We start from the raw sequence: 115,343 nt of genomic DNA, 5'->3' as shown, positions 1-115,343 counted from the left end.
ACGGCCTTTGGCCACACTTCCCCAATGGACCAGGGCCAGTCGCTCCCCAGGGCGGTAGGGCTTCAGGTCCTGCCATTCCTGCAGCCCTGACTGAGGCAGCTCAGGAGCCTCGACTTCAACGGGGCCCTGCCGACGGGCTGGATAAATCAGCTGGGGCGTCGCGGGCTCCCAGCGACTCCAGCAGACGAACAAACCCAGAGGAGCCGTGGTGGCGATGTGCACGGCACCCGGACGCTGCAACCCGCGATGGTTCGAACGCCAGAGCAGCTCCAGGCGTTGCTCTCCTGGCGGCAGTTCAGCGATCTCATGCCCGTGATCGCCTGACAACGACAGATGCAGGTGTTGTCGCGGCGATCGGCTGGTCAGAAGCAGGGGGTAGGCCACCGCCTGTCCTGCAAAACCTGGGGATGGCTGCCCGCAGCGCATCTCCAGACCGTTCAAGGCGTCATGGGTGAGATGCATGGCCAGCAACATCAGGCCCAGCAGCAGAAAGCTGAGCAGAAGCGTGCCGTTGCTGCGCATCTGAATCGCCACGAGCTGCAGAAGTCCAGCAGCGGCCAACCAGAGCAGACCGAAACGGGTCGGAAGAATGAAAAGGTTGCGCAAACCGAGACGCAGCTGAATCCCGGTCTGACGTCGGATCAGCGGTGGCTTAACGAAGCGCATTCACCTGCTGAAGCAAGGCCTGGCTGAGCGGTGCGCCGCCATCGAGCGCCGATGGGATCCCGCCATCAAGACGATGCTCAACCACTGCGGCACAGACGATCTGAACATCATCCAGCGTCACATGGGGACGCTGCTCGAACAGCGACCAGGCCCGAGCCGCAGCGATCAGCCCCTGACTGGCCCGGGGTGACAACCCAACGCCGCCCTGGCGTGTGGCCTGGACAAGGTCCAGCACGTAATCAATCAACTGTTGAGAGCAGTACTGCTGACGACAACGCGTCTGCCACTCGATCAGCTGAGCGGACTCCAGGACCTGGGCCTGCGACGCCATAGGCGTCGCTTCTCCCATCAGCAAGGTTCTCTCGGCGGCCCGATCCGGATAGCCAAGGCTGAGACGCATCAGGAATCGATCCAGCTGGGCTTCCGGCAGGGGGCTGGTCCCCACCTGATCGAGGCTGTTCTGGGTGGCGATCACAAAAAAAGGATCCGGCAGCGGATGACTCGTCCCGTCGACACTGACGCGCCCAGCGGCCATCGCTTCCAACAGGGCGCTCTGCGTGCGGGGGCTGGCTCGATTGATTTCATCCGCCAGCAACACCTGCGTGAAGACCGGTCCCGGCTGGAAGCGAAAGCTGGCCGTGGCTGGGTCGAAGACCGTCAGGCCGGTGAGATCAGCCGGCAGCAGGTCGCTGGTGAAACTGACCCGCTTGAAGGCAAGGGCGCAACTCCTGGCCAGGGATTCAGCGAGGGTCGATTTCCCCATTCCTGGACGGTCCTCGATCAGCAGATGCCCGCCTGCGATCAGACAGCACAGCGCCAACCGCACCTGGTGCTGCTTTCCCAGCAGAACGGTGCTGAGGGCTTGGATGAGCTGGTGCAGCTGTATCGCAGACTCCTGGAGCCGTACAGGAACGATTCTCCTCGGTAATTTCGGAGAGCGTTGTGCTTCAGGGATGACCACCTGCTTGGCCCGGAGAACTTGGCTCCTGAGTGTCGCTCTGGCACTGGCTGTTGCGGGTTGCGGCAAGTCGGCGACGAAGCAGAGTCCTCTCTCGATTCAGACCACCAAGGTGGCCAACGCCAACTTCGCTCCGGTGGTGGAAACGATTGCACCCCTCGAGGCCACAGCGAATGTGGAGCTCAAGCCATCCATAGATGGGCGTGTTGTCAGGATCCTGGCCAAGGATGGAGATCCGGTCAAAGCCGGCCAGGTGATCCTGGTCCTGGACAACATCCAGGAACGGGCTGCCCTCGATGCCGCCCGTTCGGAAGCGATCAAGGACCGCGTCAATGCGGAACGCTACGAATATCTGTACGACCAGGGAGCTGTCTCCGCCAAGGATCGCGACCGGTACATCACAGAGGCGATCCAGTCCCGGGATGAAGCACGCTCCGATGAAGCCACCCTCGGTTACAAGGTGGTGCGCTCACCGATCGATGGGGTGATCGGCAACCTCGACATGGTGAAGGTGGGTGATTACGTCACCACGGGACAAACCATCACGGGAATTGTCGACAACTCCAATCTCTGGACCCTGATGGAGATTCCCTCGTCCGTTGCATCAACGGTGCAGAAGGGCCAGCCCGTGAGGCTGACCTCCCAGGGCAAGCCACCGATCACGGCCAATGGTGTGGTGGTGTTCATCTCGCCTTACTACGGGCAGGAGGACGAAGCCGGCAGCGCCCCGAACACGGTGATGGTGAAAGCGCAGTTTCCCAACCCCAACGGGGCCTTGAAGGCAGGCCAGTACGTGCAGACCGAGATCATCACGGGCAACTCAACGAACCTGGCCGTCCCCGTCCAGGCCGTGATGATGCAGGCCGAGCAGCCCTTCGTGTACCGGGTGATCCCGCTGAGTCAGGCCCTGCCCAAGATCAAGGCGTCCCAGAGCACACCGGAGAAAACCAAGAAGGAGCTCGAGAAGATGCCCAGCAACACCCCGATCGTGGTGCAGACCAAGGTGGAGCTGGGAACGCTTCAGAACAACCTCTACCCCGTCACATCCGGCCTCAAGGCTGGAGACGTGGTCGCTGTCAGTAACACCTCGATGCTGCGCAGCGGCATGCCGGTGAAGGTGAGCTCAGCCAAGTCGACAACGACGACCAAAACGACCAACTGAGCGCGATGTCCTTTTCCGACAACTTCATCAAGCGCCCTGTTCTCACAACCGTCTGCAGCATCTTGATCGTGCTGGTTGGTGTGATCGCCATCCCGACCCTGCCGATCGCGAACCTTCCCAACATCGCCAACCCCCTGATTCAGGTGTCGGCTGTGTACGGCGGTGCCAATGCCGAAGTGACCGAGCAGGCCGTCACCAATCCGCTGGAACAGCAGATCAACGGCGTGCCCGGCATGAGTTACATCACCTCCAACAGCGACATGTTGGGGAACAGCACGGTCAGCGTCTATTTCGACCAGACCACGGATATCGATATCGACCAGGTGAATGTGCAGAACCGGGTGTCTCTGGCGATGCCCCAGCTTCCGGAGCAGGTCTCGGCCACCGGTGTGTCCGTGGAGCAGAGCACCCCATCGATCCTGCTTGCCTATGAAGTGGGATCAACCGAAGGGCAGTTTGATGCGGGCTATCTCAATGGTCTGATCTACGACCAGCTTTATTACCCCCTCTCGCGCATCAACGGCGTTGCCACCGTGACGGTCTATGGCGGCGCCAATCCAGCCTTCTGGCTGTTCGTTGATCCCGACAAACTCGCCGCCAACGGCCTCACTTCAGAAGACGTGATGTCTGCCGTACAGGCCCAGAACAGCATCGCGGTTGGGGGCCTGGTGGGAGGTCCACCTGCAGCGGGAAATCAGGCCTATACCTACCCGATCCTGGTCGAGAACAACGGCAACCTCACCTCGATCGACGATTTCAACAACCTGATCCTCAACCGCTCAGAGACGGGCAATCTGCTGAAGCTCAGCGATGTGGGTGAGGTGCGCTACGGCACCAACACCTACTCCGTTCAGGCGATCGATAAAAACAACCACCCCTCCCTGACGATCGGGGTGTTCCAGACGCCGAGCAGCAATGCGCTGGATGTGTCCGATGCCGTGGTGAAGCAGATGGCGCAGTTCGCCTCCACCGCACCAACCGGGGTGACGGTGAATCAGATCTACGACATCGGCGAATTCATCGAAGCCTCCGTGGATGGCGTGATCGACGCACTCGGACTGGCAATCGTGCTCGTTCTGATCATCCTGTTCGTCTTCCTGCAGAACTGGCGCGCCACGCTGGTGCCCAGCCTGGCGATTCCGATCTCACTCGTCGGCGCTTTTGCCTTCCTGAAGGCCTTCGGTTTCTCGATCAACCAGCTCACCTTGCTGGGCCTGGTGCTGGCCACGGGCCTTGTGGTGGACGACGCGATCGTGGTGATCGAAGCCGTCTCCAGCAACATCGAGAAGGGCATGAAGCCCCGAGAGGCAGCTCTGGAATGCATGGGTGAGCTGTTCGGTGCCCTGCTCGCCACGGCCCTGGTGCTGATGGCGGTGTTCGTGCCGGTGGCCTTCTATCCCGGTGGCATCGGGATCATCTACCAGCAGTTCGCCCTCACGATCGCCTTCTCGATCGCGATCTCAGCGTTCAACGCCCTGACCTTTTCGCCGATGCTGTCGGGCCTGATCCTGCCCAAGGAGAAGCCGAATGAACCGCGCGGCTTCTCATGGATTGTGATCGGCGTGATCGTGGGGCTGGCCTTCGGTCACTTCAGTGCCGATTCCTTCGGCTCCTGGACCTACATCCTCGGGCTGGTCGTCGGTGCCCTGGCCGGCGCCAATCTGGTTGTGATCTTCCGGGTGTTCAACGCCGGATTCGCTCGTCTTCAGGCGTTCTACGCCAAGCTCCTGGCGCTGCTGATCAAGGCGCGGTTGCTGATCCTGGCGGGACTGGCGGCCGGCATCGCCCTCACCGTGTTCGCCTTCAGCTCCCTGCCGACAGCCTTCATCCCTGATGAAGATCAGGGATACGGCCTGGGCATTTATCAGCTGCAGAACGGTGCCTCACTCAACGAAACCAAGGAGTTCGCCTCGGCAATCGCCAAGGTGCTCGGCGAAGAGCCCGAGCTTGAGAATGCCGCCATCATCAGCGGATCGGGCTTCAACGGCTCCAGCCCGGACCAGGGCCTGTTCTTCTTCGGCCTCAAACCGCTCTCCGAACGCAAGAAGGCCAGCCAGAGTGCTGAAGCCATCATCCAGAGCCTCAACGAGAAGCTGGTGGAGCTCAGCGACGGCATGGCCGTGGCCATCGGGCCTCCGGCGGTCCCGGGCTTCTCCCCCCAGGGAGGCTTCTACTTCCAGTTCAACGACCTGAGCAACGGCGCCTACACGTTTAACCAGCTCTCCGATATGGCCGGTGAACTGATCAAGGAGGCGAATGCCAGCGGCGATTTCCAGAAGGTGTACAGCCAGTTCAACCCAAGTTCTCCGGCCGTTGGTCTCTCGATCAACCGGGACCTGATGGGTGCCCTCAACATCGACTATCAGGAGGCGATGGACACGATTGCCGCGCTCTCCGGCAGCAACTACACCGGCCTCACTTACGAGGCCGGTGAAGTACGCAACATCTATACGCAGGGAGCGCCGGATCAACGCGAAACCATTGAAGACGTACTGGGCTATTACGTCCGCTCCCGGGATGGTGAGCTGGTGCAGGTGTCCCAGTTCGCCACGGCGGATCTCAGCAGCGCACCCCCCACGATCAACCACTACAACCTCTCCCGGTCCGTCCTGATCCAGGGTGGACCGGCCGCAGGCAAGAGCAGCGGCCAGGCCCTCAGCTCCATCCAGAAACTGTTCCAATCTCTCAATTTCAACAACATCGACTACGCCTTCACCGGTCTGGCAGCGCTCCAGCTCTCAGCCGGCAGCGCCAGCTTGCTGGTGTTCGGTCTCGGTGTACTGATCGTGTATCTGGTGCTCTCAGCCCAGTACGAGAGTTACGTCACGCCCGTGATCATCCTGGCCACGGTGCCGCTGGCGATGCTGGGGGCTCTGACCTTCCTGGCGATTCGCTCGATCGATCTGAACATCTACGCCCAGGTGGGACTGGTCACCCTGATCGGTCTGGCGGCCAAGAACGGAATCCTGATTGTTGAGGTGGCGGAGCAGAAGCTGAAGCAGGGCATAAACGCGACCGACGCGGTGGTGGCTTCGGCTGAATCGCGGCTGCGGCCGATCCTGATGACAGCCATCGCCGCACTGGCCGGCTTCCTGCCGCTGGTGGTGGCCAATGGCGCCGGAGCTAACAGTCAGCAGTCCCTCGGCACCGTGATCTTCGGCGGTCTGGTGGTGGCCACGGTGCTCTCCCTTGGTGTGGTGCCACCGTTCTATGTGGTGGTGAAAAACCTGGAAGATCGGCTGTTCGGAAGCGAAAGACCAACAACCGATCAAGCCTCCACCGATCTGCCCACTGAGGCATGACTGAACCTGAGCCGTTTCTCTGGACCTGGCAGGACGCAACGATCGGCTGGTCCAGGAGTCAGTCCCAGGGCAGCACTGATCTGGCGGTCCTGTTGATTCACGGCTTCGGCGCCAATACTGGGCACTGGCGCTTCAATCAACCGGTGCTGGCCGAACAGGCCACCACCTATGCCATCGACCTGCTGGGTTTTGGTCGCAGCGATCAGCCCAGGGCACGCCTGAAGGATGAGCCCAACACAGCGGGCTCGGTGCATTACAGCTTTGATCTCTGGGGTCAGCAGGTGGCTGACTTCTGCCGAGAGGTCATCCAACAGCCTGTTCTACTTGTGGGCAATTCCATTGGCGGTGTCGTCGCCCTGCAAGCCGCGCAGATGCTGAAACAGAAATCAGAACCTTCTTTGTGCCAAGGCCTCGTCTTGATCGACTGCGCCCAACGGCTGATGGATGACAAACAACTGGCGACGCAGCCAGCATGGATGGCCTGGATCCGGCCACTGCTGAAAACCCTGGTGCGACAACGCTGGTTGAGCACGGCCCTGTTCCGGAATGCTGCGCGTCCCGGTGTGATTCGTCAGGTGCTGAAGCAGGCATACCCCAGCGGAATGAACGTCGACGACGATTTGGTGCAGTTGCTTTATGAACCAACACGACGACCGGGAGCTGCTGAAGCGTTTCGAGGATTCATCAACTTGTTTGATGACGTCCTCGCTCCTGATCTCATGGCCGATCTGGACCTACCCGTCAACCTGATCTGGGGTCAGGACGATCCCTGGGAACCTATCGCTGAGGCACAACGATGGAAAGAAACAATCGCCTGCATTCACTCCATCGATGTGATCGAGTCAGCCGGGCATTGCCCCCACGACGAAAAACCAAAGATCGTCAATAATATCCTCCTAAAGTTAGTGTGTAACACCTAAAGAAATGAACACAGAAACTAAAGATATCGAGAATACAATTGAAATTGTTGATGACCTAGAAGATCAGGGTCTATGGCTAGAGGCAATCAAAATCCTCAATAGAAAATGCTCCCAATACTTGCAACAAGATGAACTTTTTCACCGGCTCGGCAGACTGCACCAAAGACTAGGCAAGTTTAATCAAGCGGAGAAAAATTATCGAATAGCCCTTCAGATCAATCCAAATAGAAGTGGGACCCTGAACAATCTTGCTTTAATTAGCTTAGCAAAACAAGAAGATAAGGATGCTTTGCGTCTACTCTCAAGAGGATTGTCCATACAAAACAATACATCAATTCAAAACGCGCTCCTTTACAGCAGCCTGTGCGAGACCCTGCTTTTTATTAGGGAACCCCAAAAAGCAAACTTAAGCGCAAAATACCTTATTCAATACAACCCAGAGTGCAATGGCTACACAAACCTTGCCGTTTGCCTTCGACAACAAAATAAACTTCACGAAGCTCGACGAAGTCAAGAACTTTCAATTCTAAAAGGCAACCCATTCAAAGCCATTGATCGCGTCAACTTGATTCAATCAATCGGAAAACCCAAGTCTTCTATCGAGGCGAGCGTTCATCATCACCTCGAGCTAGTCAATCTTGGACTTTACGACTTACAGATCAATCCAGACAATAATCTGAGCCTTTGCCTGTTGCTTGCCAACATCGGCATGCACAGCAATTGCTGGACAGACGAAAGATTTATCCAAAGAACATGGAATGGCCGAAATATTCGACTGCTGACGATATGGCACGACCAAGGCTATGGAGATACCTTTCAACACCTGCGCTGGATCGATCTTGCTTGCAAAAAGTGCGAGCATCTTCAACTGTATTTACCGAGTTCTTTATTAAACACTATTAAACAACGCTTTGATTTGCCGTCCAACTGTTCAGTGCACACCATGACGCAGGATATACAATTCGCATGGATGAATGGGGACCAACATTTGGGCCTTAGCAATCTTCAAATCGTTCTGGCAAACGAGACTAAGCCAAGACTCTGCTACGGGAATTACCTGAAAAAGCCTGACTTCAACAAAGAAAAAACAGGAATCGGCCTTGTTTGGTCAGCAGGGAAACATCGTGAAGCTCAACCAGAGTGGTCCGCACGGATTAGAGACGTACCTCTCAAGAAATTGATACCAATTGCCGCTAAATGGAGTAAAAAATATGCACAATCATTGGTAAGTTTACAACTCTGTTCTGATTCAGATCTTCATACGTGGAAGGATTTTATCAACATATCCCAAGCAGAGTTATTAGAAAAAGATTGGATGCCTACAGTAAGGTCAATTGAAAAACTTAGATTAATCGTTACTGTTGATACTGCTGTTGCTCATCTATGCGGAGCCTTGGGAATTGAATGCATTGTTTTACTCAATTCCCCCTGCGATTGGAGATGGGGGCAAAGTGGTTCTAAATGTAGAATTTATCCAACATTACATTTAGCGAGGTGTCAAAATCCAAATGATTGGGATTGCGCCCTCGATACTGCTACAAATATAATTAAAAGACACTATAGTTTTTAAATATTTAGCACGCGACATAAGCTTCAACTTGATCACTGATGCGCCGCAAGCCAGCTAAACCATCTCGCTCGAGATTGCGTACGCGATCACGGCTCATCCCAAGAATTCGTCCGATACCGGTGAGGCTCATCGGCTCTTCACCATCCATGCCATAGCGCATGCGCAGAACCTGCTCCTGCAAATGAGGCAGTTGACCTAAAAGGTTGCGCAAGTCACCCTTCAAACAGTCTTCTTCTACTTGATCACTCGGGAGGTCGCCATCACCGGAGAGGAGTTCCAGCAGCTCAGTGTCGTCGCCATCGCCAACTTTCATCTCCAAGCTCACCGGTTGACGAGCACGGCACATCAAATCTTTGACGTCGTCTTCGGGAAGTTCAACGAACTCTGCCAACTCTGTGACGGTGGGGGTGCGACCAAGGTCCTGACTGAGCTCACGCTGACCCTTCTTGAGTTTATTCAACATCTCCGTGATGTGAATCGGCAGACGAATCGTGCGACTCTTCTCGGCGATGGCTCGCGTAATCCCCTGACGAATCCACCAGTAGGCATAGGTGGAAAACTTATAGCCACGGGTGGGGTCAAATTTCTCGACACCACGAACCAGTCCGATGGTTCCCTCCTGAATTAGGTCAAGAAGTTCCATATTCCGCTTGGTGTATTTCTTGGCGACGCTCACGACAAGCCTTAGGTTGGCAGCCACCATGCGCTCCTTGGCGCGGCGTCCGTGCTGGAGTTTGCGCTTGAGCTGCAAGTAGGAAAGGCCAGCAGCTTTGGCGAGCTGGTCACGGGTTGGGGTCGATCCATCGCGGCTCTCCAGCTCTCCCTCCAAAGCCTCCAGACCCATCAGATCCTGGACCTGACGACCCAGCGTGATCTCCTGCTCATGGGTCAACAGCGGTACGCGACCGATATCTCGCAAATAAGACCGAACAAGGTCAACGTCAACGCTGATCGGGCGTGTGGTGGTGGTCGTTGCAGACTTGGAAGCAACGGCTGTCGCGGGGGCCATGACGCTTCATTTAGTTATGTAAAGAGTACTCCTAAGAAACGTAAACAAGCTCTCAGAAAACCAAAGCTGCAGCGAATTGGGTAGAAATACCTGCCGCTTGTAGGAGCTTAGGGAGGTGGTTCAGCAGCCACTCAGCCGTTTTTAGATAGATGAGTGTCCCAGCCACGTCGGTGCAAGTGGTGATGAATGGCGTCGACATCAACGCCGGATCCAATCCCATCCGATCGAACAGCAATGGAAAAGCAGCCCCTGCTGTCGCGGCCAAGGTCGTGATCGCTAGAAGGCTGATCCCAACGGAAATGCCCACCAAGGCGCTCTCACCTCTCCACCAGGCGAAGGGCACCACCAAAAGCATCATCAGGACGCCCAGCAGCGCTCCGGCCATCACTTCGCGGCCCACTGCCTTGAGGGGACCGAGGGTCGAGATGCTCTGCGTGCTCAAACCTCGGATCACCACGGTGGAACTCTGGGCACCGACGTTGCCGCCGGTTCCTCCCAACAGAGGGATGAAGGCTGCCAGCAACACCACCTTCTGCAGCACGTCCTCATTGGCAGCAATCACCTCCGACGTGAAGAAGCTGGCCACCACCAGCACGGCAAGCCACACCACCCGGCGACGCGCCACGGTGAACAAGCTGCTGACGAAGTAATCGTCTTCATCACCGGCCTGAACAGCCCCGGCCGCATAGAGATCACGGGTGGCTTCCTGCTCGATCACATCAATCACGTCATCAACGGTGACGATGCCAACCAGACGTTGCTCAAGATCGACGACGGGAACTGCCAGAAAGTCGTAGCGCTGAATCGTGCGAGCCACCTTTTCCTGATCCGTATCCGTTTGAACACTCAGGACATCAGCCGTCATCACATCACCGATGCGGGTGATGGGATCTGCGGTGACCAGATCCCGGAGCGAAAGGATGCCGGTGAGGTGCCGTTCAGCATCGGTGACGTAGAGGCTGTAAACGGTTTCCGTATCGCGGGCACGGCGACGGACGATTTCCAGCGCTTCCTGGGCAAGGTGGTGTTCCTTGAGATCGATGAACTCCGTCGTCATCAGACGACCAGCTGTTTCAGCCTTGAATCCGAGCAGTTCTGACGTAACCCGTCGCTCATCCGGACTGAGCTCACTCAGAAGCTGACGCACCACCTTGGCAGGCAGTTCCTCGAACAAGCGAGCCCGATCGTCGGGAGACATTTCCTCGACCACCTCCAGCACCTCGCTGGAGCGCAGCTTGCTGAGCAGATTTTGTTGCGTAGTCGTGCCGAGGTATTCATAAACACTGATTGCCTCGTCCTTGCTCAGCAAACGAAAGGCGATCGCCTGGAGCGTGGTGGGCAGATTGCCAATGGCTTCAGCGATATCAACCGGCTGAACCGGTTCCAACAGCAGCTTGACGGCGTCGTAATTGCCGACGGCCAGCATGGCTTCAAGCTGACGCGACACCACCTCAGCGAGCATATGGTGCTCAACGGTGACGCCTGTCGAGACCCCAGAACTTTCAGCCATCGGACCTCAGCTGACGACCAAGTGTATGGGGCTTCAGGGCGTTAGCCTCACGCTCACTCAAAGACAAAGGACATGGCCATCAGCGTCAGCAACGTGACCGTGACCACACCCGATGGACATTCCAAATCTCTGGGTGATTACGCCGGACAGGTTCTGTTGATCGTGAATGTGGCCAGTCGCTGCGGCTTCACCAAGCAATACGCCGGCCTGCAGGCACTGCAGGACAACTACGCCGACAAAGGACTGACGGTGCTGGGCTTCCCTTGCAACGACTTCGGCGGTCAGGAACCGGGAACACTGGAGGAGATTAAGAGCTTCTGCTCAACCAGCTATGGCGCCAGCTTCGAGCTGTTCGACAAAGTCCACGCCATGGGCAGCACCACAGAACCATTCACAACCTTGAACCAGATGGATCCAGCCGGCGATGTGGCCTGGAATTTCGAGAAGTTTCTGGTGGGACGCGATGGAATCGTCATTGCCAGATTCAAAAGTGAAGTTACTCCAGAAGAAATTACTTCTAAAGTTGAATTAGCACTGGGGATGTGAACTAAACAGCGTAAATCTCTTTTCTAGACCACATCGCTATATAATTATTAACGCCACTGGTTCCAAAGGCCTCCAAAGACCCTTCTGAGGCATTGCGATTCCAAGTGGATTTGTGTAATGCCATAAGGTGCCCTGAAGGACCAACATAAGCCCTGTTTTTGTATTTGTGAAAAGGGGTTAGTTGCATAAAGAAACCATGATGCACTTGTTCACCAAGATGATGAATCAATTTCTCGCCTAGCAATCCTGGACCAGTTGGCGCCAGCGGAGTGCAACCAATATATTTCTCGCGACAATTTATTAAGATTTTTTCAATACATTCCGCCATCAAGCGATGGCCTCTTTTTATATATAAGAAACCATTCTGACAATGATATAGAGAGTGGTAAGGTCCATTTCCATAATCATAAAAATAAATAATTTCAGGGGACGACAATAAGGGAACCTTTGCCGTCATAACTGGTTTCAACGTAATGTCTGCATACCAACCACCGAATGCATAAAGCAAGCAATAACGACCTAAATCAGCCTTATAGGCATAGGGCAAAAGTGTATCATATGCAGCAACGACGTCTTTACAAAAATGTTCAACAATAAATTGACGCAAATATAATTTGTTGAAAAAATGATAGTTGTAATTAGAAAACTGATCTATAAAATCCTCTTGACATGACAAAAGAGATGGAGGCAAAGATGACTGCCCATCAGAAATGAATATTTGAAATAAATTATCACTTTTTGTCGATATAGAGCTCATGCTTCACTGTTACAATTAAAAAAGCTTAATTTGATAATTTTAAGATCATACATAAACTGCTCTTTCCCTCCATAGTTGATTATAATTATTCGTCCCCTGTAATCCTAAAGAAGCCATATCTCCACCCCTTGGCCTCATGGGATGCCATGCCGTCTTGTGCCATGCCAAAATTTCACCAGAACTTGAGACATATGCAAGATTGCGATTGAGAAATCGCTGAGTAAGAGGGAGAAAAAACCCTAATTGCTTGATATTATCCACACCAAACCCTGCCAAAATACTACCTAAAAGTGATGGGCCCGTTGGAGCAGTCGAACTCGTTCCATAATACTTCTTGCGAACATGTTCAAGAATTTTCTCAATACATTTCAGCATAACAGGATGACCCGCGGGTGAATAAATCAAACTGTTCTGACAATCAAAAGAACTGGCATGGGGCGAAGGCAGGCCTTCACCGTAATCCCTAAAAAAGCACAACCCGGAATTAGGGCCAGCTGATGCCAGAGTGGATGAGATAATTTTCAAAGTAATGTCAGAGTACCAGCCGCCAAATTGATACAATAAACAATAGCGTCCCAAATCCGCCTTATAAGCAAAAGGCCTTAGAGAATCAAATGCGAGCAAAACATCTCTGCCAAAATGAGATGAAAGAAGATTTCTTAGAGATATTATGTCCCAACGGCGGTAGTGAAAACCCTGGAGATGAGAGCGTGATTCAGTTGATACGGCTTCAATCAAATCGGGCAGAGTAATTGTGGAACTAGACTCTGCAGACAAAAAAATCTGAAAAAAATTATGATTTTGATGCACTTCTGAACCCACTGGGACTTGATTAAATTAAAGGATTCGCCGAGCGAACCAGAAGCCCGCACCAGCGGCACCCACTCCGCATCCGAGGGTCAGCCCGATCAAGCCCAATGCGGCAGCCCAATCACCTGAACTCAAGTATTTTATGGCCGCCAACATCCAACTGCTGAAGGTAGTGGCTGACCCACACAATCCGACACCCAACAACAACTGGCGGCGGGGGGCAAAAGGCAAACCCATCAGAAAGCCCAGGAGCGATGCACCAACAATGTTCACGAGCAGATGTTGATCTTGAACAATGTCTGCAAGCTGCCAACGCACAAGCGCACCTGGAACAGCGCCTGCGGCGACGAGCAGAACTTCCTCAGACTCAGACCGTAGTGGTGAAGGAACGTTCTCAGGCATAGGAGCCAATGGTGTATCCCAACGCAGCGGCAATCAGGCCAAACACCAGCGACGCAAGCGCCAGAGCAGCAGCCCCGAACCAGTGGTGAGCCTGCAATTCATTGAGAAGCTCCATCGCAAAGCTGGAAAAGGTGCTCAAACTCCCGAAGAAACCTGTGCCAAAGAGCAGCGTGATGCCGGTGGCGGACCCGCAAGACCCCTGCAACGCCATCACGAGACCGAGGCCAAAGCTGGCGACCACATTGACAATGAAGGTGCCCCAGTGCTTCCGGGGAACGATAGGCTCCATATGGTTAACAACGCGCAGCCGCAACAAAGCACCGGGCACAGCACCGAGCCCGACCAGAACAGGATCAAGCCCGAAGCCAGCCACGACGCGTATCCCCTGTGAGTTCCTGGACGTGGAACCAGACACAACCATCATCTCCAGCCCAGCGATGCAACAAACGCAAAGGAGTTCCAGCGGCGAGGTTGCTTAATGCCGGAGCCATCGCCACGGGACTTTGGTGCAAATCAGCCTCAAGAGTGGTGTGCAAAGGTCCGGTGCCCTGCGAACGGCGGCGGATCTGGGGCTGGCGGATCTCACCGGCTCCTGCCGGCAACGTCGCCGGGGCCATCAGAGCCACCCCCAACAACCAACTCCAGCGCAGAACACCGCCTAATCGAACACCACCTAATCGAACAGCAGCCATCAGATATCGAGTGCAGCCATATCCAACTCAGCGCTGTGGGTTTCAATGAATTCCCGACGAGGAGCCACCTTGTCGCCCATCAAAATGGTGAAGATGCGGTCAGCCTCGAGCGCGTCTTCGATTTCCACACGCTTCATCATCCGGGTTGTCGGGTCCATGGTGGTTTCCCACAACTGCTTGGGCATCATCTCGCCAAGGCCCTTGAAGCGTTGAATGGTGTAGTTGGCTTTCTCACCAAAACCATCCAGCGTTTTCTGTAAATCGGCCTCGTTGTAGCAATAGGTGTGGTTCTTGCCGCGCTCGACCTTATAAAGGGGAGGACAGGCAATATAGATGTAACCACCTTCGACAAGATCCTTCTGATAACGGTAAAAGAAGGTGAGCAGTAATGTTCGAATGTGGGCACCATCGACATCAGCGTCGGTCATGATCACAACGCGGTGGTAACGCAGATTTTTTTCATCAAAATCTTCCCCTTTAATTCCCAGACCGAGGGCAGTGATCAGAGCCTGAATCTCAGTATTTTTGTAGATCTTGGCATCATCTGTTTTTTCGATATTGAGAATTTTTCCGCGCAGCGGAAGAATCGCTTGAAAGCGACGATCACGTCCCTGTTTGGCCGAACCACCAGCAGAGTCGCCCTCCACGATGTAAATCTCGGACTCGGAAGGATCGCGGGAACTGCAATCGGAAAGCTTGCCAGGAAGTGTTGAACTCTCCAGAACACTTTTGCGCCTGACCAACTCACGAGCGCGTCGGGCCGCTTCCGCAGCATTGAAAGCCTGAATGGCTTTCTCAAGAATCAATCCAATCACGGATGGATTGAATTCCAAAAACTGGCCAAGTGCTTCACCGACGAGATTATCAACAATGCCGCGCACTTCAGTGTTCCCAAGTTTGGTCTTGGTCTGACCCTCAAATTCCGGCTCCGGAACTTTCACCGACAGCACAGCCGTCAATCCCTCGCGAATATTTTCGCCAGCCAGATTCGAATCAGATTCCTTACGCTTCCCGAGCTTTTTGGCAAAAGCATTCAAGGTGCGGGTCAGGACCGTCTTGAGGCCTTCGATATGGGTCCCACCATCAACGGTACGAATGTTGTTCGCAAATCCAAGAATGCTGTCAGAGTAGGCATCAGAACACCACTGCAGCGCTGCTTCAACTTGAACGCCATCCTTCTCGGAATTGACATAAATAATGTCTGGATGCAGAGCATCTTTCTCCGCATTCATGTAGGCAACATATTCCTTGATACCGCCCTCGTAAAAGTAGATTTCTTCATGGGCTTCACCATCGGCCGTTCGAGATGACTCCCGTTCATCACGGAAAACAATGCGCACCCCACCGTTGAGGTAGGCAAGTTCTCGCAGACGCGCAGCCAAAGTGGCGTAGTCGAAAACAATGCCAACGGTGAAGATCTCCGCATCCGGTTTGAAGCAGACCGACGTGCCCGTCTGGTCGTCCTGACCAGCGGGCAACGGTTCTGAACGAAGCGTGCCGATCGGGGCACCCCGCTCAAACCGTTGGCGATGGACCTGACCCTGGCGGCGGACGGTGACCTCAACCCACTCGCTGAGAGCGTTGACCACCGAAACACCAACACCGTGCAAACCGCCGGACACCTTGTAGCCACCGGCGCCGAACTTGCCTCCGGCATGCAGCACCGTGAGCACCGTCTCAAGCGCACTCTTGCCGGTGCGGGGATGCACGTCCGTTGGAATCCCGCGACCGTTATCGCTGATGGACGCGGAGCCGTCCTCACCCAAGACAACGAGAATTCCGTCGCAGTGACCGGCTAAGGCTTCATCAACCGAATTGTCCACCACCTCATAGACGAGGTGATGCAAACCGCGGGGCCCCGTCGAGCCGATGTACATGCCCGGGCGCTTGCGGACGGGTTCAAGACCCTCCAGCACCTGGATCTGCTCAGCGCCGTAGGCGTTCTGAACCTTGGAAGCGTCGCTCATTCAGAAGCTCTTGATCCAGGAGACAGGGTTCTATGAAGCCTCAATGCCTCGATACCTCGACCAGGCAGGCTTAGATTACCACCGGCGTCCCGTGGAGGCTCACAGAGGCCTCTGCGATGCCGTTTCAGTCAGGGGTGCAACCCCTAACCATCCCTGATGCCTGACCAACCACTGGTGATCGTGCTTCTGGGGCCCACAGCCAGCGGAAAGACAGCTCTGTCTATCGACATCGCCACGCGTCTGGGGATCCCCATTCACAACGTGGATTCCAGGCAGCTGTACACAGGCATGACCGTAGGGACGGCCAAGCCCACGGCGAGCCAGCGCGCGAGGGTCACCCACCACCTTTTGGATCTGCGACGACCGGATCAGCCCATCACCCTGCAGGAATTCCAACGCGAAGCCGAAGTCAGCATCAACGAGCAACTCAGACACCAGGGAATCGCCTTGTTGGTTGGAGGAAGCGGTCTTTACCTCAAAGCGATCACAGCTGGACTGAAGCCGCCAGCCGTACCGCCCCAACCCCAGCTCAGACAACAGCTCTCTGACATTGGCCAAATGGTGTGCCATCCGCTGCTGAACGCAGCTGACCCAGTGGCCGCTGCAAAGATCGCTCCCGCCGACGCCGTACGGACCCAACGGGCTCTGGAAGTGATTTACGCCACTGGCCAACCCATGAGCAAACAGACCTCCATGCGTCCTCCTCCATGGAACGTGGTTGAACTCGGCCTTGATCCCAGCAATCTGCGACAACGCATCCAGCAACGAACCCAGCAGCTTTATGACACTGGGTTGATCAAAGAAACCCAAACACTTGCCGATCGCTATGGAACGGGGCTGCCTCTGTTGCAGACGATCGGCTACCGAGAGGCGCTGGAAGCCCTTGCAGGATCCATCAGCAGGGAGCATGCCATCGAAATCACCAGCCAGCGCACGCGGCAGTTCGCCAAACGCCAACGCACCTGGTTTCGCCGCCAGCACAACCCCAGCTGGCTTGCTGGAGAAGACCTTCTGAAAGAAGCGATGACACTGATCGAGCGACAACTAAGGTGAAGGATGTGGATCTGTGAGTTGAAGCAGACAACCACGCCCGTCCCAAACAAGATCTGCATGGCTCCACGTCCCCGCTTTGACCGTCGTGCTCCTGTTCGGGAGTTACCCAACATCAATGAGCGCATCAATTACCCACAGCTGCGGGTCGTTGATTCAGACGGCACTCAGCTCGGGGTGATTAGTCGCGAAGAAGCGCTGGACGTCTCCAAGGAGCGTGAACTGGATCTGGTGCTGGTAAGTGAAAAGGCCGACCCACCGGTCTGCCGGATCATGGATTACGGCAAGTACAAGTTCGAGCAGGAGAAAAAGGCCAAGGAAGCCAAGAAAAAGTCGCACCAGACCGAAGTCAAGGAAGTGAAGATGCGATACAAGATTGATCAACACGACTACGACGTTCGCATCGGCCAGGCCGAACGTTTCCTCAAGGCCGGGGACAAGGTGAAGTGCACCGTGATTTTCCGGGGCCGCGAAATTCAGCACACCGCCCTGGCAGAAACATTGCTGAGGCGGATGGCTAAGGATCTCGAAGAAAAAGCCGAAATTCAGCAGGCTCCGAAGCGTGAGGGCAGAAACATGATCATGTTTCTGACGCCTCGCAAAACACCTCTGGTGAAGAAAGAGGAAAAAGAAACCGCAGCAGCCAAGGCTGTTCGCACCATTCCTGCTCCGCCACGACCGACGGCCGCCAAAGTGGCGACGAAACAGGGCTAGGCACGCGTCTGGAGGTCCCTCCACAGAAGGGACCAGCCGAGTTGTGAGGCCTGGGCGTCAAAGCTGCTGCGGGCTTCGCACATGAAGCCGTGATCGGCTCCTGCAACTTCGACGTAAGCCAGCCTCGAGCCGCTTGGATCCTCAGCTCGCAACGCTGTCTGGATCTCAGAGCGATGGTCAGCTGGGATCAAGGGGTCTGCCGTTCCGCACAAACAGGTCAATTGACCCTTGACCTTCGGCAGCAGGTCCAATGAAGGCGACCCGCCTCCCGGCCGCATCCGGCTGACACCGGCCCCATAAAAGTTGAAGCTGGAGTGCACATTTGGATCGGTGGCAGCCAACAACGCGGCATGGCCTCCAAAGCAGAAGCCAACAACCGTGACAACAGCCTCCGGGTAGCGAATGAGCAGCCAGGCGATCGACGCACTGACATCGGCACGGATCTGATCGGTGGTCGTGGCGTCCTTGTGCCGGCGTCCCTCGATCAGATCAGAATCGCTGTACCCGAGATCGAGGCTCGGAGCCGTGCGGGCGAACAACGGCATCGCCAACGCCGGCACGCCCGAGGAAGCGATGCGCCCAGCGACACTTCGCACCCAGCGATTGATGCCGAAAACCTCGGGAAGCACGATAACGACACGGTTCTGAACCGTTATTGATTCAATATCGTGCTTTTTTTGGTCAGCATCCGCCCACCAGCTGCGCAGTGGCACATCACGACCCGGCACCTCAACCCAGTGGCCGGCAAGGGAGTTGGAGATTGTCACAAGTTCACAGGACACCGAAGCAATTGTCACCAGGCGATTCGGTCCTTAGGGTGGCCGCATTCCAACCCGGCCTACCGGCGTGCGATTCCACATCCAGCAGGAAAGCGACATTCCGGCGTCGACCCAGCTTTACAACCAGATCTGCTTCGCAATTGCAGCGCGGCACTATCCCCCTGGGCACCGATTGCCCAGCACCCGTCAGCTGGCGATGCAGACCGGCCTGCATCGCAACACGATCAGCAAGGTCTACAGGCAGCTCGAGACGGATGGCGTCGTGGAAGCGATGGCCGGCTCAGGCATTTATGTGCGCGATCAGCAGAAGCCCCGCGAAATCCGGACTCCGCCCCACATCCGCAACCGCGGCGTCACCGATCTCGATCGGGAAGTGCGCAAATGTGTTGATGGGCTGCTCAATGCGGGCTGCACTCTGCAACAGACCCGCGAAATGCTCACCCGTGAGATCGACTGGCGACTCCGCTGCGGCGCACGAGTGCTGGTGAGCACTCCGCGTGAAGACATCGGAGCCTCCATGCTGATTGCAGAGGAGCTAGTGCCCTGTCTGGACGTGCCTGTCGAAGTCGTCCCGATGGAAGAGCTGGAGAGCGTCCTAGAAAGCTCCAGCAACGGGACTGTCGTGACCAGCCGTTATTTCCTTCAGCCTGTCGAAGAGCTCGCCAAGGCCCACGGCGTGCGTGCTGTGGCCGTGGATCTCAATGATTTCCGTCAGGAACTCGCCATGCTCAAGGAGCTGCGGCCTGGCAGTTGCGTGGGCCTGGTGAGCATCAGCCCAGGGATTCTGAGGGCCGCTGAAGTGATCCTGCACTCCATGCGCGGCAATGAGCTCCTGCTGATGACCGCCACACCGGATGTGGGGAGCCGGCTGCTGGCCTTGCTGCGCGCTTCTAGCCATGTGCTCTGCGATCGCCCCAGCCTGCCGTTGGTGGAACAGAGCCTGCGCCAGAACCGCTCACAACTGATGCGCATGCCCCAGGTGCACTGCGCCGAGAGTTACCTGAGCGTCGATACGATCGAGCAGCTCCGCAAGGAGATCGGTTTGCAGACCCCAGCCGCCAGCTGACGCCCAAGCAATGCTCGATCACATTCGCGCCGATCTGGCGATCATTCGCGAGCGTGATCCGGCCGCTCGCGGCTGGCTCGAGATCCTGTTCTGCTACCCCGGCTTTCATGCCATCAGCCTGCATCGGCTGAGTCACTGGCTGTGGAGACGGAAACTGCCCTTGAAGCTCGTCGCCCGATGCCTCAGCCAGCTGGGACGTGGCATCACCGGCATTGAAATTCATCCAGGCGCCAGGATCGGAAACGGCGTCTTCATCGACCACGGCATGGGCGTGGTGATCGGCGAAACCGCAGAGATCGGCCACCGCTGCCTCCTGTATCAGGGGGTCACCCTGGGCGGCACCGGCAAAGAATCAGGCAAACGGCATCCAACCCTGGCGCAAAACGTCGTGGTGGGTGCAGGCGCCAAGGTGCTGGGTGCCATCACAGTCGGCGCCAACACCCGAATCGGGGCTGGCTCCGTTGTCGTGAGGGATGTGGAGGCAGACTGCACCGTTGTCGGCATCCCCGGTCGTGTGATCCACCAGAGCGGTGTGCGCATCAATCCCCTAGCCCACTCAGCCCTGCCGGATGCGGAAGCGAATGTGATCCGCAATCTGATGGAACGAATTGACGAGCTAGAAAATTCTGTTGAAAATCTTCAACGTTTATTAATTACGACTCTAGAAGGGAATAATTCACGGGAACTCTTCAGTGGTGAGGCACAAAGCCTCAAAGATCGGGAGATTTTGGAATTTTTAGGGGAGTCGGAAAAGAGCTGACGGAACGAGCACACAAGGCTTCGAAGAGATCCCGTACAGCAGTTGGAAGAGTCAGGCCTCGAGGGGCCTGATGCTGTAAAGAAGCTTCACCAAATTTCAAATCATCAGCACTTAATTGTCTTGGCAACTTCAAGTGTTCAATCAAGCTTGCAGCGTGAACCCGGAAAGTGGAAAGATTTTCGTCAAAGTATAGAAGTGGTACCGGCAACTGTTCCAACCAAAATTTCAAGCGAAGGTTGTAACGCAACCAGAGATCGAATCCCTGATCAAGAGAAAAACCATCCCGAGCTTGCAACGAACGCGCAACCGATTCGGGATGTCGCACAATCGCTACCACTTGAATCTGTGGCAACACCTCAAGCCAACCCTCAAAACAGAAGACTGTTCGAGGGTCCTTGAATCCCCAAACTGACTGCCCTTGAAACTGAGCGATAATTAAATCTCTCATGGCTTGATGCACTGGTGACCACTCCACTGAATCTGGTGGCTGATGCCAACTGCCCCCAGAACGCTGCAAGAGGTCTTCGTGCAAGGTTCTGATTGCAATCGACTCTCGGTTTCCCTTACGATTGTGAGGCGCAGCATGTACAACATTCCCAAGATTTAAACCTGCTTCCTGAAGAGTCCCTGTAAGAAGACTTGTACCACTGCGATGCATTCCAAGCACCACAACTGTGCGTGTGGCTTGATCGAAGCTTTTTCTTGAGGGGGCATGTTCACCCACGTGAGGATTTCCCTCGAAACCGGCATAGAAGCGACGCCTTAGAACCAACGCCCTTTTCAGCCATGGCAAATAAGATCGAGATAGTTGTCCGAGATAGTCGCTGCGCGGCCATGGCCTCGGATAAGGATCAAAAACCATCCCGCGAATGCGCTGATACTCGTCACACATCTCACGCCAGCGGTTCTCCGTTCCCGTAGACACTCCTCCATGAACCTGGTGAAAGCTTGCCTCTCCAAGCAACGTCACCAACTGAACATCGGGAAGCGCAAGCGCACGCTGATAAAAATCCAAATTCACCAGGCCACCACCTGGACTCGTAAACCGCTCATCCAAACCACCGAGTTCATCAAAGAGCTGGCGCGGCATCACGAGCGCATTGCTCTCGACCAAAGGAGACAACACCCCATGCTTCGATGATTCAGCCAAACAACTAATGTCGAAGAGGCGGTAACCGTTGCGCTGCCACGGCACCGACTCAAGCAAGGCATCTTCAGCCGCCGCGTCATACCCGTCAGCCACGGATTGCTGCTGGGGCTTCGCTCCGAGATGACACCCCAACGTACTGATCACCGGGCGAACATGGACCCGCAAAGCCTGCAGGGCATAGCGGATGACCCCTGGAGAGAGCATGCGGGCGCCATCAATCAAGAGGGCGACAGCAGGTGCACGACTTAGAGCAACACCATGGTTAAGGGCCGCTGCAGGAGATGGATTGCCGGGCGGAAGCTCGACATAACGAAAGCCTGAGTCAACACTCTCCACTGCATGCTGACCAACTGGAAATTGTGATCCATTATCAACAACTATGACTTCAAACAGATCACCGGAAACACCCTGATAAGAAGGGGTAAGGGTATACAACGTGCGAGGGGCTTCCCTTCGCATGTTGTAAGTCACAACCACTACAGAGAGCGAAAACCGTGGAGGAGCGATGAAAGCCAAACTCAATCAGTGCGATTTGGATGCCCAAGAAACTTCAGAAATATGCCGAACTCAACAGCATCATTGTAAACCCGCAAACCCGGTACAAACATAAAAGAAAAGACTTCTGACCAAAGTTTCATCATGCAGATAACAGCACTGAGAGACTGAACAACGCAATGAAATCAAGGCACCTGAGGCTGAAACATGAACATCGAATAGATAACATTACGGCGCATGTTTGTCATCATCTCGAGGAACATATCATATCCCTCATTTTTATATTCAATGAGAGGATCTTTTTGACCATAACCTCGTAACCCCACAGATTCTCTTAGGGCATCCATCGCCTGAAGATGTTCACGCCACAATGTATCGATCTGCTGAAGGATGAAGAAACGCTCCGCTTCCCTCATCAAGCCGGGGCGCTGCTGCTCAATCTGGCCCTCCTTGATGTCATAAGCATTACGAAGCTGCTCCTGGAGAAAAGCCTTCAGTTCGTCCATTCCAAGGCCCTGCACCTGATCAGGAGTGAGATCTTCAAGTAGATGAACAAATTCTTTCACCTTGCCAACAAGTTGCTCCAGATCCCACTCTTCTGGTGGAAGGTCAGGATTTACATACGCCTCGACGATTTCATTCATTGTCCGCTCTCCATAACCAATAACTTGCTTTTTTAATGCCCGTCCATCCAGGACACGGCGTCGTTCTGAATAGACAGCTCGACGCTGGTTGTTCATCACCTCGTCGTACTCAAATACCTGCTTACGGATGTCGTAGTAATAGGTCTCAACCTTCTTCTGAGCACCCTCTAAAGAGCGAGTGAGCATACCTGATTCAATCGGCATATCTTCCTCCACCCGGAAGGCATTCATCAAGCCAGCAACGCGATCCCCTCCAAAGATCCTCAAAAGATTGTCCCCAAGAGATAGGAAGAAACGTGTCGATCCAGGATCACCCTGACGACCTGCGCGCCCCCGCAGCTGGTTGTCCACCCGGCGGGATTCATGGCGTTCCGTCCCAATCACATGAAGACCTCCGGCATCACGGACGCGCTCTTCTTCCTGCTTCACGACGGTGTCATATTCAGAGCGAACTCTCGCGATCGCACCCCGGAGGGCCTGAATATGGGGATCGTCCGTTGGGGCTTTCTCGGCAGCAGTCGCAATACGTTCCTCCAACTCGATCACACTCAACGCTCGATCGCCCCATGCCTTCACCAAGCCTCGGGCCAGGTCGCCAAGAACCTGGTCCGTATCATCGGCTAATGAACATGGATAAAGACTGTCGCTGACGCGGGATGGAGCTAGAGCTATGGGCGTCTCCGCAAATCCAGCTGAAGCACTGCGTTGCAGGGGAACGGGAGGACGATGACCCTCCTCCGGTCGTACCAAGCGTGGCAATAACACCTCACGCAGCTTGAGGCGCGCCATGTAGTCGCTATTACCACCAAGAATAATGTCCGTCCCACGCCCAGCCATATTTGTGGCAATCGTCACAGCGCCTGCCCGTCCGGCCTGGGCAACGATCTCAGATTCGCGTTCCACATTCTCCGGTTTGGCATTCAACAAGTTGTGAGGGATCTCCTGCTCAGCCAACAGGGAACTGAGTAGCTCACTTTTCTCAACCGAAGTTGTTCCCACCAACACCGGACGACCCTTCTTGTGGATCTCAGCGGTTTCATTGGCGACGGCACGCCACTTAGCAGCTTCGGTTTTATAGACCTGATCAGCCCAATCCTGGCGGGCACGTACCCGATTGGTTGGAACAATCGTGGTCTGCAATTTGTAGGTCTTTTCAAATTCCACTTCTTCAGTCTTGGCCGTACCCGTCATGCCAGCAAGCCTCGGGTAAAGAAGAAAAAAGTTCTGATACGTGATTGAAGCGAGGGTCTGGGTTTCAGGTTGAATCGGAAGTGATTCCTTGGCTTCAATCGCCTGATGCTGGCCATCGCTCCAACGACGCCCAGGCATCACCCGTCCAGTGAACTCGTCGACGATCACCGCTTCTCGATCACGAACGATATAGTTCACATCCTTAACAAATAACTCCTTGGCCTTTAGGGCATTCGTGATGTAGTGAGCCCAAGGATCCTTAGGGTCATAGAGATCCTGGACACCAAGGATCTGCTCAGATTTAGCAAAGCCCTCATCGGTGAGTGTGCAACTTCTCTGCTTCTCATCTACCTCATAATCACCTTCCGGGTCAATGCCGTCCTTACCCATTTCGGCGGCACGCTCAAGGGCATTAGCAAGTTCGGCAGCCTGCTGATACTTCTCCTGAGGCCTCTCAACCTGGCCAGAAATGATCAACGGCGTTCGAGCCTCATCAATCAAGATCGAATCCACTTCATCTATCACGCAATATTGGAACTGGCGTTGCACCACCTCGCTGATGTCCGCCGCCATGTTGTCCCGCAAGTAGTCGAAACCAAGCTCCGAGTTGGTGGCATAGGTGATGTCGCAGGCGTAATTGAGACGACGTTCCTCAGGCCGCATGTCCTGTTGGATCAAGCCAACGGATAGGCCCAGAAAACGATGAACTTGGCCCATCCACTCAGCATCACGTCGCGCCAAGTAATCGTTGACTGTGACCACATGAACACCACGCCCCGTCAACGCGTTGAGATAGCTGGGAAGGGTGGCCACCAAAGTTTTACCCTCACCGGTCTTCATTTCGGCAATCTGGCCTTCATGCAGAACCATGCCACCGATCAGCTGCACATCAAAATGACGCATGCCTAGAACGCGCTTGCCTGCTTCCCGTACCACTGCAAACGCCTCGGGGAGGATTTCATCCAGCACGGGCCGCTGATTCTCGAGAGTACCGGCGTTGGCCAGACGCTCACGAAAGTCAGCAGTACGTCTACGTAGGTCGTCGTCACTCCAAGGAGCAATGTCCTCCTCCAGGACATTGACGTCTGTGACGATCGGCTGGTAGCGCTTCAGCTTGCGGGCATTGGGATCACCCAGCAGGAGCTTGAGCATGGTGACAGGAGCTACCGAAATCGTTAAAGCAGCCTACCGAGACAGGGATGAAGCCAGACGTCTTGCTTTGGATAAAAGGGACAAGCCCAAGAGATCCGGGTGGAGCTGGGACATTCGTCGACGTCGACGTCGCTCGAGGTGGCGACGAAGCCAGGCCAATGAGCTTGGATCGAGGAGAAGCGAGAGCCAATCAGCTAAAGCTTGGGGGTCACCGCTGCCGACAGTTGGGACGGCTCCAGAAGCTGCCTCCCGAAGACCAGGAACATCGGTGGTAATCACAACGCTATTCGCAGCAAGTGCCTCAATCACCGGGAGGCCGAAACCCTCAAATCGGCTGGGCACAACAACAGCAAGAGCACCTTGATAAGCCAGCCGAAGTTCAAAATCGTTAAAAACACGTCCATGAACCCTGCCTTCCAGTGACGGATGAAAACGACAGAACGAATCCACATGTCTCAAAGAGGAACGTCCACACAACACAAGATGAACCTGCCCAAGGCGACAATCAGACAATGCCGATAAAAGAAGTTCTGGATTTTTGTAGGTTCCAATACCAGCAGTAGCCGGCAACAAAACATAGGGAGCGGGGAGATCAAGCTGCGCAAAAAGTTGAGACTGAATCTCTACAGAAGGGAAAGACTTATCAAAACCATCAATCGTACATGGATGACACCACGAACAAAAAGAAGATTGATGGCCTAGAACTTGAGATAGATCGGCTGCGGTCGAGGCAGAGACAGCCAAATGATCAGATGCGCCCACTAGCCAGCGTCGACGCAAACTCCTGAGAGATGGATCAAGATCAGGCATTCGATCAGGAATGCAATCATGAACAAGTGCCAACTCGCTGCATACAGGTTTTTTGTGGCCAGAAGAGCTAATCCAACTGGAGACAAAGACATCAGCGCCGTTTTGGGAACAAAGAACACTATTTTCATCAGAGACAGCTGGAAGTAAACACCAATTAAGAGGATCAACACTTGAGCCAATCATCTGAGGAAAGCGATCAGAAATAGCTAGACATGAATGGCGATCAATAATGGAGACAGGAGCGTCCGGAAAGCACATTCCAGGGATGGACAAGGTTTGCAAAATTTGCTCCCAAACCCTAGATATACCGCCATAAGATCGAACAAACCAAAGACCATCAACGAGAAGACGTGGACCAACAAAGCCATGACAACGACATCTTAACTCAAAAAGCAGAGCTGATTTTTCAAATTCAATAGGACTAAGTTGATCTATATAGTGCAAAGCAGAAGACTGATCAGCACTTCTCCATAAATTCAAAACTTGAACAACATGATTTAAAGATTCAGGGGGACCTGAAAGCCGAGGATCAATCATGAGCGTGCCTCAAGAGAGGATATCTGACATAGCAAGATCACTGACAGGCCATCAATGAACGTTGAAGTTGCGGATAAATGCAATACAATACATTAGATCAGGACAAGGAACAATGCAGGCGATGATGAACTTCGTCATCTGTGGCGCTCAAAAGAGTGGAACTAGCGCTTTTCACAGTTATCTAGGGTGCCATCCTGAAATTTCAATCGCAGAAACGAAAGAGCTCCATCTCTTCGACAATGAAACAAGAGATTGGAGCGATCAGGGAATTAATAAAATTGACAACGAGATAGAACATTTTTTCATACCAAGCAAGCAAACAAAAGTAATGGGAGAGGCAACACCTGTCAGCTTATGGTGGAAGCCAGCGATCGAAAGAATATGGAAGTACAACCCAGAAATGCGTTTGATTGCAATCCTAAGGAACCCAATCACGAGAGCATACGCAAATTGGAGAATGGAACGCCTTCGCGGAAGAGAAACAGATGAGCTTCCCTTAAGTTTGGCTCAAGAAGAAATCCGGTGCAGAGGTGCGTTACCGCTTCAAGATAGAGTTAAATCCTATCTCAGCAGAGGATTTTATACTGAACAACTAAGAAGAGCCTGGCAATTTTTTCCCAGAGATCAAATGTTGATCATCAAGCAAGATGACCTTATAGACCAACCAGAAACTGTATTGAATAAAACCTACAAATTTCTGGGAGTTTCGCCACAGAAAATTCTACAAAAACTTCACATACCGTCATGGCGAGCAGAGATTAGTCACGCGGGAAAGAAAGCAGGCCTGGAAAACTTGATTCCACATACAGCGCCAGTTGCAACACTCAATTCACTTAAGGACGTTTACAGAGAGGAAATTGAAGCCATCGAAAAAATGCTAGATTGGGACTGCAAAGACTGGCTTTCACTAAGTTAAAGACGATGAAAGTATTAATAGGAATCCCACACATTTTTTCTCCAAAAAAAGATTCAGTCTATTCATCAGAAAGTGAAAGTAAGCGCAAGCTAAAAACAAACGCGTTAGCACTGGCGACTGAAGGAAACCGCATAAGACATCAAAGAGAACATTGGATCCACGCATCCTTAGGCTTTCGCAAGCAAATAACTACTCGCGCTTTAACGTCACCAATGGGAGTCGATCTAACGTTCCAAGTCTATACAGACTTGAGAAAAAGTTTAGCAGTGAATCTAATAGAGAATAAAGCAATTAATATCGTAAACATCGAACTAGAGGATGCCAAGCAAATGCCAATGGTTGCCTCACGAAGTATCATTGAACAAGCCCACGAATATGACATGATTTGCTACATGGAGGATGATTTAGTTATTGAAGACACAGAATTCTTTCAAAAAATTCATTACTTGATCAATGGCAGTGGTGGTAGCTTGTCGTTTTTGCCACATCGATGCGAAACAATTCCAGGACGTGGAGATGTCATCCTTTCTGGAGATCCAGATGGTGGACGGCCAGATTTATTCTGGGATACGGGTGAAAAGATCACGATCCCGTGGCCACTTGGTGATAAACAGTTTTATAGAGCAACCAACCCTCATTCAGGCTGTTATTTCCTAACACAACATCAAGCACTCAAGCTAAGAGACTATTGGACAGAAAAGAATTGGGTATCTGACTTTACACTTTCAGGGCCTCTAGAGCAAGCTGCAAGCGGATTACTACTACCAGTCTTTAAAATTATGAAGCCAGTACCAGAGCATTACCGATTCCTAATGGTTCGTCATCAAGACAACCTATGGCAAAGACATAGTTTCGAAACTACAACTCTGGGAAAATAATGATGGACAAAGAGAGCAAACACAAGCTGATCATAGACTATAGAGAAAGGCTATTTATCAATCATTGCGTTTTTTCTCTCGATCAATTATTCCCACATATTGATTTTCAAGCAGATGCTAAAATAAAAGGATATAACGAATATGGTGCGATCATTATCGACAATAGAATCAATAGCCAATGGCTTTTTACAATCGCTAACACAGCTACGATGTGTCCCGTAGGCACACATATTTATGCAGTCTGCGATAATCAAAGTAAAAGCTCAGCACAAGATACGATCGGCAAGCTTGGAGAAAAAATTCACGTTGACATTATCGAAGTAGAGCAAATCAAAGAATCCTTTAGAATTGATAATATATATGAATACAGCAAAATGCTCAAAGACAGATCGTTCTGGAATTACTTTGACGAGAATAAATTACTTATTAGTCAAACAGACGCATTAATTATCAAGCCAATTCAAGAATTCTATTTTGAACTGCCATATCTAGGCGCTCCCTTCATACCTTCGCAGATTATAGAAATTTACAGCGAAAGAAATAAATATCGCGAAATCAAGAACTTTTACAAGTACGAATCCGCGGTACATAACAAACCCAATAAATCTTTATATCCAAATCTTGTTGGTAATGGAGGCTTATCAATTAGACACAGAGATGCAATGAAGAAATTAATCGGAAAATTTGGTAAAGAAACAGACGACAACGAACCCGAAGATTTATTTTTTAGTAGATACATCAACCAAATATTCGAATCGACTCCAATAGAGATTGCGCAAAGCTTTGCATGTGAAGCAAAATTTCACGAGGAGGCTATCGGAAATCACGCATGTTGGAAATATTTCAAAAGCAAAGAGATGGCGATACATTTTGAAAACCATATAAAAACATTATTATCTATGATTCCTGTATGAGTGAGAATGTATTGATCAACCAATTAATCACCTGATTTGGTAACATCATTGACATGCAAGGATGACCGTCTACAAGACATTCGTCGTTACGAAAATGGTTAGATGCACATCGATCACAAGTATATGGCGAGACTGAGCGAGAAACATTATCGCAACGTGGCATCCATAACCTAATCGGACTTGCACCAATCGCGTCACTATCATTACCTACAATGGCAAAGGTTGGAGTGCCTACTGCAGCAGCAATATGCAGTGGTCCTGCATCAACGCTGATAACAGCTCGAGCAGCACGACAAGCGCCGGCCAATTGGATTAAAGACGTCTTACCACGTAGATCAATTAAAGAACTATTCGCTAAAAGAAACTCTTCTCCATCTCCAGAATTATAGGTCTCAGTCTGCAACCTGGGAGGACTACCAACTAAGCCAATGGTCATGTCATTCCCTTCCAAAAACTCAATAACAATCTTCCAATACGCAAAGGGCCAAATCTTTGCAGAACGTGCAGTAGTACAGTGTATAAGTACGTCTGGAACAGTAAAATTTGGAGCCACAAAAGGAAGAATAATATCGCTAGAATCGACATATTCTTGTACGAAAGCCAATTTAACAAATAATTCACCGATATAGTTTGAACTAAAAAACCCATGATAACGAGCAAGAAAATCAGAGCTATCCCAATCGTTGTCTGCAAGAAACTTCTGTGCAGACAACTCACCCCATGGCAAAGAACGACGCAAATCAGAATCTAATGATCCGCCTAGAACATACTTTGGTTGAAGTAAGGCTGCCAAAACACATGTCACGGGATTGAATCCATCGAGATTAATCACAAGATCAACAGAACCATGCGAAGAAATATGTTCTTCAATCGAACAAAATAGAGTAGAAGCAGCTCCAGAGTAATTTCTATCCCAACTTTCTCGCCAATCAATTTGATCCATAGCTAGCTCGAAGTCGCGTGTAACCTCAGAACCAACAAAACCAAGAGTTGAGGATGGAAAACGGGCTTTCAAACCTCTTAAAACAGGAGTACTAACAACAAAATTGCCAACCTTACATGAGCCCAGAACGATCAAATGGGGAGATGTTCCAAGATCCTGGCCACAATATCGATTCATAAGTTTTGGACGGGTCCTAGAGATAACCTCGTTGCTAGCGATGGATTTGATTCGCAATATTGAAAAAAATCAATCATCAGCTTGTGAGCACCAGCAAAATGTAAAAAGGGAGAGGATGAGAGCATATGCAAACAAAACTCGTTGCTCGTCAATTGATTGGGTGAATGAATAGAGTGAAACTTTTGCATCTGCATAGGTAAACTCTTCCAAACAGCATGGTGCACTCCAATTAATTGATTAAAACAGTGTGGAACTTCTGTAATCAATCGACGCTGTATAACCTCAAGATTTAATGGAATCATCTCATGTAGAGAACCTATACCTCCATCAGACCATCGATGATAGATGTCACTGAACAGGGACATGTGACACGATGGGGAAAAGCCTACAAAACCCGTATTATATAAGGGGCGCTTCAATGAACTAAATCCCCATAATTGATAATAGCTAAAAAGTACAGATGGATCAGGCAAAAAGGAATTTACAGTGACATGATTTTGCTCTAATGACTTACAAAGAATGCGGCTCCAAGCCTCTTTGAACCAATGAGGTTCATCAGATAGTGGAGAACCAACATCACGGACCATCAATATCTGCCCTTCCCGAAAATATCTAAAAGGGTCCGGTGCTAAAGGAGAAATCAGAACATCTGCATCTAACCAAAAAACGAAATCATACTTCAACAGTCGTGGAGAAGACATCGCCAATAGCTTTTGCCACGCGAGCGAACGACCGTCAGCAAGTGGACTATGATCCAAGGGTGATTGGAATATGACAAGCTCGTAACCATTGTGATGACACCAAGACGACCAATTACCTGAGAGGTAGTGTCTCCAAGGGACAAGGCACCGATCCCCAACAGCAAGACTGACAACAGCTTTTTTCATTGACGCATCATTGCAGAAACCAGGAGTGAAAATAGACGTATTACTAAACTCACCAGGAATTCACGACGAAGTAAGGATCCGCCGACCTTACGAAGCACTTCAGAGAAGTGGAGTGGACTGCATCATTCACGAAAGGCCTTTTCGTTTGAATCAGTGCACACGAAAAGATAGCATTGTGGTGTGGCAAAGACCTCTACCGGAAAGTAAAGAAATTATGCTGGAACATCTGGAATGGTTTATGAAACGCAATTGCATTCTACTTGTCGATCTAGATGATCATTTTGAGCAATTCAACGTAGCACAAAGAGGTAAGTTAAAGCAACAAGATTATGCCATATTGCGGTTCAGTCATGGTGTCATCACAAGCAACAGTTGGCTTGCCAAAGAATTTTTCGGATACAATCCAATTGTTTTTACGCTAGATAATTGTATAGGAAAAAGTCAACGTAGTAATGTCATCCTTAACCATCGTCCTTCAAAGGGGGAAAAAATAAAAATATTGATTGCAAATCAAAATCGCCATAAAGAACATCTGAGCCTGATCCCCTCACTTAAAAATTGGCTAGAGGAGGAGGACAATATCCACTTAGAAATAATTAATGACCAAGCATTAAAATCTGCACTTCCAAGCAAACGAATCACACACCATCCATTGCTAACATACTTACAGTATCGCAACCTTCTTAAAACATGTCAGATTGCACTATCACCACTAGAAAAAGGCAAAAAAAACCGTTGCAAAACAGTGGTTAAGTGGCAAGAATGTACAGAAGAGGGAGTTGTTCTAGTTGCCGGACCAGAACTTTATAGGGTAACTCTAAATAATAACGTTGGGTGCTGGGTTGACAATACTGAAGATATCGTCACAAAGGCGAGAAGAATATACACGAATGAAACTGAGAGAATAAATATTCTAAAAAATGCTCAACAGCATATTCACAACTATGGCTGGGAATGCACAGCGCAGAGCCGGTGGCATCGATGGTTGCTAGAAAAAATATGGCAAAAACAGGATAAGCTGAATTGGTTAGTCAGTAAACGTGTCAAAATGCTTAAGGGCATGGGTCTAAACTGTAAAGGTAAGTTAAGCCTCAAAAAATGAAGATCCTACTTATTAACCATGGAACAGCAGGTGAATGGGGTGGAGGAGACGGCGTTCAAATACGAGAAACTGCAAAACGTCTTCGGCAACGAGGACATTATGTCGTAGAACAAAATACTGATCGACCACTTGCAAAGGGTTTCGACTTGGTACATATTTTTAATTGTCGGGTAACATCATCATTTAAACAGCAGGTTGCATCTTGCCAAGCTCAGGGTGTTCCTATTGTAGTGTCTCCGATATGGATTAACATTGGAAGAGCTTTTTGGGGAAGTCGTGGAGCCAATTCAATACTGCAAGAAGCAGTTAACAAAGAAGTAAACAATATTGTCGGCTTACTTAGCAGTCTGAAGGAAAGAACCTTAGTGGTACACACTGACGATGGTGAAATCCATGCAAATGGCCATAGTAGTTTTGATGTAGGTTCACTCTCTGAAACATCTAAATTATTAGATCAAGTTGACGGTCTTCTACCAAACAGTTGGCTAGAGCTTCAAAGTATCCGAAGCGACCTTCATTGGAGTGGTGACTGCTTCGAGATTGCTCATTATGGTGTTGATTCGTCAATTTTTCTAGATGCTGATCCGACACAGTTTCAACAATACAGTGGAATCAACACACCATTTGTCATGCAAGCTGGTCGAATCGAACCGGCCAAAAATCAAGCCATGCTATGTTGGGCGTTGCGAAATACAACATACCCAATTGTACTCGTGGGTAGTACAAAAAACTGGCCAGCTTATTCGGAACTCTGCAAACAAATTGCAGGTGACCGACTCCATATCTTTCCACATCTTTCTCAGCCTTTATTAGCGTCAGCCTACGCCTCTGCAGCAGTTCACGTGCTTCCTAGTTGGATGGAAACATGCGGACTGGTCAGCTTGGAGGCATCCTTAAGTGGAACACCAATTGTTGGAAGCACTTTCGGCCATGAACTCGAATACCTCCAAGGGGAGGCTTGGTATTGCGATCCAGGAAATCCTTTAAGCATTAGTGAAGCAGTCGTAAAAGCTTGGAATGCAGGACGTGGATCTAAACGTCCAACAGCGATGAAGCGAAAGGTGATCGAACAGTTCAATTGGGAAAGAACTGTGGATATGACTGAACGTCTATATCTAAAAGTTCTTAATAAATAAACAAACTATCGAAAACGCTTTAGTCCATCGAGTTGCCTGGTGAACAAATCAGTTATTAACGTAATGACTGGCCTAGAACGCAATTTGATATTAGCACTAACAGACATTCCGCTTTGCAAATTGAGGGGCTGATCTCCACTTTCAACAATTTGCTGTTCTAAGGAAACAATTGCAGGAAAATACCATGTTGGATGTTCTTGATCCGGTGGCAAAGCGTCCGAACCAAGTGATTTTAGTTCTCCTTTGATATATCCAAACTCGCCTGAAGGAAAGGAATCTACCGAAACAGTTGCAGGGAGACCTACACTCATAAAGCCGATATCTTTGTTGGTAATATCAACTGAAGCCTGAAGATCATTATCCGGGATCAACTTCATCATCACTTGGTCAGCACTTACGACTGTAGATTGATCGATTGAAATATCAAACACTTGTCCATCAATAGGTGCCCGAACAGTTCGATAACTAATTGTTTCCTTAAGAGCCACCAGCTCTGCCTCAAGATTGATCAATTGACGATTGACCTGATTCAACTGTGCAGCAGCCTCGCCCAATACCTTCTGACGCTCCTCCTCTAAAGATGAAATCTCAGACTTAATAATCTGCATTTGATTAAGTTGCTGCAAATACTGATTTCGAGCCATAGCACCAATGTCATGCAGAGGCTTGATATCATTTGCAATCGTCTCTTGCAACTTAAGGGTCTCACGACGACTTGAGAGCTGATTAGTAATTTGAATAAGACGCGATCTTATTTGCTGCGTTTGCTGTCGTGCGGTAGCAAGTTGCTGTTGCAAATTTGCATCTTGTATCTGCGGTAAATCCGGTAAAGGTGGGAACCGCCTTGGATCACCTTCGCTTTCTAAGACGCCGTTAAGTGTTGAAACCTGCAAACGCAAAAGTCTTTGCGTAATTTGAATGGCCTCTCGACGGCTCGACAATCCCTTAGCTTCGACATCGAACAAAGGAGACGAAGCTAAAACTAAATCGCCATCTTGCACATACACTTTGCTAACAACACCCGCGCTAGGTGATTCGACACTTTTGACGCTACCTGCCGGTTGTAATCGACCTCGTACGGTCACTGTTTGATCAATTTTGGCAGTAAAGGCCCAAATCAACGTAACGCCCATTAAGGAGCTGCAGAGCCAAATGAGGGCGGAGGACCAATGACGCCCTTGACGAATGAAAGAAGTACTACCCTCCCATGGCTGTAAAGCTGCTGAGGGCTGATCGATCTTTTCTACTTGTTTAGCCAAGATCTGTTTCCTGCTGAGCGTAGAGTGCAGCGTACCGACCTTTTTGCTCCAGAAGCTCATGATGAGTGCCGGATTCAACAAGTGATCCAGACTCCATCATCAAAATCCGATCGGAAGAACGAATGGTACTTAACCTATGTGTTATAAAAAAGACCGTTGAACCCTCAAACTCCTTTTTAAGATTAAGACAGACCTGACGCTCAGTGATGTAATCCAAAGCACTAGTAGCTTCATCCAATATTAGAAGTTTAGGTCGTTGAAGAACTGCACGGGCAATCGCTATTCGTTGACGCTGCCCACCAGATAGACCTGCACCACGTTCACCAATACGAGTAGCATAACCATCTGATAATTCCATGATGAATTCGTGGGCACAGGCGATTCGAGCGGCATAAACAACTTCCTCGCTTGTTGCGTCGGGAGCAGTAATTGAAATGTTGTCTCTGATCGTACCCTCAAATAAGAGGCTGTCTTGCGGGACAATACCAATCTGCCGCCTAACAGAGGAAAGCTGCAATTTAGCAATATCAAATCCATCGATAAGAATCCGACCACTGTCTGGCTCATAAAATCGAGGGACAAGTTTCATAATTGTGCTTTTTCCGCTTCCGCTTCGTCCAACAATGCCAATAAAAGCTCCTGCTTGAACCTGAAAACTAACTTGTTTTACAACGAGGGAGGATCCTTCATTAAAACGGAAATCCACTTCATCAAAAATGACTTCTCCAGCAACAGTCGGGAGAGGTAATTGGTCCATATCGGACATTCCGCCTTCTGGAGCAGCGTCAACTACATCGCTGAGTCGCTCGATGGAGAGAGCGACTCCCTGAAAACTTTGCCAGCTGGTAGCAATATTTAGCAGTGGACCAATAACATAGCCTGAAATAATGCGAAAAGCAATCAATTGTCCGATCGTTAATTCACCTTGTATAACTAGATAAGCACCAACCCAAAGAGTCAACAATGACGTGAGTTGCGTTAAAAAATCAGCAACAGTTCCCGTTGTAACACCAATTAAAAGTGTACGAAAACTTTCTGCCATAAAAGTTGAGTATTTTTGCATCCAACGCCATCGCACAGCATTTTCTGCATTCTGAGCTTTAATCGTCTGAACACCATTCAAAGACTCCACTAAAAGAGCCTGGGTAGCTGCATTTTTTTCAGCGGCTTTTCTTAATTGTCCACGGATAGCTGGCGATGCGATAAACGTGAGGCCAAGATATAGGGGAATGACACCCAGAGATACAGCAGTCAAGACCCCACTATAAAAAAGCATGACAGCGATATAAATCAAGGAAAAAATCGCGTCGATACCAAGTGTTAACAAGCTGCCTGTTAGAAAGCCTCGAATATTACCTAACTCAGCTAAACGCGTCTGCAATTCACCAACTGGACGACGATCAAAGTAACGCAAAGGTAGCCTGAGCAGATGCTGAATCACTTCACTGCCAAGAGCAATATCGATACGATTTGTGGTGTCTGCAAAGAGATAAGTACGTATAGCACCCAACAAACCTTGAAATAAACTTACCCCTAACAATACAAATCCAAGTGTATAAAGAGTATCGAGATTCTGCTGCCCTATCACCTTATCAAAAATCTGTTGCAAGACTAAAGGCTGTGCAAGATTCAACAGCTGGAGTATAAGAGAAGCAACCAGAACTTCGATTAAACTTCGACGATATTTCTTGATTTGAGGCAAAAACCAACCTAAAGACAACTTTTTACGCTGAGCGTCTCGACCTGGCGTTAAGAGTAGTAATCGAACTAGTCTTCCTTTGTCCAAAAGATCATCCAGCGGAAGCATGCAAGGACCATGCTCAGGTAAAACAACCTTGAGATGATTGCCTGTTAAAGCATGAATCATTACAGGTTGCTTGAGATAGATAGCAAAACATGGGAACGGTAAACGAACAATCTGAGCCTCCGGAAGCGTACAAATTTGACCAGTAAAACCAAGAATAGTAGATAAATTGCCAAGAACCTCGAGAGTCGCTACACGATCTTGCAAATTATCTCGGCAGGCTCGTTCAACAACATCCCGACGAAAAGGAACGCCATACATCTGAGCCAACATCTCGAGACATGCCAACGTCTGTGCCACGGGACCAATACCCGTAATAACGGGAATCTGACGCCCATTAAGTTGCAGTGAAGAAGCAGAGCTTTCGCCTGGGGTAACTGACGCAAGCCCTTTTGGGTCGGGTACCAGCATGTCCTCATATCTGTGGCCCGCATCTAATATTCCAGTGGATAAAGGTGCATCTTCTGCTGACGATTCAACTTGATTCTCAAGCTCACGGTTCCATGCCTCCTCAGAGCATCGCATTAATCGGAGACGCTCACCTTGAGGGATTAAAGCCAATTCCTCAGGATTAACAAGTTCACCAACGCGACACCTGTAACGTTCAAGTTCACAATTCCAGAGCCAGATCACACCAGACGTTTCCGGAAGAATTCTCAAAGTATCTGCCGCAACGACATCAATCGACGGCAACAAACGTCGTAGTACTTCTCTCTCTGTTGGTTTGGCTTTTGGTCGCTTATTGAGTGCAGGACGCATCACCTGAATCAACTCCGCTGGCGAAGACTGAGAGTCCAACCAACGACGAAATGAATCTGAACGACTCTCTAGCTCATAAAAATCCTCTGCCTTAATACCAATGAGCTTAGTCGAGTCCGCTGCTGTAAACCATTCGCAGGGATGCCGACGAACTAAACCAGCCCAACCGACCAAATCACCAGGTTGACAAAGAGCTAACGTAATTGGCCTCCCCAAGCCAGCATCACGGTGCAAGAGACGACCACGCCCCTCAACAAGACAGAAGCAGTATTCCGGAAGTCTGTTGTCTACGAGAATTTCTTGTCCGGTCGTAGCGTTAAAAGGTATTGCACAAGAAGACAGCCAGTGCAACTCATCTGGCGTGAGATGCTGGAAGGCAGAAAAACGAGCTAAGAGCGCTTGGAATGTTGTTGTTGAATCCATTATGTTATTCGTAAGATAAAGGCTCCAATGTTTCACCTGCAAGAAGGCGTGTAACACGGCTCTGAAGGAGAGCTTCCAATTGTTCATTCAAGAGTGTGTTAACCATTGCATCATCCAAGCGTGCAGGATGCAGCTGCTCCAATCGGATGATTAAGTGCCAATCACCAAGTTGACGAGGCTTCATAATTTCTCCTGGCTTGAGATTTCGAACAATCGTGGCTAGTTCAATCGGTTGAAGCGCTCCCACAGCCATCGGTCCATAGAGGCCTTGATGCCGAGCTTCTGGACCCTCGCCAAAGGCAGACGACGCCTGCTGAAAGGTCATTTCCCCCTCTTCAAGCCTGATCCATATTTCTCTCACCAAGCCTGGATCCGATACTCTAATGAGAGAGTATACGACTTGATCACGCAATTCCTTGTCTCTTAAAAAATAGTCTTCTAATCCAGACCCAAATTGATAATGTGAAAAGCGTCGCAGCGATTCATCTCTTTTCACCTTGAAAAGAAGATCCTCTTGGGTTAAACGGTTTGTTCTAAGAAATGTCGTGAGATCCATCTCTCCAAGAAAACTTGGGAGCTGATGATCAATCCAATCTTCATCTAAAGACACCAATTTAACAATTTCTTCCTCAACTAAGCAACGATAAAGACTAGAAGCAAGGCCCAAGCGGGAAACAAGTTTGATAATTCGCTGATCCGTCAGTTCGTGATTAAAAGACATATGTCAAGAGGCTAGATTAGCAAGATATAAATCATCAATATTTAGAGCAAATAACTTGTCAAAAGTGTAATCTAGTTGATCCACAACTGACTGCCAATTCCCCAGATTTTCTTGACGAAACAGTCGCATTGAAGGATACCAAGGTGTATCAGACCTAGAACGCATCCATCGAAAATCACAATTAAAAGGAAGTAAGGTCCAAGTTGGTACGTTAAGCGCTCCAGCCAGATGTGCAACTGCCGTGTCAACACTAATGACTAAATCCATTTGAGCAACAACGTGAGCCGTATCAGCAAAATTATTAAGCTTACTACTCCAGTCGACTATTCTGTAACCATCGACCCATGAAGCAATTTGACCAGCATCTTGACCAACCTGAAGTGAATGAAGATTAACAAGGTCTAGCGAAACAAGCTTGAGCAAACGCGTCATCAACAACTCAAGGGGAATGCTCTTATGGCGGTACATCGATTTGTTGTCAGGATTCGAAGCCCAGGCAACACCCACGGATAAGCCACCAGGGGCAGGCAAGACCTGCAATTGTTTAGGAGTCGGGTTCAACGCAGAAAAATACGGCACATAAGCAGGGACTGTTTCGACAGTCGTTCCAAACAGACGCGGCAAACTCATTAAAGCTATATGAGGAGATTTTGCATATACATCAGACACAGAATTTTCATCGATAATACAGTCACCAATGGGGAGCCAAGTTCTGAACAATTCGACAAGCGATTCACGAGCTCGCACAACATAATTAATCCCTACAGCATCAAGAAGATAAATATACCTTATAAATTGAATTGCATCACCAACTCCTTGTTCACACCAAACAAGCATTGGTGGCTCAGGCATTTTCGGACAATCCTCTATCGAAATAGGGGAAGGTAAAGATGATGGGATGTCAGACAATGAAAATTGTTTTGTCGCAAAGCGAGCTTCATAATATTTCCATCCTTTTGAATAATCACCTAAAAGCAAATATGCTAGCGCAAGATTCCATAAAGAGTTGGCTGAACTTGACTCTAATTCAACACCCTTTTGCAGAAAGCAAAGAGCCTCTTCCGGACCCAAAACATCCATCATCACGCTACCCATATTAATAAAGCTCTGAGAATGATTGGCGTCAAGAGATATTGCATAGCGTAGACACTTCTCAGTAGAGACATAAGCCTGAGAAGCAAGGTATGCAAGGCCTAAATTGCACCATGTATCTGCAACCGCAGGATCCAAAACTAAACTATGCTTTAGGCAAAAAAAAGCTTGATCAAAAAAATCTAGATCTAAATACGCCTTGCCAAGATTATGCCAAGCAGACGCCATAACGGGCTGCAATTTTATAGATTGATGATAATATTTTGTAGCAAGGAGAGGATCGTCATCCACGATTAGATTTGCAAGATTGTATAAGCAATCATTTTGGGCTGGATTAATGTCAATACTTTTTTGATACGCATCACGTGCTTCAACCTGCATGCCTGGAATTTTCCGACAAACCATACCACGCATTTGAAGCGCTAAAGCATGAGTTTGACCACCCAATTCGTCAGCAAGATTCAAATAATGCAGCGAAGTCTTGTAGTCTTCAAGCCTCCAATAATGAAGCACTAAGCATAAATACCAATTGATATCTGGATCTGAGACAAGACGCGCATCGACATGCCGAACAAAGCGTTGGTTGTCTTTAACTGTATTGTTTGATAGGATGATTAGCTGGTCACCTGCGTCATCGCAAAGTGCCAAATCTGCATTGGTCACATGTTGGGCTAAAACATTGGAAGACTATACCTCACTCAGACAGGAAGCATTGGCGGCACACCAAAAAGGTGATTACAAACGAGCCGAAACAATTTACAGCAAGCTAATAGCCAGCAACGCGAATATCGATGATATCATTAATCTTGGGGCATTATTTAGATCTACAGGTCAATTTCAGAAAGCACATTCTCACTACCAGAAGTGGTTAAGTATATTCAATAAGTCATTCATTTTTAGGATGAACGCGGCAAATTTTTTTTGCGAGATGCAATTAGTTGAAGAAGTTGAAGCGACAATCAAACCTTTTGTTGACAATCCTAAATTTAATAATAATCTTGACATAGCAAAATATCAGGGGAAAATACTAATTTACAAAAGAAAGCCCAGTGAAGCACTAAAGGTGTTTGAAATGATTGCAGAGGCTAAACCTAGGTGCGTTGATAATTGGATGGATATTGGTGTTTGCTATAGCTTACTAAATAAAAACGATGATGCATTAAAAGCCTATGAGCATGCACAACAAATTGATAAAAATGACCTAAGAATTACGGGAAACAGAATCACACTTTTAAGATTAACAGGTGACATCATAAAAGCTCGAGGTTTAATTAATTCATTAACCAAAGAAGAAAGAGAGAGCGATTCAATAGCAACGGCTGAGGCAGCTATTCTTCATGTAGAAAAAAATTACTTACTTGCAGCAAAATTAAATATTCAATTGTGCAATAAAAAGCAAATAAATTGGATTCACTGGCGAAATCTTGCAGCCGACCTAAGAGCTCTAAGGCAACCATATGCAAGTCACAAAATAATTCAAAAAGGCTTACTTATTGCCCCCAACAATAGTGATCTACTGCAAGCATTGGCTCATAGTTTAGCGGAACGAGGACAACACAAAAAGAGTAAACAAATTATATTGGATTCGATTAAAAACAGAACAATCGAAAATTCGTGCATCATGTTTCATTTGCAATGTACATGCAGTGGATACCATCTTTTAGAACCTGTACAACTCAACGAAATAGCAAAGAAATGGGAAGCGAATAGTAGAAGAGCTTCAAAATGCATGCCTAATTCAAAGAAAAAAAATAAAATTTTTGATATCATAAAAATTGCCTATTTTTCAAGCGATTTATGTAATCATCCTGTTGGTCGATTTATGCGTTCAATCATCAAAAATCATAACAAGAAAATTTTTAAAGCATATATTATTGATACAGGCAGCAAGTATGATGAGATCAACGAGCAAATAAAAAAGGAAAGTTTTCACTGGATTAATTTAAAGGGTCAAACATCTGAGCAAATTGATAAACACATTAGGAGTTTAGGTCTTGACATCCTTGTTGAACTAGGAGGATATACAAACTTAAGTAGAATTGACGGGCTTATAAGCAAACCAGTACCCATACAGCTCAGTTATCTTGGGTATCCAGCACCTACTTACCTCGAAGCAATCGACGGATGGATAGGTGATGAGATTATTTTTGGATCATTAGATCCGGTCAACAGATCTGCACATAATCTTTATAAGTTGAATGGAGGCTATATGGCCTATGACAGTATCAAAGATTTCCCAGCTATTTCCACTAGGGAAAACAAGCCAAGAAGATTTAGATTCGGAAGTTTTAATCATAATCGGAAGTTAACATCACAAACCATCAAGCTGTGGGTCAATATTATGAATTTAACTCCTTCAAGTGAGCTCATGATTAAAAGTGTTAGTCTCAGCGAAAAGAAGGAGCAAGAAAGAGTACGCACTCAATTTAGAGATCATGGTCTTGATACTAAACGACTTATTATTGTTCCCGAAGTGACAACACAAGAAAAGCACTTAAAGATGTATTCAGACATTGATGTGGCATTAGATCCAATTCCATATGGCGGTGCTACAACAACCTGTGATGCAATCATGATGGGAGTCCCGGTGATATCCTTAGCTGGACCTGAAATGATCGGCAGACTTAGTTCCAGCATTCTTTATTATTGTGGCTTAGGAAAATGGATTGCTTCTAATGATCAAGAGTACATCAATATTGCAATATATGCCTACTTAAATGGAAAACGGTCTAATGCTGACAGAGAAGAACTACGAAAAATAGTCTGTAATTCTCCATTTGCAGATGGCAAGCGGCTAACAAATGAATTAGAAACGTTGTATAAAAACCTAGTTGAGAATTATTAAATTCAATTTGACATAATCTCTTTTTTTATCTTTATCATTTCATCAAAAGAAGCCTCCAAATGCATCAATAAATCTTTTGCATTCCCAAGATCACTACATTCAAATTTATTTCGCCTGAAAAGACGTTTAGATCGAAAGCCATCTAGATCGGAAGCTTGTTGGCAAACAATATTGACATATTCATCTGGAGAGTTTGCTACAAATTCACTTAAGTTAGCAGCACACATCACTGATGTGCTCATACGTGATACGTAAGAATTACCAGACAATGTTACGGTGGGAACTCCCATCCAAAGAGCTTCACAGGTTGTGGTACACCCCCCATTGGGGAAAGAATCCAATGCAAGATCTAATTTTGAATACTGTTCAAGATGTTCTACAGGGGACTTCGTGATTGGTAACCACTCAATCCTATTTGGATCAATCTCTGCTCTTAAAAAGCGTCTTATGAGCAACTCTTGCGTATGCGGATCATCTCTATTAATTGCTTTAAAAATAATTTTTGTATCCGGCAATTTTTCTAATAATTTTCCCCAGATCTTCAGAATAGTATTCGAAAATTTTCGATTATGATTAAAAGTCCCTATCCTTAAAGGACCATCTGGCGGCGCAGAGACTGATGAATGATATTCCGGCATTGAGGGCGTGGGCTGCCAAGCAATGAACGGGCGGGAGAGGCGGTAAATGGCCTCAGAACGAAACTCTAGACAGGGGTTAGGAAATAAATATCGATCACCAAGCCAAAAATCCATTGAATCAAACCCAGCACTCGCAAAATAACCAAGATAATTGACTTGAACAGCAGCAAATCTTTCCTTGAAAAGCTGGAGACTATTACCTCCGGTCCAACCACTTAAATCAATTGCAATATCTATTTGTAAAGAACGCAAATATTTTAAACGAGCATTAGCTGAATCCTTTTGTGAGAATTGAAATGTTTTAATACCATCAAGAGAATCAAAATGCTGAAGCCAAGATGATTTACCATGGTCAACTGTTGATACTACGGTGTGACAATGTTTAAAAGATCCTATTGAAGCAGAAAAAATACCTAACAAAAATCGTGCAACTGGATGATTTGTACAGTCCCCAGTAAGCCAAGCAATGCGTAATGTTTTATTTACATTGCCAAAAAAATAAGAGAATGGTTTCTTAGATAGAACCAAAAAATTCTTGGATATCATTTTCGCTTGCTGAACTGATAAGTGACTTTCGCCACAACTAGCTAATTGCAAACATCTATTTGCGTAAAAATCTGGATCTTGTGCTAGTGGAAGAATAGATTCTGGATTAATATTGATTGACCAATTTACATTACCAGAATGCTCATACGCCACGAAGAGATTACTTGCCTTAGGCAATATATCTGTAATAGAGCAATGTGCTCTTTCCTGCAAACAAGCTCTTAGAGCACGGCCAGGTTCACGCTGCAATAATTTAAGCGGAGCAAGATGACTCAGCAGTGAGGATCTAAAACCGAAACGTGATAACGCTTTCTTGACATCTGAAAGAATACGATCGCCTCTTTTGCCGGCGTGTAAAATCGTAATTAATTCTAAAACAAGTTGAATATTGTTAGGCGCTTTTTGTATAGCAGAATCTAGTAAACTGATAGAAGAATCATAATCAAATTTTGCTCTTAGGATCTTGGCTTGTAATAAAACACCCTCTATACAGTCTGAAGATCTAGAATTCAGAAGCAATACAGTAGATGCTTTTTCAAGTTTGCCTTGAGCATAAAATGAATAGGCAGTAATCAAATAGATTAAAGGTCCCATTTCATCTTTGGCTGGATATAAAGTGATTGACGACAATATTGAGCGTGATTTCTCATGATTTCCCTTAAGTAATTCTTGAAGAGCACTAATAATATTTATAAATCCTTCCCTCTTTGGAAATTTTTTGATTAGAATTTGGCTTACAGAAAGAAATTGAGAGTAATTTTTTCTCCAAAATAAGGAATAAGCAAACAAAAAATAATAGTCGCCATTTTTATCATTTGGCATATTTGCTAGCAAAATTGATTCCATCTCGTGAAATTCAGATCGGCGATCAAGCGAAATACACCTCTTCAGATCGTCGCCTAGATCAAATAGATCACCTTCTTCGGCATTTAGTTCATTTGGCCATTCAAGGAGTTCTTTAAACACAAGATTCTTCATATAGACTCATATCATATCAGGATGTGTTCTCCTCATACTAAAATCCATAAAAAAAGAGGGGTGTAAACCCCTCCTGATATTTAAGAAGTTGGTTAGATGAAGTCAACCAAAACTTGTAATAGTAGAGTTTGAAACCGTCGTTAAAAGTACCGGAGCAGCTGTACCGAAGTTCTTAGCAGTGATACCTGCAGTACCTCCACCCACTGCACCAGCTGTCAAACCAACAACATACAACTGTGATGAGCCTACAGTGATACTTGCAGCAGTATCGGCTGCAACGAATGTAATACTCGCTGCAGATGCTCCGAATCCATCTGAATAAGCGACTGTGAGAGGATTAGCTCCTGTAGCTTCACCCGTAGTGAACATATTACCCATATAGATGGTGTCAGCTCCACCGTCAGTACCGAAGTAGTAAGTCGTTCCAGCGCCAGCACTTGATCCTTGAGCAGTAGCGAAAGTGAGACTGTCGTTACCTGAACCACCAATGATTGAAGAGCTTGATACGAGAGCTCCAAAACCGATTGAGTCGTTGCCACTACCCGCATTGATCGTGTCACCAATCACTGCTCCAGTGATCACGAGAGAATCAAGTCCAGCACCGAGCTTGATGCTGTCAGAGGTAGAGGTAGTCGAAATAACTATAGAGTCATTTCCTTGACCTCCAGTGAGAGTAGATGAAGCAAAGGCTCCCATGGAGGTAACAAAATCATTTCCAGCTCCAAAAGTGATCTGTGAAGTAGAAGCACCAGTAAATGAAATCGTGTCGTTGCTAGCACCACCTATAACGGTGTTACTAACAAAATTAGCTTGAGAAGTTATGTGGTTGTCAAAGATGTTCGCATCTCCCTCGCCTAATTCAAATGTAGTATTTTTTGCGGTTGCGGCGGCGGTTAGGAATATTGAATCATTACCCGCAGCTCCATAGACACTTGCAGAAACAACATTACCCGCAAAGGCGAGCGAATCTACACCAGAAGTTCCATAAATAGCTGCCGAAGACGCAGTTCCAGCAAAATCAATAAAGTCGTTATCTGTCGTGGTGTCAGTTGCAGATGTGCCTCCGTAGACAGTTCCACCATTGATATTCGTTAGAACAATGGAATCAGTTCCAGCACCACCGAATACGCTGAATTTGGTGTTTGCAGTTGTTGTCCCTGCATCAACAGAAATTGTGTCGTTGCCACCCCCACCTTTGATCAGACCTGTTGTGGTAGCACCTGTGTGTATATCTAGAGAATCTTTTCCAGCACCACTTTGAACAGTAACAGAAGTTGCTGAAGTAATGCCGTTAGCTCCTAGCAAGACAGTGTCGTTACCAAGAGAACCTTTGACTTCTACAATGCTTAAAGCAGTCGCAGCACTCATGTCAAGACTATCTTGTCCAGTTTGAGTGATTGAAGAACTACCACCGTAAATAGACGCATTGCTGATGGTGGTTTTAGCAATACTGAATGTATCATTTCCTTTTGCACCTTGAATAAGAGCTTTGCTGAGTGTTCCAGTTCCAGCAATTGATAATGTATCTTCCCCTGCTCCAGCAAGAATAGTTGATTTTAAAACATCAGTAGTAGCTCCGGTAGTAATTGTAATTGTGTCATTACCTGCATTGGCCTGCAAATAATTATTGGAGTATGCAATACCAGAAGTACCTAACTCGAGAGAATCGGCTCCATCAGTCGATGTATTTGAAGCGGATCCACCATAAATTGTAGAACCTCTTACCGTTTTAAGTAAAAGCGTGTCGGCTCCAGTTCCACCTTGAACGGTGACATTGGTAAGTGTCTTGCCGCTAGTGACAGAAAGAGTGTCACTACCTTGGCCAGCACCAAGCTTGGAATTAGCAACGTTATCGGTGAAAACTAAGGAGTCAGCACCACCGTTTCCGGAAACTGTCGTATTTCCAAGGGTTAGGCCGAAAATCATTGTGTCAGCACCATCAGTGCTGGTGTCACCCAAACCTCCTCCATAGATGACAGAGTTATTGACTTCTGCCGCAAAATTGAGGGTGTCATTGCTGGCTCCGCCATAAACAGTTGCGCTGTTCAGGGTGCCAGCGAAATTGAGACTGTCGATGCCTTTGGCGCCCTTCGCAGAGCCATTAGCGAAAGCTTTTGAGAAAATGAGAGTGTCGTTGCCATCATTTCCTTTGAAAGCACCGCCAGCAACAGCTTTCGAAACCGAGAGGGTGTCATCACCGGTTCCTCCAGAAAAAGAGGCACCAGCTGATGTTGAGCTGTCAATGGCAAGTGAGTCAGCGCCAGCGCCAGCATCGACAATGTCAGTGCCGCCAACGCTCTGGATGGTGTCATCACCAGCGAGGGCGACAACGGAATCCAAGGAACCTGAGCCCAGCAGAAGGTCTGCTGTGCTCGTCCCTTCGATGTTGGTGTAAGAGGAACTCATCGGGAAGAGGTGAGAGCTTTGGTGGGTACGTGGATCTCCTCACAACCGCACCCACCAAGGGGGCGGCGTGTTCCCAGCACCACATGGAAACTGGGACCCTACTTATATAGCCAGAAGCACCATCTGGCTAGGCCTAAAACACGGTTGTAGGGGTGTCCACACCCAAAAGCTCCAACCAGCGACGGTGTCCTTCCTCACATGAATAAAGCCGAGCAGTCCTTTGCGCCTCCGTCTTCAGCTCCGTACGTAGGTCAGGCTGCTCTAAAAGATGAACGACAGCGGCAGCCTGCAAACTGGCATCGAAGAAATCCACCAGAAGGCCTGATTGCCCATGACGCAGGACTTCCTCGACGGGGGGCGTAGCGCTCGCTACTACAGCGCAGCCGGCCGCCATAGCCTCCAGCAGACTCCAGCTGAGAACAAAGGGCACCGTGAGGTAAAGATGAACATCACTGACTGAGAGCACTGCGTGATAAGCCTCTTCTTGAAGCGATCCCAACCAGTGCGTCCGATCAGGAGCGAGTTGAAGCTCCTGCCTTGCCCATGTCCCCCAGCTTCTCCCGTCAGCTCTTGGGGATCCGTAAGCCACACAATCGGCCCCAACGATCAAAGCGTGCAGAGTTGGGCGTTGTTTTTGAAGCAGCTCTATGCAACGCATCGCCTGCGGAAATCCACGGTATTCATCAAACCCACGGCTCACATACGTCACAACCTCACACCCCTCGAAATCTGGGAGCATCGAAAGAGCTCTCTGGGACATGAATCTGAGTTGCTGCAACCGCTCCCAATCGATGCCTTCATGAATCACCCTGAATCTCGAACGCAATGAGGCAGGAAACTGCTGCAGCTGCCAACGGGTCGGTGTAACGGCGTACTCACAAGCCGCCAATTCAACCAACGTTTGCGCATTCCATATCCTCAAGCGCTGCCGAGTGGCTGCTGACACAAGATCAGATTCAAGAAAATCAACATCCGAATGTTCTGGGTTATAAAACCACTCAAATAAACCAATTCGTTTCGCATCAGGAAAGCAGTCGCTCAAAAACAAGCCATTTCCCCAGCCCACATGATTGATGATCCAGTCAGGACACCAACCATTGTCTCGCAAAGCAATAAGAGCATCGAAAACTGCTTGACCCTCCTGAATTGCATCTTGGAACCTTTGCAACCATGGATGACAACCCTGGTACTGCTGATCGCGAAGTGTTTGATATTGAATCAGTTTCAATCCAGGCGGTGCTGCGGGAGCGTGCCACTCGGAAGAACCAGCCACGAAAATCAACTCATGTCCCTGAGCCGTGAGTGCACTAATCAGACGTCGGAATTGAGATGGATAAGTTGTATGAGATATCAGAATCCGCACGGTGCGGATCAAGCTTGAGGCGTTTCAAGTGGTTTCAAAAAGATTTGCTCATAATGGGGCAAAAGCCAGCCTGGCAGCTTCGATGAAGCCCCGTCAACCTGCATGCTTCCCGGTTCAAAGAACAGCATGGCGACGAGGAAAGCATTCAAGGCGCCCGGGGTGCCAAAGCCACCACCCTGTTGGGGTTGAAGCCGCCTGGTGATTTCATTTTTTAGGGCTTCATCAAAGGGATCCAAAGGCTCGCGTTGTACACCCGATCGGACCATTGCCCAATAGCGCTCTCCCATATCGGTTGCCCACAACTCTGAAAGCTGTTCCTCCGGGCAGGCTCTTATCAACTGAGACAGATCCCTGCGAAGCAACAAAAGCTCCGATGCAATTTCACGATCTTCGGGGTCAATGTAATAAAGGTTCGCCAGCCCCAACATCCGGTTCAAGTGAATCCGGTTTTGGGTGAGTTCCTGAAGTGAATCAGGGAAAGGACCAAAATCAGGCTCTGGAAGGTTGAATGCCTGTGCAGGCTCTGGAGCTGAATCCTGAGGCACCTGAGGAGTGGGTTGAACCGCTGGGGCTTTCTCGTAAAGATCTCTATAAGAGGAGAGCAGCCATTGGGGGAGATTTTGCTCAGGAGCAGCAACCTGAAATAAACCAGCAGGCGACAACAAGAAAGTGGCCAGCAAGAGCTGTGGCGCCAAAGGATGTTGAAGACCAAATTGAGACAGTTGGGCTCCGATCTCATCTCGAAGCTTGACCTGCTCAGAACTGAAGGAAGACGCCGGATTGAGCTGGGACACCAGCGTTCTTGTGGATTCTCCCGGTGGGCCCTGCCAAAGCTCTGGAAGGAGATCTACAGGCGCCGATAACCAGAACCGAATCAAAGGATCTCGATCTGCCTCTGACGGAGCGGCAACAGTCCACGCAGCTAAAGGGAGTTCCAAAACAAAGCCCTATCTGCATCTGAGGTTACTCTTCGCGACGCCGATTCCCTCTGTAGTACTGCCGAAACTCCGCTCTAGCCAAAGCAAGCGTTAGGAGTCCAAGAATTGCTCCCATGACCAAAGGAGCCAAGAGGAGCTGGGCAACCCACAGCAGCTGCTTTGAAAGCAACCAAATAATTGATCCGGCGTAGGGAACCATGCATAGAGCCGGAAAAAGCCATCGCTTCCAACGGCTGAGAATCCAGAGATGACGAATCTGAGCAACCAGAGGGAGACCGTTACTGCGCAGGGGATGAATCACGCTCAGATCTGAGGAAATCCGTGCTTGTTGCTGAGATCCTGCTGCAACGCTGGCCAATGATGCTGATCCATTGCTTGTTGGATTAGTCCCCATAGGAAACCGCGACCTGCCTGCACCAGTGGCTGCAGCGGTTCAGCTGTAAAACCGCTTAAAGGGGCACTTGATGGATAACCAGCAAAGGCTCGGATCGGATCAAGGGACATGGGTGATGGTTGCGGGATATGCGCAGCCTGGGGAGCATGGGCACGACGCTGCGCCAATTCAGCGAAGTAATCGAGATACTGGCGTCCTACGACCTCTGCATCGAAACACCGGATGGCGCGCCGTTGCGCTGCACGCCCCATGGCAAGCCGCAGCCCTGGATTCGAAAGTAAGGTGAGAACAGCATCACAAGCTGCTGCCAAATCAATTTGAACCAACTGGGCAAAAGCACCCGCTACCGCCGGAAACTCAGTTAAACCAATGCGCTGCTGCCATGCCAAAGGAACCGACGCATGAATTGCGGTAGAAGCAAAACGGGTTGGCACAAGAAAACCATCAACTCCAGGACGCACTAGATCGCGGAAACCATCCCAATCAGAAGCAACCACCGGAAGTCCTGCGGCCATGGATTCAGCAACAGCCAGACCGAAGGTCTCCTGAAGGTTGTCAACCAAGAATAGAGCCAAGTCTGAAGCAGACATAGCCGTTCGCTTCACCTGCTCTGAGACCGGCTGCGCACCACCCAGACGGACAAAGCGAACTTGAGGGCAAAGAGAACGCAATTCCGAAAAGTGTTCCCCTTGCGCCTCGGTGTCATCAGGGCCACATTCAATCAGTGTGATGGAGCGTTGCAGACATTCCGCAGCACGCTGAAGGATTCGGTAAGCAGGCCATGGATCTGACTTCGTCAGCATCGACAAACGGCCCAACCAAAGGACAACAGCTTCATTTGAAGACAGGCCAAGCTGTTGACGAGCCATCTGACGGTCGGGGAGAGATCGAGCAATCTCGGCAGCAGGCAAGGCCAAGGGGACAACAGGAAGTTGTGGGCGACGCGATTGCAAGACCTGACGGTTGCCGACGCAACGACCCAAGATCTGATCCTCTCGGTCTTCCATCAAGCGGGTCACAACATTTCTGCCGGCAGTACTACTGCAAAACACTGCATCCCAGCTTTCAAGTGGCTGAGAGACAAGGTCTTCAATCTGCTCAATCGCCGCAGGAGTGGAAATGGTGTGGATCTGACCGATTAAGGAAAAAGCTGCTGAAGAAGCCGGACGACGCCACTGGGCCCAACGACCAATCGACGTGTCGGAGAGGAACAAAGCACCAACTGCGGCAAGCGGTCTCGGATCAGAAAGCGGCAAAGCCTTGAAGCAACCGCAATGCCCAGCTTCCCGGACAAAAGATTGAAAAGCAGCGGAGTCCTGCCCGGGGTCACCCATCAACAGGGTGAGGGGATCTGAGCCAGCCAAGCGAGCCCAGGCGCGAAGAAGCTGCTGGCCTGCCCACCGCCGGCCATTGAGAACGCCACCACCAGGCAGGAAATCGGCGCTGACGATCAAAGCAGGAAGCTGGGAAACCGCCATCTAAAACGTAAAAGCCCTCAATCAGTAGGATCATGGCTCATACGCGATACTTCAGTCCCATCGAGCTGTACTGCACATATTTCGACCACAACTATTTGCGTAAAGGACTGGCGCTTTACCTCAGCCTGAGAAAGTTCTCCAAGCCAACCAGAGCCAAACTTGTTGTGCTGGCATTAAGCGAGCGGTGCGAGGCGATACTCAATAAACTGGCCTTACCGGACCTAACGGTAATCCCACTACATGAATTGGAATCTCAAGAGCCTCGCTTGCTAAAAGCGAAAAAAGATCGTCGCCTAGTTGAATATTTCTTTACACTAACACCATGGATTGTAAAATTAGCACTGGAAATAATGCCTGAAGCAAAACGTGCGACCTATCTGGACAGCGACTTATATTTCCATAGTTCACCATCGCCTCTGTGGGACGAAATAGGGACATCATCGATGGCCTTTGTGGAACATCGCTTCTCACCGAATTACATGGATCGCATGCCCTTTGGGCGGTTCAACGTGGGTTGGAACAGTTTCGATCGATCACACACAGCGCAACAAGCACTGAACTGGTGGGCCGAGCAATGCCTCAACTGGTGTTACGACCGCGTCGAAGGAGAAAAATTTGCTGATCAAGGCTATCTCACAACGATCGAACGAGAGTTTTCAGGCGTGCATATACTCCATTACCCGGGGATCAATCTTGCCGAGTACAACTTGGACAACTACAGGCTGAGCAGGGATGCGGAAGGACCGAAAGCCAATGGCTATCCTATCATCTACTGGCACATGCACGCGCTGTTTGAACAACAGGATGGGTCCTACAAAATATTAATCCGTGGGGATTTAATCAGCAATGATGTCATCAGTTGGGCGTATCAAGTTTACATCGATACATTGCGTCAGCTTTCCATAAAATTAGCTGAAATGGGTTTACCGATCGACTGCGGTAATGCTCGTTATCCAGAGATGTAAATCATGGAATCCATCCAACCCACCATTCCACAGAACAATCCAGCTGCAATTGTTGAAGAACTCAGAACAGAGATTGACGATGCCATCCGACGTGTCCTGTATTCAGGCCGTTACATCCTTGGGGAGGAAGTTGAAGCATTTGAGGAGGAATGGGCCAATTGGTGCGGCGTCGAACACGCCATTGGATGCGCCAGCGGAACCGATGGGCTCGAACTGATCCTGCGAGCTTTGGATTTACCAGCAGGGGCAAGGGTGCTGGCACCAAGTCATACCGCAGTTGCAACAATCGCAGCAATTGTACGGGCTGGGTGCAGACCGTTCCTGGCCGACGTGGACGAGGCGAGCTTTACTCTGAGTCCAGACAGTGCGGTTCGATGCCTGGAGGCTGCGACCGCCGAAGGTGATCCGATCCAGGCTTTGATTGCCGTTCACCTTTACGGTCAGCCTTGTGATCTTGATATGATCCAAGATCTCTGCAACGCCCGTGGCATTCCGCTGATCGAGGATGGAAGCCAGGCCCATGGAGCTCGCTGGCGTGGCAAACGGGTAGGGGGATTCGGTGTGGCAGCGGCCTTCAGCTTGTACCCCACCAAGAACTTGGGGGCACTAGGGGATGCTGGAGTGGTGACGACGAACGACAGCAGGATGACTAAAAGGATGAAGCAGCTCCGGCAATACGGCTGGCAACTACCGGCGATCAGCGAAGAACCTGGCATTAACAGCCGCTTGGATCCAATGCAAGCTGCAATTCTGCGGGTGAAACTCTCTCATCTTGAAGAACAGAACAGCCGTCGTCAAACCGTTGCCAAGTCATATATAAAACAGCTAATGACTCAAGACAAAGTGATACTACCTCAGGATGGGACAAACTTAGCAGGATCAGTATTTCATCAATTTGTGGTGAAGCTACCTGAAAGGAAACGTGACGCCGTTCGTACACAACTGAAGGATCTCGGGATTGGAACCATGGTGCATTACCCGCAGGCGGCACACCAGATGCCGGCCTATCGCAACAAACCCTGGGTTGGACTTGATCCCGCTGGTTTAAGCATCACAGAGAAACTCTTGCCACAAATCCTGTCATTGCCTATGGGACCGCATCTGAAGATTCACGAAGCTAAGCGTGTCTCAGAATGTCTAACCAATACATTGATAGATTTAAAAACTTAACTCAGAATACGACTAAGAGATCAGAGCGCAGAGCGTGAGATTCCTAATTTTTACCAGTGTCGCCACACTACAAGATCTCAGATACCAATGATTGACATCCTTCTCTAAAAGAATAAAAACGCCGATTGGTCGAAAAAGCAAATTCATACAACTTGTCTGGCTCGTGGGCATTGTCTCCAAGAACAACTGCTGAATTCGACAACTTGAAAAATATACATGCATATACTCATTCTTAATACTCGGGAGAGTGATCCGAACATAAACGAACAAATCAACAGGCCCTTGCACGTTCAAGACTTTCACTTCCAACTTAGTCGCCTATAAGAATCTCACCTACTCATCGGTAACGACCGTGGAAAAACCAACCAGCATGAAGGACGATATCAGTGCCAAAATATCGACCTCGATGTCCTTGAGCAGTATTCCGAAGAAACGCTGACGCCAAGACACAACTGCTAAGACCTATATGCACAACTGTTTCCACCACAAGTCAAGGCTTTAAAATAAGCACTAGGGCGTACCAAACAGCCGTTTATCCAAAGCCACTATCCAAATCAATGTCAATCACGTGGTGGGCCATCTCTGTGAGCTGATTGAAATGTTGATGCAGGGTAAGTGTCGTACAGCACCTCATGCATCCAATACCGAGCCTACTGTAGAGAGAAGATACTAATAGAGCTCACACAACCTGCTAAATGCCAGAGGTTGTAGTCCTCAAGGTCATAGTTGGAATACTCAAGTTCATGAGAGGGCTAGAACCACTCAATTAACTCACTGAGTCGTAGCTTGAGGTAAAAGTTAAAACCACATTCAAGCTTTCCAAAATGAAAGTGATTAGGTAATTCAGAACCTTTCCCAGGTGGTACAGCCAGTTATTGTTGCTCTTCATACAACATTTGATCAAATAACACCCGAAAGACTCGAAGTAGGACTTGTATATTACTCATAAATCACTCAAAACTTCATAAGGGTCTGATCGGTGCGCAGGTTATGTTCTCGCCGAAGAAGAAAGCCATGGTCATGATGAGCCTGCCAGCGCATACTGCCAGTGTCCAGGTCAAGGATGGACCAACGGTCCTCAGGCACTAGCCACTGGAACACAAGCTCAAAGCCAGTGTTATTCAGCCGAGACAACCAGCTCGAAGCAGCAAATTTCCAACCTGGATAACGAGTATCAGTGTAGCTGGCGGGCACAACCTGAATGTCAATCAGGTCGGTTGAGTGGTCAATAAGGGGGACCCGATCGATCAACAACCAAGGTGCTAAACGAAAAAAGTCAAGAATTGGCTGAAGATGCTCAAGATATTGAAGACTGCAACTAGCAAAAACAAGATCAACACCTACATTCAAAACTGCCTGAACGTCGGAGGAAAAACACAATTGGTGACCTTGAGGAGAGTGAAGTCCAAACTCTTCTTGACCTACAGATACGACAGCAGGTGTCTCACAAACCGTCCAATGGAGTGGTCCCCAAGGCCAGTGTGTTACTAGGGCATGGAAGTGAGTTCCGAGCGCACCTCCAAAGTCCAAGACACGAAAGGGACAAGGACGACCCAAGGAGAGCCAGACATGTTGAAGAGCCGCAAGCTGACGAATGGCATAAGAACCGATCGATTGGCCCAGCGCGTAAGGTGACGATGCTTGACTAGCATTATTCCTATACTGTTCAACAACTGAAGACGCTTCATAGCCCTCACCGCAACAGACCTGGGCGTCAGCCCAACTAGTCAAAGGGGCGTAATATCCCGGAGAGATAAAAAAGGAATTTACATCAAGGTCAGTCCCTAACCGTCGAGCAAGTTCACTTAGATCAAAAGGTGCAGAAGCACCACGACGTATCAACCATTCAGCCTCCTGGAGGCGACCAGCAGATAAAAGGTCAGATACTAAAGTATTCATAAATAGTGCTCTATTTGGGAAGAATAAAAAGATAGTGTTCGCGTAAGGCCTTCAAAGAGGCTGACTTCAGGCTTCCAACCGAGTTCATGAGAAATTTTTCTGTAATCAGCATAGTAATCACCAATATCAATCTTCTTGTGTTCTGAAGGATAATCACGCAAGATGAAGGGCTTAGAAGCTATAGGGATATCAAGACTTCGAGCAGCAGAAACCAAGGTTTCAGCTGTTTGGAGAAGGGTTACAGGCTCGCCACAACCTCCTAGATTATAGATCTGACCAATTGCTTGTTCACTAGTAGCAGCAAGCTGCATAGCAGAAATACAATCATCAACATAAGTATAATCTCGTAGTTGCGAACCTCCCCAGACTTCAAAAGGTTTACCAAGTAATAAGTTTCTGATCCAGATTCCGAGAAATGTTTGCCTTGAATCCCTAATTCGCATACGGGGACCATATGTGTTAGTTAGCCGCAAAACAGTAGAAGGAATGCCATAAACCTCAGAATATAGGAGGTGGTAATTTTCACCAGCCAACTTGTTGATACCGTTTACGTCAACTGGTCGTAGAAGATGTGCTTCATCAACAGGAAGATAATGAGGTCGACCGTAAATTTGACGAGTTGAGGCAAAGATAATACGAATTCTGGGGTTAACTTTTCGACAAACCTCTAAAATTGACAACTGGGCGCGGGCATTGATGTCTAAGTCCGTAAAAGGATCTTTCATAGAATCCATATGACTTGTTTGGCCGGCGAGATTAAAAATCAATTGCGCATCCTTCAGCAACCATTGCAATGAAGAAGAATCCCTAATATCAGAAATATTAAAATTAATGGAACTATTATGAATCATTGACTCAATATTTTTAAGATTTGCCCCATATTCAGGGATCATGCTATCTATTGATGAACATGTGAAACCACGACGAACCAAGTCTAAAAGAAGATTGCTTCCTATAAAACCGCAGCCCCCGGTCACAATCGCGTTGGAAACCATTAGACAGAGTTGCTACTTAATACTTATAACTGATAAATCAAAAGAACGCAAAGTCGTCAACGGCAAATGCATTGATTCTTCTTTATAATCCAAGAAATGGAAATTATAAGCTGTGGTATGATAATGACATAAATGTAAATTCAAGTGGATAAGGGAGCATTGATTGATACTTTTGCACCTGATAAAGGCTCAACTCACAGAGACTTCCACAAATTGGCTAGAAAATTTGACTTGATTGACGTAGTGGCCGATTGGCTTATTGATTACGAATCCGTATACCATAGTTTGATATTGAAAGGAACAAATAAAGAGCCAGTAAATCACTTTGAAGACACACAACAAGCAGTGATGAAATGCATGGAGGATTATGCAAATAGAATGAATGAAACGGATATCACTACATCACTAAATGAGATATATCAAATCGTAAGATCACAAGATATAAAAATCGCAGAAACACTCAAAGTGCGTTTGCAGTTCAACATTAAATATTGTATCAAGTGCTTAAAATACATCTATTTAGATGGCGAAAAAGTAAACAAGAATATGTCAATAGTTGCAATGATAAATATATTATTTTTATGCAAAAACTTTGCTTGTTCTAATTTGGGGAATAAATTTATTGCCTCTATACTAGAAACAGTCCAAAATAAATTTGATTCTCTTGATGACAATATCAGGAGTATCTTATGGACTGCATGGGAATTCTCAACAACAGAAAAAAATAAGAACGTACTGGAAGTACAAGACAGAAAAGTAGCGGATATGAGTAATCAGCTCAGGACAAGAACAGGCAGCTCATTATATGCTTTTGGACACCTACTAACTTGCTACGAAAATCTTATCAGGCTTAGCACGTTGAAAAATATTGATCAAATCCATGAAATATTCTTGAGTCCGAGTAATGTGGCAAATAGTGCTCTGGCTTTACTATTAATCGAAAAAGCCGAAGCAATGGGAAATAATGTCAAATTGTATAAGACAGATAGAGAACTTATAAAGGGTGACAAATTTAAAAGAAAAGAGCTTCTACCAACACTGGACAATACATATATGTTGAATAAACTAAGATCGGAGCAGTGGATGTATAACGAGGAAGAATACAAGAGGTGTACAGAAGTTAGTAAGAATTTTTGGCAAAGAGCATCCAATGAACTTGGGAGCCAGTTATACACTCACCGTAAACGATACGCTTGCTTATATTTAAGAGATAATACGTATAAAAGAGAACCAGACGAGGAAATTCATTTAAACAGTGATAGAAATAGCCACCCCTCTAATTATGAGTTTCTGCCAGATTTATTAGACAAATATGATTTAGATCTAATAAGAACTGGAGAACCAGGACAACCAAAAATGGAAACAAATGCAAAAAATTATTTTGAATATAATAGATCTAAGTTCAAGTGTGACTTAAACGATATATATTTATTAGCAATGAGTGAATTTTATATCGTAGGTGGTTATGGCGGAGGTGCGACAGCAAGCGGAATATTTAACATACCAGTGTTATATTTAAACTTCCCTTTGACAAGAAGAGGATTTTTTAATCCATACTCTGTTATTGTGCCATTGAGATACTACAAGGATGGTAGAGAATTATCAATTAATGAAATTTTAGAGGCAACGAGAGGTGGTTGCCATGATGCGACGGCATTAATTAGGCAGGGAATTACATGGAAAGAGCAAAATAGTGAAGTAATAAAGAATGCTGTCAAGAAATTTATGAGTTGTGTATACTCAGAAGAATTTTTCAAAAATGCAAGACAAACTTTCGATAAGATCAAACTTGACAGCGACAGACTTCTTATCCATCAGATGACAAAGAAAAGTCAGGAATTTAGCGCATTAATTATAAATTGAAGACAAAAATCTAAGAAAACTATTGATACTACAAAAAATTATTTAATTTAATAACTAGATCTTGAAGCAATTTTCATGCTAATAATTGTCAAGGGAAGGAAAGGATTCAAAGGTTTCGGGATTGATACGGGTTTAATGCGAAATAAAAAATTATCAAGTATTAAATGGACCAAGAATAATTTGTTGAAAAATTGCGGAAAATGTAGAAAAGAAACAAATCAAAATGATATAGCAAATAGGATATTGCAAAAGAGCTTAAAGCAGAAAAAGGTTAATCTCACGATAATATCAATAGAAACAACCAGTACAAGAATTAAACGCAGAGCTCTTGTTGAAATCAGTAATTCCAAAGTTTAGAATCAAGAAAAACTACTAATAACTTACTAGAAAAAGAAATAAAATAAAAGCCAGAGGATTGTGGTGGAATGGTATAATGTATGAAAGATTACCTGTAACAAATGCCAAACAATCAAAAAATGGACGAGGTATATGCACAATATGATCAATTCAGAGAAGAGGGTTTCGCTATCAGTAAGTATGCAGCGAGTGATTACTGTGCTAATCCAAGTAGGTTACTATTTAGATTCGCGCGCTATAAGCATGTATCTCGATTGATGGCAGGACTTGGGCGAGTTCTGGAGATTGGTTCATCTGATTGTCTAGGGGCTCCAATAGTTGCCGATAAAGTGGGCAAACTTGTATGCATAGAAGAACATGCAGGTTTATATAATTCGGCACGTTCTCTAGTAAAGCAGATGAATATAGATATTGAATTGCATAATGCATCATTTCCATGTGATTACGAGAAAATAGATTTTCTAGGTGAAAATAAGTTGACATTTGATGGGATTTATTGTCTGGATGTACTGGAACACATTCAACCAGCTGAAGCAGCAGACTTTACAAAGAAATGCAGTGAAATTCTGGTCGATTCAGGTGTTTTCGTATGCGGTATTCCTAGCCTAGAATCACAAAAATACGCAAGTCCTGCATCTAAAGCCGGCCATGTGAATTGTATGAGTAGCGAAGACTATAAGATTTTTCTTTCAGATTTTTTTGAAAATGTGTTTATATTTGGTATAAATGATGAAACACTACACACGGGATTTGGAGCAATGTGCCATTACTTGCTTGCACTATGCGTAACCCCGAAAAAATAACTAAGAGGAAGTAAACCGATGGCTTATAAGTATAGCGACTTCGTAATTATAGGTGCTGGTAGTGTCGGATTATGGGTAGGGAATCAATTAAGACTCCATTATTCAAAAGCCAGCATTACAATACTTGAAAAAGAAGATGCAATTGGAATGCATACTTCTGGAAGAAATAGTGGTGTATTACATGCTGGAATATATTACGAGCCTGGATCAGTTAAAGCTCAGATTTCGATTGCCGGATCGAAGGCTTTGCATAAATGGATAGACGAAAGAGACCTACCAATCAACAAATGTGGAAAAGTAATTATTCCTCAAAAAGACGACTTAGACAGCCAACTAGACTTGCTAGCTGAGCGTGGCAGAAAGAATGGTGCAAAAGTAAAATTAATTGATTCTGAGGAACTGGCAACAATATGCCCATACGCAAAGACGCCCACAGGAAGAGCTCTTTGGAGCCCAAACACAAGTGTTACGAATGCAAAAATAGTAATTAGTCGATTAGCTCAAGAGCTTGAAGAGTTAGATGTGGAAATTTTTCTAGGACAGAAAAAATACAGGGTTGATGCTGAAAAAAACAAAATCAAATTTGGTGATGGATCAAATCTGCAATACGGCCACTTGATAAATTGCAGCGGTCTTCAGGCTGATATGATTGCAAAAGAATTTGATGTAGGAAAGGAGTTGAAACTTATTCCCTTTAAAGGAATCTACTGGACAGTAACTCAGAAAAGCTCTATAAAAATAAGAACAAACATTTATCCGGTGCCTGATTTGAATCTACCCTTTCTAGGTGTGCACTTTACGCCAAGTTGTGATGAAATACCATGTGTCAGTATAGGTCCAACAGCAACGCCTGCTCTAGGTCGAGAAAATTATAACTGGCTTGAAGATATCGAACCAATCATGACATTGTCAAATATTAAAACAATGGCCAGTCAATATATATGCAACTCCAACAATTTCAGGCAATATATGCATGAACAGTTTTTGTTATTTGTTAAGCCTATAATGATTAAGCAAGCAAAAATGCTCGTTCCGGATATCGAACTTAGTGATATCGAGAAAAGCGCCAAAGTCGGTATCCGGCCTCAACTATTCAATACAAAGAATAGTTCTATTGAAAAAGATTTTTTATGTGTAACAAGAGAGAACAGCACTCACATACTCAATGCAATTTCCCCGGCGTTTACTGCTAGCTCGAGTCTTGCTAACTTAGTACTTGAGAAAGCACAATTGATAGAGAAAGTCTAATGGGCACTAATGGCAGAGTAAAAACATTACTTTTAGCAGCAGGATATGGAACTAGACTGCAACCAATAACAAATAAGACACCAAAATGCCTCGTAGAAGTTGGAGGAAGGCCATTACTTGAGCATTGGTTAAGGTTGATGGAGTCAGCTAAATGCGACAAAATTCTTATAAATACACATTACCTATCGGAGCAAGTAAATAGTTTTCTACAAAGAAGATCAAAAGGATCTGTGCCAATCAAGGTTACGCATGAGAAAGAGCTGCTAGGAACGGCAGGAACATTAATAGAAAATAGGCGATTTTTTGGGAGCGGAACAGGAATGATGGTTCACGTTGATAATATGGCATTTCTAAACATCGATTCGTTAATCGAGGCACATCAAGACAGGCCAAAAGGGTGTCTTCTAACAATGCTTACATTTAGCACACCAAATCCGTCTGAGTGTGGAATTGTAGAGCTAGATAAAAACGGTGTTGTACAAAGATTTCACGAGAAATCTAAAAATCCACCTGGGAACATTGCTAACGGTGCAGTTTACTTATTTGAGAAGGATTTGCTTGATTATATGGAAACGACATCAGCCAAAATAAGCGATTTCAGCACAGAGGTTTTGCCAAACTTAGAGGGGAGGATATACACAGTACATACCGATCACCCATATATAGACATAGGCACTCCAGAAAGGCTATCGTTAGCAAGAAGTCTCTGGCCAAATTGAAATAAAGCCATCGTATGCACATGCAAACTAGCTTCTTGACTGAAGCACACAGCTATCTGAAGTTGCTACAAGAGGGTTTCACAGATGAAGCTCTAGAAACCGTTCAACAGCTTGCCAGTGATCTTCTAGAGGTCTGGACATCAGGCAATCAAGTTCTCATATGCGGAAACGGTGGAAGTGCTGCAAACGCACTGCACATAGCGAACGACTTTCACTATGGAATAGGTGCATGTGGAAATGGACCTTTTATACCCGGGTTAAAAGTCGAGGCATTGCCATCAAACCCTGCAATTATTACATGTTTAGCAAATGATACGGGTTTTGAAAATATTTTTAAGCTTCAGCTTCAAGTAAAAGGTCAGAAGAATGATGTACTTATAGCGCTTACAGGCAGTGGAAATTCAGAAAATATCGTCAGGGCAATTAAATACTCGAGGGAGTTAGGAATGCGCAATTATGTAATAACGGCATTTGACGGAGGCCGATGCAAGAAGATTGCAGATAATGCTATACACATACCAATCAACGATATGCAAATAGCAGAGGATAGCCAATTGCTCATTGCACATATATGCATGCAATGGTTAAATAAAAACAAACCTAGTACTATAAAGCCATTAAAATGAAAGAAATAGATTTCATGAGCGCGCTTCACAAGAGCACTAGCCGGAATTACTTAGCAAGAGTAAACGACAGAGAATATCCAAAAGAAAAAGCTGCAAGAATTGCAAAGAAATGGGATTTTGATTATTGGGATGGTGATAGACGAATATGTTATGGGGGTTATAAATATATTGAAGGAAGATGGGCATCGCTAGCCCAAAAACTTGTATCACACTATTGCTTAACAGAAAGATCTAAAATACTAGACATAGGATGCGGAAAAGGGTACCTTCTTTATGATATAAGTAAGATTATTAATCCAAAAGAGATATATGGCTTAGATATATCCGAATACGCGATAACAAATGGAAAAAAAGAGATAAAAAACAGACTTTTTCAAGGGAACTGCACTCAATTACCATGGCCAGACAACTACTTTGATTTTGTAATTTCAATTAATACCTTACACAATTTGTGTATTTACGACTTGAAGAAGGCAATAAGTGAAATTCAAAGAGTAACGAAAAAAAACAGCTACATATGCGTTGAAAGTTACCGAGACGAGATAGAAAAAACAAATTTATTGTATTGGCAAGTAACATGCGAATCGTTCTATAACACAAAAGAGTGGGAATGGATCTTCAATGAATACGAATATACAGGAGATTACTCTTTTATATTCTTTGAATAGGGTAGACTATATAATACCGTTAAAAAGTTCAGTAAGCACCTCATCAAGGGAGAGTGTCATACTACATGGATTAAAGCAAGTGAGGTTGGCGTACTGCGGTTTATAGATAATAGAAGTTGGGGAAAGAGAACCCATGACAGCAGAGGTAGGTAGATTTTTGGCCAAACAAAGTCTTTTAGCAAGGTCATAGTATGTTAAATCAGTATCGGATGTGCAATGAATAATAGAGGAATTTGTATCGTTGCAGATCCAACGATTAACTAAAGCGAATACATTAGAAGGCATTAATGGGGCAACTTTTAAATCAGTAAACGCATTGACAGGAAAGCCGGAGTTCATCGAAGTGAACCAATCCTGTAAAATAGAATTCTTGGAGAAGACTTTTGTCAACCTCAAAATAGTATTGAGCTCATTCAATTTAATATGGTCCTCAACCATACATTTGAGAAGACCATAATATGTATTTGGGTGTGTTGGAGAATTTTCAGATTGGCTGCGTGAAGAACCTGAAAACACAGTTGATGAGGAGAAAAATAAACACTTTGTTCCAATGCCATTTAAATAATCTATTAACTCAATGATGCCTTGATAATTAACCTTATAAGCAATCTCAGGGTTAGATTCAACATAGGCAATATTTGTGATTGAAGCAAGGATCAGGGCATGTGAAAAACGATATTCGTCAAAGACCTGCGTGTCTAGGTAGGCAAGATCACAGTAGATGGTTGAGGACTGGGTTCTGCTGGCATCAAAAAAAGGAAAAATAGAATGATTAATGAAATAATTAGCAAGTTGACTGGTACCACCAACAATCAAGATTTTGGGTTCATTGCAAATCATATAAAATGTTGAAAAAGCTTCTCGGCAAATACCACTTGTCGTAAGGCACGCTCAACATCCGTGGTGGACGGGGTGGAGGAAATAAAATCAAGAAATGCGATTGCTTGATTTCTAAAAGCCCAACTCCAATTTGGGATGTATTGAGAAATACACGTAGAGCTAGAACCTTCCTTTCTAGTTACTGTAGAAGGAACATTTCGAAGGAAAGCAGGTGGTAAATCTAGGGATATCTGCTCTGTCTTGGTTAAAATGGAAATGCCCTCACGCCATTCGTGTTGTTGACCACGCAATAACTCAAAGCAAACAGGTATATCTAATATATTGCATAAAATCAAACCCTCGCCATTTTGATTGACTTGTGCAGATATGAGCGTAAGAGGTGAATCAAAGATATATTCAACAAGATGAGTGATATGAGAAAATACATTAAGAAATTGTTCAAAACCAAAATACTGATCAGTGGGCAACCATTCAGGAAACTTTTGCTCAGTATAATTTATCTGAGTGAATTGGGACCCTTTAATATCACCAAACGGGCTTGCGTAGGAATTTCCCATATGAGAATGAGCCTTAATAGAAGTAATAGAATCCGTACCAAGATCACAGATGATTTTTCTAAAAGCATTCACGCCTTCATCGTGCTGCCTCATATAACCAGTCATAACGGAGACATTTGAACTTTTAACTTTAGTCAGCAAGCTATTACTTATATTTGAATTAAGACTAAGTGGCTTCTCAGTTAAAACCCACTTGCCATAATCAACACAATCACTGACAACTTTATAAGTAAGTTTTCTAGGTAAAGTGACAACAACAGCATCAAAACCTGAAGGTTGATGGGTAAGTAAAGACATATGATCATTAAACTGAAATTGCACTCCATATTTCATGGAGATATTTTGTCTTAAATCAATGCATGGATCAGCAATATGCGTAATTAGGCATGAGTCAAGGGAAGCAAATGAAGGCAAATGACACTGTTGAGCAACGAAACCACAACCGACAAATGCTACACGAGGTAAAGTCATGCCAAGAAATCAGAATAGTTGTCGATGGTAATGATTTCAAAATTGGGCCACACTAATAGAAATATTCCTCCCGAAACAAGGAAGTCATGATGCTTACGAATTATATTTTTATAATGAATATAAGCCGTTATAACGACAAAAGGATGCAAGTTAGCGTCGAGCTGTGAAGTTGGAAAGACTGGTAAACCTTTTAACGGAGAAAACTTATTGACTTTTGATAGATGATCATCAAAGAAAGATGAGAGATAGTTTTCGAATCCAAATTGAATGGCTAATGTTGGACCTGATCTAGCTGCACCGTAAGCTGGCAAAGTTTCAATATTGTTAACAGCTAGAAAATTCCTAAAGCTTGCTTTAGTTTCAACGAGAGATGTATTGAAAGTATCAATCCATAAACGCTGATCATCAAAGAAATTAGTTTCTTCCAGAGCTAACTTACCAAGCTTTTCGTGATTAGTATGCCTAGAGGCCATGTCAGAGTTTTTATGAGCCACATGAAAGATAATACTACCATTTTGTATATTATTACGTTCATAGTCGATTATTCCAAGACCAAACTGAGACAGGAAATTTTGCGCGCTATAGTAAGAGTAATGGATCATATGCTCGTGAAAAAATGTACCTAGAATTTTCTTATCAATGATGTCTGTCAAATACTGTACTTCAAAACAAAATAGACCATTTTTGCTAAGGCATTTAGCAACTGCGGCACCCATTGAAATCATATCCGCAGAATGCGCAAATACATTAAAAGCGGTTATCAAATCAAACTTGCGATCACCGAAAAATCGCTCAGAAGATTCTAGGTTGAATAAGCCAAGACATGTCTCTACTCCTTTCTGTAATGCGGCTGAAACTACTGTTTGAGCTGGGTCTATTCCTTGAATTTTACATCCCAGTTTTTTAAATTCTAACAACAGAGAGCCATCATTACTGCCTATGTCTAGAACGTAAGGCATACAATCAGTAGGAAAATACTTCATAATCAAGTCTGTGCTAAACTCTTCAAAATGTTCGACAATTTTGTCAGTCTGGCCTGAAAAATATGTATAGTCTTTCCACAAGAAGTCAGGATCAATCTCGTCCATTGTTTGAACGGCATCACAATGGTTGCATTGATATATATCTAGAGGGTAACGTTGTGCATCTCTGTCAGGAGAAGAATTATAATGTTCGCCAATTGGTACAGACTTCAAGGGAATTATGCAGCTAACATCTGCGCTACCGCACAATCTGCAAACATTACGCTTGTGATGCACAACATAATAGCTAATATAAATATTATAGCAGGAACCCATGAAAAGATAAAATGAATATATCAAATAGAAATAAAGTATACTAGAAAGAACAGGTTAAAATCTAAAAAACGAACAGATCATGCTCGTCATTGGTATTAATGGAAATGTCGGGAAACTAATATCATCGCATGATGATAAAGGATTATTTATTAGCGCTTCCAGATCAGAAGATGCAATTATTACTTTGCCAGATTTTGAAGTTGACACACTTAATAGAATATTCTCAACGGTAGATGCAGAAAGTGTTTGCTTATTAAGCGCTATTTCTAGCGACAAAGAATGCAATAGAAACAAAGAGTTATCGCAGTATGTAAATACAGTCATTCCATTGGATGTCGCGAAAGCATGCAAACGGGCCAACAAAAGATTAATATATATCTCTACTGACTATGTATATAGTGGTGAGATTCATCTTGCAAAAGAGAGTGACTCGCTAAAGGGATTACCTATAACTTTGTATGGTAGACAGAAAAGAAAGGGTGAAATAAATGTAATGGATCAGTCTTCTAGCAATTCAGTTCTAAGAATAGCAAGAGTATGCTCAACAAAGTTGAACAACAATTTTTACACCAACACATTGGAGTTAATCAAGAAGAATAAGGAAATCGTGGCGGCATCTGATCAATATTTTTCGCCGCTTTACGCTGGTGATTTATACAAAGTTTTAGACAAATTGAGTGCCAAAGCTGAAGGAGGCATATTTAACTGTGGAGGACCAAACCATCAAACACGAGTGGAGTATATGCATGCACTTAAGGAAATACACAAACTTAATTGTAAAATAAAGGGCTGTAGTAGAAAAGAGCTCGGCATTGAATTAGATGTACCACATGACACATCGATGAATTCAGCGAAATTATTCCAAAAACTCAATATAGCTCAAACACAATTTGAAAATATACTTTATGCAGACAAAAGCGAATATTAGTCGATTAGCCTACCATTTTGAATTGGATCAAGCGATAGTAGCATTAATTGATAGTATCGTCGTTTAAAAAGAGATAGGAAAATTGCAAAACATGACACAAAGTAAATAGCAATATAAAACAGGATTAAATTGGTTTTTTGGAAATTTGAAAGGGCAGAGTTTAAGTGTGGCTTATTCAAAAAATTAACCATCTTAATATAAGACTGTGGAGTAGACCATTTGAAACGAAAATAGCCATGGAGAAAATCATACTGGCGAGGAGATAAAGCCACAACACGAGAAATATTATTGAAGTAACTAAAAATTGAAGATAAAGAAAAGAACTGAGCTAATTCAGCTTTCTCATAATCTCTAAGCATAAAAGTTTCCAGGATATATTTAAACTTGATAATGAAGGGTATTGAGTGGCCTTCTAGTTTCGCTGAATATATGGCGTCTAAAATGAGTCGTGGTTTTGAAGAAATAGACTTACTATTTGAATTTATAGTCTCAATTGTCATATTACGATGTTTTTCATAGAAACGGAGCTTATGTGGCTTACCAGCAAATGTGGGAGTGAGACATGAATCAGAGAAGCCATGTAAACCTAATTGTTTAAGCAGCGAATTGACTATATTAATTTGGTCATTCACAAGCGCTTGGTAATCTACAAAAAATATTTCAGTGCTTACTTTTGCATAATAATTTAAAGCTCGAAAGTGATAGCATGATATTTTAGAGATGACAGATGATTTTACAAAATAATAATCCAGGGCATTTAATTTGACAATGTCTGCTTCCAGCATGCTTGAGCGAAGTCTTCTTGAAATATTTACTGAGGGTATTCGTATCATAGATATAATTTTTGAATCAGGAAAATCTTTCATCAAGAACGGAAGATAAGCATCACAGTGAATATGGTACAAAATATTTTTAGGCATCTTGTTATTATAAATAAGCGTTGAAAAAAAATCAAAATGTGCCTTATGTAGCGCCAAGAGAACATCTGCTGATGAAGCAATATCTAAAATAGAAGAGGGTAGATAAGATAGTACCTTTTGTAAAAAATATCTTTTTTCAACATGCATGTATTCGTTACCATCTTCGCCTAATTGGTCAAGTGTCTCACTCCCAGGCATAATTCTTGTATCGTAGATTGGCGGAATCCGATCCAAGAGAATATTAATTAAATCAAAATTGCTCCTGACAGACTTGTAAATATCGAAATAGTGGGGGTAAAAATACATCATGCAATATCCTGGTATTGCATACATTTCGGGGTGAGAATCAAGTAATGTATGAAGGTATTTGCTTCCTGCTCCCGGACCAACAACTAAAGCAAACATATTAAATTTCTGATGTTTCATTTCATTGTTCATAAAAGGATTGAAGGACGCAAAGTCTGATAAATTCAAGGCCAGGTATTCTGATATAATAACATGAATAAACTGCAAGCGTAATTTGTGAAAATAATTTGCACTCTTGGACCAGCCTGTGAAGCACCGGAGAAGCTCAATGATTTAAAAAAAGCGGGTGTAGATATTTTTAGAATCAACATGTCTCACGCAGCGCTTAAAGATATACAAAAATACTATGAAATTGGCCAGAAACTTGGTATTAAGATAGCCCTTGACACAGAAGGGGCACAAATTAGAACTAATTTGTGCCCCGATATAAATGATGTTAATGTCAAAGTAGGAGAGATTGTATTAATTGGGGAATCAACAGGCCTTCAGGATAACAAAAAACTACAATCAATATCACTATCTCCAGAAAACGTCATCTCAAAGCTAATGGTTGGTGATGTAATAAGGATAGACTTCAATGGTCTAGTAGTAGTGCTTAAAGAAAAGGTAAATAAAGGATATTTTTGTGAGTGTATTTCAGCAGGATCTGCTGGCAAAAATAAAGGTGTTGATATTTTAAATCGTGAAATTGAGTTAGATGATTTTACGCCCAAAGATATAAGTGCACTAAAAATTGCAAATGATCTCGGAATTCGAGATATTTTTATATCTTTTTGCAAGTCAGTACAGGCAATACAATTTGCAAGAAAAATAGTTAACGAGGCAACTATAGTTAGCAAAATAGAAAGTCGAGCAAGTATTCATGCATTACACGCTATTTGTAGCGAGTCAGATGGCATTTTGATAGACAGGGGTGATTTGTCGAGAGAGCTGAGTATTTTAGATATACCTTTTGCGCAAAGAGGAATTATTCAAACAGCGAGGAAGCTTGATACTCCATGTTACGTCGCCACCAATGTGCTGGAAAGCTTAATAGATGGAGAACTTCCTACTAGAGCAGAACTCAATGACATAGTCAGTACACTTGAAATGGGTGCTGCTGGTATTGTTCTCGCAGCCGAGACTGCAATCGGCAATAAACCTATACTTTGCGCCGAAATCGTAAGAGAATTAATGCACAAATATACTTTGAGTAGATCATCTCTCTTGTTTGCTGATTTAGACAGAAATGAAATCACTGATCCGACCATGAAGCTTTGGCTGAACAGAAACAGATAAAATGTTGATATTTAAGAGATGGGTGGCTGCTTGCAATAATCATTAGTTTCAGTTTTCTTTCATTCATTTATCTTTTACAGACAATAATCGCGACAGTATGTCCATTGATTCGGGATAATAAATGTGACTCGGATCGTCGAAGAATTAATAATGTAAGCCAACTCATTGGAGTATTGTTTAAAGTTATGTAGCTTTTGCGACTTAAAGTCAAAGTCTATGACTAAGAGTTTGTATTGGCAAACATAGAATCTGTTAAATCCTTGCTTGTATTATTTATCTTAGCTAGAGTTAGGTTTTACTTGATGGATGATTTCGGCTTGTGGGACTTTAGGTCAGACGAGGAAAAGGCCTTATGTAGCAGATTTATGTCTGATGGATATGTAATTGAGAAAGCCAATCAAAAGCATCTTGATATCGTTAAGAAATTCATATATGACGCAGCCAATGAATTTATTTTTAAGAAAAAAATAGCCGTAAACTCAAAACAATATCATCTGGAAGAGTTCCACACATTCATGGATGGCCCTGAAAGCAACGATCTTCGGCTATCAGTAATTAATAATATTAGCAGAAACATTAAGTTTAATCATCATTATTATCTTGCAGCGCAAAAAATCATTTATCAACTCTGTGGAAACGAGCTTGCAATGCAAAAACGTATAGGATTATCGATTAATTTTCCTCACAACAAAAATGATGTTCTACCGATGCATGCAGATACTTGGAATGGAGTATCACCTTACGAGTTAAATATATGGACGCCACTGGTTAACTGTACCAACAGCATGTGTCTATATATATTGAAAAAAGACACCTACCTAAAACTTCGTGAAGATAAGAGTCTGCTAAAACTAAATACCGACGATATGTACGAAAAAGTAAAAGATAATCTTACGTGGATCACGATTAAATATGGTGACGTACTAGCCTTTGATCAATCTATACCTCATGGCTTTGCTTTGAACCAAGAAAATAGTTCCCACTGGTCACTTAACTGTAGGTTCAAGGGTCTTCATACGCCGTATTGGGACAAAAAACTAGGTGAGTATTTTATGCCGATTACTCTAAAAACTTGTACTAGAGTTGGTATCGATTACAAACATCCTGCAAACTAGACACATTTGACGATGAAATTTGCAAGAGGCTACATAGCCAGTGGAGAATTTCGAGGTAACAGAGCTCCGCAGCACATTCAGAATCGAATTATAAAAAGTTATTGTGACTCTCTAGGCTTATCTTTTGTTCTTTCTCGTGCTGAATATGCATTATCGGCAGAATCACAATGTCAACTTTGGGCTGCTCTATATGAAGGATTTCCTCATGTTGTATTTTTTAGTGTTTGGCAACTTCCTTTATCCGCGTCAATTAGGAGTAATGTTTACTCTTTTTGCATGACAAATAATATTAACCTTCATTTTGCTGTTGAAGGCTTAATATTGAACGACACTACAACAGCACAAGAAATTGAGAACCTCATCTTGATTGATGAGTCATTGGCAAACATGAACCATCAGGAACATCTTACTTATTTAAAAAATCACTTAAGCTAGAGCCAAGTTTGAACAAACGCCAAGCTTGAAGTTACTTGAATAGGTGGGTTGCTTAACGAAGGCAAAGATCGTCACTCTTGCACTGGTCTATAATCGGTTGAATGCTTGCTAAAACACTGCCTTCTATCGATATTTTGATATGACATATAATCTTTTTACGCTGAGTGAAGTCTCTGCATCTCCAAAATGTATCCTAGGGTTCGGACATTTTAATACAATTCATCCGGGCCATATTCGGTATCTTAAACATGCTCGAAATCTAGGCGAAGAATTTATAATTGCACTAATTGGTGATAGTACTGAAGCAGATTATACATTTAACCAAGATGAACGGGCGGAAGCGCTGAATCTTCTTGGTATTGCTGACAAAATTCTTCTTCTTGAAGGCGATGAGTTAGATGTCGCTATTAAAAGTCTACAACCGTCTATTTTAGTTCTTGGCAATGAGTACAAAAATAAGCCTTTAATTCATGAAACGATTGATATTATAAAAAGGCAGGGTGGGGAAATTCAATTCCATGCGGGTGAGATTCATTACGCCACTGCAGATCTCCTTAGTGCATCAGAACGGGAACTTAAACAACAGAGACATGAGCTATTTCGAAATGCATGTCGGCGACAAAATATCAGTGTATCTCAACTATCTAATTCAATAGATTCATGGAAGCAAGCGAGATTGATTGTCGTTGGTGATACAATTGTCGACCAATATGCAGCATGTGAAGCTATAGGAATGAGTGCTGAAGCACCGGTTGTGGTAGTTCGTGAATTAGAGAAAAAAGATTTTGTTGGTGGAGCAGCTGTAGTGGCAGCTCATATCAGTGCTTTGGGTGCACATTGTGATTTAGTATCAGTTGTTGGCAATGACGCAAATGCCGAAACAGTCACTAAGACTCTTTCGGATCAAGACATAGGCAACGGGATAGTACAAGATCCAACACGACCAACAACTTTTAAAAAGAGATATGTTGTTGAAAACCAAAAACTTTTTCGCGTGAGTCGATTAGAGGACAAGAACCTAGATGTGAAGGTGGAAAAAGAAATCATTGATAAATTAGAAGAGCTTGCCTGTTATGCGGATGGTATAATTATCTCAGACTTTGTTTACGGCGTAGTCACCCCTAATATCTTAAAAACAGTGCAAAAATTGTCGAGAAAATATAATCTTCTAACGTTTGGAGACCTACAATGCAGCAGTCAAGTAGGTTCAGTGACACGGTTCAAAAATTTTTCTCTGCTCTGCCCTAATGAAAGAGAAGCCCGTTTTGCTTTACAAGATAAAGACAGCGGTCTCGAACAACTGAGCCAGAGCCTGCTTCAGATCACTGGAAGTGAACGCCTCGTAATGAAACTTGGTCCAGAAGGGTTTATTGCTTACGACCGTGACCCCGATGGCTTGGTTAGCAACCAAGCCTTTCCTGCCTTGTCCGTGAATCCTCTAGATGTAGCAGGAGCTGGTGATTCACTTTTAGCTCTATTCGCCACCGCACTCGCAAGTGGGCAGGCAATGATGCCTAGTGCAGCTTTGGCCTGCTGCATGGCGGCCCTTGCCGTTGAAACCATGGGCAACACGCCAATCAGCGCAAATGCTTTGCGTAGCAGCCTGGAGGAAGTTTTGCAGCCATGACAAAGCAAAAAGTCCTTGTCATCGGTTCCAACAGCTTCAGCGGCAGCCACTTTGTTGCTGAAGCCCTCGCCGCCGGCCATCCGGTATGGGGGGTGAGCCGCTCGGAAGAGCCCAATCCCGTTTTCCTTCCTTACCGCTGGCCGCAAGCAAGTGGAGGCACGCCCCTGGCCACTGCGGAGAATTTCACCTTTGAAGCCATTGATCTCAACAGCCAACTGGACGCCCTGTTGGTCTTAATCAATCGGGTGCAACCCGAGCTCGTGGTGAACTTCGCCGCCCAGGGCATGGTTGCCGAAAGCTGGCTCAATCCCACCCACTGGTACCGCACCAATGTGGTGGCCCAAGTGGCCCTGCACGATGCCCTGCGGCAGCAACCCTTTCTGCAGAAATACGTACATGTCACCACGCCTGAGGTTTATGGCAGCACCGATGGTGGCTGGATCAAAGAGCACAACCACTTCGCGCCCAGCACCCCTTATGCCGTAAGCCGGGCAGCCTGTGATCTGCACCTGCACAGCTTCCATCAGGCCTATGGGTTCCCGGTGGTGTTCACCCGCGCGGCCAATGTGTATGGCCCCGGCCAACAGCTCTATCGCATCATTCCCCGCACATTGCTGAGCGCCCGCACCGGTAAGCCCATGCAGCTCCATGGCGGCGGCCATTCCATGCGTGCCTTCATCCATATCAAGGATGTGGTGCGCGCCACCTTGCAGCTGGCCTCCGAAGGGGAACCGGGCAGCACATGGCACCTCTCCACCCAGGAGAGCTGCAGCATCAAGAAGCTGGTGGAGCAGATCTGCCACCTTGCTGGCGCCAACTTCAACGAACTGGTGCAGAGCAGCGAGGAACGCCTCGGCAAGGATCAGAGTTACCTGCTCGAGAGTTCAGCCATGCGCCAGGTGCATGGCTGGTCTGATCAAATCAGCCTGCAGCAGGGCCTTCAGGAGACACTGGCCTGGGTGGATGCCAATCTGCCCACCCTCAAGACCCTGCCCTGGAGTTACCAGCACAAGTCATGAAACTGCTCGTTACTGGTGGCTGCGGCTACAAGGGTTCCGTGCTGATCCCCCTGCTGCTGGCTGATGGTCACAGCGTGATCAGCATCGACACCCAGTGGTTTGGCAATGCCCTGCCGGAGCACCCCCAGCTCACCAACCTCAAGCTGGATGTGCGTGACACCGCTGCCATCCCGCTCGATGGCGTGGAGGCCATCATTCATCTGGCGAACATTGCCAATGATCCAGCGGTGGAGCTCAACCCCACCTTGAGTTGGGAGGTGAATGTGCTGGCAGGGCAGCAGCTAGCTGATCGAGCTGTTCGCGCTAGCGTAAAGCACTTCATCTTCGCCAGCTCCGGCAGTGTGTATGGCGTGAAGGATGAGCCCCAGGTCACCGAAGACCTCACCCTGGTACCGATCTCGGTTTACAACAAAACCAAGATGGTGGCGGAACGGGTGTTCCTCTCCTACGCAGATCAGATGCAGGTGCACTGCATCCGCCCAGCCACCGTGTGTGGTTTATCACCCCGCATGCGCCTGGATGTGAGCGTCAACATGCTCACTTACCAGGGACTCAAGAATGGAAAAATCACAGTGTTCGGCGGAGACCAAACCAGGCCCAACATCCATATTAAGGATATGGCCAATGTGTATCTCCACTTTCTCGCCCATCCAGAGCTGCCCTCCGGTTGCTACAACGCCGGTTTTGAAAATCTGAAAATCCTTGAGATTGCCCAACGGGTGCAGCAGGGCACTGGCGCCGAGATCATGGTGAGCGAATCCAACGACCCACGGTCCTACCGCCAAGATTCCAGCAAATTGCTGGCCACTGGTTTTCAGCCCCAATTCAGTGTTCAAAGCGCCATTGATGAGATCACCACTGCTTACAGAAATAGTGAACTTCCCGATGGAGAGAATTGCTACACGGTGAAATGGATGAAACATCTGCAACTGGAGGCCAACCGCTAACGCCATGGCCACCACAGCTCCTGAGTCCACTGCGGCGCTGAACCGGATAGCCCTCACCATCCGGCGACGCACAATTGAAACCTCAGCCCGTGCCCGTATTCCCCATCTGGGCTCTTGCCTCTCCTGTGTTGAATTACTCACAACGCTCTATTGGCAAGAACTGCGCATTGACCCCCAGGAGCCTGAAGCCCCAAATCGTGACCGCTTTGTGCTGAGCAAAGGCCATGGAGCACCCGTGCTGTTCCAGGTGCTGGCGGAACGGGGTTTTTTTGAAATTGAGCGCCTGGCTGAATTTGGAAAACCTGGGAGTGTGTTTCATGAGCACCCCCCCAAACCTGGCTACATCCCAGGCGTGGAGGCAGCCACCGGTTCTCTGGGTCACGGTCTACCGATGGCCATTGGCATGGCAATTGCCCAACGCATCCAAGGCATCGACAGCCGTTGCTACGCCCTGTTGAGTGATGGGGAATGCAATGAAGGCAGCATTTGGGAAGCTGCCATGCTTGCGGCAGGCCAGCACGTCCATAACCTCACAGCCATTGTGGATTACAACAAGTGGCAGGCCACAGACCGCAGCCAAGAGGTGATGGCCCTTGAACCGTTAGCGGCCAAATGGGAAGCCTTCGGCTGGTATGCCCAGGAGATTGATGGCCATGATTTAGCAGCGATTGGCCAGGCACTCGCTGCCGCACGAACAGAAACCAGCAAGCCCAGTGTGATCGTGGCCCACACAATTAAAGGCAAAGGGGTGTCATTCATGGAAGACGACAACAACTGGCATTACCGCACCCCCAACCCAGACGAGCTGGCTGCAGCACTGGCTGAGCTCCAGGAGGTGCAGCTTTGAGAAATGCCTTCGCCCGAGTAATGAAAGAACTCGTCCAAGAAAGCAGCGATGTTTGCCTGCTCTCGGGTGATATCGGCAACCGGATGTTTGATCGCTACAAGGAGGTGGCGCCAACACGCTTCCTCAATTGCGGGATCGCAGAAGCGAACATGATGAGCATGGCCGCTGGCATGGCGCTGAGCGGCCTACGGCCTGTGGTGTACACCATCACCCCGTTCACCACCACCCGCTGTCTGGAGCAGATCCGCACGGGTGTGGCCTACCACGAGGCACCCGTGGTGATCGTGGGAACCGGCTCAGGCCTGTCGTATGCCGAACTCGGTGCTACCCATCATTCCCTCGAAGATCTAGCCATCCTGCGCAGCATTCCCAACCTACAGGTCTGTGCACCAGCTGATTCACTGGAGCTAGAGGCTCAATTACGCCAAGCTATTACCGAGGGCCAACCCACCTACATCCGCATCGGGAAGAAAGGAGAACCTGATCTACTTGCTGAGCATGCACCTCTGGGGATCGGCAAGGCAAATCTCCTGAAGCAAGGCAATAAAATTCTGCTACTCGGCATCGGTCCGATTCTTTCAGAAGCCCTGCAAGCCAGCACCTTGCTGGAGCAGAAAGGCATCCAACTGGCCATCGCCAGCATGGGCAGCATCAAACCATTGGATCACCAATTCCTGCATCAGTGTGTGACTGCGGGCTACAGCCATTGGATCAGCCTGGAAGAGCACCATCAAACCGGCGGACTGGGTTCAGCACTGCTGGAGTGGCTCTCTGAGCAGCAAATAAACACCATTGAAATCAAACGCATGGGTATTGGCGATCACTTTGTGCATCAGCTGGGAGATCAGAACTATGTACGCGAAAGTGAGGGTCTGAATGCCTCTGCCATTGCCAACCTGGTGCAATCGCTATGACGCTCCTAGGCCTTGATTTTGATAACACCCTGGTTCGCTACGACAAGCTCTTTCACCAGCTGGCAGTTGAAAAAGGCTTAATCGAAAAATCTGTACCTGCAGACAAAACAGCAATCCGCGATTACCTCCGCAGCCAAGGAAGAGACGAACAATTCACCCTTCTGCAAGGAGAAGTGTATGGCTTGAGGATTCTGGAAGCAGAGCCAGCTGAAGGCATGCTGGAAGCACTCGATGAAATACATCAGCGAGAGATACCCATGGTGATCGTAAGTCATAAAACCCGAACCCCCTACAAAGGACCTGCATTCGATCTGCACCGAGCAGCCTGGAGTTGGCTTGAAAAATACAAATTCTTTTCGGCAGATGGACTGAGCTTGAAAAAAAAGAATGTTTACTTCGAGGAAAGCAAGGGAGCGAAAATAAGCAAAATAATAGAACTTGAATGCACGCATTATATCGATGATTTGCCTGAGATTTTAAACATGTTACCGAACAGCATTAAAAAATACCTATACGACCCAAAAAAGAGGTGCAATAACGCATACCATGAAAGCTATAAATTAACACACTGGCAAACGATAAAGGACCTAGACTTAAAAACAAAATGAATTCTAGACTTTCACAAGCAATACATAAATTAGCAAGAAAGGGAATAGAAGTATCATCCATTTCTAAAGTCGAAGGCGGTATCAATAGTGCGGTATATCACATTAGAGACAAAAACGATACAGAGTACGCCTTAAAGCTGTATCAACTACCTGGAAATGGAGATGCAAGAAACAGGTGCTTAACTGAGGTTAACTTCTTAAAGTATACTAAAAGCCTAAACTTAGAAACAACACCAATACTGCACTCTTCAGACATTCAAAATGGATGGTCTTTATTAAGCTGGATCAAAGGCGAGAGACTAAATAAAATCAATGATCAAAGCCTCATGCAAATTACTTCTTTTATAAGTGATATCAACAAAACAAACTTATTTCAAAAAAAACCAAGATTACAGTTTGCATCTGAATCATGCAGATCAACGCATAGCATAAGCCAATCAATAAATCGTCGCATAATGTACATCCAAAATAATTGCCCAAGCTATTCATTAAAAGAGGATGTAATAGAATGGGTTGAACAGATCTTGCAACCAGATTACGAACAGATAAATTGCAAGTTAATAAAGCGCATAAAGAATTTAAGCCATTGGAACGACATTCATACGAACCAAATTGTATCCCCATCAGATGTAGGCATACACAATACTCTAGCAAATAATCATTGCCTGTATTTTATAGATTTTGAATATGCGGGACTAGACGACCTAAGCAAGTTTGCTGCTGACTGGGTTCTCCAACCAAAATATATTTTTAATAAAAACGAAGAATCAAAGCTGATACAGTATCTATGCAAATATTTTTATTCGAAGATTAGAGATTCATGGGTAGAGCGCTATTACGATATCAAGCCACTAATAGCACTAAAGTGGTGCTTAATCATGCTAAATTCGGCAAGAAATGGGACATTAACACAAAAGCAGTTCAATATGATGAAGAGCTACTATCAAGCGACAAAAAGGCTTGATAACTAGTTCTTTTTCAAACATTGAACAAACATGTCGTGCATAAATTAAATAATAAAGACAAAGAGGTCTATTATAAGAAAGAAAGCTGGCAAACGCTTTAAGAACCAGACATGATAAAATAACATATATCTGTATGTTTTCAAGTGACACACATTGAAAAGATCATCAATTCTCTTGAGATGTGCTGCATACATAAAAAAATTGATTATTTAGTCAATTGCCTTGAAACACTACCACCACCTCCCATAAGAAATTCGAAACAAGACAATACCGCGTTGTTCTTTAGTTGCGATTCTTTTTGTGCTCCGCATTTTCAAAAACAAGCTGAGCTAGCTCTAGAATTATCAGAAATAGGCTATGAAGTAAAGTTTCTAAATTTTCCTTTGTCTCATTTTCTATGTTCTGTTGAAAATAAGATAAGGTTATCGGCATTAGACAGCACGGTAAGATTCTACGAAATAAACAATCAAATCATAAATCTATACTGTGACAAAAATGAGTTAGCACGGCTTGGCAAGTTAGACATTAAAAGCAATGTTGATGAGAAAAAACGTAAAATAGCTGACTTGTTAGACTATGTATTTTCATTTGTCGAAGATAAGGAGCTGATAAATCTGAGCATAGACAAGGTAAAAATTAGTGAAATCTGCATGAAGGATATAGGGCTGACGTATAAGGCGTGCCTTAATACCATTATAGAATCACCAAAAGAGTACCTATACTCTAAATTAATCGATTCAATAAAGTTTAATATTTGGCTTTTAATAGAAATAGTATCTAATACATGGAAGTCTTCATATGGCTTTTGTATGTCAGATTACACTGGCTGTTCTATTTTCTTTCTAGCGTGTAAGCTTATTGGGATAAAGACGAGGTATTTTGACATACCAAGTATTGGAGGGGTGTATGCAGAAGAAATTTTGAATTGCGAGAGATTGGTCAAGATTCAAGGCACACCAGGTGACAATATACTAATGTATAATAATAGTAATCAAAAAAAATTTAATACATTTGAGCTGAACACTAGTAGCACAAAATTTGTTGAGTCAATTATAAAGAAAAAGATGTTTGGCGAAGGAGGTGCACAATGCTATTCCCCAAAACATGATGCCACATCAAGTGATTTAGAAAAACTATCGAAAAAGATAAGCAGCGCAAAAGCGCGGGGAATGAAGATCATTACAATATACACATCCAGCATGGACGAGGTATATGTTTGGGGATATACATTTAATCAATACGAAACAGATATAAGCTATTTATATACAAATCCATTTAAATCTCAGGAAGAGTGGATTAAGGATACAATCGAATTTATAAACAGTGAATACAAAAGCAATTGCTTGGTTATAGTTAGAATGCATCCTAGACTTGGAAAAGATCATCGGGGTGGTACGATTTCACCAGAATATAAATTAATTTATCCTTTAATACAAGAAATTAATGGATTAGAAAATTGCATTATTGTTGAACCCAATGATTCTGTATCATCCTATTGGCTTGGCGAGCAGAGTGACCTTATTTTAAATGGATGGTCTTCAATTGGTCTCGAAATGTCAATGTTAGGAAAAATTGTTATCAACACATTCTACAAATGTATGCCAGGTGCCGGAACATATTCCATATTGGGTAATACAAGCGAACTAAAATCAAAAGATGAATATTATCATCGTATTAAGGCTGCATTATCTATGCTAACTTTGCCAACAGAAGAAGATTGCGAAGAATTAGGGATTGTCACCAGAAAAGAAGCCTCAAAATCTTATTTTATTTCCTGCATGACTGCTATTATTGATATTAATGATCATAAATCCATGGTTCGACAGATACAAAATCCACGCTTATTTACACCATTTTTGGCCTCTTTTCATGACTCACTATTAAACAAATAAAGCCATGGAAAATACAAAATTAACTAAACGCCTAAAAGAACTGGGCATCAGTGATCTTGAATTCAACATCTACAAGAAAGAATATTATGAAAACTTCAAAAATAACAAAACTACTGAACAAGTTCATCTTCAGTTACTAAAAAGGTATTGTGAAAGTGGTGGCGAAGTTCAAGAAATCCTTCATAGATTGTTTCATGGAAATCGACTTAATATTGTTAATCAAATTTCGTTGAAGTCAAAAAGATGGTCACTAACATCTGAAGAATTCACATCCACAATCCATCAGATAGTCGATGAAGGATACGCATTATTTCCCCGAAGGTTGACAAGCGCTACAATCAAGGAACTTAATGATTTCGCCAACCAATGCAAACATACATTTATGATCAAAAATAAGGCAAACCAAGAAATTGTTTATAAAGAAGGATATCTATATGAAACACCAGAAGGGACTATTACGGCTGAGGCAGACTTGAAATCGGTTGAAACGCATAATCCAGTCCAAGACTTAATCTCGGATAGTGTCCTGAAAAGTATTGTATCGATGAGCCTGGGGGCACCTGTTAAAGCTACAAGGATATCCTTATGGAACACTTATCAATCAACCGAGGAAGAAGGGGAAGCAGCACAAAAGTTTCATTTTGATCTAGATGGCTTAAGATGGCTAAAGATATTTATCTTTCTAACAAGTGTAGGACCTAATAATGGACCACATATGTACATACCAAGGTCTCACTGGCCGAGCTCCAAACATTTAATGGAGCAAATAATGACTTCAAAGGGTTATTCGAGGTATGACGACTCAGAGATTGAAAAATTTTATGCTCGTGAAGACTGGAAGACACTTATTTGTAACCAAGGGGAAATCGTTATTGCAGATACACGGTGTTGGCATAAAGGGACACGCGTTAAGAATGGCTTTAGAAGAGTATTGCAACCTCTATACACTGCTAACACCTTTTGTCAGAACCTTACAACGGCATAATGTCCTGAATACAATGAGTGGGAATACTAAGAAAAGATAGGATTGCACAAAGTCATCGCACTGAAGCTTGTGGGAACCCGCTATCTTTAAAAAGGCTGCTAGAGTAGATCTTTTAATAGATGATTACAATTGGCATATCTTGTTGTTCGAGTTATATAATTGACTCTATTCTAGTAAATTTAAGTCGGGAAAATACGCATTATCGATTCATTGGATTCGATGCAAAATTGAGTCCTATTGATTCTAACCTTCTTGAAAAAAGGTATCCGGTTCAATTCGCTCATGAAAAGCCAGAGCAATACTCATCCGAAATTCTAAGAATTGTTAGTATAGAAAAGATTGATTATCTACTTATTTTATCAGATGTTGAGGCTTATGCATTAACCACTAGTGAAATGAAAAATCAACTATCAAGACTAAACTGTAAATGCTTGCTGCCTAGTCATTCGTTTATCGAGTTATGCAGTTCAAAGCATAGATTTTTCGATAATTGGCTACTTAATTGTGCCACGAAAGATAAACATGTATTAATAGAATCGAACAAAGCATTAATTAGAGCATCAAAGTTGTATGGATACCCATCCAGAATGTTTATCATCAAGCCTTCGCGTGCTTCTGGTTCAAGAGGAGTTTATTTAGTAGATGCAAATTCAGACTCTCAAGTAACATTACTTGGACTGGCCAATAATCGCATTTCACTTGAAATGCTGATAAGGATGAACATAGAATGGAAAGAACTAGATTTTATTGGCATGCCATATTACCCGGGTAAGGATTATAACATTGATGTTCTCTGCTACGAAGGAAGGGTTTTATACTCGCTAATACAGGAAAGATTGAAACCTAATTTCGGAGCGATTGTCGAAGCCAAAATTGTAGATGACATAAAGATTAGAAATTTGATTAATTCATTCATTGAGAAGTACAAAGTAAGCGGGATGATAAATATTGAATGTGCAAAAGATAATGAGGGCAAACCGAAAATATATGAGGTTAATCCACGACCATCTGCTGCGCTCGCATTTTCATATGCATTTTCAGTTGATATCATCGGAGAATTGATCAATATTGTAAATAATAAGCCAAACTTTAATTTACCGATAGCAAACGAGGGTGCTATAATAAAGAGGGTTTCCAAAGAGATCTGTGAATATAACTTATGATCGCGCTAGAGCTTTGTTGGCTGACTATGGATCGCCTCTTTTTTGTATCGATCAAGCAAAGTTAATTGAAAATTCTCTCGCGTTTAGAAATTGTTTTACAAAACATTGGCGAAAGACAACTGTAAATTACTCAGTAAAGACAAACTATAATCCATGGATAGTAAAAACCCTGAACGAAAATGGATTTCCACCTGAAATAATTAGTGGATTTGAAATTGATTTGCTTGAAATGCTAGGAATTACAGGTAAGATCATTGTAAATGGACCTGCCAAGACTTCAGATGAACTGGGCCAATGTATACAACGAGGGCACATAATACAGGTAGATAATTTGGATGAGTTGAGCCGTATTTTAAAAAAGACCAACGAGCTAGATAAAAGCTGCGAAATTGCACTAAGAATAAGACCAGACAATGAGTCATGGAAAAGATTTGGGTTTGACACTAATAGTGAAAATTGGATGACAGCCTTAAAGCATATAGATAAATCCGATTATATTAATCTAATTGGTTTACATATTCACGCCGGAACATCAATATTGGATACGAATAAATATAAACAATTTGCTAATCAAATGTTATCGGTGGCCATGTCATTACCAATCTCACTAAAATACCTAAATTTAGGTGGTGGTTTTCCTACGGAGTCGGCACGACTTAATAATTATAAAGCTGAGGACTGGAAAGTACCTAAGATCGAAGAGTATGCAGAAATTATCTGTACAGCATTACAGCCATATCTTGAAAAGTTTAAATGTAGACTTTTTCTTGAGCCTGGCCGAGCACTAGTAGATGAGTCAGTTTTTCTACTTTCGAGCATAGTAAGTATAGAAAAAAATAGAATAATAATAGACGCTGGCAAGAATATCTTGCCTTCGATTCAATATCGAGTGCACCCAATAAGAAATATCTCTGAAAACTGTAATAATCGAAATGTCCGAGTTAATGAGGACAAATTCGATATTTTCGGACCGCTGTGCATGGGATCTGATTGCCTTGCAGAACAGGTAGCTTTACAACCCCCCAATATGAATGACATTTTCCAGATTGGCTCAGTTGGAGCATATTGTGAATCTCAATCTATGTCATTTATAAAATATCCCCCTGCATCAGTTGTTTTAAACGGCGAGAAAGACTTCTTAGTTTCTTCTCGGAAAAACTTGAAAAGCTTATTTTCCAACACAATTCCTGATACAAAATGAAATTTCCCGATTCATTTTCTCGCCAGCGGACTCCCTTTATAGTTGCTGAGTTATCCGCTAATCATTCTCAAAATCTTGAAGTGGCTATTAAAAGTGTAGAAACTGCCGCCAAGTGTGGAGTTGATGCTATAAAGTTACAGACAGTTGATCCTGACAAAATTACACTTAACTGTGATAATGAATATTTTAGAATACCGAATGATTCTTTGTGGTCAAAAAAGACAATATATGAATTAGAAGTTGAAACATTTTTACCAAAGGAATGGCATGAGCCTTTATTTAAAGCAGCAAAAAATTGCGGAATTCATTGTTTTTCTTCGCCTTTTGACGTTGATTCAATCAATTTTCTCGAATCAATTAATTGTCCAGCCTACAAGATTGCAAGTTTTGAAATAACTGATCTACAGCTAATACGAAAAGCTGCAGCAACAAAAAAACCAATTATAATTTCAACCGGAATTGCAACCCTAGAAGAAATTCAAAATGCAGTAAATACATGCCATGATGAATTAAATTATAATATAACACTGCTTAAATGTACTTCTTCATATCCTGCAAGTTATAGTGAATGTAATCTAAAAGCGATGAAGACGTTAGGAACGGTATTTAATTGTGAGTATGGATTATCCGATCATACTATTGGGGATTCTGTGCCAATAGCTGCTGCAGCCTTAGGAGCTACATTTATAGAAAAACATTTTATGCTCAACGCAAAAATAGAATCAGCCGATTCATCCTTCTCAATGACAGCGGAAGATTTTAAGGAAATGGTTAAAAAGATAAGACAAGTCTCAGAAGCATTGGGCTCTTCAAGTCTTTACAATATTGGTGGAAATGCAAAACAAAGATTTTTTTCGCGCTCACTTTTTATTATTAGGCCAATATCTAAGGGCGAGGAATTTACAAGCCAAAATATTGCATCTATTAGGCCTGGGTACGGAATATCGCCGAAACATTTAGAATCTATATTTGGACAAAAAGCTAGTAAAAATATTGAAAGAGGTACGCCATTATCTTGGGATTTAATTGAAAACAATTAGTAAAAGCTATTAGCAAATCTAACACTCTTCAATTTTAATTTTGTATTTTTGGCCACGATGTTGGAAATACGCGGGATAGTGTTCGTTATCAACAATTCTTAAGAGATCAAATTGATCAGATATGGTGTAGTTTACATCTAACATAGAATCATCTGGTTTCCTTTTTTTATAAAAGGTCGAGTTGCCATACTGAGGTTTACTATTAATAATACAGTCATTATTATTATCACACCATCTCAAACAAAGCTCTATTGTTTTAGCCGCTTGCATTTTTCTCCATTCGGATGACAATTCATGCCCTTCAAGATTAATTTGGTCCTTAAGATATATAGAGCCAGAGTCAACATTGTGGCTAGCCTCTATTAAACAGATTGGAATTGAATTATTACCCTCAAGGATTTGCCAAGACATTGGACTCCAACCTTTCCCCTGGGGTAGATCACTTTCGTGAACAACAAGATTAAAACGATGAAGGGAGAGAAACTGAGACTTAATTATTGAACTAAAACTCAAAACAAAGCAGACATCGCCTTCGCACAATTGGTCAACTGAATGTATCAGTCTAACAGCATGATTACGTTCCCAGAGTGAAAAGATTAATTTAGGGAGATAATTATTAATCCATGAAGATTGATCTGTCAATATAGAAATACAGGAAGGAGGTAATTGGCCAGATTTTAAAATCTGGGTAGGTGATTGCAAACAATGGTAGATATATTTACTAGATAATTTGTGATTATTACGAATGTGCTCACTGAATATACCTTGAACAAGCAATGATTGCGAAAAGTTATTATCACAATTAAACGAATAATGAGGCTCTTCACGAACAACTAAATTCAAAGCATTGGATAAACTTGTATTTAAAAACCTCATTACAAATAGTGGTAAGTTGGATAAATCAGATACGCAATAATTGTGCGATGAATCATAGCTTAATGGCTTAAACGATTCACATTTGCAGTTTAAATTTATATGATTTTTATAGCTATTTAAAAATTCTTTTGTGAAATATTTGTTATTAGCAGATTGCACTCTGCATCCATGCGTGGATAGTTGATCATGTAATGCATGAATCACTCTAAAAACGCCTAATCCGTCAACCAACTGTGAACCAGGCTGGAAAAAGTGTGGTGAACTAACATAATTGAGTGCTTGTCTGATCTGATCAGGATTTACTTGATCAATATCACCTAAATAGTAAGTATATCGATGATTGTGAAGGTACTTGTTATAACCAATTTGATTTTCACCATCAGATATAACGATACTTGGTAAGTCAAGGCATGCTTTTTCCCAAGTCGTTATACCACCAGTTCCTATTGCCAAGTCTGCCCTTGCAATAAGTCCAATTAGACTTGGCAACGCAGTGTGAAGAGTAAAATTCATTTTATCCTTAATTAATGAATTAATTTCCTCAAGAGAGCTGCACTTAAATCCCAAAACAATATCAACAAAAATATGACTAAATTCTTTAGACAAAAGCGCCTTGACGGCCTTTAAAGTTCCATTATTTATATCTGAACCACCAAAAAAAATAAGGATTCTATTCATACTCATTCGTAATGGCACTAAAGAATGAAGCTGCGAGTATTCAGGTCCTATTAGGGCATAGCTTGGTCCTAATAATAGCTTGCATTTTGTAGATACTAGATTTTTATATCGTTGCTGCGTCTTACTTCCGAAAAAATTTTGATCAATCAATAAATCTGCTTCGTGCGGACGATTCGCCAGGTCATCTATCACAAGCAATTTACAGTTGCTTTTACTAGAAAAATATCCAAGCATAATATTTTCCCATTGCGAGTCCAGAGAATAATGATCAACAACCAACCAATTCGCGGTATCAATATCTTGAGAGAGCAATGCATTTATACAGTCAGTAGCGTCCTCAATTTGAGTACAACCAAGCCAAGAGAGATGTAAAGATTGGTCGTTTAAATTATAGTTTGGCAATATTTGTGGCAGAGATAAGACATTAAATTCTTCATCTAGGCTCCTGATTAAATCGCCAGACTGTGGTCTACATATAAAGATTACTTCTGCTCCTGATTTTACAAGTTCGCGGGCAATGTTTCGGCATCGAACAATATGTCCACTTCCGATGAGATTCGAGGAGTCACAACGAAATATAAAACGACTCATACAATTGACCTCAGAAGGCAAAACGCTTCGGCGGCTTCTAGCCCAACTTGAGCACCACGCCATCGGGCCAAATGCTCGAGGGCCTCAATCGAACGTGCATGAGGCCAAGGTTTCATTTCACTGCTATATACCTCTAGAGCCTGCTTCTTTCGCGAGAGCTGCTCAGAAATATCTACAAACCAATTGGGCTGAAATGGTGGCGAAGAACCCGGTGGCTGCCATTCCGTACTACTGGCTACTTCAAAACTTAGAAGACGCCTTACTACATTTCCTGGCATAGGCCGGCATGCAGTAACTACCGCTTCATGAAGTCGGCGGTGGTCGACATTCACGTCACCAGAGTGATGGACATAAATACACTCTGGTTGATGACGAATGATACGTTCCTCAATGCACTTGATAAGGTCAAGGCGATCCAAAGAATCAAGACGATTATCTGGAAAATCAAGGAGTTCGACACCTGATACACCAAGGATTGATCCGGCCAATTGTGCAGCATTTGCAAGAACTGAGAGTTCATCAGCTACTTGAACTCGATCACGCTTTTGCAAACGTGAAGTCGAACCCTCCGCAACAATAAGAACTTGAACTTGATCACCGGAATCAACATGACGAGCAATTGTTCCGCCACAACCAAGCACCTCATCATCCGGATGAGCAGCTACTACCAGGACCTGATTCATTGCTTCCATAGCCATAAGTCAACAAACACTCTCAATTAAGGCGTTTGAAACCACCATGGCAAACAGGACCTTCCAAAAGCAGTTCTACCGAACGACCTCTCTCACACTGAGCTATCAAAGCAAAAACCTGATCAAGTGCATCAAAATACGGCTCCAACACATCAGAAGTGTGGGCCAAACAGGTGTAGCAACTCGTTGAAGCTAGGTAACCCCTCTTAAGCATCTCTTGGGTGAGCAGTGTCTTGTAAGCCAATGCCTGAGGACTAACGAAGTCGAATCCTGTAAGGGCTGGCAGACCGTTATGAATGATCTTTAGACGATGACAATCAGCAAGCTCTTGCCAACGTTTACGAAGCTGCAGGCCTATAGACGTGACTTGCTCCCAGCTGTGCTCACGCTCCATGACCTCAAGGGTTTTCAGAGCTGCAGTAGGACCAATCCGCTCAGTCCAAAAGGTACTGCTGATAAACGTGCTCTGGGCAGCTTCCATCACTGCACGCCGTCCGATGGTGGCAGTTATGGCATAGCCATTACCAAGGGCTTTACCAAACATAGCCATATCGGGCTCGACACCATATTTGAGATGCAATCCACCAAAGGTTTCCCGAAATCCAGACGTACATTCATCAAAAATCAAGACAATGCCGCGGCGTGTGCAAAGCTCACGCACACCCTCGAGAAAGCCAGGATCTGGAGGGCTATTGCGCTGGACCTCCATTTTCACGGCCGCCAACTCATGGGCTGAAGCAATGCTCTCCAGCTGATCCAGACGATTGAAACTGAAGGGCTGAACTGTTCCAGCGAGACCACGCGGCACACCGTTAGGTTCCAAACCAGGAAGCAGATGCTCTGCCAAACCGGAATCGTTCTGCAAGTTGGTCGCTAGATACCAATCATGCCAACCGTGATAACCACAAATAGCCACTGTGTCTCGGCCTGTGGCAGCACGGGCAATTCGTATAGCGATGGCATTCGCCTCGCCACCACTACGGGCGAAGCGTGCCATATCAGCCCAAGGATGCAGTGACACCAAACGTTCGGCCAGCCATACCTCTTCCGGGCAGTTGAGGGTGCTCATATTCCCTGCTGCCAAGATGGCCGCAACAGAAGCATCTATTTCGGGGTGACCATATCCAAGAAGATTGGTCCCAATCCCCATAATGCTCATATCGATGAACTCATGGCCATCAAGATCCCATACACGGCAGCCCTTAACACGGCTGAAATAAGCCGGCCACTGCTCAGGCAAAAACATCTCAGCCCGCTTTGACAAGAGCATGTTGCCCCCTGGAATCACCCTCTTGGCACGATTCCAAAGCTTCTGACCTTGTTTCTGTTCCGATGCCATGAGCTGCTCCTTTACCGCATCTTCCGCCAATGACCTTAAGTAACCTTCATTGCGAACCGTAGCCAAGTTACGAGCTGCTAGCTCTGGATGTAGCTGTAGGTGCGACACCACATCATCTACACCAAAAGTAGGATTCTGTGGCTCCAAAGCAGCAACAATCTGACGAACAACATCTAAATCGTTCGAATCATCAACTGTTACGCGGTAGTAAGGACGTATTGGCTGGTGCCGAAAGTGCCCCCAACGCAAGCCCGCTATATCGGTACAGAACCACGGGGTCACGTGCTCCCGTTCTGACGGGCGAGAGGCTTCTCGACAAGCTCGTTCCAAAAGCTCAGCTTTGAACACCTCAACATCGAAGCCATCTGGAACACTTAGCTGCCGGTCATTTGCGCAATTGGCCAGATAGTCCCACTCACCATTTAGAAAAGCCTCAACCAGCTCATCGATCAAGGCAGGATCACTGAGAGGACAATCACCAGTCAGGCGTACAACAGTAGTGGCGTTCTCCTCAGCAGCACAAGCACGAAAACGCCCCAATACATCGTTGAGATCGCCTCGAAAAACCGTGAAGCCTGCTGAGCTGACCACATTGGCTAATAAATCATCAGAGCTATCATCTGAGGTCGCAAGAACAAGACGATCCAAGCAAGTGCTGCGTTTTAGACGATCCATCTGGTAAACAACCATCGGCTTGTTACCGATCGGCAAAAGAACCTTGGATGGCAAACGCGATGATGAAGTGCGAGCTTGAACAATGCCGAGAGTAGTCATCGTGATGGGCTCCAACGACTGCGTGGAAGTCCAAGACACCAGATATCCAGGCGGTTTCCATGGTTCACCACTTCCTCCCGCAGAGTCCCTTCCAATTCAAATCCACACTTCTCAAATGCGCGACGGCTGCCAATATTGCCTTCATATACCCCGGCATTCAATTTCTGCAGATCAAGCTCTTGGAAGGCCCAATCACGCAACAGGGCAATAGCTTCACTGGCAAAACCATTACCCCAACACCCATGGTCTCCAATAAACAAGCTGATATCGGCTCTACGATGAAGCCAATGAATCGGACCCAGTTTAATGTTTCCTATATGACGGCCATCCGCTGACAAACAAATAGCGAACCAGGGGACTTCAGAATTATCGTGATGTGCTTGCCAATAGGACTGAAGAGTTCCCATAGACTGGGGAAAAAAGCGAGTTTCAAGAAACTGATTGACCCTAGGATCATTCAGCCAACTAAGGTAAGTCGAATTCAGATCAGAAGATTCGACAGCTCTTAACAACAGACGGGACGACTGCAACACAATTAGACTCCACCTAAAAAACTAAAATACGAGTATTACAGATACAATACAGACGCAATATCGAGGCGCAAAGGCGATGGATGGAGAAGATTCCGAAAGCAACGGATATTGCAGCAAGCATGTCACCAAGCAACCAGTGGTCTGCGAATACCCCATAACCAGAAGTCCTCACATTCTCCACATGATCACTTAGAACACCGTTGTCGACTGAAATCAACTTGATCTGCTTCAACTGGTAAGCAGAATCTACAGCACTTAAGGGGTTACAGAAGAAATCCTCCATCATTCAACGTGGCCAACAACGTGGGTCGAGAATACTGGGATCCTTCAGAGCCCAAGTGCTCCACTCACCTTTTAGCCATGGGGAGGTTTTTTGCCATATATTCAGCAGTGCATTCAACTCTTGAACACTGCATAAACCAATCACTAAGGCCTCCAGATCGCTCTGTTCGCGAGCAAAACCCAGGACCAAGTCAATCAACTGGCACCCTCGCTGCTCTGCGAGAGCCTCAAGGCACTGTTGATGGAAACGCGCCTCAGCACTGACCCACAAGGGCCATTTCGCGGCAGGGGTAAGTAATAAGCCTTGTAAGTAAAGGCTACGAGCATGAATTGCCGTACCACGTGAGCGCAAATGCGCCAAAGTACCATTTTGAAGGAGGCGTTGGTCATAAAGCGACAACGGTAACTGAACCAGATCGAGCAGCAACGGATTGACGCCATCAAGATCTTCAGCTGAGTAGATAGACAAACCAATACGCTTCACAACCCCACGCTCGCGCAAGCTCAACATCCAGGCCTCCAGAAGATGACCGCCTGGCTTGAGCAAATCCGCTGGCTCATGCAAGAGAAATGCATCAAGATCCTGAACACCAAGGCTCTGACAGCTCTTAAAGAATGACTGCTCCCAAGCCTTTACATCCTGAGGCAAGAACTCAGGCTGAGGCTGGGCTGAGAACTTACTGATCAGGCGGAAAGAGTGTGACTTAGGCAATTGGCGTCCAAGCACTGACTCTGCATTACCGTAGGCCTGAGCAGTATCTAGCCAGCTGATTTCACTAGCAGCCGCCTGAGCCAGAAGGTTTCCAACTGAAGCTTCCAGAACCTGACCGCCAGCATTAGTAATTCCATAAGCAAGGCCAAACTGAGCAGTTCCCAGGCAAATCTGAGGTGTCACGCCTGTAATACGAGTTTGAGACTATCAGCGACACGCTGCAGATCTGACTCTTGCAAGCCTGGATAGAGGGGGAGACTCAAAGCATTGCGAGCATAGGCCTCAGCTTCTGGAAAATCGCCCTCTTGAAACCCAAGCCTCCTATAGAACGGATGCAAATGGACTGGAGAATAATGTAACTGGACACCGATCCCACACCCCCGTAAACCCTCGAAGACTTGTCGATGGTGTTTTGGACTGGGATCATCGAGACGGATTATGGCGAGGTGAAGACTCGAATAAACTTCCTCGGAAATCTGTAGCAGGCGAATCGGAAGATCAGCAAGTATTTTAAGGTAACGCTGATAAAGGCGATGACGTTCAGCCAAGATTTCATGCAAGCGCTTTAACTGACTTAAACCAAGTGCAGCAGAGATATCGGTCATGCGATAGTTAAAACCGAGGTGCTGTTGCTCATAGCTCCAAGGCCCCGGTGCTATGCGTTCAAATCTATTCAAATCTTTTGTAATCCCATGACTTCTTAGCTCGTACATATATTGAGCTAACTTTGGATCATTCGTCGAGGCCAATCCACCTTCACCAGAAGTGATAATTTTGACAGGATGAAAACTAAAAACACAAATGTCACTGTGAACACAAGATCCGACTGGTCTGCCCTGATACTTACCGCCGATTGCGTGACTTGCATCCTCTATGACAGCGAAGCGATAGCGTCGTGCCAGTTGACCTATCGCACGCATATCACAGCTAGCACCTGCTAAATGCACAGGAATAACAACCTTAGGTAGACGACCGAGTTTTTCAGCTTTCTGGAGTTTTAACTCGAGGTCCTGAATGTTCATCAAACCCGTGGACGGATCGATATCAACAAAATCAACCTTTGCACCACAATAACAACCACAATTTGCGGAAGCAACAAATGTAATTGGAGAGGTCCATAGATAATCACCAGGACCAAGACCCAAAGCGATGCATGCGATATGAAGAGCGCTGGTTGCGCTATTGGCGGCAACAGCAAATTCTGAGCCAACCTCAGTAGAAATAGCCTGCTCAAAAGCTGGCACAACTGGCCCTTGGGTTAGAAAGGGACTTCTCAAAACATCGACTACGGCATCGATATCTTCTATGGATATAGATTGACGACCGTAAGGCAAGATTTTAGATTCCATAAGGGTTAAAGAGGCGAAAATCCTGGATTCACATGCTGTCGGATCATTTCACGAATCTGCTGTACATTTAAAAAATCAGGATTACTTCCAGAGTTGTAAGAAAAACCCTCTTGAACCTTTTGGAATTTAATTCCATAATTTTGATATTTCAAAAGTGTATGGCCATCACTCGGCAAAATTGCATAATATTGACCAAGATCAATTGTACAAAAGCTATCTGATGATGTAATCATTTCTTCGTGAATTTTCTCGCCAGGGCGAATACCAACTATTGGTTTTTTGCAGGAAGGCCCGACCGCATCAGCAACATCGGAGATACGATAACTTGGAATTTTGGGAACAAATAATTCTCCACCCAATGCATTCGCGAGCGCCCAAATCACCATATCCACACCCTGCGTTAGCGAAATATTGAAACGAGTCATCTTGGTGTCAGTAATAGGCAATATTCCGGTTTTGGCTTTTTCCAGAAAAAAGGGAATAACTGAACCACGTGACCCCATGACATTGCCATAACGGACAACAGAAAAGCGTATATCACGCTCACCTTTGACATTATTAGCAGCAACAAACAACTTATCTGAACATAATTTTGTTGCACCGTATAAATTGATAGGAGCTGCCGCTTTATCAGTGCTCAAAGCCACAACTCTTTGTACACTTGTATCTAGGCATGCTTGAACAACATTTTCAGAGCCAAGGACATTGGTATTTATAAATTCAATTGGATTATATTCCGCAACTGGGACCTGCTTTAGTGCTGCAGCATGCACGACCGTATCAATACGCTCAAGAGCTCTTTTAAGCCTGTTTTGGTCACGGATATCTCCTAAAAAGAATCGTAGCTGTGGATATTGGTCAACAGGAAAAAGCTGTTGCATCTCCCATTGCTTTAATTCATCACGACTAAAAACGACGAGGCGGGATACATCTGGCTTGTTTTTGAGAATGTACTCAACGAAAGCCTTACCAAAACTCCCAGTCCCACCTGTAATTAAGATTCTTTTCATTGATCAAAAATGGATTTGTTTAAATTTATTAGACTTTTCCAACAAAGCGAATATTCCGTTGTTGGTAAAATGCTGATACCCAGGATTGGCCTGCTCTAGGCTACGTTGGAGCTCAATAGACGGCTTGCATGGAAAAGTTAATTGAATTTTACGGCAGTCAAAGGGTGAATTTTCAAAAGTAAAGAGATAATCTTCGCTAAAATAACGATTAATATGATCGCTGTTAAAAGTGTAATAGATAACTTCATCGGCAAACTCCCCATCGAATCTTTCCTTGAGAGCTTTATAAGCTTCAATCCTGCTCAATAATAAATGCTCCCAAGGCTGGAATATTGGGCAAAGAGTATTTTTAGGCTCCGCGAAACGCGATGGAATTGCAATTGGAAGATGATGGCCATCAAATGCACTCCAAATTGGCGAATGCATCGTAAAAAGCTTGCCACCAGGCTTTAAGCAACGATGCATTACCTGAAGAGCTTGTGGCAACCTGTGAATATGCTCAAAACAAGCTATTGAAAAAATTAAGTCATATTGCCCGTAATGCTCCTCAGGTATGGACTCTATGTCGAGGTAAAGATGGCGGTAGCTTGTAACATATTTCTGTTGATACGCTTGATCTTGTGTATTCCGGTGGAACTGATTCGCAGAACCTAGTTCCTGATCATAAGAAGGAGCTTCGACAGCCGTCCAACTGTTGCAACGGAGATGATCAATAACCAATGAAGCAGGCAATGCACCACCGACCTCCAACACATCGAGACCTCTCAATGAAAGACACTGTTGACAAACCTGCAAATAGCTGAGGTGATAACTCAGCGTAAATGTCTGCTGGAAATATTGCAACTGGTCTTCAGTAAGACCCAGCAATGAAGGAGTTTCAGTCATGCTATTGGCCTAACATAGGTGCATAAAATTTGACGGTCTTCTGCTTGTTGCTTCAGCTGAGTAAGCCAGTCACTTGGAACCAGTCCAGTTGGCTGGTCATCAACAATCAGGATTTGGTCTGGATCCATCACGTCAAGACAAGACCGCACTTGAACTGCATCTAAAGCCAGGGTAGAACCACACCACCGATGCATTTTTTGAAGGGCTGGGATCTGAAAAGGGGCGTCACTGACCAAGGTCATGCGATGATTGAGGTGTTCGCGCAAAAGAGCCTGTCTGAGAGGACCTGGAATCCGGTCGGCGTGCTCAGCGCGACAAGCCACCAGAAGAGTCTGAAAGCTCGGTAACTTCGTCAAAGACACAGTCGTCTGGCAGTGGTGCCGTTGCAGTAAGGCCAATAATTCCTCCATCCTCCTGGTGTAAATATGATGTTTCAAAGTCCGAGCTTGGCCTCGAGCTGCGATGTCTGCCGCGAGCTGAGGGTTCAATACTAGTTGTTTTAGCTTACTTATGGCTTCTTCTGGAGAAGTGTAGGTGACTACCTCATAGTCGGGCTCAAACAAGCACGGAAGATTCAGCTTTGCATCAGTCAAAAGGCAAGCCCCCATCCCAGTTGCCTCATACAGACGCATGTTGTTGGCATAGCTCTCAGCGATATCAATGTGGCGATTGATGGTGATCTGGCTATTTGCCAGCACGCCGTACATGTCTTCAGCCCAAGCTTCGCCCTGCCACCGATGTTTCAGGGTTGAACCGACAGGGAGCTGCTGACCGCCATAACCCCACACCTGCAGTGGGAGCTTTAGGGCAATGGCCTCCAACACTTGGGTGCCATTATTATGAAATCCACCAAGCCCTCCAACGAAGGTGAGTGCGTGGAGCCGGGATCCATCCCTGCCATGTCGCTCCAATAGCCGCTCGTCAAAACCTATCGGGAAATAGGCCGCATTCACCCCCATGGCTCGAAACTTTCCCACGTAGTGAGGCAAGGATGTGAGCAGCAGATCGTATGGACTGAAATCCAGGTTGGCTGCAAGAGGACAGGCGTTCTGTCCCACCACAATGTCCACTAAAGGCTTCACATGCTGAAGGAAGCCTGCAGGGAGCCAGTTAATATCTTGAACATAAAGCACAGTGGGCTTAAACCAACGAATCTGAGCTTCGAGGATGGACAAAAGCTGCTGGCCGGAATCTTGAAGTTGAAGCAACTCTTTCCGGTACTCCTGAGCCCAGGCCCGTTGCAGAGGCATCGAATTGGCCACGATCTCAATGGCTTCAACCCCAAGCAGCCCCAACCCGTGGGAATAGGCATCCCCAGTACCAAATCCACCAGCAAAATGGGCCTTGTGTTGAGAAGCCCAAGGTTGTTGGATCAGTACACCGCTGGCGTACAACCGCTCAAGATAAGGACCATAAAAGGTGTCAACTATGAGAATTTTCAAAGATCACACCCTCGCTCCACCAAGGCAGTGAGTTTAGGTAAGGTAACCCGTTGATCCCAACCCAACGCAGATTTGCGAGCGGCAGCCCCCAGTTGCTCTCGCATCGAAGGATTCGCGAACAACGCCAAAACTTTCTGGGCCAACTTGTTGGGATCGCCCATAGGCACGAGCACTCCCTCCACGCCATCGTTTATCACTTCCTGCACCGGCATGCCGCGGCTGCCGACGATGCAGCAGCCGCAGGCCATAGCTTCCAGCAGGCTCCAACCCAGAATGAATGGATAACTTAGATAAACGTGAACCCAACTGGCCTGAAACAAACCAATCAAGGCTGGATGTGATACGCGACCAAGGAAGTGAATTCGCTCTAAATCCAACTGACCTTGCAGTTCTTCCAGCATCACATCACGCCAGGAACGTCCGCTTGGATGGGGACCTGCGTACCCTTCCTCGCTATCGCCAACGATAACCGCCCGCACCTTGGGATGTTCCCGCTGAACTATCACTAAAGCACGCATAAACACATCGAAACCGCGCAAACTCTCAAGGTTACGATTCACAAAGGTGATCGTAGGAACAGATCGGGTGATTTCGATCCCACGCACCTCATAACTCACATCAGGATTCGGGCACGCCAAAGAAGTGTCAATGCCTTCATGAATCACATGCAAGCGTGAATCCTGGAAAACTGGCGGAAAACTATTAGCCTGGTGTATTGTTGGTAAAACCCAGGAATGTGCATGACTCAGAGCTTGCTGAGTGAGCGAATTTCTCCCCAACTGTTGAAGCTTTTGTTCTAAACCAGCTGAAGGTTTACCTGGAATGAGCCCGTGTCCCCCATGTTCAGGTAAAATCCATAACTCAGGCCATAAGATCTGTGGAATATCTGGCCAAATCTCTTTGATTCCCAACGTTTCACCCCAACCTGAATGAGCAAGAATTCGATCGGGTTTCCAAGATTCATTATTAAGCTGCTGGCACAAAAACGCCACACGCTCTGCCCTCTGCAGCCCGTCGTGCCATAGTCCACTTCCCAAAGGAAGTGGCGGTTGAATAGATTTAGGCTCGTCATATCGCAGCAACCGACCTTCAAAAGAAACGGGTCGCTGATGGGAGCAAATTGCGACCAGTTCATGACCAAGATGCGCTAAATAAGGTGCTAGCTGGCGGAATTGCCCTGGAAAATTTTGATGGATTAGCAGCAACCTCATGCCGCTTCGTCTCCCTTAGTAATCGATGATTGACTCTGCTCAGGAGACTGAAACACGCCAGTATCAGGATCGTAACTGAGAATTGTAACGCCATCATCAGCAATCAAACAACTAAAATTATTCCCGTAGTGTTGAATTTCTAGCCAGCTCCCGCAGGCTAGAGCAGGTTTATAAACTTGAAAGGTCTTCAATAAACCCAAAGTCGCAGCACTCTCAAGTGGGCTAATAAAACTAACATCTCTATCTTGCCAATGGGGCTGCTGCGTCCAGTGCAATAACTGAGCATGTGTCAACGCAAAGCAGCCGGCGTGTGGATTCAACGGTGATTCCAATTGGATGATTCCACCAGGTTGTGGTGTTTGAACCGGTGGAGGAGGATCCGGAATCAATGCTCGGAGATAATCTTTGGGTAATGGACCATCGATAAAAAGCCGATCTGCAGAAGCAGGTTCATTTGGCATTTCCACCCGTTGAGGCAAAAGAACCGCTTGAGGTCCAACCTGTTCCGAAAACCATGAAACCTTATGAAAAAAAAGCGGATCATGAATGACCAAATCATCTTCCAAATACACATAAAGATCATACTTTTGATCCAAGCGATCTGCTAGATATTGCTGTGCACAAAAGCCTAGATACTTGGAAGACTCAGGCTGCGCAGAATGTTGACCTAAATCCTGCTGATACTTATCATCAAAATAATCAATGACATGGTTCTCACCATCATGAACAATCACAGGATCAATCACAAGGCGCAATGCCTCATTTGCGTTTTGTATAACCTGTGAAGAAATATCGAGATAACCCTGACGGGTTCCCAAACGCCTTAAACCAAGCAATTGACGCTGCAGTGCGTCAATCCGGGGCTGAGGATTGGGACGGAGGGATTGATGCCGTCGGTCCCCTTCTGGATTCCAATGGTGAACAATGGCGGCGAGGATCCGCATCCGACAACGCAACTCTGCCCAGAATCCCATGTCTGCCGTATCGACGCCCGGGTTTTGGCGGCAACATCATCCAATCCGACTCGTGCGCGGTAATGGGTTAGACCACATCCTTGTCACGGTGCCCCGAGACGGAGCACCAACCTTGACCGAACCATCTGGGGTCTCAAGCAGCCACCCTCGCCTCAAGACGCTGAGCCGACTCGCGGCAGCAGCCAGCATCCTCAGACAACAACATGGCAAGCCAGGCTGCTTTCGCATTCAATTTCACGACCGTGCTCCCAACGGAGCCGACCACACCTGGCTGTGCATGGATGCACCTCGTGAAGGCACTGCAGGGCAGCAACTTATTCCCGATCCCTACTGCCTAGACACCTGGGGTTACCAATCCCAGCAGAAGGCATTTCAATCCCTACCTCCCTGGCCGTCACGACTATCAATGACCATCTGGCGAGGGAGCACCACCGGTGCTGCCAAGATCCAGCTTGAGAACATCCACCATCTTTTGCGCTATCGCCTCTGCCACACCAGCCTGGAATTCCCACATCGACTTGATGCCCGCTTCACCAATGTCGTCCAGTGTGATGATCCTGTGCAAATCCGCCACATGCTTCAACAAGAAACCCTTTGGGCTCCATACTTAAGGCCCCGACATATGGCACTTCACCGATGGATCATAGATATTGACGGGAACGTGAATTCCTGGGGTCTGTTGTGGAAACTGCTGAGCGGCAGCTGTGTATTACATGTTAACAGCTCAAGAAGGCAGTGGTATCACGACGGACTTATTCCTTGGAAACACTACATTCCCATTGCAGCTGATCTCAGTGATCTCAGCGCTATGTTGCGCTGGTGCCGAGAATACGAAATCGACTGCAAAACAATTGCTTGCGCTGGTCAAGCCTATGCACGACGCGTCGTGGACCAAATCAACATGAGACTGGAGCGTGCCGTGCTTGCTACCGCACATTAAGCAGATGAATATCGCTGAGTTTTACAGCAATCAGGGCGGTGAACTGCTGGCAAGTGACCCAAGGATCGGTCAACGCCTGATTGGACAGGCGATCCGCCTTGCACCCGATGAAGGAATTTGCTGCTTCAACCTAGGTATTGCTCTCCATCAACAACGCAAAATCAATGCTTGTATTCGAGCCTATGAAATCGCCCTTCAGACCTCCAATCCGCCTTTAAAAAGTATTCATCAAAACCTTGCCCAAGATCTTCTGCTTGCAGGGAGATTCAACGAAGGCTGGGAGCTCTATGAACAGCGATTTAAACCTGGAGAAAACGATTTTTTCTTCAATTTGCTCGGTTCTCCATGGCAAGGTCCGGAAATAGAAGGATGGCCACCACATCTGGTTCTAACAGCAGAGCAAGGATTCGGGGACACACTTCAGTTCTGCCGTTTCGCAATTCAACTTCAAGAGCTGGGAATTCGCGTCACACTTTTTTGCCAACCGCAACTTATTGAGTTTCTCCGGATTCATTCGACCCTTAACGACGTTGTGAGTGAAATCAATCATGACCAACTTAAAGACGGAAGTCGGTGGTGCCCATTGATGAGCCTTCCGCATCGGTTAAAAACAGAGGTCAACTCAATCCCCAAGGCAAGCCCATACTTTCACGCTAACGCTGATGGAGTCGACCATTGGCGAAAACTCTTACGGCAAAAACCAAAGACGTGTTTGGTTGGGATCCACTGGCAAGGGAATCCCAAACATGAAAAAACTTTGTACTCGCGAGGCCGATCAATGCCTCTTCAGACATTCAATATTCTGACCGGTGTTGAAGGTGTGGAGTTCGTATCACTCCAAAAAGGCAGCGGAAGTGAGCAACGCAATGCATCAATCACAATACCCTTTGTGGATGGTCAGGCTGCATTCGACGCGTCGATGGACTTCTCAGATACTGCTGCTGTCTTGCAGCTTTGCGATTTGATCATCACCGCAGATAGCGGAATTGTTCACTTAGCCAGCGGATTAGGACGACCAACCTGGGTCGCATTGCGCTGGGTACCGGAATGGCGCTGGTTGCTAAATGGGGAGACCACACCCTGGTATCAAAATTTACGACTATTCAGACAGCCAGAGGATGGTGACTGGGCATCAGCCATGACCGAGATTAATTCTGCATTTCAGGAATGGCTAAAAACATTTAATGAATGCTAATGTCACTTAAAAGATCATCAACATAATCAGACCAGTTGCGCATGGGTCGATTTTCGATCTCTTGATTTAATGTCTTCATTAATTGAGGATCACGAATAAATCGCAAAATACCAGAAGCGAGACATGACCATTTTGATGTATCAACACGCAGGCAACCTCCGCCACTGCTGAGTTCTCCCAAAGCTCCCTTAGCACTTGTCAAGCATGGGCGACGGTGCCACAGACTTTCTGCAACAGGCAAACCAAAGCCCTCCTCCAAAGAAGGATAAACAGTACAGTGTGACCACTCATAAAGCCATTGCAGTTCCTCATCATCAACATGCTGCTTCCAGGTAATCGGCAAGCGCAAATCTATAGCCCGTTGCACTTCTGAGAGAACATTAGGATGGTTATCCCAGCCAACCAAGATGAGCTCTGCATGAAACAACTCATGTGCTGTAAGCCATGCAATAGCCTTGATTAAGCTGCGGTGATTCTTACGAGGTTCAAGTGAACTAACACACAGCAGACGAAGTCGATCTGAATTACGCTGACGGACAGATGTCAAAGCCGTCCGCTGAGATCCTTGGAATTCAATCGCCAATGGCAAGGGTCGGATTAGAGCGTCAAGAGAATGCGAGGATTGACCTTGAGCCAATAGAAAATCCTTCAGATGACCAGCAGTGGTCCGAGAGTTTGCAAAGACACGCTCAAATAATTGCAATCCACACATATAACGGCGATGGCTACGGGCAACCGCATCTCCCTCCGCGCCATAAAGGTGCATCCATCGATGCGGAATAGCATCATGAAAGACCCAAGCTACTTTGAGACCTAACCGATCTGCCGATGCGCGCAGCTCTTGAGGCTGAGGCTGAAAATTACCGGCAATCAGCTCAACAATGAGTAACCAGCGGTCTGTCCAATGATCAGGATCACCGTGAAGCGACCACTCAGCTGTAGCAGGACCATTCCATCGCGCAAGATGAGGCAAAAAAGAATCAGGTGCTGCCGCAAACCCTTGGTCTTGACGACTCCACATCACAGGCCGCAGGGGAATACCGGCACTAATCAGGGCTCTAGCAATAGAACGCACACAACGCTGAATCCCAGTGTTGTACTCGAACAATGCTGTATGATGAATGTAATAAAACACTGATCAAACAGTGGATCGTTTCTCTAATATACATCAGAGTTATATTTAATTGAGAGCTCAAAATATGATTAAATCATTCTAGCAAAAATCAATAGGTTACGAAATGACAATATACGCTGCAATAATATATAAAACGACGAGCCTTCAAGGCCTAAAATCACACCAATTCAATCCCTTATGTTGATACAATGTTGAATTAATATGCACCCATGACGGGAATCTTTTGGTCGCAACAACTAACTATGATCAATAACAAGCGGATACAACCAAGCAGAATACAATACTGCTAAGTCAGCCTTATTGGAATTTTATTTTTTTGATCATTGATCATTAAATATAAAAAATATATTAAGTCGTCGCTATAAAAAATCACCGGGTTGGTCGCAAAACGAATCACCTAAAGCACTACGCATCCAATCATTTTCCTTCTGAAGTTCTGCCTGAATTAAATCAAGCTCATCAGAGCTCAAACAGAACTTAGACCCTGAATCTCTAGGTACTGAATGATATGAAGGATTCAGCTTATGATCAACAATTAATGGATTTTTTTGATTAAGGGCTATCTGAAGCCGCGTGACACGATTGCTTGCACCATCGTTACGTCTTTCAATAAAAAAGGAACGAGAATCAACCCTCATGAGCTCAAGCAATGCAACTACGGGCCCGGATTTGTGCTTACAAAGAATTCGAAATGGAACACACTGCAGCGCAGATCCAAAAACATCCTGCAAAACCCTCAAACGTTCACTTTGTCTCTGAAAATCTGTTGGCAACAAAGCTTCTCCAGCACCAACGACCCGCTGAGAAAGAGCAGAACAGTGAAAACTGTAGGGGGCACGAACACATGCTTTCACACTAATCTCGCGATCAAACTGCTGAAGCAATTCCATCAATCGATACAAAGCTTGTTTATCCAAGCGACTGACTCCCTCAGCAGACAAAAGAACAACTGAAGGCGACTGCAGTGCCTCATTCAAAACAACCTTATAGCTCGAAATAGCCGCATTGATATCAAGAACCCCCATCCGAATATTCATATGATATTCATGTGGTTTGGGGTGGACAATAGAAACCAATGGCACAGAGTGATTTGCCATCATTCGTTCATTATGAACAGGATGGCGAAAACCCGGATAGCAAATCCCTTGCTGAGCCAAGGCGGATCTGTTGGCCAAACACGTTGCTTGCAACGAAGTTGTCGCTGTCTTGTGAAGACCTACATGAAGAATCACCCGTCTTTGGTGACGATCCACAACTTCAACTTGAAATGATCAGCCACTCAAATTTACACAATCCTAAAGGTCGAGCATTTGAAAGTGGTTTAATCGAAAGCGGATGAAGAGATTCGAACTCTCGACCCTCTCCTTGGCAAGGAGATGCTCTACCACTGAGCTACATCCGCATCCACGACGGAAAACCGCCGCACCCAGTGATCATGCACCACGAAGGGGCCAGCGGTCAATCCACGCAGTATGACAAGCGGAATCCGGAGACACCAACACGGCTCATCCAGGGTTGTACACGTCTCGCGCAGCCCACATCTGCACATAGTTGTTGGTTCCTGCGGCTCCAAGGCTGCTGAGGTTGCCTGCGGCACTCTTCTTGCCAAAAGCCAAAATCGTCCCATCAGGCAAAACAGCTGCACTGTTGTTCTCGTGCATCCCGGGAGTAAGGTGCATATGATCACCGAATACAAATCCTTTTCTCATACCCAACGAAGCTACAGCTCGACCCCACACAATGGGACCAGTGGGGCATAGCGAACTTTCACCATAATATTCATTGAGTATATTATGGGCAGCAATTTCAATTGCTTGCTCCAAGGCTTCATGCCGGGGCGTTGTGTAGAAAAGCGCAGTCCAACAGGCCCAAGTGGTTGCCGTATTTCGTTGAATGTCCCTAAAAGCGACTAGAGAAATATCATCTCCGAAATCAACTGATGCATTGCAAGTTAATCCTATATCGAAATACCAACCACCAACTATATTTACAATACAAAATCGAGCCAAATCGCACTTATAACTGTATGGCTTAACCTTCTCAAGCGCTTTTAAGATACTGGGATGATAGTAACTGGAGATAAATTCACGAACCATCTCGTAATCAAAAAGAACATGTTCACATTCAGGAAAATGCTGTCTAAAAGTTGCGATCCGCCTCTCAAGCTCAGGACCGAGAAAACCACTGTCTGAAATAAAAATTTGAGTGATTCGATTGATCATTTCACTTTAAATATTTGAATTTTATCAGTCCAGGAGCAACCATCGTGTGAAAACCATTTTCGGAATCGCTAATAAGACAATATGACCTTGCCATATTATGCCTCTGTTTCCAACCATGTCACTGAAGTTCGCAGCAACCTTGAAGTCCAATCTCATCGCAGCCTTCTTCGTTCTGATGTCCAGTCAACCTGGAAAACTGGCGTTAATCCTAGCGCCATTTAAAATCCAAATCATATTCAATAGCCTTGTTGCTTGACTGCAAAACGCGTAGTGCAAATCAGCATCAGCTTTGTGCAATATCATCCCTTAGACTAGCTTCAGGAACCTGTGATTCAAATTCACGACCTTCTCCCCCTTAACCCTAAAAACTGGAGATTCTGCCATCGTAAGCTTTCTGAATCATTGCCAATTTTACCTACCTTGAATGAATTCGATTCAGCAACGGATTGAGCCACCCATACGGCTCATTTCTCAGCCGTCAGTCCTGAACGATCTTGATCTATGTATCCTGAGGGTCTCCGGATGCATAAAACACAGTCAAATCAAATTTTTACCAAAATAGTTGCCCAAACCTTGAACTATCCACCCGTTCATGCCAAGGAAACATCTCTAAGGGAGCAAGATGATTTTCTTCAGCTTCCAGAGTAGTGACTCCTATTCGGATGGTTCACCATGCCCCCGGAGCTCCAGGTCTGCGTTGGCTTGGCCTTGGGCCAGACCTGCGGCCCAACCGAGCCCTACTCAAACTACAGCGCTTATTTGATCGACACGCCTTCTGGGCAAGGGGCCGCAGTTTTGATCAACTACGCCGACTTCTCTCTGGCAGCGACGCCGTCGTCAGCCTCTGGCGCGGCAAGCGGCTGGTGGGATTTGGCCGAGCCACCTCGGATGGCTTCAGCCGGGCCGTGCTCTGGGACATCGTGGTGGCCGGTGACCTACAGGGACACGGACTCGGTCGTCGCGTGCTTGAAGAGCTACTGCATTCCCCCGCCGTCGCTGGGGTGGAGCGGGTTTATCTGATGACGACGAACAGTGCCGGCTTCTACCGCCAACTGGGATTCCAGGATGCGAACCCCCAGCAGCTGATGGTGCTGCGCCGCTGATCCGCCACTACCCAAAACCTCTGACAGGGTGAACTAATCGACAGCTGGCAACGCCGCCATCAAAGATCCCATCTCCAGCGCCTGCAGACCGTAACTCCAGCCCAGATTGCTCTTGATGCCTGCCCTCTCCAACGCCTGCTGCATCGTGTCTGTGGTCAGCACCCCGAAAATCACAGGGACGCCCGTGTCGCGAGCCACGGAGGCAATGCCTTTGCTGGATTCCGCCACCACCACATCAAAGTGGGGCGTGTCACCCCTGATCACCGCACCGAGGGTGATCAACACCTGGTAACGGCCACTGCGCGCCAGTTGCTGCACCACGATTGGTAGCTCAAAGGATCCTGGAACCCAGGCCACATCGAGCTGACTGCTGGCAGCTGAGGTATCGATGCCATGACGAGCAAGGCAGTCCAGACAGCCGCTCAACAGCTTGCCGGTGACCAGATCATTGAAGCGGGCCACCACAACACCGATTTTCAGCCCGGACGCATCGGTGAACTGACCTTCGAAGGTGGCCATGCAGTCCTCAGACGACGAAGAAACTCACTCCCCAGTTGAGCAGAACGAGGGCCACCCAGGCAGCGCTGCCGAGCAAAATGAGCCGGTTGGAGCGTCCGCTGTCCTCACTGGAGGCGTACAGCACCGGTACCGCCACGATCAAGGCGAAGGACATCACCACCAGGGCCAGAACAGTGAGGGTGTTGAGAAACTGCATGGATCCGGCGTTCGTGCGGGGATTCTCACATGACGCGTCCAGCCTTCGCGGCCCTGATCGGGAAGCTTCACAGGCTGTGTCGGACAGACCATCGCAATCTGCGTACGATCAGCGCCTTCGATCCCTATCGACGTGGCAGCGTCCGCCGAGAACCAGACGGAGCTGACACTGCAGGTGAGTCTGTTCGGGGAGCCGGAACCGGCCAAGAGCAGTCCCGGATCAGAGACGACAAGAGCCAGTGAGCTGAGTGCCCTTGGCACTGCCGATCTCAGCGATGCCGAGCTGGGGGCTGACGCAGCAGCACGGCCCCGGCGACGCTCAGACCAGATGCTCACGCGAGATGCAGGCGCGGATCCCGACAAAGCTCAGTCGTCGGACGCTAGCGATCCAGCGGAGGACGATCAACCGGCCTGGGCCCACCACAGCCAGCTCAGGGCCGATCAGCTGACGCCGATGCTGCGTCATTACGTGGAGCTCAAAGCGGCCCATCCCGAGCGTGTGCTGCTCTACCGGCTGGGGGATTTCTTCGAGTGCTTTTTTGAGGACGCGATCGAGCTCTCGCGGGTGCTGGAACTGACGCTCACCGGCAAAGAAGGGGGCAAGGCCATCGGACGCGTGCCCATGGCCGGCATCCCCCACCATGCCGCTGAGCGCTACTGCAGCGACTTGATCCGCCGCGGCTACTCCGTGGCCCTGTGTGATCAACTCGAAACAACCCCCGCCAAAGGGGCCCTGCTCAAACGGGACATCACCCGCGTGCTCACCCCGGGCACGGTGCTGGACGAAGGCATGCTCAGCGCCCGCCGCAACAACTGGCTGGCCGCCGTGGTGCTGGAACCGGTCCTCAGTGGAGAAGATCTGCCTTGGGGTCTGGTCCAGGCCGATGTGAGCACCGGCGAGGTGCAGATCATGCAGCGCAGCGGAGCTGGCGAATTGCATCAGCAGCTGGCGCAACTGGAGGCCTCCGAACTGCTCTGGGCGGCAGGAAGCACGGACAGCAGACCCGCCTGGTGCCCGGATCGATTGCAGATCACCCCACTGAGCAGCACCGCTTTCAGCAGGCCAGAGGCCGAGCAGGCTCTGCTCAGCCATTACGGCGTTGCCAGCCTCGATGGTCTGGGTCTACCGGAGCTGCCCCTGGCCCTGAGGGCGGCCGGCGGGCTGCTGAGCTACCTGCGAGGAACCCAACCACTGGAGGGCGAGAGCCGCGTGCCCCTCGAGGTGCCAACCATCGTTCAACGCGGCGATGCCCTGGTTCTCGATGCCCAGACGCGCCGCAACCTGGAGCTCACCGCCACCCAGCGCGACAACCAGCTGCAGGGATCCCTGCTCTGGGCGATCGATCGCACTCTCACCGCCATGGGCGGCCGCTGCCTGCGCCGCTGGATCGAAGCCCCTCTCATGGACTGCAAAGGGATTCAGGCGCGTCAGGCGGTGGTGAGCGCCCTTGTGGAGCAACGCTCCCTGCGCCTGGCCCTGCGCCGGCTGCTCAGGCCGATGGGTGATCTCGAACGGCTGGCCGGTCGTGCGGGAGCAGGCCACGCCGGGGCCCGTGATCTGGTGGCCATCGCAGACGGTCTCGAACGACTCCCCAAGCTGGCGCAACGACTCAACGGCATGGTCCCTCAGGAACCGGAGTGGTTGGCCGAACTGGTGAAACCAAACCAGTCGCTGGGCGAGCTGGCCGGCGCCATCCGTCATGCCCTGCTGGAAGCACCTCCCCTGTCACTCTCCGAGGGAGGTCTGATCCACGACGGTGTCGATCCGCTGCTGGATGGTCTGCGCAACCAGCTGGACGACCAGGACGCCTGGCTGGCCCAGCAGGAACACCTGGAGCGCCAACGCAGTGGCAACAGCAACCTGCGCCTGCAGCATCACCGCACCTTTGGGTATTTCCTCGCCGTCAGCAAAGCCAAGGCCAGCTCGGTGCCGGAGCACTGGATCCGCCGCCAGACCCTGGCCAACGAGGAGCGCTTCATCACACCGGAGCTGAAGGAACGGGAAGGCCGCATCTTTCAGCTGCGGGCCCGAGCCTGCCAACGGGAATACGAACTCTTCTGCCAGTTGCGCGATCAGGTGGGGGCCATGGCTGGACCGATCCGCCAGGCCGCCAGGGCCGTGGCCAGTCTGGATGCGCTCTGCGGCCTGGCCGATGTGGCCGCAGGCCAGGGCTATTGCCCGCCGGCCGTTGTTGAAAGTCGGGAACTGCAGCTGACGGGCGCCCGTCATCCTGTGGTGGAGCAGCTTTTGGTGGAAACAGAGTTCACACCCAACGATGTGAAGCTCGGCAATGGCACTGACCTTGTGGTGCTCACCGGCCCCAACGCCAGCGGCAAAAGCTGCTACCTGCGCCAGATCGGACTGATTCAACTGCTGGCGCAGATCGGCAGCTGGGTGCCAGCGTCGAAGGCCCGAATCGGCATCGCCGATCGCATCTTCACCCGGGTGGGAGCGGTTGATGACCTGGCTGCAGGCCAATCAACCTTCATGGTGGAGATGGCAGAAACCGCCAACATCCTGAACCACGCCACAGATCGCTCATTGGTGCTGCTCGATGAGATCGGACGCGGCACCGCCACCTTTGATGGCCTCTCGATCGCCTGGGCCGTCAGCGAACATCTAGCAGAAGATCTACAGAGCCGCAGCATCTTCGCGACCCACTATCACGAGCTCAACAAGCTGGCGGAGCAGCGTTCCAACGTGGCCAACTTCCAGGTAATGGTTGAGGAAACCGGTGACGACCTGGTGTTCCTGCATCAGGTGCAGGCCGGCGGCGCCAGCCGCAGTTACGGCATCGAGGCAGCGCGATTGGCTGGTGTTCCATCACCTGTGGTGCTGAGGGCCCGCCAGGTGCTGGATCAATTGGCTGCTTAAACAGATGCTGCTTGAACAAGAGCTGCCTGAGCAAGCTGTCAAAAAAACATCAACCCGCCATCTTCTGGCGCAGCTGTTTGATGCGGTCCCGCAGGTTGGCCGCATCCTCGAAATCAAGCTTCTTGGCCGCCTCTTTCATCTTGCTTTCCAACTGATCAATCAGTTCCGGCAATGCCTCAAGCGCCATGCCCGTATCTGGGTCCTCCTCCAAGGCCTTCGCGGCCTTACCCGCCACCTGCACCAGATCGGCATCGGGGCCATCCTGTTTCAACTTACGGCTCAATTCCAGGAAGCTGAGAATCGAATTGCTGGCCTTCTTACCGGCTGCCGTCGGCACAATGCCGTGCTTCTCGTTGTAGGCCTGCTGAATGCCGCGCCGGCGCTCGGTTTCTGAAATCGCCTTGGCCATGGAGTCCGTGAGGTTGTCGGCATAGAGCAGGGCCACACCCTCCACATGCCGAGCCGCCCGGCCGATGGTCTGAATCAAGGAGCGCTCCGCCCGCAGGAAGCCCTCCTTATCGGCATCAAGAATCGCCACCAGGCTCACCTCCGGCAAATCCAGTCCCTCCCGCAGCAGGTTCACCCCCACCAACACGTCGTATTCGCCAAGGCGCAGGTCCTGAATAATCTCGATCCGCTCGATCGAATGAATTTCCGAGTGCAGATACCGCACCCGCACCTTGTTCTCCGCCAGGTAATCCGTCAGGTCTTCCGCCATCCGCTTGGTAAGCGTCGTAACCAGCACCCGTTGCTGTTTCTGTGCCCGGGTTCGGATCTCACCCAGCAAGTCATCCACCTGACCCGTTGTGGGGCGCACCTCAACCACAGGATCCAGCACCCCCGTCGGCCTGATCACCTGCTCAGCCACTTCACCGCCACTCACCTCCATCTCCCAGTTGCCTGGCGTTGCACTCACAAACACCGTCTGACGTGCCTTCTCCCAGAACTCCTCACCCTTGAGCGGCCGGTTGTCCGCCGCACTCGGCAGACGGAAGCCGTGCTCGATCAGCACTTTCTTGCGGGCCTGATCGCCGTTGTACATCGCCTGCAGCTGCGAGCAGGTGACGTGGCTTTCATCAACAATCAGCAGCCAGTCGTCCGGGAAATAATCAATCAGGCATTCCGGCGGCGTGCCCTCCTGCCGGCCGGCCAGATGGCGGGCGTAGTTCTCAACACCGTTGCAATAACCCACCTGACCCAGCATCTCCAGGTCGTATTTGGTGCGCTGTTCAAGCCGCTGCGCTTCCAGCAATTTGCCTTCCGCATTCAACACATCCAGGCGGTCGCGTAGTTCCTGACGGATCGCGGCAATCGCTGATTCCAGGCGATCCTTTGGCGTCACGAAGTGCTTGGCGGGATAGATGTTCACCGCCTCCATGCTCTGCAGAATCTCGCCGGTGGTTGGATCGACGTAGCGGATCGCCTCCACCTCATCGCCGAACAACTCAATCCGCACCAGGCGATCTTCATAGGCAGGGCCGATTTCGAGCACATCCCCCTTCATCCGGAAGCGACCACGGGCAACTTCCGTGTCGTTGCGGCTGTACTGGTTGTTCACCAACTCGCGCAACTGTCCGCGAACATTGAGTGTTTCACCCACCTCAAACTTCACCGCTGCCTTGAGATATTCACTCGGAATTCCCAGGCCATAAATACAGCTGATCGAGGCCACCACAATCACATCCTTTCGCTCAAATAACGACCGCGTTGCCGAGTGGCGCAGCATGTCAATCTCTTCATTGATCGATGCTGTTTTGGCAATGTATGTATCACTCACCGGCACATAAGCCTCCGGCTGGTAATAGTCGTAATACGAGATGAAATATTCAACCGCGTTCTCAGGGAAGAACTCACGCAGCTCGTTGCACAGCTGCGCCGCCAGGGTTTTGTTGTGCGCCAGCACCAGCGCCGGCCGCCCCGTCTTGGCGATCACATTCGCCATCGTGAAGGTTTTACCGGTGCCAGTCGCTCCCAACAGCGTCTGGTAGCGCTGGCCGCCGTTGACTCCATCAACCAGCTGCTTGATTGCCGTTGGCTGATCACCTTTGGGGTTGTAGGGCGCTGTCAGGTCGTAGGCGGGCATGACGCGCTGACAAGCAAAGGGCCGTCAAGCTTATGGCGATCCAATCGGGATTGTCGTCACCGTGGTGACGGTGTCCCCTCCAACAGCTGCAGCACATAGCCAGCCCGGTTCTGGTAACCATTGGCCTCCGCTTCCTGCACCACAGGATCGGCATGGGTCGTAGGCCATCCCAGGGGCGGCACACCCTTCAACTCACCGTGGAGGTGCTGGAGCACATGAATGAACTCATGACTGATCAGTTTGCAGCGCACCTCATCAGCCATCGGCCGCTGTTTAAACGTGATCGTGCCGAGCCGGCCCGGCGTGGCGCGGTAGGTGGCGTCTTTGCCAGGGAGCTCCGGCTGGCCGGAGACCACCGTGATACCGAGTCGCCGGCCCTGCGCGAGCAAACGGTTCCCCAGACTTGGATCCTGATCGCAGCTGGGCAGGGTTCCCGGCGGCGGCTGCGAATAATCCGGACGGCCAGCCTGGGGCTGCTCGGTCTTTGACCTGGCCGCCAGGGAAACCTGCTGGGAATCAGGTGCTCGGGTCGCGGCCATCCTCAAGGAGCCGATCACCAGGACGCTCAGTGGAAAGGCAAACGGCAAAAGAGTCCGGCGGAAAGACACCGGCTCAGCTCACCGCGGCCCGGGTGAAGTCCACATCGGCCAGGCCCAGCGCGTTGATCAGCAAGGCGCTGATCACTCCATAGGCCACCGCACCAAACAAGGCGCTGGCGATGCCGTTCTTCAGCGTGAATCCGTTGATCAGTTGTGCCGCCAGCCAGAACAGAACAGCTGTGATCAGCCAGTTGAACAACCAACTCACCGGAGCAATCAGGCCACCAAGGCTGGCCACGGCCCAGGGCAACCCCAACACAATTTTGAGTGGAACGATCAGCAGCGTGCCAAGCAGACCGATCACAACGGCGGACCAGAGCGCCGTTCGGAAATTGGCCATCTCCACGCCCAGAGGCAAGCCGGTCACCATCAACAGCACCAGGGCCCGCACTGGCCACTGCAACAACCAACCGATCGGTCCCATCACGCCTTCCCAGAGCTCACCGGCTCAAATGCACGCCGTAACCGTGCTGTTCAAGGCAGTACGCAACCCTCTGACAACAGCAACCATCGCAAGCGGATCATTCAGGCGATTGACTGCTGATCCAACCCCGACACCGGACGCACCAGCGGCGATGGCCATCGGCACGGTGACGGCGGAGAGACCGGAGGCGCAGAGCACGGGGACATCCACAACGCGGCTGATGCTGTGGGCTGCGGCCAGGGTTGGTGCAGCTTTTTCGATCAAACCAAGGCTGCCGGCGCTGAACGGCTTCGCGCTTGTTCCACCCTCGGTCTGGATCAGATCAGCACCAGCTTCAACCAGATCGATCGCCAACTGTTCCTGCTGATCCATCGGAAGCGTGTGAGGCACGGTGACGCTCAACACCACCTCAGGCAGCAAGGCGCGGGTCTGGCGGGTGAGGGCCAACACCTCCTCGGCCCCGAACACACGCCCCTGGGGATAGAAGGCGTCGTAATTGCCGATTTCAACCATCACAGCGCCGGCCGCCACTGCGTCAGGGAACTGCTCAGGCTCAACAGACGACACACAGACAGGAACTTCGGATGCATTGATCGCTATCCGCACCAGCTGGGCATCACAAGCCACGTCGATCAGATCAGCGCCTCCGGCGCCAGCTGCAGAGGCCACCTGTTCCACGCTGGCGGCATCGAAATTCATCAGACCCGCAATCACCTTCAAAGTGCTGTGCTGCTCAAGGCTTTGGCGCAGGGCGACGGGCAGCTGCTGGAGACGGGTCATCGAAGCGCTTGCGAATGATTCGATTCTCACATCGGGCCCTTCAGCATTCAGGGGAGAATCAAGACAACTTCCAGATTCTCCGTGCCGACGGAACGACCCTGGACCCCTTGGCACGATCGGCTCCATCGCTTTCTCCTGGCAGCGCCGGATCTATTGCCGAAACGATCAACGTTGCTGGTGGCCGTATCCGGCGGACAGGACTCAATGGCCATGCTGGGCCTGCTGCAGGATCTGAAGCGTCTGCATTTTTGGAAGCTGCTGGTCTGGCATGGGGATCACGCCTGGCACACCGGATCTGCTGCCATCGCAGCTCAATTGAAGGAGTGGTGCGACAGCCAGCAGCATCCGATCGACATCAGCAGAGCAAGTGACTGGAGAAAGCACAGTGAAAATGCAGCCCGCGAATGGCGATACGAGGAGCTCCAGAAACGAGCGATCTCTTATCAGTGTGATGTGGTGATGGGTCACACAGCGAGCGACCGCGCCGAAACCGTGATGCTGCAAATGGCTAGAGGGTGTGATCTCAGCGGTCTTGGCAGTCTGCGCCCAAAGCGACCTCTCGACCGAAGCCATCCGGATGGACCGCAACTGAGGCGTCCAATGCTGAGTTTCAGCCGAACGGAAACCCGGGAAATCTGCAATGAACTGGATCTACCGATCTGGCTCGATCCCAGTAATGAAAGCATCGCCTTCGCCCGCAACCGCATTCGCAAAGACGTTCTGCCTGTACTGGAGAACCTTTACCCAGGCAGCAGTCGTCGAATGGCCAACATGGCTGAACGGATGTCCCACGTACAGGACACCCAAAACGAACTGGCCGACATCGCACTGGAAACGTTGACGGAGGTCGATGGTCTTGATCGACGACGCCTGAGTTCGTTATCAGACGCAACACGACAAGCCGTGATTCACCACTGGATCCAGACAAGTGGTGTACCAACAACTAGTGCAGTCTTGATCGCCCAATTAAGCCATCGGCTCCGCTTTGGTTCTGCCGCAGGGACGAAGGCTCTTCCAGGGGATTGGATCCTGCAGTGGGACAACAAAATCGTCAGGCTTCGTTGTCAGAGTTCTGGCCTTTGAAAAGAGGAACGCAACAGAGCATTCACAACTGAAGCAGCTAAGCCAGCACCACCACGGCTTCCATCGAGGCGAATCTGAGGCAAGCCACTGACAGCTAATCGCTGTTTGCTCTCAGCCACCCCCACAAAACCAACCGGCATGCCAATGATCAAGCTGGGAGACGTAGCACCATCACGTACCAGGTCCAGAAGCACATCCATAGCCGTCGGCGCACTGCCAATCAGTACCACCGGCGCTGGCATTTGAGTCGCCAACTCAAACCAGGCACTCTTCATCCCCAACGCAGAACGGGTGGAGCCAGACGGTGACGTCTCAGGTGCCCAGTCCAAGAGGGTATGCACCGTCGTATGCAACGTCCGTTTTGCCATTGGCACAACAGCCGCCGCCGCCATGGCCGTGTCTGTGAGGATCGATGCACCGGCCTCGAGAGCAGCAACACCAGACTCGCAGGCTTCCTCGCTGAAGGTGAGCAATGAAGCAATCCCCAAATCACCACTGCTATGGATGAGTCGCTCCAAAACTGTTTGCTGCAGCGGATTCAGAGCCGTTTCGCCAAGCTGTTCTCGAATCCGCCTGATGCTCTCCAGGAAAATCGGGTGATCCAATCCAGCAATCTCCAGGGGTCCTATTCTGGCTTAACGCCGAAAGCAAACGTTGCAACGTCAACAGACCATTGCCGTCGTTGCCAACTGCCAAGCGCGTCCTCTCATTCATCTTCTTGAAGCCAATTTCAAGGTTCAATGCCTAGAACCAATCATTGTTCATCTAGCCAAAGACGAGTATGCCGATGAATATCGTTTCAAATTAGAAACCGCCGATATTCTCATTAGCCAATTCATATCTGATCAATATCCCTGCTCGACCATTCGCACCAAAAATCTCAAAGAATCGCTAATCAAAAAACTTGTACTCATCCCAAATCTTTTTTACCGAGGTTACACTCCAGATTTGCGTTATGTACGACTGAGAGGACAACCAACATTAACAGGACCCCTCGGCGATTATCACAGCTCGATCATTATCGATGCCTGGTCAAATAGCCTCAGCCAAAAGGAAGCTAAAAAAAATTACCTCGACGATTCACTCTGGAAAAAAGTTTACCAAAACGTTGCTGTAGAATCGCTTAATGAGCTCAAAGAGCGCGAAAAGAAACTCGACATCAGCGTCTCAGATATCATTGAACGTGAGCAACAATATAAACAATTATTTTTTACGTTTAATCACCCGAGCAAATATCTTTTAGATCAACTCGTCAAACGAATTGGCAGCTACCTCAACCTCGAATCGAAAGAAAATCCTTCGATTGCAAACATAAGTGAACCTCTCGATCTCCTCCGAGCGCCGATTCATAGCTTTACAAAACGACAACTGGATCTTCAATTTGGATGCACTCAAAGCTTCTCAGGAATCGACAATGACAAAACAGGCGTCGAGCGATTTCGTCAATTTACGCTGGATGAAATAGTGCACAAATTTTATCAAACATACGCTGAAAGAAAGGACGATATCCTTTCTTTTTCTAATCTTACTTTAGCAAGTCAGGCAGGGCTAAGCAAACAATCTGTTTCCAGGCCAATTAGCAATCTTGAAACAGCCTTGTCACTCTTCAGCAGATTAAAGTTTAAAGAATGCCTCCATCAAGCCCAACAAATCATCGAAAAAGAACCGACCCATTTACGAGCCCATTGCCTCGCTTTACAAGCTTCTCAACATTTAAACGACCCATCTACAGTAGGACATCTTATCAAAACGGGACTAAAAAATATCAAAAACGGAAGGGTGATGTTTCTCGTTCCTGCATTCGAGGTTTGCGCGCATTTTCGTCTTCATAAAGAGTGCAGGACTCTTGCTAAGGAATTAACTCAAATCGCCTTACAAACAAACGACGCCAAGTTCGCTATTTACGAACCTCGTGCACTCAACATTTCGGGTAAACCCTTCAAAGCGATTCGAGTGGCAAACAAACGATTAGGGACATTCCCAGGAAGCCCAATCATCTTGTTTGAAATCATTCAACTCTTCAAAGAACAAAAAAAGTTTAATCGTGTTTATCAAATAAGTCAAGCTTTAACAACACAATCGCCAAAATATTGGCAAGGCCACGACCAACTCTGCGAGGAATTATTAAGGCGTGAGAAACCGAAAAAGGCAAATCGCCATCTGCTGACAGTTGTGGAGAAAATAGCATGCAACAGCACATCAAATCCAAACACAAAAAGCCTTCCTGCATTGCACGTGCTTCAGTATTACGCAAAGAGCAAAAAAGCACAATCTGATTTAGAACTACAGCATTATCACACATTAATCAACAAGAAAATTAACTTGCAATGGAGCTCATGTCTGAATAAAACAGGTCATTATCAGCTCTTGAATTGCAGTTCAGCCACAGGCTTTCTTGAAAACAACTTTGGAACAAAAGTTGTCAGTGCTTTTCTCCAATGTGGACCACCTGCAATGCAAGCCGATGTGATTCGAGTCGCCCACTTAGCTCACTATTCACACGCACTTTATATTGATTGGCCATATCGACCCTTCAATCCAAAGCCACTTCTCGACAATCAATTATTTCGAGACGGAAGAAGTCTTCTTGCAGGAAAGTCTAGACAGATACCTGAAAATCATTGGTCAATATGGAACGGATTCGGCTACACAACACCGGACGATGATCTTCGTCCTTTCTTTCGGATCGTCCTTGACCAAATCGTCGAAAATATTCTTAATCGAATATCCAATGATGTGTTCTGGGTTACAGGACCAGGCGTTTGGAAAACAATCCATGACCAATACAAGAGCCTGACTAAAAATACAAAGCTAATCATCTATCCACAAGATTTACACCCGGTGTTTCAACCAGCACTCAACAAACGTCCATCAATGCAAGAGCACTGGTCTGTCGTACAAAAGCAGGAATCCATTTACACCCAACACACAAAACGTTAAGGCATTGGCTGACGAAA

At 47.0% G+C, this 115,343-nt stretch carries 98 protein-coding genes and 1 tRNA gene (2 of these 99 running past the window's edge); 45 read left to right on the top strand and 54 right to left on the bottom strand.

Translation table 11 applies throughout. The features are described from left to right. Both KR100_RS01605 and KR100_RS01600 read right to left on the bottom strand, forming a co-directional pair. Positions 1-666: the 5' portion of a DUF58 domain-containing protein gene (locus KR100_RS01605; RefSeq protein ID WP_038542655.1), read on the bottom strand. 225 nt of this gene lie to the left of the window's left edge; the window shows 666 of its 891 coding nt (coding positions 1-666); it begins with the start codon at positions 664-666; the stop codon falls past the left edge of the window. Then, the gene (locus KR100_RS01600) at positions 653-1,582 is read right to left on the bottom strand and encodes a MoxR family ATPase (protein WP_204207803.1); all 930 of its coding nucleotides are present in this window, start codon (positions 1,580-1,582) and stop codon (positions 653-655) included. The genes KR100_RS01605 and KR100_RS01600 overlap by 14 nt, the downstream gene beginning before the upstream one ends. Positions 1,583-1,619: 37 nt before the next feature. Here KR100_RS01600 and KR100_RS01595 point away from each other — a divergent pair, with 37 nt between their 5' ends. Genes KR100_RS01595 through KR100_RS01580 form a run of 4 tightly spaced genes read left to right on the top strand, consistent with a single transcriptional unit; the run spans position 1,620 to position 8,578 of the window. After that, a complete protein-coding gene (locus KR100_RS01595) occupies positions 1,620-2,786 on the top strand; it encodes an efflux RND transporter periplasmic adaptor subunit (protein WP_051847271.1) in 1,167 nt (388 codons plus the stop codon). A gap of 5 nt (positions 2,787-2,791) precedes the next feature. Next, entirely contained in the window at positions 2,792-6,088 is a 3,297-nt protein-coding gene (locus KR100_RS01590) for an efflux RND transporter permease subunit (protein ID WP_038542653.1), read from the top strand. Next, positions 6,085-7,008, top strand: a complete 924-nt coding sequence (locus KR100_RS01585) for an alpha/beta fold hydrolase (protein WP_038542651.1) — start codon at positions 6,085-6,087, stop codon at positions 7,006-7,008. The genes KR100_RS01590 and KR100_RS01585 overlap by 4 nt, the downstream gene beginning before the upstream one ends. A 4-nt stretch (positions 7,009-7,012) precedes the next feature. After that, entirely contained in the window at positions 7,013-8,578 is a 1,566-nt protein-coding gene (locus tag KR100_RS01580; protein ID WP_038542650.1) for a tetratricopeptide repeat protein, read from the top strand. A 4-nt stretch (positions 8,579-8,582) separates the two neighbouring features. Here the strand turns inward: KR100_RS01580 and KR100_RS01575 are convergent, their stop codons facing one another. Further along, positions 8,583-9,587 (bottom strand): RpoD/SigA family RNA polymerase sigma factor, encoded by a 1,005-nt coding sequence (locus KR100_RS01575; RefSeq protein WP_038542649.1) that lies wholly within the window; start codon positions 9,585-9,587, stop codon positions 8,583-8,585. A gap of 52 nt (positions 9,588-9,639) precedes the next feature. Further along, on the bottom strand, positions 9,640-11,097 hold the full coding sequence (mgtE, locus tag KR100_RS01570; protein WP_038542648.1) for a magnesium transporter: 1,458 nt from the start codon (positions 11,095-11,097) through the stop codon (positions 9,640-9,642). A gap of 72 nt (positions 11,098-11,169) precedes the next feature. Here mgtE and KR100_RS01565 point away from each other — a divergent pair, with 72 nt between their 5' ends. Next, positions 11,170-11,643, top strand: coding sequence for a glutathione peroxidase (locus KR100_RS01565; protein WP_038542646.1), 474 nt, complete (start codon positions 11,170-11,172; stop codon positions 11,641-11,643). A gap of 1 nt (position 11,644) precedes the next feature. On the opposite strand, the gene KR100_RS15540 is transcribed toward KR100_RS01565, so the two are convergent. The 6 genes from KR100_RS15540 to gyrB are packed head-to-tail and all read right to left on the bottom strand — an operon-like array spanning position 11,645 to position 16,271. Further along, a complete protein-coding gene (locus KR100_RS15540; RefSeq protein WP_156097863.1) occupies positions 11,645-12,400 on the bottom strand; it encodes a glycosyltransferase in 756 nt (251 codons plus the stop codon). Between the two features lie 45 nt (positions 12,401-12,445). After that, complete coding sequence (locus KR100_RS15535) at positions 12,446-13,210, bottom strand: glycosyltransferase family 32 protein (protein WP_204207751.1); 765 nt, start codon at positions 13,208-13,210, stop codon at positions 12,446-12,448. Positions 13,211-13,237: 27 nt separating this feature from the next. Continuing rightward, entirely contained in the window at positions 13,238-13,612 is a 375-nt protein-coding gene (locus tag KR100_RS01560) for a CrcB family protein (RefSeq protein ID WP_038542644.1), read from the bottom strand. Next, entirely contained in the window at positions 13,605-13,985 is a 381-nt protein-coding gene (locus KR100_RS01555) for a CrcB family protein (protein ID WP_038542642.1), read from the bottom strand. The genes KR100_RS01560 and KR100_RS01555 overlap by 8 nt, the downstream gene beginning before the upstream one ends. Continuing rightward, on the bottom strand, positions 13,966-14,304 hold the full coding sequence (locus tag KR100_RS01550) for a hypothetical protein (RefSeq protein ID WP_038542639.1): 339 nt from the start codon (positions 14,302-14,304) through the stop codon (positions 13,966-13,968). The genes KR100_RS01555 and KR100_RS01550 overlap by 20 nt, the downstream gene beginning before the upstream one ends. Then, complete coding sequence (gene gyrB, locus KR100_RS01545) at positions 14,304-16,271, bottom strand: DNA topoisomerase (ATP-hydrolyzing) subunit B (RefSeq protein ID WP_038542638.1); 1,968 nt, start codon at positions 16,269-16,271, stop codon at positions 14,304-14,306. The genes KR100_RS01550 and gyrB overlap by 1 nt, the downstream gene beginning before the upstream one ends. Before the next feature lie 156 nt (positions 16,272-16,427). Between gyrB and miaA the strand changes: the two genes are divergently transcribed. Together miaA and infC are read left to right on the top strand one after the other, a co-directional pair. Further along, complete coding sequence (gene miaA / locus KR100_RS01540) at positions 16,428-17,324, top strand: tRNA (adenosine(37)-N6)-dimethylallyltransferase MiaA (RefSeq protein WP_038542636.1); 897 nt, start codon at positions 16,428-16,430, stop codon at positions 17,322-17,324. Between the two features lie 57 nt (positions 17,325-17,381). Then, positions 17,382-18,035, top strand: coding sequence for a translation initiation factor IF-3 (infC, locus tag KR100_RS01535; protein ID WP_038547620.1), 654 nt, complete (start codon positions 17,382-17,384; stop codon positions 18,033-18,035). Here the strand turns inward: infC and KR100_RS01530 are convergent. Next, the gene (locus KR100_RS01530) at positions 18,032-18,832 is read right to left on the bottom strand and encodes a dienelactone hydrolase family protein (RefSeq protein ID WP_369793814.1); all 801 of its coding nucleotides are present in this window, start codon (positions 18,830-18,832) and stop codon (positions 18,032-18,034) included. The two genes, infC and KR100_RS01530, sit on opposite strands and share 4 nt — an antisense overlap. A 49-nt stretch (positions 18,833-18,881) precedes the next feature. Between KR100_RS01530 and KR100_RS01525 the strand changes: the two genes are divergently transcribed. Together KR100_RS01525 and cysE are read left to right on the top strand one after the other, a co-directional pair. Further along, positions 18,882-19,880, top strand: coding sequence for a GntR family transcriptional regulator (locus KR100_RS01525; protein ID WP_038542633.1), 999 nt, complete (start codon positions 18,882-18,884; stop codon positions 19,878-19,880). Between the two features lie 10 nt (positions 19,881-19,890). Beyond that, positions 19,891-20,640: a serine O-acetyltransferase gene (gene cysE, locus KR100_RS01520; protein WP_038542631.1), complete on the top strand. Its 750-nt coding sequence runs from the start codon at positions 19,891-19,893 to the stop codon at positions 20,638-20,640. Here the strand turns inward: cysE and KR100_RS15235 are convergent. The 3 genes from KR100_RS15235 to KR100_RS15230 all read right to left on the bottom strand — a co-directional run bounded on the left by KR100_RS15235 (position 20,591) and on the right by KR100_RS15230 (position 26,619). Next, positions 20,591-22,261 carry a sulfotransferase gene (locus KR100_RS15235; RefSeq protein ID WP_255347507.1) on the bottom strand — a complete coding sequence of 557 codons (1,671 nt, stop codon included), beginning with the start codon at positions 22,259-22,261 and terminating at the stop codon, positions 20,591-20,593. The two genes, cysE and KR100_RS15235, sit on opposite strands and share 50 nt — an antisense overlap. A gap of 209 nt (positions 22,262-22,470) precedes the next feature. Further along, positions 22,471-25,272: a preprotein translocase subunit SecA gene (gene secA, locus KR100_RS01510; RefSeq protein ID WP_038542627.1), complete on the bottom strand. Its 2,802-nt coding sequence runs from the start codon at positions 25,270-25,272 to the stop codon at positions 22,471-22,473. Positions 25,273-25,305: 33 nt separating this feature from the next. Beyond that, entirely contained in the window at positions 25,306-26,619 is a 1,314-nt protein-coding gene (locus tag KR100_RS15230; RefSeq protein WP_081858837.1) for a glycosyltransferase, read from the bottom strand. A gap of 121 nt (positions 26,620-26,740) precedes the next feature. Between KR100_RS15230 and KR100_RS01495 the strand changes: the two genes are divergently transcribed. The 3 genes from KR100_RS01495 to KR100_RS01485 are packed head-to-tail and all read left to right on the top strand — an operon-like array spanning position 26,741 to position 29,327. Continuing rightward, complete coding sequence (locus tag KR100_RS01495) at positions 26,741-27,535, top strand: sulfotransferase (protein WP_162176464.1); 795 nt, start codon at positions 26,741-26,743, stop codon at positions 27,533-27,535. Further along, a complete protein-coding gene (locus KR100_RS14705) occupies positions 27,502-28,413 on the top strand; it encodes a hypothetical protein (RefSeq protein ID WP_239420370.1) in 912 nt (303 codons plus the stop codon). The genes KR100_RS01495 and KR100_RS14705 overlap by 34 nt, the downstream gene beginning before the upstream one ends. Positions 28,414-28,415: 2 nt before the next feature. Further along, a complete protein-coding gene (locus tag KR100_RS01485; RefSeq protein WP_162176463.1) occupies positions 28,416-29,327 on the top strand; it encodes a DUF5672 family protein in 912 nt (303 codons plus the stop codon). On the opposite strand, the gene KR100_RS14700 is transcribed toward KR100_RS01485, so the two are convergent. Together KR100_RS14700 and KR100_RS15530 are read right to left on the bottom strand one after the other, a co-directional pair. Next, positions 29,311-30,405, bottom strand: coding sequence for a glycosyltransferase family 9 protein (locus tag KR100_RS14700; RefSeq protein ID WP_162176462.1), 1,095 nt, complete (start codon positions 30,403-30,405; stop codon positions 29,311-29,313). The two genes, KR100_RS01485 and KR100_RS14700, sit on opposite strands and share 17 nt — an antisense overlap. A gap of 38 nt (positions 30,406-30,443) precedes the next feature. Then, a complete protein-coding gene (locus tag KR100_RS15530) occupies positions 30,444-31,334 on the bottom strand; it encodes a hypothetical protein (protein WP_156097858.1) in 891 nt (296 codons plus the stop codon). A gap of 10 nt (positions 31,335-31,344) precedes the next feature. Between KR100_RS15530 and KR100_RS01475 the strand changes: the two genes are divergently transcribed. Together KR100_RS01475 and KR100_RS14695 are read left to right on the top strand one after the other, a co-directional pair. Next, positions 31,345-32,436 carry a glycosyltransferase family 4 protein gene (locus KR100_RS01475; protein WP_162176461.1) on the top strand — a complete coding sequence of 364 codons (1,092 nt, stop codon included), beginning with the start codon at positions 31,345-31,347 and terminating at the stop codon, positions 32,434-32,436. After that, on the top strand, positions 32,433-33,572 hold the full coding sequence (locus tag KR100_RS14695; RefSeq protein ID WP_071839811.1) for a glycosyltransferase family 4 protein: 1,140 nt from the start codon (positions 32,433-32,435) through the stop codon (positions 33,570-33,572). Before KR100_RS01475 ends, KR100_RS14695 begins: the two co-directional genes overlap by 4 nt. A 5-nt stretch (positions 33,573-33,577) precedes the next feature. Here the strand turns inward: KR100_RS14695 and KR100_RS01470 are convergent, their stop codons facing one another. Genes KR100_RS01470 through KR100_RS15525 form a run of 4 tightly spaced genes read right to left on the bottom strand, consistent with a single transcriptional unit; the run spans position 33,578 to position 40,293 of the window. Continuing rightward, a complete protein-coding gene (locus tag KR100_RS01470; RefSeq protein ID WP_239420369.1) occupies positions 33,578-34,891 on the bottom strand; it encodes an HlyD family efflux transporter periplasmic adaptor subunit in 1,314 nt (437 codons plus the stop codon). Then, positions 34,824-37,817 carry a peptidase domain-containing ABC transporter gene (locus KR100_RS01465; RefSeq protein WP_038542616.1) on the bottom strand — a complete coding sequence of 998 codons (2,994 nt, stop codon included), beginning with the start codon at positions 37,815-37,817 and terminating at the stop codon, positions 34,824-34,826. The genes KR100_RS01470 and KR100_RS01465 overlap by 68 nt, the downstream gene beginning before the upstream one ends. Positions 37,818-37,821: 4 nt before the next feature. Then, positions 37,822-38,538: a peptidylprolyl isomerase gene (locus KR100_RS01460; RefSeq protein ID WP_051847268.1), complete on the bottom strand. Its 717-nt coding sequence runs from the start codon at positions 38,536-38,538 to the stop codon at positions 37,822-37,824. Between the two features lie 3 nt (positions 38,539-38,541). Continuing rightward, positions 38,542-40,293, bottom strand: coding sequence for a tetratricopeptide repeat protein (locus tag KR100_RS15525; protein WP_038542614.1), 1,752 nt, complete (start codon positions 40,291-40,293; stop codon positions 38,542-38,544). A 16-nt stretch (positions 40,294-40,309) separates the two neighbouring features. On the opposite strand from KR100_RS15525, the gene KR100_RS01450 reads away from it, so the two are divergent. Further along, positions 40,310-42,475, top strand: coding sequence for a hypothetical protein (locus KR100_RS01450; RefSeq protein WP_162176460.1), 2,166 nt, complete (start codon positions 40,310-40,312; stop codon positions 42,473-42,475). A gap of 2 nt (positions 42,476-42,477) precedes the next feature. Here the strand turns inward: KR100_RS01450 and KR100_RS15225 are convergent, their stop codons facing one another. From KR100_RS15225 to KR100_RS01430, 5 genes are all read right to left on the bottom strand, one after another. Continuing rightward, positions 42,478-44,637: a glycosyltransferase family 41 protein gene (locus tag KR100_RS15225; RefSeq protein ID WP_081858833.1), complete on the bottom strand. Its 2,160-nt coding sequence runs from the start codon at positions 44,635-44,637 to the stop codon at positions 42,478-42,480. Positions 44,638-44,739: 102 nt separating this feature from the next. Continuing rightward, a complete protein-coding gene (locus tag KR100_RS01445; RefSeq protein WP_156097854.1) occupies positions 44,740-46,977 on the bottom strand; it encodes a hypothetical protein in 2,238 nt (745 codons plus the stop codon). A gap of 199 nt (positions 46,978-47,176) precedes the next feature. Continuing rightward, the gene (locus KR100_RS01440) at positions 47,177-48,418 is read right to left on the bottom strand and encodes a glycosyltransferase (RefSeq protein WP_239420368.1); all 1,242 of its coding nucleotides are present in this window, start codon (positions 48,416-48,418) and stop codon (positions 47,177-47,179) included. Continuing rightward, positions 48,415-49,200 carry a hypothetical protein gene (locus tag KR100_RS01435; RefSeq protein ID WP_239420367.1) on the bottom strand — a complete coding sequence of 262 codons (786 nt, stop codon included), beginning with the start codon at positions 49,198-49,200 and terminating at the stop codon, positions 48,415-48,417. Before KR100_RS01435 ends, KR100_RS01440 begins: the two co-directional genes overlap by 4 nt. 447 nt (positions 49,201-49,647) lie before the next feature. Next, positions 49,648-51,216 carry a glycosyltransferase family 4 protein gene (locus KR100_RS01430; protein ID WP_038542607.1) on the bottom strand — a complete coding sequence of 523 codons (1,569 nt, stop codon included), beginning with the start codon at positions 51,214-51,216 and terminating at the stop codon, positions 49,648-49,650. A gap of 32 nt (positions 51,217-51,248) precedes the next feature. On the opposite strand from KR100_RS01430, the gene KR100_RS01425 reads away from it, so the two are divergent. Next, positions 51,249-52,181, top strand: coding sequence for a hypothetical protein (locus tag KR100_RS01425; protein WP_051847267.1), 933 nt, complete (start codon positions 51,249-51,251; stop codon positions 52,179-52,181). A gap of 3 nt (positions 52,182-52,184) precedes the next feature. Then, complete coding sequence (locus tag KR100_RS01420; protein ID WP_038542605.1) at positions 52,185-53,351, top strand: DegT/DnrJ/EryC1/StrS aminotransferase family protein; 1,167 nt, start codon at positions 52,185-52,187, stop codon at positions 53,349-53,351. Between the two features lie 954 nt (positions 53,352-54,305). On the opposite strand, the gene KR100_RS14685 is transcribed toward KR100_RS01420, so the two are convergent. Both KR100_RS14685 and KR100_RS14680 read right to left on the bottom strand, forming a co-directional pair. Further along, positions 54,306-55,250 (bottom strand): methyltransferase, TIGR04325 family, encoded by a 945-nt coding sequence (locus KR100_RS14685; protein WP_071839808.1) that lies wholly within the window; start codon positions 55,248-55,250, stop codon positions 54,306-54,308. Further along, positions 55,247-56,245: an NAD(P)-dependent oxidoreductase gene (locus tag KR100_RS14680; protein ID WP_071839807.1), complete on the bottom strand. Its 999-nt coding sequence runs from the start codon at positions 56,243-56,245 to the stop codon at positions 55,247-55,249. The genes KR100_RS14685 and KR100_RS14680 overlap by 4 nt, the downstream gene beginning before the upstream one ends. Positions 56,246-56,389: 144 nt before the next feature. Between KR100_RS14680 and KR100_RS01410 the strand changes: the two genes are divergently transcribed. The 6 genes from KR100_RS01410 to KR100_RS01395 all read left to right on the top strand — a co-directional run bounded on the left by KR100_RS01410 (position 56,390) and on the right by KR100_RS01395 (position 62,529). Next, entirely contained in the window at positions 56,390-58,108 is a 1,719-nt protein-coding gene (locus KR100_RS01410; RefSeq protein WP_038542601.1) for a TIGR04372 family glycosyltransferase, read from the top strand. A gap of 614 nt (positions 58,109-58,722) precedes the next feature. Continuing rightward, on the top strand, positions 58,723-59,268 hold the full coding sequence (locus KR100_RS15515; protein ID WP_162176458.1) for a class I SAM-dependent methyltransferase: 546 nt from the start codon (positions 58,723-58,725) through the stop codon (positions 59,266-59,268). Positions 59,269-59,286: 18 nt separating this feature from the next. Then, complete coding sequence (lhgO, locus tag KR100_RS01405) at positions 59,287-60,516, top strand: L-2-hydroxyglutarate oxidase (RefSeq protein ID WP_038542599.1); 1,230 nt, start codon at positions 59,287-59,289, stop codon at positions 60,514-60,516. Then, positions 60,516-61,235 (top strand): nucleotidyltransferase family protein, encoded by a 720-nt coding sequence (locus tag KR100_RS14675; RefSeq protein WP_071839806.1) that lies wholly within the window; start codon positions 60,516-60,518, stop codon positions 61,233-61,235. Before lhgO ends, KR100_RS14675 begins: the two co-directional genes overlap by 1 nt. Before the next feature lie 20 nt (positions 61,236-61,255). Further along, on the top strand, positions 61,256-61,861 hold the full coding sequence (locus tag KR100_RS01400; RefSeq protein WP_038547595.1) for an SIS domain-containing protein: 606 nt from the start codon (positions 61,256-61,258) through the stop codon (positions 61,859-61,861). Between the two features lie 14 nt (positions 61,862-61,875). Then, positions 61,876-62,529 (top strand): class I SAM-dependent methyltransferase, encoded by a 654-nt coding sequence (locus tag KR100_RS01395; RefSeq protein ID WP_239420366.1) that lies wholly within the window; start codon positions 61,876-61,878, stop codon positions 62,527-62,529. 6 nt (positions 62,530-62,535) lie between these two features. Here the strand turns inward: KR100_RS01395 and KR100_RS14670 are convergent, their stop codons facing one another. The 3 genes from KR100_RS14670 to KR100_RS01385 are packed head-to-tail and all read right to left on the bottom strand — an operon-like array spanning position 62,536 to position 65,695. Next, entirely contained in the window at positions 62,536-63,345 is an 810-nt protein-coding gene (locus tag KR100_RS14670) for a sugar nucleotide-binding protein (protein ID WP_162176457.1), read from the bottom strand. A gap of 20 nt (positions 63,346-63,365) precedes the next feature. Then, positions 63,366-64,397, bottom strand: a complete 1,032-nt coding sequence (locus tag KR100_RS14665) for a Gfo/Idh/MocA family protein (RefSeq protein WP_071839804.1) — start codon at positions 64,395-64,397, stop codon at positions 63,366-63,368. Then, the gene (locus tag KR100_RS01385; RefSeq protein WP_071839803.1) at positions 64,394-65,695 is read right to left on the bottom strand and encodes a class I SAM-dependent methyltransferase; all 1,302 of its coding nucleotides are present in this window, start codon (positions 65,693-65,695) and stop codon (positions 64,394-64,396) included. Before KR100_RS01385 ends, KR100_RS14665 begins: the two co-directional genes overlap by 4 nt. A gap of 79 nt (positions 65,696-65,774) precedes the next feature. On the opposite strand from KR100_RS01385, the gene KR100_RS14660 reads away from it, so the two are divergent. Beyond that, positions 65,775-66,623, top strand: a complete 849-nt coding sequence (locus tag KR100_RS14660) for a sugar nucleotide-binding protein (RefSeq protein ID WP_071839802.1) — start codon at positions 65,775-65,777, stop codon at positions 66,621-66,623. Here the strand turns inward: KR100_RS14660 and KR100_RS01375 are convergent. After that, positions 66,620-67,969 (bottom strand): sulfotransferase, encoded by a 1,350-nt coding sequence (locus tag KR100_RS01375; protein ID WP_162176455.1) that lies wholly within the window; start codon positions 67,967-67,969, stop codon positions 66,620-66,622. The genes KR100_RS14660 and KR100_RS01375 overlap by 4 nt on opposite strands. A gap of 96 nt (positions 67,970-68,065) precedes the next feature. On the opposite strand from KR100_RS01375, the gene KR100_RS01370 reads away from it, so the two are divergent. The 15 genes from KR100_RS01370 to pseI all read left to right on the top strand — a co-directional run bounded on the left by KR100_RS01370 (position 68,066) and on the right by pseI (position 83,885). Continuing rightward, positions 68,066-69,127, top strand: a complete 1,062-nt coding sequence (locus tag KR100_RS01370) for a pyruvate kinase (protein ID WP_051847265.1) — start codon at positions 68,066-68,068, stop codon at positions 69,125-69,127. Positions 69,128-69,429: 302 nt separating this feature from the next. Next, positions 69,430-70,242, top strand: a complete 813-nt coding sequence (locus tag KR100_RS01365) for a sporadic carbohydrate cluster 2OG-Fe(II) oxygenase (protein WP_038547587.1) — start codon at positions 69,430-69,432, stop codon at positions 70,240-70,242. Between the two features lie 12 nt (positions 70,243-70,254). Beyond that, positions 70,255-70,677, top strand: a complete 423-nt coding sequence (locus tag KR100_RS14655; protein WP_071839801.1) for an LIC12192 family sporadic carbohydrate cluster protein — start codon at positions 70,255-70,257, stop codon at positions 70,675-70,677. 139 nt (positions 70,678-70,816) lie between these two features. After that, on the top strand, positions 70,817-72,304 hold the full coding sequence (locus tag KR100_RS01360) for a PfkB family carbohydrate kinase (protein WP_038542590.1): 1,488 nt from the start codon (positions 70,817-70,819) through the stop codon (positions 72,302-72,304). Beyond that, on the top strand, positions 72,301-73,323 hold the full coding sequence (locus KR100_RS01355; RefSeq protein ID WP_038542588.1) for an NAD(P)-dependent oxidoreductase: 1,023 nt from the start codon (positions 72,301-72,303) through the stop codon (positions 73,321-73,323). The genes KR100_RS01360 and KR100_RS01355 overlap by 4 nt, the downstream gene beginning before the upstream one ends. Continuing rightward, on the top strand, positions 73,320-74,270 hold the full coding sequence (locus KR100_RS01350) for an NAD(P)-dependent oxidoreductase (protein ID WP_038542586.1): 951 nt from the start codon (positions 73,320-73,322) through the stop codon (positions 74,268-74,270). Before KR100_RS01355 ends, KR100_RS01350 begins: the two co-directional genes overlap by 4 nt. Positions 74,271-74,274: 4 nt before the next feature. Next, positions 74,275-75,117 (top strand): transketolase, encoded by an 843-nt coding sequence (locus KR100_RS01345; protein WP_038542584.1) that lies wholly within the window; start codon positions 74,275-74,277, stop codon positions 75,115-75,117. 20 nt (positions 75,118-75,137) lie between these two features. Continuing rightward, positions 75,138-76,031, top strand: a complete 894-nt coding sequence (locus tag KR100_RS01340; RefSeq protein WP_239420364.1) for a transketolase family protein — start codon at positions 75,138-75,140, stop codon at positions 76,029-76,031. Then, positions 76,028-76,639 (top strand): hypothetical protein, encoded by a 612-nt coding sequence (locus KR100_RS01335; RefSeq protein WP_038542580.1) that lies wholly within the window; start codon positions 76,028-76,030, stop codon positions 76,637-76,639. The genes KR100_RS01340 and KR100_RS01335 overlap by 4 nt, the downstream gene beginning before the upstream one ends. After that, complete coding sequence (locus KR100_RS15510; protein WP_156097845.1) at positions 76,636-77,610, top strand: phosphotransferase family protein; 975 nt, start codon at positions 76,636-76,638, stop codon at positions 77,608-77,610. Before KR100_RS01335 ends, KR100_RS15510 begins: the two co-directional genes overlap by 4 nt. 137 nt (positions 77,611-77,747) lie before the next feature. Further along, the gene (locus tag KR100_RS01325; RefSeq protein ID WP_156097844.1) at positions 77,748-79,496 is read left to right on the top strand and encodes a hypothetical protein; all 1,749 of its coding nucleotides are present in this window, start codon (positions 77,748-77,750) and stop codon (positions 79,494-79,496) included. A gap of 4 nt (positions 79,497-79,500) precedes the next feature. Next, entirely contained in the window at positions 79,501-80,481 is a 981-nt protein-coding gene (locus KR100_RS01320; RefSeq protein WP_038542574.1) for a phytanoyl-CoA dioxygenase family protein, read from the top strand. Positions 80,482-80,708: 227 nt separating this feature from the next. Then, complete coding sequence (locus tag KR100_RS15505; protein ID WP_156097842.1) at positions 80,709-81,644, top strand: ATP-grasp domain-containing protein; 936 nt, start codon at positions 80,709-80,711, stop codon at positions 81,642-81,644. 16 nt (positions 81,645-81,660) lie between these two features. Then, positions 81,661-82,845, top strand: coding sequence for an alanine racemase (locus KR100_RS14650; RefSeq protein WP_162176453.1), 1,185 nt, complete (start codon positions 81,661-81,663; stop codon positions 82,843-82,845). Then, positions 82,842-83,885, top strand: coding sequence for a pseudaminic acid synthase (gene pseI / locus KR100_RS14645; RefSeq protein WP_071839798.1), 1,044 nt, complete (start codon positions 82,842-82,844; stop codon positions 83,883-83,885). Before KR100_RS14650 ends, pseI begins: the two co-directional genes overlap by 4 nt. A gap of 18 nt (positions 83,886-83,903) precedes the next feature. On the opposite strand, the gene pseG is transcribed toward pseI, so the two are convergent. The 11 genes from pseG to KR100_RS15500 all read right to left on the bottom strand — a co-directional run bounded on the left by pseG (position 83,904) and on the right by KR100_RS15500 (position 97,203). Next, positions 83,904-86,030: a UDP-2,4-diacetamido-2,4,6-trideoxy-beta-L-altropyranose hydrolase gene (gene pseG / locus KR100_RS15220; RefSeq protein WP_162176452.1), complete on the bottom strand. Its 2,127-nt coding sequence runs from the start codon at positions 86,028-86,030 to the stop codon at positions 83,904-83,906. Continuing rightward, positions 86,027-86,713, bottom strand: a complete 687-nt coding sequence (locus KR100_RS14630) for a PIG-L deacetylase family protein (protein ID WP_071839970.1) — start codon at positions 86,711-86,713, stop codon at positions 86,027-86,029. Before KR100_RS14630 ends, pseG begins: the two co-directional genes overlap by 4 nt. Before the next feature lie 31 nt (positions 86,714-86,744). Further along, complete coding sequence (locus tag KR100_RS01305) at positions 86,745-88,835, bottom strand: aminotransferase class III-fold pyridoxal phosphate-dependent enzyme (protein ID WP_038547585.1); 2,091 nt, start codon at positions 88,833-88,835, stop codon at positions 86,745-86,747. Then, the gene (locus tag KR100_RS14625) at positions 88,832-89,365 is read right to left on the bottom strand and encodes a GNAT family N-acetyltransferase (protein WP_162176451.1); all 534 of its coding nucleotides are present in this window, start codon (positions 89,363-89,365) and stop codon (positions 88,832-88,834) included. Before KR100_RS14625 ends, KR100_RS01305 begins: the two co-directional genes overlap by 4 nt. Positions 89,366-89,654: 289 nt before the next feature. Further along, on the bottom strand, positions 89,655-90,545 hold the full coding sequence (locus tag KR100_RS01290; protein ID WP_051847263.1) for an aldo/keto reductase: 891 nt from the start codon (positions 90,543-90,545) through the stop codon (positions 89,655-89,657). Then, positions 90,542-91,696 (bottom strand): UDP-4-amino-4,6-dideoxy-N-acetyl-beta-L-altrosamine transaminase, encoded by a 1,155-nt coding sequence (pseC, locus tag KR100_RS01285; protein ID WP_239420363.1) that lies wholly within the window; start codon positions 91,694-91,696, stop codon positions 90,542-90,544. Before pseC ends, KR100_RS01290 begins: the two co-directional genes overlap by 4 nt. 20 nt (positions 91,697-91,716) lie before the next feature. Beyond that, complete coding sequence (gene pseB / locus KR100_RS01280; protein WP_038542564.1) at positions 91,717-92,721, bottom strand: UDP-N-acetylglucosamine 4,6-dehydratase (inverting); 1,005 nt, start codon at positions 92,719-92,721, stop codon at positions 91,717-91,719. A 3-nt stretch (positions 92,722-92,724) separates the two neighbouring features. Next, positions 92,725-93,606, bottom strand: a complete 882-nt coding sequence (locus tag KR100_RS01275; protein ID WP_038542562.1) for a methyltransferase domain-containing protein — start codon at positions 93,604-93,606, stop codon at positions 92,725-92,727. Beyond that, on the bottom strand, positions 93,603-95,000 hold the full coding sequence (locus KR100_RS01270) for a glycosyltransferase (protein WP_156097841.1): 1,398 nt from the start codon (positions 94,998-95,000) through the stop codon (positions 93,603-93,605). The genes KR100_RS01275 and KR100_RS01270 overlap by 4 nt, the downstream gene beginning before the upstream one ends. Before the next feature lie 44 nt (positions 95,001-95,044). Next, entirely contained in the window at positions 95,045-96,259 is a 1,215-nt protein-coding gene (locus KR100_RS01265) for a glycosyltransferase (RefSeq protein WP_038542560.1), read from the bottom strand. Further along, complete coding sequence (locus KR100_RS15500) at positions 96,256-97,203, bottom strand: calcium-binding protein (protein WP_156097840.1); 948 nt, start codon at positions 97,201-97,203, stop codon at positions 96,256-96,258. The genes KR100_RS01265 and KR100_RS15500 overlap by 4 nt, the downstream gene beginning before the upstream one ends. Before the next feature lie 142 nt (positions 97,204-97,345). Between KR100_RS15500 and KR100_RS14620 the strand changes: the two genes are divergently transcribed. Both KR100_RS14620 and KR100_RS01245 read left to right on the top strand, forming a co-directional pair. Beyond that, positions 97,346-98,173, top strand: coding sequence for a glycosyl transferase family 90 (locus KR100_RS14620; protein WP_162176450.1), 828 nt, complete (start codon positions 97,346-97,348; stop codon positions 98,171-98,173). A 4-nt stretch (positions 98,174-98,177) separates the two neighbouring features. Then, complete coding sequence (locus KR100_RS01245; protein WP_156097839.1) at positions 98,178-99,368, top strand: glycosyltransferase family 9 protein; 1,191 nt, start codon at positions 98,178-98,180, stop codon at positions 99,366-99,368. On the opposite strand, the gene KR100_RS14615 is transcribed toward KR100_RS01245, so the two are convergent. The 4 genes from KR100_RS14615 to KR100_RS15490 form a co-directional block, all read right to left on the bottom strand. Beyond that, positions 99,355-100,503, bottom strand: a complete 1,149-nt coding sequence (locus tag KR100_RS14615) for a glycosyltransferase (protein WP_162176449.1) — start codon at positions 100,501-100,503, stop codon at positions 99,355-99,357. The genes KR100_RS01245 and KR100_RS14615 overlap by 14 nt on opposite strands. Before the next feature lie 359 nt (positions 100,504-100,862). Next, the gene (locus KR100_RS15495; protein ID WP_156097837.1) at positions 100,863-101,756 is read right to left on the bottom strand and encodes a hypothetical protein; all 894 of its coding nucleotides are present in this window, start codon (positions 101,754-101,756) and stop codon (positions 100,863-100,865) included. A 77-nt stretch (positions 101,757-101,833) separates the two neighbouring features. Next, positions 101,834-101,905, bottom strand: a tRNA-Gly gene (locus KR100_RS01235). A 103-nt stretch (positions 101,906-102,008) separates the two neighbouring features. Then, positions 102,009-102,725, bottom strand: a complete 717-nt coding sequence (locus KR100_RS15490) for a glycosyltransferase (protein WP_156097836.1) — start codon at positions 102,723-102,725, stop codon at positions 102,009-102,011. Positions 102,726-103,372: 647 nt separating this feature from the next. On the opposite strand from KR100_RS15490, the gene KR100_RS01230 reads away from it, so the two are divergent. Next, complete coding sequence (locus tag KR100_RS01230) at positions 103,373-103,828, top strand: GNAT family N-acetyltransferase (protein ID WP_038542548.1); 456 nt, start codon at positions 103,373-103,375, stop codon at positions 103,826-103,828. Between the two features lie 33 nt (positions 103,829-103,861). On the opposite strand, the gene ribH is transcribed toward KR100_RS01230, so the two are convergent. Beyond that, on the bottom strand, positions 103,862-104,347 hold the full coding sequence (ribH, locus tag KR100_RS01225) for a 6,7-dimethyl-8-ribityllumazine synthase (protein ID WP_038542546.1): 486 nt from the start codon (positions 104,345-104,347) through the stop codon (positions 103,862-103,864). 7 nt (positions 104,348-104,354) lie between these two features. Beyond that, complete coding sequence (gene psbZ, locus KR100_RS01220) at positions 104,355-104,543, bottom strand: photosystem II reaction center protein PsbZ (RefSeq protein WP_038542544.1); 189 nt, start codon at positions 104,541-104,543, stop codon at positions 104,355-104,357. A 132-nt stretch (positions 104,544-104,675) separates the two neighbouring features. On the opposite strand from psbZ, the gene mutS reads away from it, so the two are divergent. Continuing rightward, a complete protein-coding gene (mutS, locus tag KR100_RS01215; protein ID WP_038542541.1) occupies positions 104,676-107,417 on the top strand; it encodes a DNA mismatch repair protein MutS in 2,742 nt (913 codons plus the stop codon). Positions 107,418-107,466: 49 nt separating this feature from the next. Here the strand turns inward: mutS and uvrB are convergent, their stop codons facing one another. The 4 genes from uvrB to KR100_RS01195 are packed head-to-tail and all read right to left on the bottom strand — an operon-like array spanning position 107,467 to position 111,303. Further along, entirely contained in the window at positions 107,467-109,500 is a 2,034-nt protein-coding gene (gene uvrB, locus KR100_RS01210) for an excinuclease ABC subunit UvrB (protein ID WP_038542539.1), read from the bottom strand. Positions 109,501-109,556: 56 nt separating this feature from the next. After that, entirely contained in the window at positions 109,557-110,108 is a 552-nt protein-coding gene (locus KR100_RS01205; protein WP_239420362.1) for a hypothetical protein, read from the bottom strand. Between the two features lie 4 nt (positions 110,109-110,112). Then, on the bottom strand, positions 110,113-110,523 hold the full coding sequence (locus tag KR100_RS01200; protein ID WP_038542535.1) for a phage holin family protein: 411 nt from the start codon (positions 110,521-110,523) through the stop codon (positions 110,113-110,115). A 24-nt stretch (positions 110,524-110,547) separates the two neighbouring features. After that, positions 110,548-111,303 (bottom strand): DUF561 domain-containing protein, encoded by a 756-nt coding sequence (locus tag KR100_RS01195; protein WP_038542533.1) that lies wholly within the window; start codon positions 111,301-111,303, stop codon positions 110,548-110,550. Between the two features lie 81 nt (positions 111,304-111,384). On the opposite strand from KR100_RS01195, the gene tilS reads away from it, so the two are divergent. Continuing rightward, positions 111,385-112,386, top strand: coding sequence for a tRNA lysidine(34) synthetase TilS (gene tilS, locus KR100_RS01190; RefSeq protein WP_038542531.1), 1,002 nt, complete (start codon positions 111,385-111,387; stop codon positions 112,384-112,386). On the opposite strand, the gene KR100_RS01185 is transcribed toward tilS, so the two are convergent. Beyond that, positions 112,368-113,000: a precorrin-8X methylmutase gene (locus KR100_RS01185; protein WP_038542529.1), complete on the bottom strand. Its 633-nt coding sequence runs from the start codon at positions 112,998-113,000 to the stop codon at positions 112,368-112,370. The two genes, tilS and KR100_RS01185, sit on opposite strands and share 19 nt — an antisense overlap. A 40-nt stretch (positions 113,001-113,040) precedes the next feature. On the opposite strand from KR100_RS01185, the gene KR100_RS01180 reads away from it, so the two are divergent. Next, a complete protein-coding gene (locus KR100_RS01180) occupies positions 113,041-115,326 on the top strand; it encodes a WcbI family polysaccharide biosynthesis putative acetyltransferase (protein WP_038542528.1) in 2,286 nt (761 codons plus the stop codon). Here KR100_RS01180 and KR100_RS01175 read toward each other — a convergent pair. Further along, positions 115,323-115,343: the final stretch of a class I SAM-dependent methyltransferase gene (locus KR100_RS01175; protein WP_156097835.1), read on the bottom strand. 606 nt of this gene lie beyond the right edge of the window; the window shows 21 of its 627 coding nt (coding positions 607-627); its start codon lies off the right edge, out of view — the gene reads right to left on this strand; the stop codon is at positions 115,323-115,325. The genes KR100_RS01180 and KR100_RS01175 overlap by 4 nt on opposite strands.

The sequence above is a fragment of the Synechococcus sp. KORDI-100 genome (assembly GCF_000737535.1).
GTDB lineage: Bacteria > Cyanobacteriota > Cyanobacteriia > PCC-6307 > Cyanobiaceae > Parasynechococcus.
Note: the sequence above shows the minus strand (reverse complement) of the source record. Positions and strands in the feature narration are given on the sequence as shown.

Bases quoted from the DNA above. Each gene is read 5' to 3' on its own strand.
- KR100_RS01595 (WP_051847271.1), top strand. From the start codon at position 1,620: ATGACCACCTGCTTGGCCCGGAGAACTTGGCTCCTGAGTGTCGCTCTG.
- KR100_RS01590 (WP_038542653.1), top strand. From the start codon at position 2,792: ATGTCCTTTTCCGACAACTTCATCAAGCGCCCTGTTCTCACAACCGTC.
- KR100_RS01585 (WP_038542651.1), top strand. From the start codon at position 6,085: ATGACTGAACCTGAGCCGTTTCTCTGGACCTGGCAGGACGCAACGATC.
- KR100_RS01580 (WP_038542650.1), top strand. From the start codon at position 7,013: ATGAACACAGAAACTAAAGATATCGAGAATACAATTGAAATTGTTGAT.
- KR100_RS01575 (WP_038542649.1), bottom strand. From the start codon at position 9,587: ATGGCCCCCGCGACAGCCGTTGCTTCCAAGTCTGCAACGACCACCACC.
- mgtE (WP_038542648.1), bottom strand. From the start codon at position 11,097: ATGGCTGAAAGTTCTGGGGTCTCGACAGGCGTCACCGTTGAGCACCAT.
- KR100_RS01565 (WP_038542646.1), top strand. From the start codon at position 11,170: ATGGCCATCAGCGTCAGCAACGTGACCGTGACCACACCCGATGGACAT.
- KR100_RS15540 (WP_156097863.1), bottom strand. From the start codon at position 12,400: ATGAGCTCTATATCGACAAAAAGTGATAATTTATTTCAAATATTCATT.
- KR100_RS01560 (WP_038542644.1), bottom strand. From the start codon at position 13,612: ATGCCTGAGAACGTTCCTTCACCACTACGGTCTGAGTCTGAGGAAGTT.
- KR100_RS01550 (WP_038542639.1), bottom strand. From the start codon at position 14,304: ATGGCTGCTGTTCGATTAGGTGGTGTTCGATTAGGCGGTGTTCTGCGC.
- gyrB (WP_038542638.1), bottom strand. From the start codon at position 16,271: ATGAGCGACGCTTCCAAGGTTCAGAACGCCTACGGCGCTGAGCAGATC.
- miaA (WP_038542636.1), top strand. From the start codon at position 16,428: ATGCCTGACCAACCACTGGTGATCGTGCTTCTGGGGCCCACAGCCAGC.
- infC (WP_038547620.1), top strand. From the start codon at position 17,382: ATGGCTCCACGTCCCCGCTTTGACCGTCGTGCTCCTGTTCGGGAGTTA.
- cysE (WP_038542631.1), top strand. From the start codon at position 19,891: ATGCTCGATCACATTCGCGCCGATCTGGCGATCATTCGCGAGCGTGAT.
- secA (WP_038542627.1), bottom strand. From the start codon at position 25,272: ATGCTCAAGCTCCTGCTGGGTGATCCCAATGCCCGCAAGCTGAAGCGC.
- KR100_RS15230 (WP_081858837.1), bottom strand. From the start codon at position 26,619: ATGATTGATCCTCGGCTTTCAGGTCCCCCTGAATCTTTAAATCATGTT.
- KR100_RS01495 (WP_162176464.1), top strand. From the start codon at position 26,741: ATGATGAACTTCGTCATCTGTGGCGCTCAAAAGAGTGGAACTAGCGCT.
- KR100_RS01485 (WP_162176463.1), top strand. From the start codon at position 28,416: ATGGACAAAGAGAGCAAACACAAGCTGATCATAGACTATAGAGAAAGG.
- KR100_RS15530 (WP_156097858.1), bottom strand. From the start codon at position 31,334: ATGAAAAAAGCTGTTGTCAGTCTTGCTGTTGGGGATCGGTGCCTTGTC.
- KR100_RS14695 (WP_071839811.1), top strand. From the start codon at position 32,433: ATGAAGATCCTACTTATTAACCATGGAACAGCAGGTGAATGGGGTGGA.
- KR100_RS01470 (WP_239420369.1), bottom strand. From the start codon at position 34,891: ATGAGCTTCTGGAGCAAAAAGGTCGGTACGCTGCACTCTACGCTCAGC.
- KR100_RS01465 (WP_038542616.1), bottom strand. From the start codon at position 37,817: ATGGATTCAACAACAACATTCCAAGCGCTCTTAGCTCGTTTTTCTGCC.
- KR100_RS01460 (WP_051847268.1), bottom strand. From the start codon at position 38,538: ATGTCTTTTAATCACGAACTGACGGATCAGCGAATTATCAAACTTGTT.
- KR100_RS15225 (WP_081858833.1), bottom strand. From the start codon at position 44,637: ATGAAGAATCTTGTGTTTAAAGAACTCCTTGAATGGCCAAATGAACTA.
- KR100_RS01430 (WP_038542607.1), bottom strand. From the start codon at position 51,216: ATGGCGGTTTCCCAGCTTCCTGCTTTGATCGTCAGCGCCGATTTCCTG.
- KR100_RS01425 (WP_051847267.1), top strand. From the start codon at position 51,249: ATGGCTCATACGCGATACTTCAGTCCCATCGAGCTGTACTGCACATAT.
- KR100_RS01420 (WP_038542605.1), top strand. From the start codon at position 52,185: ATGGAATCCATCCAACCCACCATTCCACAGAACAATCCAGCTGCAATT.
- KR100_RS14685 (WP_071839808.1), bottom strand. From the start codon at position 55,250: ATGAATACTTTAGTATCTGACCTTTTATCTGCTGGTCGCCTCCAGGAG.
- KR100_RS14680 (WP_071839807.1), bottom strand. From the start codon at position 56,245: ATGGTTTCCAACGCGATTGTGACCGGGGGCTGCGGTTTTATAGGAAGC.
- KR100_RS15515 (WP_162176458.1), top strand. From the start codon at position 58,723: ATGGCAGGACTTGGGCGAGTTCTGGAGATTGGTTCATCTGATTGTCTA.
- lhgO (WP_038542599.1), top strand. From the start codon at position 59,287: ATGGCTTATAAGTATAGCGACTTCGTAATTATAGGTGCTGGTAGTGTC.
- KR100_RS14675 (WP_071839806.1), top strand. From the start codon at position 60,516: ATGGGCACTAATGGCAGAGTAAAAACATTACTTTTAGCAGCAGGATAT.
- KR100_RS01400 (WP_038547595.1), top strand. From the start codon at position 61,256: ATGCAAACTAGCTTCTTGACTGAAGCACACAGCTATCTGAAGTTGCTA.
- KR100_RS01395 (WP_239420366.1), top strand. From the start codon at position 61,876: ATGAGCGCGCTTCACAAGAGCACTAGCCGGAATTACTTAGCAAGAGTA.
- KR100_RS14665 (WP_071839804.1), bottom strand. From the start codon at position 64,397: ATGACTTTACCTCGTGTAGCATTTGTCGGTTGTGGTTTCGTTGCTCAA.
- KR100_RS01385 (WP_071839803.1), bottom strand. From the start codon at position 65,695: ATGGGTTCCTGCTATAATATTTATATTAGCTATTATGTTGTGCATCAC.
- KR100_RS14660 (WP_071839802.1), top strand. From the start codon at position 65,775: ATGCTCGTCATTGGTATTAATGGAAATGTCGGGAAACTAATATCATCG.
- KR100_RS01375 (WP_162176455.1), bottom strand. From the start codon at position 67,969: ATGAAACATCAGAAATTTAATATGTTTGCTTTAGTTGTTGGTCCGGGA.
- KR100_RS01365 (WP_038547587.1), top strand. From the start codon at position 69,430: ATGGATGATTTCGGCTTGTGGGACTTTAGGTCAGACGAGGAAAAGGCC.
- KR100_RS14655 (WP_071839801.1), top strand. From the start codon at position 70,255: ATGAAATTTGCAAGAGGCTACATAGCCAGTGGAGAATTTCGAGGTAAC.
- KR100_RS01360 (WP_038542590.1), top strand. From the start codon at position 70,817: ATGACATATAATCTTTTTACGCTGAGTGAAGTCTCTGCATCTCCAAAA.
- KR100_RS01355 (WP_038542588.1), top strand. From the start codon at position 72,301: ATGACAAAGCAAAAAGTCCTTGTCATCGGTTCCAACAGCTTCAGCGGC.
- KR100_RS01350 (WP_038542586.1), top strand. From the start codon at position 73,320: ATGAAACTGCTCGTTACTGGTGGCTGCGGCTACAAGGGTTCCGTGCTG.
- KR100_RS01345 (WP_038542584.1), top strand. From the start codon at position 74,275: ATGGCCACCACAGCTCCTGAGTCCACTGCGGCGCTGAACCGGATAGCC.
- KR100_RS01340 (WP_239420364.1), top strand. From the start codon at position 75,138: ATGAAAGAACTCGTCCAAGAAAGCAGCGATGTTTGCCTGCTCTCGGGT.
- KR100_RS01335 (WP_038542580.1), top strand. From the start codon at position 76,028: ATGACGCTCCTAGGCCTTGATTTTGATAACACCCTGGTTCGCTACGAC.
- KR100_RS15510 (WP_156097845.1), top strand. From the start codon at position 76,636: ATGAATTCTAGACTTTCACAAGCAATACATAAATTAGCAAGAAAGGGA.
- KR100_RS01320 (WP_038542574.1), top strand. From the start codon at position 79,501: ATGGAAAATACAAAATTAACTAAACGCCTAAAAGAACTGGGCATCAGT.
- pseI (WP_071839798.1), top strand. From the start codon at position 82,842: ATGAAATTTCCCGATTCATTTTCTCGCCAGCGGACTCCCTTTATAGTT.
- pseG (WP_162176452.1), bottom strand. From the start codon at position 86,030: ATGAGTCGTTTTATATTTCGTTGTGACTCCTCGAATCTCATCGGAAGT.
- KR100_RS14630 (WP_071839970.1), bottom strand. From the start codon at position 86,713: ATGAATCAGGTCCTGGTAGTAGCTGCTCATCCGGATGATGAGGTGCTT.
- KR100_RS01305 (WP_038547585.1), bottom strand. From the start codon at position 88,835: ATGACTACTCTCGGCATTGTTCAAGCTCGCACTTCATCATCGCGTTTG.
- pseB (WP_038542564.1), bottom strand. From the start codon at position 92,721: ATGAAAAGAATCTTAATTACAGGTGGGACTGGGAGTTTTGGTAAGGCT.
- KR100_RS01275 (WP_038542562.1), bottom strand. From the start codon at position 93,606: ATGACTGAAACTCCTTCATTGCTGGGTCTTACTGAAGACCAGTTGCAA.
- KR100_RS01265 (WP_038542560.1), bottom strand. From the start codon at position 96,259: ATGAGGTTGCTGCTAATCCATCAAAATTTTCCAGGGCAATTCCGCCAG.
- KR100_RS15500 (WP_156097840.1), bottom strand. From the start codon at position 97,203: ATGCGGATCCTCGCCGCCATTGTTCACCATTGGAATCCAGAAGGGGAC.
- KR100_RS01245 (WP_156097839.1), top strand. From the start codon at position 98,178: ATGAATATCGCTGAGTTTTACAGCAATCAGGGCGGTGAACTGCTGGCA.
- KR100_RS15490 (WP_156097836.1), bottom strand. From the start codon at position 102,725: ATGATCAATCGAATCACTCAAATTTTTATTTCAGACAGTGGTTTTCTC.
- ribH (WP_038542546.1), bottom strand. From the start codon at position 104,347: ATGGCCACCTTCGAAGGTCAGTTCACCGATGCGTCCGGGCTGAAAATC.
- psbZ (WP_038542544.1), bottom strand. From the start codon at position 104,543: ATGCAGTTTCTCAACACCCTCACTGTTCTGGCCCTGGTGGTGATGTCC.
- uvrB (WP_038542539.1), bottom strand. From the start codon at position 109,500: ATGCCCGCCTACGACCTGACAGCGCCCTACAACCCCAAAGGTGATCAG.
- KR100_RS01200 (WP_038542535.1), bottom strand. From the start codon at position 110,523: ATGGGACCGATCGGTTGGTTGTTGCAGTGGCCAGTGCGGGCCCTGGTG.
- KR100_RS01195 (WP_038542533.1), bottom strand. From the start codon at position 111,303: ATGACCCGTCTCCAGCAGCTGCCCGTCGCCCTGCGCCAAAGCCTTGAG.